Annotated in this window: 108 protein-coding genes, 1 tRNA gene and 1 other RNA gene (1 of these 110 running past the window's edge); 52 read left to right on the top strand and 58 right to left on the bottom strand. The window is 59.2% G+C overall.

Annotated features, from left to right (window positions below; all coding sequences use genetic code 11):
- From IEX40_RS14760 to IEX40_RS14750, 3 genes are all read right to left on the bottom strand, one after another.
- Positions 1-2,823: the 5' portion of an acyl-[ACP]--phospholipid O-acyltransferase gene (locus IEX40_RS14760; protein WP_188749623.1), read on the bottom strand. It extends 705 nt beyond the left edge of the window; 2,823 of the gene's 3,528 nt are visible here — the first part of the coding sequence; it begins with the start codon at positions 2,821-2,823; its stop codon lies beyond the left edge, outside the window.
- 22 nt (positions 2,824-2,845) lie between these two features.
- Positions 2,846-3,934: a tRNA (uridine(54)-C5)-methyltransferase TrmA gene (gene trmA, locus IEX40_RS14755; RefSeq protein ID WP_188749621.1), complete on the bottom strand. Its 1,089-nt coding sequence runs from the start codon at positions 3,932-3,934 to the stop codon at positions 2,846-2,848.
- Positions 3,935-4,024: 90 nt separating this feature from the next.
- On the bottom strand, positions 4,025-5,227 hold the full coding sequence (locus IEX40_RS14750) for an HDOD domain-containing protein (protein ID WP_188749619.1): 1,203 nt from the start codon (positions 5,225-5,227) through the stop codon (positions 4,025-4,027).
- Between the two features lie 144 nt (positions 5,228-5,371).
- Between IEX40_RS14750 and metG the strand changes: the two genes are divergently transcribed.
- The 7 genes from metG to IEX40_RS14715 all read left to right on the top strand — a co-directional run bounded on the left by metG (position 5,372) and on the right by IEX40_RS14715 (position 12,478).
- Positions 5,372-7,411 carry a methionine--tRNA ligase gene (metG, locus tag IEX40_RS14745; protein WP_188749617.1) on the top strand — a complete coding sequence of 680 codons (2,040 nt, stop codon included), beginning with the start codon at positions 5,372-5,374 and terminating at the stop codon, positions 7,409-7,411.
- Positions 7,412-7,523: 112 nt separating this feature from the next.
- Positions 7,524-8,504 (top strand): ketopantoate reductase family protein, encoded by a 981-nt coding sequence (locus IEX40_RS14740; RefSeq protein ID WP_188749615.1) that lies wholly within the window; start codon positions 7,524-7,526, stop codon positions 8,502-8,504.
- Positions 8,501-8,839 (top strand): HopJ type III effector protein, encoded by a 339-nt coding sequence (locus IEX40_RS14735; RefSeq protein WP_188749613.1) that lies wholly within the window; start codon positions 8,501-8,503, stop codon positions 8,837-8,839. The genes IEX40_RS14740 and IEX40_RS14735 overlap by 4 nt, the downstream gene beginning before the upstream one ends.
- 73 nt (positions 8,840-8,912) lie before the next feature.
- A complete protein-coding gene (locus IEX40_RS14730; RefSeq protein ID WP_188749610.1) occupies positions 8,913-9,089 on the top strand; it encodes a hypothetical protein in 177 nt (58 codons plus the stop codon).
- Between the two features lie 104 nt (positions 9,090-9,193).
- Entirely contained in the window at positions 9,194-10,936 is a 1,743-nt protein-coding gene (olsF, locus tag IEX40_RS14725; protein WP_188749608.1) for a bifunctional ornithine lipid synthase OlsF, read from the top strand.
- 73 nt (positions 10,937-11,009) lie between these two features.
- Positions 11,010-11,705 (top strand): vWA domain-containing protein, encoded by a 696-nt coding sequence (locus tag IEX40_RS14720; RefSeq protein ID WP_188749606.1) that lies wholly within the window; start codon positions 11,010-11,012, stop codon positions 11,703-11,705.
- 32 nt (positions 11,706-11,737) lie between these two features.
- Positions 11,738-12,478 carry a J domain-containing protein gene (locus IEX40_RS14715; protein WP_188749604.1) on the top strand — a complete coding sequence of 247 codons (741 nt, stop codon included), beginning with the start codon at positions 11,738-11,740 and terminating at the stop codon, positions 12,476-12,478.
- A 3-nt stretch (positions 12,479-12,481) separates the two neighbouring features.
- Here IEX40_RS14715 and IEX40_RS14710 read toward each other — a convergent pair whose 3' ends face one another.
- On the bottom strand, positions 12,482-13,462 hold the full coding sequence (locus IEX40_RS14710) for a hypothetical protein (protein ID WP_188749603.1): 981 nt from the start codon (positions 13,460-13,462) through the stop codon (positions 12,482-12,484).
- 162 nt (positions 13,463-13,624) lie between these two features.
- On the opposite strand from IEX40_RS14710, the gene IEX40_RS14705 reads away from it, so the two are divergent.
- Both IEX40_RS14705 and IEX40_RS14700 read left to right on the top strand, forming a co-directional pair.
- On the top strand, positions 13,625-13,831 hold the full coding sequence (locus IEX40_RS14705) for a dodecin (RefSeq protein ID WP_188749600.1): 207 nt from the start codon (positions 13,625-13,627) through the stop codon (positions 13,829-13,831).
- Positions 13,832-14,042: 211 nt separating this feature from the next.
- Positions 14,043-15,434 (top strand): sigma 54-interacting transcriptional regulator, encoded by a 1,392-nt coding sequence (locus tag IEX40_RS14700; RefSeq protein WP_188749598.1) that lies wholly within the window; start codon positions 14,043-14,045, stop codon positions 15,432-15,434.
- 91 nt (positions 15,435-15,525) lie between these two features.
- On the opposite strand, the gene ybaK is transcribed toward IEX40_RS14700, so the two are convergent.
- The 3 genes from ybaK to IEX40_RS14685 all read right to left on the bottom strand — a co-directional run bounded on the left by ybaK (position 15,526) and on the right by IEX40_RS14685 (position 16,884).
- Complete coding sequence (gene ybaK / locus IEX40_RS14695; RefSeq protein ID WP_188749596.1) at positions 15,526-16,002, bottom strand: Cys-tRNA(Pro) deacylase; 477 nt, start codon at positions 16,000-16,002, stop codon at positions 15,526-15,528.
- 15 nt (positions 16,003-16,017) lie between these two features.
- Positions 16,018-16,596: a hypothetical protein gene (locus IEX40_RS14690; RefSeq protein WP_188749594.1), complete on the bottom strand. Its 579-nt coding sequence runs from the start codon at positions 16,594-16,596 to the stop codon at positions 16,018-16,020.
- 66 nt (positions 16,597-16,662) lie between these two features.
- Positions 16,663-16,884 carry a DUF3820 family protein gene (locus IEX40_RS14685; RefSeq protein ID WP_229680775.1) on the bottom strand — a complete coding sequence of 74 codons (222 nt, stop codon included), beginning with the start codon at positions 16,882-16,884 and terminating at the stop codon, positions 16,663-16,665.
- Between the two features lie 120 nt (positions 16,885-17,004).
- On the opposite strand from IEX40_RS14685, the gene IEX40_RS14680 reads away from it, so the two are divergent.
- Both IEX40_RS14680 and IEX40_RS14675 read left to right on the top strand, forming a co-directional pair.
- Positions 17,005-18,396, top strand: coding sequence for a methyltransferase (locus IEX40_RS14680; protein ID WP_188749592.1), 1,392 nt, complete (start codon positions 17,005-17,007; stop codon positions 18,394-18,396).
- A 10-nt stretch (positions 18,397-18,406) separates the two neighbouring features.
- On the top strand, positions 18,407-19,207 hold the full coding sequence (locus IEX40_RS14675; protein WP_188749590.1) for an MOSC domain-containing protein: 801 nt from the start codon (positions 18,407-18,409) through the stop codon (positions 19,205-19,207).
- Between the two features lie 3 nt (positions 19,208-19,210).
- On the opposite strand, the gene IEX40_RS14670 is transcribed toward IEX40_RS14675, so the two are convergent.
- The 3 genes from IEX40_RS14670 to smrA form a co-directional block, all read right to left on the bottom strand.
- Entirely contained in the window at positions 19,211-21,352 is a 2,142-nt protein-coding gene (locus IEX40_RS14670; RefSeq protein ID WP_188749588.1) for a tRNA(Met) cytidine acetyltransferase TmcA, read from the bottom strand.
- Entirely contained in the window at positions 21,349-22,086 is a 738-nt protein-coding gene (locus IEX40_RS14665) for a hypothetical protein (RefSeq protein WP_188749586.1), read from the bottom strand. The genes IEX40_RS14670 and IEX40_RS14665 overlap by 4 nt, the downstream gene beginning before the upstream one ends.
- Positions 22,087-22,216: 130 nt before the next feature.
- On the bottom strand, positions 22,217-22,798 hold the full coding sequence (smrA, locus tag IEX40_RS14660; RefSeq protein WP_188749584.1) for a DNA endonuclease SmrA: 582 nt from the start codon (positions 22,796-22,798) through the stop codon (positions 22,217-22,219).
- 197 nt (positions 22,799-22,995) lie between these two features.
- On the opposite strand from smrA, the gene IEX40_RS14655 reads away from it, so the two are divergent.
- From IEX40_RS14655 to IEX40_RS14645, 3 genes are all read left to right on the top strand, one after another.
- Entirely contained in the window at positions 22,996-23,775 is a 780-nt protein-coding gene (locus tag IEX40_RS14655; protein ID WP_188749582.1) for a hypothetical protein, read from the top strand.
- 16 nt (positions 23,776-23,791) lie between these two features.
- Positions 23,792-24,406 carry a glutathione S-transferase N-terminal domain-containing protein gene (locus IEX40_RS14650; RefSeq protein ID WP_188749580.1) on the top strand — a complete coding sequence of 205 codons (615 nt, stop codon included), beginning with the start codon at positions 23,792-23,794 and terminating at the stop codon, positions 24,404-24,406.
- Between the two features lie 175 nt (positions 24,407-24,581).
- A complete protein-coding gene (locus IEX40_RS14645; protein WP_188749578.1) occupies positions 24,582-26,315 on the top strand; it encodes a DEAD/DEAH box helicase in 1,734 nt (577 codons plus the stop codon).
- 235 nt (positions 26,316-26,550) lie between these two features.
- Here IEX40_RS14645 and IEX40_RS14640 read toward each other — a convergent pair whose 3' ends face one another.
- Positions 26,551-26,832 carry a GIY-YIG nuclease family protein gene (locus tag IEX40_RS14640; protein ID WP_188749576.1) on the bottom strand — a complete coding sequence of 94 codons (282 nt, stop codon included), beginning with the start codon at positions 26,830-26,832 and terminating at the stop codon, positions 26,551-26,553.
- Positions 26,833-26,894: 62 nt separating this feature from the next.
- Between IEX40_RS14640 and IEX40_RS14635 the strand changes: the two genes are divergently transcribed.
- Both IEX40_RS14635 and nhaD read left to right on the top strand, forming a co-directional pair.
- Entirely contained in the window at positions 26,895-27,641 is a 747-nt protein-coding gene (locus IEX40_RS14635) for a tRNA1(Val) (adenine(37)-N6)-methyltransferase (protein WP_188749574.1), read from the top strand.
- Between the two features lie 319 nt (positions 27,642-27,960).
- Positions 27,961-29,202: a sodium:proton antiporter NhaD gene (gene nhaD, locus IEX40_RS14630; RefSeq protein ID WP_188749572.1), complete on the top strand. Its 1,242-nt coding sequence runs from the start codon at positions 27,961-27,963 to the stop codon at positions 29,200-29,202.
- 15 nt (positions 29,203-29,217) lie between these two features.
- Here nhaD and cysG read toward each other — a convergent pair whose 3' ends face one another.
- The 6 genes from cysG to IEX40_RS14600 form a co-directional block, all read right to left on the bottom strand.
- Complete coding sequence (gene cysG, locus IEX40_RS14625) at positions 29,218-30,624, bottom strand: siroheme synthase CysG (RefSeq protein ID WP_188749570.1); 1,407 nt, start codon at positions 30,622-30,624, stop codon at positions 29,218-29,220.
- A 76-nt stretch (positions 30,625-30,700) separates the two neighbouring features.
- Positions 30,701-32,827: a hypothetical protein gene (locus IEX40_RS14620; RefSeq protein ID WP_188749568.1), complete on the bottom strand. Its 2,127-nt coding sequence runs from the start codon at positions 32,825-32,827 to the stop codon at positions 30,701-30,703.
- A 196-nt stretch (positions 32,828-33,023) separates the two neighbouring features.
- Positions 33,024-33,647 carry a phosphoadenosine phosphosulfate reductase domain-containing protein gene (locus IEX40_RS14615; RefSeq protein WP_188749566.1) on the bottom strand — a complete coding sequence of 208 codons (624 nt, stop codon included), beginning with the start codon at positions 33,645-33,647 and terminating at the stop codon, positions 33,024-33,026.
- A gap of 18 nt (positions 33,648-33,665) precedes the next feature.
- Complete coding sequence (locus IEX40_RS14610) at positions 33,666-34,142, bottom strand: DUF934 domain-containing protein (protein ID WP_188749565.1); 477 nt, start codon at positions 34,140-34,142, stop codon at positions 33,666-33,668.
- Entirely contained in the window at positions 34,126-35,784 is a 1,659-nt protein-coding gene (locus IEX40_RS14605; RefSeq protein ID WP_188749564.1) for a nitrite/sulfite reductase, read from the bottom strand. The genes IEX40_RS14610 and IEX40_RS14605 overlap by 17 nt, the downstream gene beginning before the upstream one ends.
- Before the next feature lie 80 nt (positions 35,785-35,864).
- Positions 35,865-36,650 carry a sulfite exporter TauE/SafE family protein gene (locus IEX40_RS14600; RefSeq protein WP_188749563.1) on the bottom strand — a complete coding sequence of 262 codons (786 nt, stop codon included), beginning with the start codon at positions 36,648-36,650 and terminating at the stop codon, positions 35,865-35,867.
- 285 nt (positions 36,651-36,935) lie between these two features.
- On the opposite strand from IEX40_RS14600, the gene cysD reads away from it, so the two are divergent.
- The 11 genes from cysD to nth all read left to right on the top strand — a co-directional run bounded on the left by cysD (position 36,936) and on the right by nth (position 48,546).
- Positions 36,936-37,853 (top strand): sulfate adenylyltransferase subunit CysD, encoded by a 918-nt coding sequence (gene cysD, locus IEX40_RS14595; RefSeq protein ID WP_188749562.1) that lies wholly within the window; start codon positions 36,936-36,938, stop codon positions 37,851-37,853.
- Between the two features lie 96 nt (positions 37,854-37,949).
- On the top strand, positions 37,950-39,644 hold the full coding sequence (gene cysN, locus IEX40_RS14590; RefSeq protein WP_188749561.1) for a sulfate adenylyltransferase subunit CysN: 1,695 nt from the start codon (positions 37,950-37,952) through the stop codon (positions 39,642-39,644).
- Between the two features lie 161 nt (positions 39,645-39,805).
- Positions 39,806-40,387 carry an electron transport complex subunit RsxA gene (gene rsxA / locus IEX40_RS14585; protein WP_036182266.1) on the top strand — a complete coding sequence of 194 codons (582 nt, stop codon included), beginning with the start codon at positions 39,806-39,808 and terminating at the stop codon, positions 40,385-40,387.
- A gap of 13 nt (positions 40,388-40,400) precedes the next feature.
- Complete coding sequence (gene rsxB, locus IEX40_RS14580; RefSeq protein WP_188749560.1) at positions 40,401-40,997, top strand: electron transport complex subunit RsxB; 597 nt, start codon at positions 40,401-40,403, stop codon at positions 40,995-40,997.
- Positions 40,997-43,321 carry an electron transport complex subunit RsxC gene (gene rsxC, locus IEX40_RS14575; protein ID WP_188749559.1) on the top strand — a complete coding sequence of 775 codons (2,325 nt, stop codon included), beginning with the start codon at positions 40,997-40,999 and terminating at the stop codon, positions 43,319-43,321. Before rsxB ends, rsxC (IEX40_RS14575) begins: the two co-directional genes overlap by 1 nt.
- Positions 43,322-43,346: 25 nt before the next feature.
- Positions 43,347-44,405 carry an electron transport complex subunit RsxD gene (rsxD, locus tag IEX40_RS14570; protein WP_188749556.1) on the top strand — a complete coding sequence of 353 codons (1,059 nt, stop codon included), beginning with the start codon at positions 43,347-43,349 and terminating at the stop codon, positions 44,403-44,405.
- A complete protein-coding gene (gene rsxG, locus IEX40_RS14565; protein WP_188749554.1) occupies positions 44,405-45,043 on the top strand; it encodes an electron transport complex subunit RsxG in 639 nt (212 codons plus the stop codon). Before rsxD ends, rsxG (IEX40_RS14565) begins: the two co-directional genes overlap by 1 nt.
- A 13-nt stretch (positions 45,044-45,056) precedes the next feature.
- Complete coding sequence (locus IEX40_RS14560; protein ID WP_188749552.1) at positions 45,057-45,758, top strand: electron transport complex subunit E; 702 nt, start codon at positions 45,057-45,059, stop codon at positions 45,756-45,758.
- A gap of 149 nt (positions 45,759-45,907) precedes the next feature.
- Positions 45,908-46,903 carry a response regulator gene (locus IEX40_RS14555; protein ID WP_229680774.1) on the top strand — a complete coding sequence of 332 codons (996 nt, stop codon included), beginning with the start codon at positions 45,908-45,910 and terminating at the stop codon, positions 46,901-46,903.
- On the top strand, positions 46,900-47,871 hold the full coding sequence (locus IEX40_RS14550; RefSeq protein ID WP_188749548.1) for a sensor domain-containing diguanylate cyclase: 972 nt from the start codon (positions 46,900-46,902) through the stop codon (positions 47,869-47,871). Before IEX40_RS14555 ends, IEX40_RS14550 begins: the two co-directional genes overlap by 4 nt.
- Positions 47,872-47,904: 33 nt before the next feature.
- Positions 47,905-48,546 (top strand): endonuclease III, encoded by a 642-nt coding sequence (gene nth / locus IEX40_RS14545; RefSeq protein WP_188749546.1) that lies wholly within the window; start codon positions 47,905-47,907, stop codon positions 48,544-48,546.
- Positions 48,547-49,246: 700 nt separating this feature from the next.
- Here the strand turns inward: nth and yfaE are convergent.
- The 3 genes from yfaE to nrdA form a co-directional block, all read right to left on the bottom strand.
- Complete coding sequence (gene yfaE / locus IEX40_RS14540) at positions 49,247-49,513, bottom strand: class I ribonucleotide reductase maintenance protein YfaE (RefSeq protein WP_188749543.1); 267 nt, start codon at positions 49,511-49,513, stop codon at positions 49,247-49,249.
- A gap of 14 nt (positions 49,514-49,527) precedes the next feature.
- Positions 49,528-50,658, bottom strand: a complete 1,131-nt coding sequence (nrdB, locus tag IEX40_RS14535) for a class Ia ribonucleoside-diphosphate reductase subunit beta (RefSeq protein ID WP_188749541.1) — start codon at positions 50,656-50,658, stop codon at positions 49,528-49,530.
- Positions 50,659-50,739: 81 nt separating this feature from the next.
- Positions 50,740-53,004, bottom strand: a complete 2,265-nt coding sequence (gene nrdA / locus IEX40_RS14530) for a class 1a ribonucleoside-diphosphate reductase subunit alpha (protein ID WP_188749539.1) — start codon at positions 53,002-53,004, stop codon at positions 50,740-50,742.
- Between the two features lie 408 nt (positions 53,005-53,412).
- On the opposite strand from nrdA, the gene IEX40_RS14525 reads away from it, so the two are divergent.
- From IEX40_RS14525 to IEX40_RS14515, 3 genes are all read left to right on the top strand, one after another.
- Positions 53,413-53,496 (top strand) — tRNA-Tyr (locus IEX40_RS14525).
- Positions 53,497-53,541: 45 nt separating this feature from the next.
- A non-coding RNA gene (locus IEX40_RS14520) (RtT sRNA) lies at positions 53,542-53,670 on the top strand.
- Positions 53,671-53,791: 121 nt separating this feature from the next.
- Positions 53,792-55,984, top strand: a complete 2,193-nt coding sequence (locus IEX40_RS14515; RefSeq protein ID WP_188749537.1) for a hypothetical protein — start codon at positions 53,792-53,794, stop codon at positions 55,982-55,984.
- A 34-nt stretch (positions 55,985-56,018) separates the two neighbouring features.
- Here IEX40_RS14515 and IEX40_RS14510 read toward each other — a convergent pair whose 3' ends face one another.
- Positions 56,019-56,882, bottom strand: a complete 864-nt coding sequence (locus IEX40_RS14510; RefSeq protein WP_188749535.1) for a MurR/RpiR family transcriptional regulator — start codon at positions 56,880-56,882, stop codon at positions 56,019-56,021.
- Positions 56,883-57,281: 399 nt separating this feature from the next.
- Here IEX40_RS14510 and gap point away from each other — a divergent pair, with 399 nt between their 5' ends.
- Genes gap through mgrA form a run of 6 tightly spaced genes read left to right on the top strand, consistent with a single transcriptional unit; the run spans position 57,282 to position 62,768 of the window.
- Complete coding sequence (gene gap, locus IEX40_RS14505; protein WP_188749533.1) at positions 57,282-58,292, top strand: type I glyceraldehyde-3-phosphate dehydrogenase; 1,011 nt, start codon at positions 57,282-57,284, stop codon at positions 58,290-58,292.
- A 4-nt stretch (positions 58,293-58,296) separates the two neighbouring features.
- A complete protein-coding gene (gene pyk / locus IEX40_RS14500) occupies positions 58,297-59,745 on the top strand; it encodes a pyruvate kinase (protein WP_188749531.1) in 1,449 nt (482 codons plus the stop codon).
- Between the two features lie 20 nt (positions 59,746-59,765).
- Positions 59,766-59,936, top strand: coding sequence for a hypothetical protein (locus tag IEX40_RS14495; protein ID WP_188749530.1), 171 nt, complete (start codon positions 59,766-59,768; stop codon positions 59,934-59,936).
- Positions 59,933-61,225 carry a phosphopyruvate hydratase gene (gene eno / locus IEX40_RS14490; RefSeq protein WP_188749528.1) on the top strand — a complete coding sequence of 431 codons (1,293 nt, stop codon included), beginning with the start codon at positions 59,933-59,935 and terminating at the stop codon, positions 61,223-61,225. The genes IEX40_RS14495 and eno overlap by 4 nt, the downstream gene beginning before the upstream one ends.
- Before the next feature lie 27 nt (positions 61,226-61,252).
- The gene (locus IEX40_RS14485) at positions 61,253-61,729 is read left to right on the top strand and encodes a methylglyoxal synthase (protein ID WP_188749526.1); all 477 of its coding nucleotides are present in this window, start codon (positions 61,253-61,255) and stop codon (positions 61,727-61,729) included.
- A gap of 10 nt (positions 61,730-61,739) precedes the next feature.
- The gene (gene mgrA, locus IEX40_RS14480) at positions 61,740-62,768 is read left to right on the top strand and encodes an L-glyceraldehyde 3-phosphate reductase (protein WP_188749524.1); all 1,029 of its coding nucleotides are present in this window, start codon (positions 61,740-61,742) and stop codon (positions 62,766-62,768) included.
- An 18-nt stretch (positions 62,769-62,786) separates the two neighbouring features.
- Here mgrA and IEX40_RS14475 read toward each other — a convergent pair whose 3' ends face one another.
- The 6 genes from IEX40_RS14475 to IEX40_RS14450 all read right to left on the bottom strand — a co-directional run bounded on the left by IEX40_RS14475 (position 62,787) and on the right by IEX40_RS14450 (position 69,749).
- Positions 62,787-63,347 (bottom strand): thioredoxin family protein, encoded by a 561-nt coding sequence (locus tag IEX40_RS14475; RefSeq protein WP_188749522.1) that lies wholly within the window; start codon positions 63,345-63,347, stop codon positions 62,787-62,789.
- 169 nt (positions 63,348-63,516) lie between these two features.
- A complete protein-coding gene (locus IEX40_RS14470) occupies positions 63,517-64,443 on the bottom strand; it encodes a Dyp-type peroxidase (RefSeq protein WP_188749520.1) in 927 nt (308 codons plus the stop codon).
- 74 nt (positions 64,444-64,517) lie between these two features.
- Complete coding sequence (locus IEX40_RS14465) at positions 64,518-67,583, bottom strand: efflux RND transporter permease subunit (protein WP_188749518.1); 3,066 nt, start codon at positions 67,581-67,583, stop codon at positions 64,518-64,520.
- Positions 67,580-68,665, bottom strand: a complete 1,086-nt coding sequence (locus IEX40_RS14460) for an efflux RND transporter periplasmic adaptor subunit (RefSeq protein WP_188749516.1) — start codon at positions 68,663-68,665, stop codon at positions 67,580-67,582. The genes IEX40_RS14465 and IEX40_RS14460 overlap by 4 nt, the downstream gene beginning before the upstream one ends.
- A gap of 131 nt (positions 68,666-68,796) precedes the next feature.
- Entirely contained in the window at positions 68,797-69,363 is a 567-nt protein-coding gene (locus tag IEX40_RS14455) for a DUF4865 family protein (protein WP_188749514.1), read from the bottom strand.
- The gene (locus IEX40_RS14450) at positions 69,360-69,749 is read right to left on the bottom strand and encodes a tautomerase family protein (protein ID WP_188749512.1); all 390 of its coding nucleotides are present in this window, start codon (positions 69,747-69,749) and stop codon (positions 69,360-69,362) included. The genes IEX40_RS14455 and IEX40_RS14450 overlap by 4 nt, the downstream gene beginning before the upstream one ends.
- A 118-nt stretch (positions 69,750-69,867) precedes the next feature.
- Between IEX40_RS14450 and IEX40_RS14445 the strand changes: the two genes are divergently transcribed.
- The 4 genes from IEX40_RS14445 to IEX40_RS14430 all read left to right on the top strand — a co-directional run bounded on the left by IEX40_RS14445 (position 69,868) and on the right by IEX40_RS14430 (position 73,134).
- Positions 69,868-70,749 carry a LysR substrate-binding domain-containing protein gene (locus IEX40_RS14445; RefSeq protein ID WP_188749510.1) on the top strand — a complete coding sequence of 294 codons (882 nt, stop codon included), beginning with the start codon at positions 69,868-69,870 and terminating at the stop codon, positions 70,747-70,749.
- Positions 70,750-70,869: 120 nt separating this feature from the next.
- Positions 70,870-71,340 (top strand): carboxymuconolactone decarboxylase family protein, encoded by a 471-nt coding sequence (locus tag IEX40_RS14440; protein WP_188749508.1) that lies wholly within the window; start codon positions 70,870-70,872, stop codon positions 71,338-71,340.
- Positions 71,337-72,242 (top strand): sigma-70 family RNA polymerase sigma factor, encoded by a 906-nt coding sequence (locus IEX40_RS14435; RefSeq protein WP_188749507.1) that lies wholly within the window; start codon positions 71,337-71,339, stop codon positions 72,240-72,242. Before IEX40_RS14440 ends, IEX40_RS14435 begins: the two co-directional genes overlap by 4 nt.
- 61 nt (positions 72,243-72,303) lie before the next feature.
- Entirely contained in the window at positions 72,304-73,134 is an 831-nt protein-coding gene (locus IEX40_RS14430) for a hypothetical protein (protein WP_188749505.1), read from the top strand.
- A 34-nt stretch (positions 73,135-73,168) separates the two neighbouring features.
- Here the strand turns inward: IEX40_RS14430 and IEX40_RS14425 are convergent, their stop codons facing one another.
- The 13 genes from IEX40_RS14425 to IEX40_RS14365 all read right to left on the bottom strand — a co-directional run bounded on the left by IEX40_RS14425 (position 73,169) and on the right by IEX40_RS14365 (position 85,795).
- Positions 73,169-74,398 carry an Aq_097 family APC-type transporter gene (locus IEX40_RS14425; RefSeq protein ID WP_188749504.1) on the bottom strand — a complete coding sequence of 410 codons (1,230 nt, stop codon included), beginning with the start codon at positions 74,396-74,398 and terminating at the stop codon, positions 73,169-73,171.
- A gap of 131 nt (positions 74,399-74,529) precedes the next feature.
- Positions 74,530-75,849 carry a Xaa-Pro dipeptidase gene (gene pepQ / locus IEX40_RS14420; protein ID WP_188749501.1) on the bottom strand — a complete coding sequence of 440 codons (1,320 nt, stop codon included), beginning with the start codon at positions 75,847-75,849 and terminating at the stop codon, positions 74,530-74,532.
- A gap of 18 nt (positions 75,850-75,867) precedes the next feature.
- Entirely contained in the window at positions 75,868-76,809 is a 942-nt protein-coding gene (locus IEX40_RS14415; protein WP_188749500.1) for a LysR family transcriptional regulator, read from the bottom strand.
- 8 nt (positions 76,810-76,817) lie between these two features.
- Positions 76,818-77,963: a M14 family metallopeptidase gene (locus tag IEX40_RS14410; protein ID WP_188749498.1), complete on the bottom strand. Its 1,146-nt coding sequence runs from the start codon at positions 77,961-77,963 to the stop codon at positions 76,818-76,820.
- Between the two features lies 1 nt (position 77,964).
- Positions 77,965-79,008, bottom strand: coding sequence for an ABC transporter ATP-binding protein (locus tag IEX40_RS14405; protein WP_188749496.1), 1,044 nt, complete (start codon positions 79,006-79,008; stop codon positions 77,965-77,967).
- 1 nt (position 79,009) lies between these two features.
- Positions 79,010-80,014: an ABC transporter ATP-binding protein gene (locus IEX40_RS14400; protein ID WP_188749494.1), complete on the bottom strand. Its 1,005-nt coding sequence runs from the start codon at positions 80,012-80,014 to the stop codon at positions 79,010-79,012.
- 4 nt (positions 80,015-80,018) lie between these two features.
- The gene (locus IEX40_RS14395; RefSeq protein ID WP_188749493.1) at positions 80,019-80,969 is read right to left on the bottom strand and encodes an ABC transporter permease; all 951 of its coding nucleotides are present in this window, start codon (positions 80,967-80,969) and stop codon (positions 80,019-80,021) included.
- Positions 80,969-81,946 carry an ABC transporter permease gene (locus IEX40_RS14390; protein WP_188749491.1) on the bottom strand — a complete coding sequence of 326 codons (978 nt, stop codon included), beginning with the start codon at positions 81,944-81,946 and terminating at the stop codon, positions 80,969-80,971. Before IEX40_RS14390 ends, IEX40_RS14395 begins: the two co-directional genes overlap by 1 nt.
- Positions 81,947-82,073: 127 nt before the next feature.
- Positions 82,074-83,627, bottom strand: a complete 1,554-nt coding sequence (locus IEX40_RS14385; protein ID WP_188750107.1) for an ABC transporter substrate-binding protein — start codon at positions 83,625-83,627, stop codon at positions 82,074-82,076.
- A 283-nt stretch (positions 83,628-83,910) separates the two neighbouring features.
- Positions 83,911-84,312, bottom strand: a complete 402-nt coding sequence (locus IEX40_RS14380) for an MAPEG family protein (protein WP_188749490.1) — start codon at positions 84,310-84,312, stop codon at positions 83,911-83,913.
- Positions 84,313-84,374: 62 nt separating this feature from the next.
- Positions 84,375-84,611 carry a helix-hairpin-helix domain-containing protein gene (locus IEX40_RS14375; RefSeq protein ID WP_188749489.1) on the bottom strand — a complete coding sequence of 79 codons (237 nt, stop codon included), beginning with the start codon at positions 84,609-84,611 and terminating at the stop codon, positions 84,375-84,377.
- A 106-nt stretch (positions 84,612-84,717) separates the two neighbouring features.
- The gene (locus tag IEX40_RS14370; protein ID WP_188749488.1) at positions 84,718-85,221 is read right to left on the bottom strand and encodes a hypothetical protein; all 504 of its coding nucleotides are present in this window, start codon (positions 85,219-85,221) and stop codon (positions 84,718-84,720) included.
- A gap of 103 nt (positions 85,222-85,324) precedes the next feature.
- Positions 85,325-85,795, bottom strand: a complete 471-nt coding sequence (locus tag IEX40_RS14365; protein WP_188749487.1) for a hypothetical protein — start codon at positions 85,793-85,795, stop codon at positions 85,325-85,327.
- A 139-nt stretch (positions 85,796-85,934) separates the two neighbouring features.
- Here IEX40_RS14365 and IEX40_RS22170 point away from each other — a divergent pair, with 139 nt between their 5' ends.
- Complete coding sequence (locus IEX40_RS22170; RefSeq protein ID WP_268235793.1) at positions 85,935-86,060, top strand: hypothetical protein; 126 nt, start codon at positions 85,935-85,937, stop codon at positions 86,058-86,060.
- A 692-nt stretch (positions 86,061-86,752) separates the two neighbouring features.
- On the opposite strand, the gene IEX40_RS14360 is transcribed toward IEX40_RS22170, so the two are convergent.
- From IEX40_RS14360 to norR, 3 genes are all read right to left on the bottom strand, one after another.
- Positions 86,753-87,208, bottom strand: a complete 456-nt coding sequence (locus IEX40_RS14360; protein WP_188749486.1) for an SRPBCC domain-containing protein — start codon at positions 87,206-87,208, stop codon at positions 86,753-86,755.
- Between the two features lie 172 nt (positions 87,209-87,380).
- Positions 87,381-88,346, bottom strand: coding sequence for an HPP family protein (locus IEX40_RS14355; RefSeq protein WP_229680773.1), 966 nt, complete (start codon positions 88,344-88,346; stop codon positions 87,381-87,383).
- Positions 88,339-89,913 carry a nitric oxide reductase transcriptional regulator NorR gene (gene norR, locus IEX40_RS14350; RefSeq protein WP_188749485.1) on the bottom strand — a complete coding sequence of 525 codons (1,575 nt, stop codon included), beginning with the start codon at positions 89,911-89,913 and terminating at the stop codon, positions 88,339-88,341. Before norR ends, IEX40_RS14355 begins: the two co-directional genes overlap by 8 nt.
- Positions 89,914-90,083: 170 nt before the next feature.
- Between norR and hmpA the strand changes: the two genes are divergently transcribed.
- Positions 90,084-91,259 carry an NO-inducible flavohemoprotein gene (hmpA, locus tag IEX40_RS14345; RefSeq protein ID WP_188749484.1) on the top strand — a complete coding sequence of 392 codons (1,176 nt, stop codon included), beginning with the start codon at positions 90,084-90,086 and terminating at the stop codon, positions 91,257-91,259.
- Positions 91,260-91,393: 134 nt separating this feature from the next.
- A complete protein-coding gene (locus tag IEX40_RS14340) occupies positions 91,394-92,476 on the top strand; it encodes an SPM autocatalytic domain-containing protein (protein WP_188749482.1) in 1,083 nt (360 codons plus the stop codon).
- 33 nt (positions 92,477-92,509) lie between these two features.
- Here the strand turns inward: IEX40_RS14340 and IEX40_RS14335 are convergent, their stop codons facing one another.
- From IEX40_RS14335 to nifL, 13 genes are all read right to left on the bottom strand, one after another.
- Positions 92,510-92,836 carry a DUF3144 domain-containing protein gene (locus IEX40_RS14335; RefSeq protein ID WP_188749480.1) on the bottom strand — a complete coding sequence of 109 codons (327 nt, stop codon included), beginning with the start codon at positions 92,834-92,836 and terminating at the stop codon, positions 92,510-92,512.
- Positions 92,826-93,041, bottom strand: coding sequence for a hypothetical protein (locus tag IEX40_RS14330; protein WP_188749479.1), 216 nt, complete (start codon positions 93,039-93,041; stop codon positions 92,826-92,828). The genes IEX40_RS14335 and IEX40_RS14330 overlap by 11 nt, the downstream gene beginning before the upstream one ends.
- A gap of 29 nt (positions 93,042-93,070) precedes the next feature.
- Positions 93,071-93,337, bottom strand: a complete 267-nt coding sequence (locus IEX40_RS14325) for a BolA/IbaG family iron-sulfur metabolism protein (protein ID WP_188749477.1) — start codon at positions 93,335-93,337, stop codon at positions 93,071-93,073.
- Positions 93,337-93,654 carry a Grx4 family monothiol glutaredoxin gene (gene grxD / locus IEX40_RS14320; protein ID WP_188749475.1) on the bottom strand — a complete coding sequence of 106 codons (318 nt, stop codon included), beginning with the start codon at positions 93,652-93,654 and terminating at the stop codon, positions 93,337-93,339. Before grxD ends, IEX40_RS14325 begins: the two co-directional genes overlap by 1 nt.
- A gap of 14 nt (positions 93,655-93,668) precedes the next feature.
- A complete protein-coding gene (locus tag IEX40_RS14315) occupies positions 93,669-94,415 on the bottom strand; it encodes an ankyrin repeat domain-containing protein (protein ID WP_188749473.1) in 747 nt (248 codons plus the stop codon).
- Positions 94,384-96,015, bottom strand: a complete 1,632-nt coding sequence (locus IEX40_RS14310; RefSeq protein WP_188749471.1) for a SagB/ThcOx family dehydrogenase — start codon at positions 96,013-96,015, stop codon at positions 94,384-94,386. Before IEX40_RS14310 ends, IEX40_RS14315 begins: the two co-directional genes overlap by 32 nt.
- Positions 96,016-96,019: 4 nt before the next feature.
- On the bottom strand, positions 96,020-96,631 hold the full coding sequence (locus IEX40_RS14305; protein WP_188749469.1) for a nitrogen fixation protein NifQ: 612 nt from the start codon (positions 96,629-96,631) through the stop codon (positions 96,020-96,022).
- Positions 96,631-97,056 (bottom strand): thioredoxin domain-containing protein, encoded by a 426-nt coding sequence (locus IEX40_RS14300; protein ID WP_188749467.1) that lies wholly within the window; start codon positions 97,054-97,056, stop codon positions 96,631-96,633. The genes IEX40_RS14305 and IEX40_RS14300 overlap by 1 nt, the downstream gene beginning before the upstream one ends.
- 34 nt (positions 97,057-97,090) lie before the next feature.
- Complete coding sequence (locus IEX40_RS14295; protein ID WP_188749465.1) at positions 97,091-97,369, bottom strand: 4Fe-4S binding protein; 279 nt, start codon at positions 97,367-97,369, stop codon at positions 97,091-97,093.
- 11 nt (positions 97,370-97,380) lie between these two features.
- Positions 97,381-98,889: a nitrogenase cofactor biosynthesis protein NifB gene (gene nifB / locus IEX40_RS14290; RefSeq protein ID WP_188749464.1), complete on the bottom strand. Its 1,509-nt coding sequence runs from the start codon at positions 98,887-98,889 to the stop codon at positions 97,381-97,383.
- A gap of 226 nt (positions 98,890-99,115) precedes the next feature.
- A complete protein-coding gene (locus IEX40_RS14285) occupies positions 99,116-100,342 on the bottom strand; it encodes an EAL and HDOD domain-containing protein (RefSeq protein WP_188749462.1) in 1,227 nt (408 codons plus the stop codon).
- A 275-nt stretch (positions 100,343-100,617) separates the two neighbouring features.
- Complete coding sequence (gene nifA, locus IEX40_RS14280; protein ID WP_268235801.1) at positions 100,618-102,219, bottom strand: nif-specific transcriptional activator NifA; 1,602 nt, start codon at positions 102,217-102,219, stop codon at positions 100,618-100,620.
- A 7-nt stretch (positions 102,220-102,226) separates the two neighbouring features.
- The gene (gene nifL, locus IEX40_RS14275; protein WP_188749458.1) at positions 102,227-103,810 is read right to left on the bottom strand and encodes a nitrogen fixation negative regulator NifL; all 1,584 of its coding nucleotides are present in this window, start codon (positions 103,808-103,810) and stop codon (positions 102,227-102,229) included.
- A 289-nt stretch (positions 103,811-104,099) separates the two neighbouring features.
- On the opposite strand from nifL, the gene rsxA (IEX40_RS14270) reads away from it, so the two are divergent.
- From rsxA (IEX40_RS14270) to IEX40_RS14230, 9 genes are all read left to right on the top strand, one after another.
- The gene (gene rsxA, locus IEX40_RS14270) at positions 104,100-104,672 is read left to right on the top strand and encodes an electron transport complex subunit RsxA (RefSeq protein WP_188749456.1); all 573 of its coding nucleotides are present in this window, start codon (positions 104,100-104,102) and stop codon (positions 104,670-104,672) included.
- Positions 104,673-104,700: 28 nt separating this feature from the next.
- On the top strand, positions 104,701-105,225 hold the full coding sequence (locus IEX40_RS14265; RefSeq protein ID WP_188749454.1) for an RnfABCDGE type electron transport complex subunit B: 525 nt from the start codon (positions 104,701-104,703) through the stop codon (positions 105,223-105,225).
- 12 nt (positions 105,226-105,237) lie between these two features.
- Positions 105,238-106,800: an electron transport complex subunit RsxC gene (gene rsxC / locus IEX40_RS14260; RefSeq protein ID WP_188749452.1), complete on the top strand. Its 1,563-nt coding sequence runs from the start codon at positions 105,238-105,240 to the stop codon at positions 106,798-106,800.
- A complete protein-coding gene (locus IEX40_RS14255) occupies positions 106,797-107,858 on the top strand; it encodes an RnfABCDGE type electron transport complex subunit D (RefSeq protein WP_188749450.1) in 1,062 nt (353 codons plus the stop codon). Before rsxC (IEX40_RS14260) ends, IEX40_RS14255 begins: the two co-directional genes overlap by 4 nt.
- 4 nt (positions 107,859-107,862) lie before the next feature.
- A complete protein-coding gene (rsxG, locus tag IEX40_RS14250) occupies positions 107,863-108,555 on the top strand; it encodes an electron transport complex subunit RsxG (RefSeq protein WP_229680772.1) in 693 nt (230 codons plus the stop codon).
- On the top strand, positions 108,552-109,253 hold the full coding sequence (locus IEX40_RS14245) for an electron transport complex subunit E (protein WP_188749449.1): 702 nt from the start codon (positions 108,552-108,554) through the stop codon (positions 109,251-109,253). The genes rsxG (IEX40_RS14250) and IEX40_RS14245 overlap by 4 nt, the downstream gene beginning before the upstream one ends.
- Complete coding sequence (locus tag IEX40_RS14240) at positions 109,250-109,516, top strand: RnfH family protein (RefSeq protein WP_188749446.1); 267 nt, start codon at positions 109,250-109,252, stop codon at positions 109,514-109,516. The genes IEX40_RS14245 and IEX40_RS14240 overlap by 4 nt, the downstream gene beginning before the upstream one ends.
- A 222-nt stretch (positions 109,517-109,738) precedes the next feature.
- On the top strand, positions 109,739-111,652 hold the full coding sequence (locus IEX40_RS14235; RefSeq protein ID WP_188749444.1) for a bifunctional diguanylate cyclase/phosphodiesterase: 1,914 nt from the start codon (positions 109,739-109,741) through the stop codon (positions 111,650-111,652).
- Positions 111,649-112,329, top strand: a complete 681-nt coding sequence (locus tag IEX40_RS14230; protein WP_188749442.1) for a transglutaminase-like cysteine peptidase — start codon at positions 111,649-111,651, stop codon at positions 112,327-112,329. Before IEX40_RS14235 ends, IEX40_RS14230 begins: the two co-directional genes overlap by 4 nt.
- Positions 112,330-112,353: 24 nt before the next feature.
- On the opposite strand, the gene IEX40_RS14225 is transcribed toward IEX40_RS14230, so the two are convergent.
- Both IEX40_RS14225 and IEX40_RS14220 read right to left on the bottom strand, forming a co-directional pair.
- The gene (locus IEX40_RS14225) at positions 112,354-113,757 is read right to left on the bottom strand and encodes a retention module-containing protein (RefSeq protein ID WP_188749440.1); all 1,404 of its coding nucleotides are present in this window, start codon (positions 113,755-113,757) and stop codon (positions 112,354-112,356) included.
- Positions 113,758-114,073: 316 nt separating this feature from the next.
- On the bottom strand, positions 114,074-115,343 hold a 1,270-nt coding region (locus IEX40_RS14220; protein WP_188749438.1), incomplete at its 5' end, for an immunoglobulin-like domain-containing protein.

Below are 115,343 nucleotides of genomic sequence, written 5' to 3'. Positions count from 1 at the left end.
AAAGCGGCTCTCGAACTGCTCCCGCACCAGCGGCGACAGTTTTTCAGCACCGGCAACCACCAGCCGCAAGGAGTCGAACATCGCAGGCAGCAGCCGGCTCTGGCGAGTGTACAAGCGTAAAAACGTGCTGGTCCCGCATAACAGAGTCGCCCGCCACCGGGCTGCCGCCTTACCCACATTGACCGCATCGGTCGGGTCCGGATGACAGACCAGCGGCACCCCCTCGATCAGCGGCATCATTGTGGTCGCGGTCAAGCCGAAGGCGTGAAACAGGGGCAAGGTGCCGAGCACGCAATCGTCGTCGCGGATATTGAACACATCGGCGATCTGTTTGAGGTTGGCCATAATATTGCGATGACTGAGCATGACACCTTTCGGCGCCCCCTCACTGCCGGAGGAGAACAGTATCGCCGCCGTATCATCCAACTGGCGGCCGCCACCGAGCCAACGCTCAAGCAGAGCCACCGGCGTCAGGCGCACCTGCAGCAGGGTCAGCATACTCTCCAACTGCCCGACCCCCTGCTTTAACGACTCCAGTTCGATTACCGACAGCCCGGCAAGCAGCGGTTTCATATCGATACCCCGCTGTTCAAGACGCTCGATGAACTGCCGCGAAGTCACGATCGTCTCGACACCGGCGCGCTTACAGCAGGTCTCGAGCACCGACACCGGCGCGGTGTAGTTCAGCGGTACCAATGTGCGCCCGCTCATCATCAGCGCCAGCGTACCGATCACCCCACCCGGCGCCGACGGCAACAGCACGCCCACCCGCTCGCCCTTACAGCGTTTCAAGCGCCGGCGCAGCAGTGCGCAGGCCGTCAACACCCGCAGATGGCTGAGCGCGGGCCCCTGAAGATCGGCCAGCGCCCAGTCGGAGGGCGCTTCTCGGGCGGTACGCACGAAGGCACGAGGCAGGGTGGGCAGGGTATCGGTATAAGCCTCCCAGGCCTTGATCGACAGAATCGACACCGCCTGACGCACATCCACTGCAGTGGCGGTCATCGCCATAGGCTCACCGAAGGCGACGATCACATCGCGTTTCCAGCCCGCCCTGCGCGCTCCTTTCAAGCGCGCGTTGGAGCGGGAAAAACGGCTGCCCCACAACCCACGCAGGTAGAACGGCAGAATCTCGACGTTGTCAGCATCGACCTCCCGCGCGATGCGCTCGAAGCCCTGCTTAAAGGGCGCTAACTGACCGCTGTAGCTGATTGCCCCCTCGGGAAACAGGCATACCACCTCGCCCTGCTGTAGCAAGGCGGCAACCCTGCCCATCGCATCGCGACTGCTGGCCGGCGAGATCGGGATGACACGGTAAAGATCGAGCAACCACTTCAAATAGCGGCGCTCGTAGAGCGAACGCTCCATGACGAAATGAACATGGCGAGGACAGGCCAGTTGTACGATAGCCCAATCGAGCCAGCTGATATGGTTGCCCAGCAGCAGCACACCCTTGCCATCGGCCGGCATGTGCTCGAACCCCAGTACCTCGAGCCGATAGCGATTCCGCATCAGGATCCGCACCAGCAGCCGGAGCAGCGCCTCGGGCAGGCGCACAATCGCCAGCACCGCCCCGGCGCCGGCACTCAGCGCCAGTACAATTAGCAAAACACGCGCCGGAACCTCGGCGAACGCACTGGCCACGGTGCCCAACAGACAGCTGAACATCGCCACGTTCTGCAGAAAGTTGTTACCGGCCAGCACAGATCCACTTTCGCCCTCGGGGGCGTGAAACTGAATCAGTGCATTCAACGGCACAATGGTCATCGCCCCGCCGACACCGACGGCAAAAAACAGGATGGCCGCATGCCCCAGCGACTGACTCACCGGCAGCAACGCCAGCCCCAGGGTGACGATGAGTGCACCCGCCGGCACCAGACCGGTATTGATATGGTGACGAGAGGCCGACGCCGCGAAGATCGAGCCGCACAAAATGCCGACGCCGGCCAGTGCCATGGCGCCCTGGATCAGGAAGGTGTTCAGCTCCCCGAGATGGGTTTTTACATAGGCCGGATATACCGCCACCATCACCTGGCTGATCGACCAGAACAGTGCCAATCCCACCACCGACCAGAGGATGGGGCGGTGGCGATAGATACGCGACAGGTTGCGCTTGAGCAGGCGCCCGCTCAGGTATTCGCGTCTATCCAGCCTGAGCTCAGGCTGAGAAATGCCTGTGCCAAGCCGCAGCGCCAGCAACCACTCGATGAGTGCCAGCGCCACCAGCAACCACCCCAATGGCGCTACCTGGCGCAAAATCTGCTCGGGGGTATGCTCGATCAGCACCGTTTGCTCGAGCCGTATCTCGAACAGCAGTGAAAACAGCACGATTGCCCCCAGGATGGCGATGATCGTCGCCGCCTGAACCCAGCCGTTGGCACCGCTGAGGTTATCGCTGCCCACCAGTTCACGGATATAGCCGTATTTGGCCGGTGAGTAGAGCGCACTTTGCATCGCCAATAGGAAGGTCATGGCGAAGGCAGGCATGAACCAGCCCTGGTAGTAGCAGAGTGTAATGACGAAGGTCAGCCCCACTGCCACGGCAGCCGACACCCGCATCACCTTCGGCTTGGCAAAACGGTCGGAGAGGAACCCGGCGGGCGTGAACAGCATGATGAACGGCAGCAGGATCAGGGCGTTGACCACCGCCGTCAGCAGCACCTGTTCGGGACCGTCGTAGGACTTGAACAGGGTGTTTTGAATCAGGATCTTATGCCCAAGGTCCAGCATCGCATTGAGAAAGGCGACACCGATGAAGGGCAGAAAACCGGCGATCCGCCAGAGCGGGCGATAGTGTCTCAGGTGTTCCTCTTGCCTTGACGCCATACGCCCTCCACAGCGCTACCGATCAGACACGGGTCAAGTAGACACCGCACTCCAGATGCTCGGTATAGGGAAACTGATCGAAGATCGCAAAACGCTCGATCCTGTGGGTCTTGGTGATCTCGCGCAGGTTCTCCCGCAGCGTTTCCGGATTACATGAGATATAGAGTATGTGCTGATATTCGACCACCTGAGACACGGTTTCGTCATCGAGACCGGCACGGGGCGGGTCCACCAGCACCGTGGTGAATTCACACTCGTCCAGCGCCAGGCCGTTTACCTTGCGCGTCTCTTTCTGCCCCTTGAGCACCAGGGACAGATCCTCCGACGGCATGCGCAGCACGTCGATATTGTCGATTCCGTTCTGCTCGATATTGAATCGCGCCGAACGCACCGACTCCTTGGAGATCTCGGTGGCCACCACGCGGCGGAAATTTTGCGCCAGCGGCAGGGTAAAGTTGCCGTTGCCGCAGTAGAATTCCACCAGATCGCCGCCGGCCTCTCGGCTGGCATCGAGCGCCCAATGGATCATCTGCCGACACACTTCGGCATTGGGCTGAGTAAAGCTGTTCTCGGTCTGTTTGTAACTGTAGTTGCGACCGTCGATCTCCAGTTGCTCGATCACATAATCGCGCTCCAGTACGATTTTGTTCTTGCGCGACCGCCCCACGATATCGATGCCGAATGTCTCGCGCAGCGGCCGGACCGCCTCGATCCACTCCTCACCGATAGGCCGGTGGTAAAGCAAACTGACCAGCAGCTCACCCGACAGGGTGCTGAGAAAATCGACCTGAAACAGCCGGAAACGTAGCCGGGGGTCGGGGCGGATGGCATCGAGCAGCTCGAACATCACGCTGTGGATCCGTTCGGACACCATGGGGCAGGTATCGATGCGCAGCGGCGACCGGTTGTCCCCGGGCTCGAACATGACGTAGTAGAGATCGTCTCCGTCGTGCCAGACCCGGAACTCGGCGCGCATCCGATAGTGCGTCGACGGAGAGCGATAGAGGTCTATCGCCGGTAGATCGAACTCGGCGAAATCGCGCTCGATCCGCTCATGTTTGCGGGATAGCTGAGTCTCATACTGGGTCGGATCGACCTGGGGCAACGGCATCGACTTCCTCGGCGGGGTTGGCAAAACAGGGCGCGATTCTATCAGGCGCCCCGGCCAGGTCCAACTCCAACGCATCAGGCACTAAGATGGTTACCAGTGTGCCTGCAACTGCTTGCCATGATCATTCGCGAGGCGCTCCCAGACACTGACCCTATCCATCTCGCCAATAGCGTCAAGATAACTCAACGAAAGACGACCACCCAGAGGGCACTCCATGGCATTGAACAGTGGCGGCAGCATGGCGTCGGCGACATGTGCAGCGGTCAGAGTGGTGAATGTGTTGTCGCCGGCGGCCTTGGGCACATGATGGTAGAGCACGGCACGGACGATACGAGGCGACACGCCCCAACGGCGAAGCATAGACGCGCCGAGCTCACCATGTGTCAGTTTGTAATCGAGCTTCTCGACAGCATATACAGGCTGCTTGAGTGCTGCAGCCTTCTCCATCACCCGGAAGTATCGCTGCTGATCCAGACGAACCAACACCCTCATGCCGAAGTCATGCAGGAGCCCCGCCGCCAGGGCTGCGGACAGAGCGATACGATCGGAGCCGACACTGTGCGCTATGCGCTCGGATAGATGCGCACAAACCAGATTGCGGCTCAACAGCTGCTCGAAAGAGAAGCTGCTCCAGCCCTCAGGCTGCGGAAACGTATTGATGATATGTGCCATGATGCCCAGATCACGCAGCGTCCTGAGCCCAACCACGCGTACCGCCTCATTGATACTGAACAGGTGGCGACTGCTGCCAAACAGCGGATTGTTCAGCAACTCCATCAACTGTTTCAGATAGGGCATGCAACCACGGAAGAGAGGTGCAACAGAGGCGGTGCTTTCGTTGGCCTGTTCATCGATCATTTGATTCAGGCCGGAGAGCTGCTCCGGCAAGGGCGGCAGCTCACCCAGCTCGGCAAATAACGCTTCGAGTGCTGGGTTGCGGAGCCGGGCAATCATGGGTCGGGTCCGCTCGATAATATACTCGACCCGCGACGCATCGGCGTTATAGGGTAGCGATGCATCTGCCACGTCCCCCCCCTCTGCTTGATAACGCGCCGTCGCATCCATCGTCTGCTGTATTCTGATCACCCAGGGCCAGCGCGCAGCCAGTTGACGCAAGCAGAGATGAGCCTCGGGATCGTCCCCCCTACTCCTGACGACAACCGCCTCAATCCCACCCTGATCGAGCGCTGCAAACAGCGCCTCCTGGCCAACCCGATACTCCGGTTGCAGCTCGGCAAAATCGAGTTTGTCTCCCTGCTCGCCAGTCAGATTACATATGATCAATCCGCCCATTACACATCCCTGATTATTGATAACGAAATTATCGCCATTCTTACCAAGCACCGGCTTTGAACAAAGCCTTTCGCCTTCATAACAGCCGAATTTCGGCGTAGAATCGGCCGCCTGAATCTTTAACGAACCAGATTTGAGCTACCGATGACCGACAGCAAGCGCAAGATTCTCGTCACCAGTGCACTGCCCTACGCCAACGGCCCCATCCATCTGGGCCATCTTGTCGAATATATACAGACCGACATCTGGGTACGATTCCAGAAACAGCGCGGCCACCAGTGCACCTACGTTTGCGCCGATGACGCTCACGGTACCCCCATCATGCTCAAAGCCAATCAGCTAGGCCTTGAGCCGCAACAACTGATCGACCGGGTCAGCACTGAGCATCAGCGTGACTTCGCCGGTTTCATGGTCGGCTTCGATAACTACTACTCTACCCATTCGGAGGAAAACCGCCACTTCGCGACGCTGATCTATCAGCGCTTACGCGATGCCGGTCATATCGCACGCCGCACCATCACCCAGGCATACGATCCTGAGAAGAATATGTTCCTGCCGGACCGTTTCATCAAGGGCGAATGCCCGAAATGCGGCGCGGCAGATCAGTACGGTGACTCCTGCGAAGTCTGTGGTGCTACCTACCAGCCAACAGAGCTGAAGAACGCCTACTCGGCGATCTCCGGTGCCACCCCGGTGGAGAAGGACTCGGAGCACTTCTTCTTCAAGCTGGAGGATTTTGAGCAATTCCTGCGCGACTGGGTTGATGGCCACGTCCAGGCACAGATGAAGCACAAGCTCAATGAGTGGTTCGAATCGGGCCTACAGCAGTGGGATATCTCGCGCGATGCGCCCTACTGGGGCTTCGAAATCCCCGATGCACCGGGCAAGTATTTCTATGTCTGGTTGGATGCACCGATCGGCTATATGGCCAGCTTCAAGAACTGGTGCGACAAGAACGGCGTCAACTTCGACGAATACTTCGAACAGGGGTCCGATGCCGAGCTATACCACTTCATCGGCAAGGATATCGCCTACTTCCACACCCTGTTCTGGCCAGCGATGCTGCACGGCGCGAAGTTCCGCACTCCGACCGGGGTCTTCTGCCACGGCTTCCTCACTGTCAACGGCCAGAAGATGTCGAAGTCACGCGGCACCTTCATCATGGCAGAGACCTACCTCAACCATCTGCGCCCGGAATACCTGCGCTACTACTTCGCCGCCAAGCTCGGCTCCGGCATCGACGATATCGACCTGAGCCTGGATGACTTCCGCCTGCGTGTAAACGCCGACCTGGTCAACAAGGTGGTCAACATCGCCAGCCGTTGCGCCGGCTTCATTCAGAAAAAGTTCGACGGCATGCTCGATTCCGAGCTGACCTCCGCCGCGCTCTACCACGAGGCAGTAGCGGCAGGTCGCAGCATCGCCGAGGCCTACGAGAAGCGCGAGTACGCCCGCGCCATGCGTGAGATCATGCAGATCGCCGACAAGGCCAATCAGTATATCGATACCGCCGAGCCCTGGGTCCTGGCCAAGGACGAGAACCGCGCGACCGAGGTGCAGGCATGCTGCACACTAGGCATCAACCTGTTCCGTGTCATCGTCAGCTACCTGGCGCCGGTACTGCCCCAGGTTGCCGAAGACGCCGCCGCCTTCCTCAATATTGACGGCTTCGCCTGGAGTGAGGTTGAGAAGCCGCTGCTCAACCACAAGATCAACAAGTTCAAGCCGCTGATGCAGCGTGTCGAACCGGAGGCGATCGAAAAGGTTATCGAAGACTCCAAGCAGAATCTTCAGGCCACCGCAGCAGCTGCTCCTGCCCCGACCGATAAGGCCGCTGGCAAGATGGAGCCGATCGCCGATACCATCGAGTTCGCCGACTTTGCCAAGGTGGATCTGCGCGTGGTACGCATCGCCAAGGCGGAGCATGTCGACGGAGCCGACAAGCTGCTGCGGCTGACACTGGACCTGGGCGGCGAAACCCGCAATGTGTTTGCCGGCATCAAGTCCGCCTACAAACCCGAAGATCTGGAGGGCAAGCTGACCGTCATGGTGGCCAACCTGGCACCGCGCAAGATGAAGTTCGGCGTCTCCGAAGGCATGGTGCTGGCGGCAGGCCCCGGCGGCCAGGATCTGTGGATTCTGGAGCCGCATACAGGTGCTCAGCCTGGCATGCGCATCAAGTAGGAAAGCCCAGCCTCCATCCAATTAATGGAAACTGATAGTTCCATACTGGGGGTGGGCAGAAAGATCGGGGCACCAGACAATGGTGCCATTCGATCTGAGTAGGAATTGAGTCATGCGTTTTTTGATTCTTGGCGCCGGCGGAATCGGCTGCTTCTACGGTGCCCGACTGATCCAAGCGGGACATGATTGTGTCTTCGTTGCCAGAGGCGAACACCTGCACGCGATGCGTCAAAATGGGCTGCAGATTCGCCACCCCAATTTCAGCTTCCACGCCCCCGTTCTCGCCACTGATATTCAGAGCCTGCCCCGCGAACACTCTCCCGAGCAGTTCGATCTCATTCTATTGACGCTGAAGGCCGGCGCCACCTGCTCGGTTCTGGCTCAATTGAAGGAGTGGCTGGCCACCAGCGACACGCCGATACTGTCGCTGCAGAACGGCGTCGATAACGAGCCCAGCATCGCCAAGATGCTCGGCGATCGGCGCACTTTTGGTGGCTTGGCGGTACGTATTGGCGGGCACATCCTCGAACCGGGCATCATCGAGGCGACCGGCCCCGCGCAGGTGATCTTCGGCCCCTGGCCGAACAGCAAGCAGACAGCAACCAGCCTGCCGCTGGCACGCAGCATCGAAACCTGTTTCAACGCTGCTGCCATCCCGACCCAGCTCAGCTCGGACATCAGGCGCGAACTTTGGCGCAAACTGCTGATCAACAACGGCGTCAACCCGCTGTCCGCACTGACCGGGCTCGATACCCGCCGCCTGACCTCCGACCCGACTCTCGGCAACAGCGTGTACCGGATGATGCAGGAAACCGCCTCCGTCGCCACCGCCGATGATGTCGAGCTGAGCATTACGGATGTGCAGGAGATGTTCACGCTGATCAGCCAGTTCGATGCGATCAAGACCTCAATGCTGGTCGACCGGGAAAAGGGACGCGCACTGGAGCTGGACGGCATCAGCGGCGCGGTGCTCCGACGCGGCCAGCAACTGAACATCGACACACCGATTACAGCACTGGTACACCGACTGCTCGAACTGGGCGTCGGTACACCTGACCTCTTTACACCCGAGACTTTGGACGAGCACCGATGACCCCTGAACAGTTTGCGGCCCGTATCGGCAGCGATAACTCTCTGGATTTCGAAGACAGCATCGCCGTCATCGAAACCCACTTCGACTACACCCCTTGTGCCTTTCGCAATGGAGAGCAGGTTAACGCCGCCGGCGAAAACGGCGGCTCCTGTAAAATCCTGGCCTTTGGTCAATTAATGGGGCTCAGCGAGCAGCAGACCCTGCACTGCTTCGGCCGTTACTACCGCGACGTGCTGGCAACCCCGCAAGGGTCCGACCACGGCAATATCCGCAACTTCATGCGCACCGGCTGGAGTGGCGTGTGTTTCGAAGGAGAAGCACTTAAGCGAACATGAGCGCTGCCTGCTACATCTGCGCAACCAGCTGCGCTATCCTAGGATTAAATAAAAGCCAGACAAGGACAATGCGATGTCAGAGAATCAGGAGTGGAACGGTCGCAACCGCCGTTCGCACGAGGACCGGCGCCAGCAGCCGGACCGTCGTGAGGAGATCCGCTTCGAACCGGGCAAGAAGGACCGCAGACAGAGTCGCGGCCGCCGCGCCGAAGACAGGGATATGTGGGAAGACGCGATGAAGGACGACTGATGCAGGACGACTAAGGCGTCATCCAAGCGTCACACTAACGTCAATTCGCCGTCACCTGTTCGTCTTATCTTGGTCGCCGTCATGTAACACTGTCGGGACACAAGATGCAGATTAACGTCGAACAGGTACTCCTCAGCAAGTATCCGGGGTTTGCCGCCAAGCCCACCCCGGTTCGCCGCTCCACCCTCTTCTGTCTTCGCCGCCTGGTGCGCGAGCGCGAAATCAACCGGTTTCTGGAAGAGAACCGGGACGTGACCGGCTTCGAATTCATCGACCGGGTACTCGACTACTTCAACTTCAGTTACAGCGTCAACAGCAAGGAGCGGATCAACATCCCCTCCAGCGGCCGGGTCGTCATTGTTGCCAACCACCCGCTCGGCGCCCTGGACGGGCTGGCGCTACTGAAATTGGTCGGCGAGGTACGCCGCGATGTGCGCATCATCGCCAACGATGTGCTGATGCACTTCGATCCTCTGCAGGAGCTGTTCCTGCCGGTCGACAATCTGGGCAAGGGCACGCGCAAGCGTGACATCGCCCGCATCGTGGATTCTCTGCGCAATGACGAGGCGGTCATCGTCTTCCCCGCCGGCGAGGTCTCCCGCGCCGGATTTACCGGCATCAAGGATGGCCCCTGGAACAGCGGCTTCCTGATGTTTGCACGCAAGAGCAACGCGCCTATCCTGCCGGTTTTTGTCGGCGGCAAGAACTCGGCCCTGTTCTACGGCTTGTCGACGCTGAACAAATCGATGTCGTCACTTCTGCTGGCGCACGAGATGTTCAACAAGCGCTCGAAGAACCTGCCGATCCGTATAGGCGAGCCAATCGCCTTCAGCCAGATCGACACTTTGCCGGTTGCGGCCAAGATCAAGGCCAAACTGCTGAAGAAACACCTGTACCGTATCGCGCGCAACAAACCCCCGCTATTCAAAACCGAAAAGACGATTGCACACCCCCAAAACCGCCAGATACTTAAACAAGAGCTACGCGACGCCGAGTTGCTGGGCGAAACATCGGATGGCAAGAAGATCTACCTGTTCGATTATCGCAGTGATTCAGCGGTAATGGCCGAGATAGGCCGACTGCGTGAGATCGCCTTTCGTTGTGTTGGCGAAGGCACGGGAGGCCGACGCGACCTCGACAAGTATGACCGACACTATCGCCATCTGATTCTCTGGGATGAGGACGACCTGGAAATCGCCGGCGCGTACCGGCTGGCGGAGGTTTCGCGCCTTGACCGCTCCGCCCTGTCCGAGCAGCTTTACAGTGCCAGCCTGTTCAACTACAGCACCGAGATGACACCCTATTTTGAACAGGGCATCGAGCTCGGCCGCAGTTTCGTGCAACCACGCTACTGGGGTCGCCGCAGCCTTGACTATCTCTGGTATGGTATCGGCGCTTACCTGCGCAGCCGTCCACAGATCCGTTATCTGTTCGGCCCGGTGAGCATGAGCAACAGTTACCCGAAACGGGCTCGCGATCTGCTGGTCTGGTTCTACCGACACTATTTTCCCGATCAGGCCGAACTGGGTAGCTCCAACAATCCCTATACGCTGGACGACGACACCCGTGCCGAGATGTACAGGCTGTTCCAGGGCGATGATTACGCGGCCGACTTTGCGGTATTGAAGGAGCAGCTGGAGTTTCTCGGGGTATCGGTACCTACGCTGTACAAGCAGTACAGCGAGCTCTGCGAGCCGGGCGGTGTCCGCTTCCTCGATTTCGGTGTTGATGCCGACTTCAACTACTGTGTCGACGGACTTGTACTGGTTGATACCGAGTATGTGAAGGCGCGCAAGCGCCAGCGCTACATCGGTACAGAGACTACAGCCGAGGCGGAAATCGCCTGATAAACTGTGCCCAACAACACCCAAGGTCTACACTGAAACCTGTAAAAAGGTGACAGGATAGCGGGCGCAGAGCATGGGAAAATCACTGAAACCGGCCTCAAACTCCACGGAGATCGAGGCCTTTATCAACCAGGCAAAAGACCTGGCAGTACGCGATACCAATCGCGGTCGACTGCTGTTCGCGATGGATGCTACCGCCAGCCGCAGCCCAACCTGGGATCACGCCTGCCGACTGCAAAGCGAGATGTTTCTCGCCAGCGCGGCGAGCGGCCAGTTGCTGGTGCAGCTCTGCTACTATCGCGGCTATCGCGAGTTCCATTACACCAGCTGGTTCGACAACGCCTCCGCCCTGCTCGACCAGATGAATGCGGTCAGCTGTCTCGGCGGACACACTCAAATCGGTCGGGTGCTGGAGCACGCCCTGCGGGAGAACACCCTGCATCCGATCAATGCGATTGTGCTGGTCGGCGATTGCTGCGAAGAATCGATCGATCCGCTGTGTGAAATGGCCGGCGAACTCGGATTGCACGGTACACCGATCTTCAGTTTCCATGAGGGCAATGACCCCAATGGCCGCTTGCTGTTCGAGCAGTTGGCACGTCTCTCCGGAGGCGCCTTTGCTCGGTTCAACATCAATAGCGCCAACCGCTTACGAGAACTGCTCGGCGCGGCAGCTGTCTATGCCACTGGAGGCCTGAAGGCACTCGAGCGTTACGCTGGCAAGGGCAACCGGGAACTGCTCGCGCTGACCCAACAGCTGCGCAAGTAACACCTCATCCGACAGACCGATAAGGAGCGACCGTGAACCCAATTGGGTTAGTGCTGTTCGCATTGATCGCCGGCTGTGGCTGGCTATGGCTCAGACGTCAACCGCCGCAGGAGCGTACGCGAGCCGGTGCCAAACTCGCCTTTCTGCTGATCCTGCTGGGGTTACTGTTCCTTGCCATTACCGGCCGCCTGCACTGGCTAGGTGCGCTGATAGCCCTGCTCCTGCCGCTGGCACAGCGCATCCTGCCGCTATTTCTGCGCCTGCTGCCCTGGGTGCAGCGCGGAGCCCAGTCCTACAGAAGGCGCCAGTCCAGCAGCGGCGGCCACTCCCATGTTCGCAGCCGCATGATCGCCATGAGTCTGGCCCACGACTCTGGCAGCATGGAGGGGGAAGTGCTCGAAGGCTCGCTTCGCGGGCGTCAACTGAGCAGCCTGAGCAAAGAGGAGTTTCTACAGCTGCTGCGCGAGTGCCGGAGCAGCGACCGGGATTCCGCCCGCCTGCTCGAAACCTACCTCGACAAGCGCTTCGGCGCGGACTGGCGCGCCGACGACCCCGGCGCCTCAGATTCCAGCGATGAAAGCAACTCCGGAGATCGGCCCTCGATGACCCGGGAGGAGGCTCTGGCAATCCTCGGGCTGGAGCCCGGTGCGGACCGGGAGGCGATCATCGACGCGCACCGCCGCCTTATCCAACGCAACCATCCGGACCGAGGCGGCAGCACCTGGCTGGCGTCACGTATCAACGAAGCCAAAACCCTGCTGTTGCGGGACTAGCGCTCAAGGCAAGGGGGCGCGACCTTCTGGCCACTGCAGAATACGTCCAGTCGGCTGAAGCTCAAGCCCGCGTCCCAGGGCGGGATCATCATTGAGCAGAACCAGTGCACCATCGCCCCGCACCTGCCAGAGCTGGGTATCGAATTTGCCTGCGGCACCGGGACGCTCCAACTCCAGCAATACCCTGTCGGAGCTCAAAAATCTCCAGCGTCCGGCGCGAGGCTGCAACGGCTGGCCGTCATGGTTATCCGCAACAAGCCGCACGTCGCCATCCGCCTGCATCAGCAGATGAAGATCTCGCAGGTACGCCCCTGCCGCAGTCCGATAATGCGATGCCAGTGCCAGCCTTGGCAGATCGCCATAGCGTGCACAGCCATTAAACACGCTCCCCTCCAGGTCGAGCTGCGCACTGAGTGCATACCAGTTACCCTGGCCATCCCGACAGGGCCGTACGACAACCTCGAGCGCGATATCCAGCCCGCTCTTTCTGTCGCTTAGTCGCTGATACCAGCGCCAGATCTCGCCTTCGCGCATTCGCTCAGGTTTGTCGAACACCAGTGTGCGCAGTCGCTGAGGCTCGTTGAACACCAGACTATCCTCGCCAAGCATCACCGACCAGGGTGGCTCCAGGCCCGCTGCATACAGGCTCACACCGGCGAAACGCTCGTCACAGCTGGATAAGTCACCGCCTATGACTCGCGGCTCCAACACTCGCCAGCCGTCAGTCCCGTCAGCGCCCCAGCCCTCGATGTATACCGGCAGTCCCTCGCGCCCGGCACTGAATCGCAGATACTCCTGCCTGAGCAGGTCAGGGATCTCAGCCATCTGTTGCCATTGGGTACGCCCGCATGGCTGAAACAGGATATCCCCCCCGTCGAGGGAAATCAGTCCTCGCTGATAGATGGCATCGTCGGGCAGTTGAGGTCGCAGCTGACATCCACCGATCAGGGCGGAGAAGAAGAGAACGTGAAAGAAACGGTACATCCGGGCCATCCCTGCGAGCTTTCCGCGATCTTATTCGCGACTGTCGCCAGACTCAAGCCATACCCGATTTCGATAGCCGAGGCACAAACGGCAAATCCCCGGAGCACTGCTATCATTCAGTATCAGGTAAGCGACACATTCCGACCCGAGAAGGAGATCGACATGCCCGGACATAACTATCAGCTCATCGAAATCGCAGGCTCCTCCACCAGCAGCTACGATGATGCAATTCGCGGCGCTATCGCCGAAGCCAGTACACGCCACGAACACCTGGATTGGTGGGAGGTCAAAGAGATGCGAGGCCATATCAAAGATGGCGCAATTGCGCATTACCAGGTTGTATTGAAGATCGGTTTTCGACTCGAGTGACCAGGCAAACGGTCAACGGTCACACGGGACTCTACGCGGGTGGGCGTTTTGCACCGTCCGCTCTTCGATATCATTCAAACACCTGTTACAATTGATCAATAGTGTCGCCAAAGAGACTCTGCTTTTATATTCAGGCAGTAATGACTCAACGGAATTGAACCCGTGTTCATCGTCGCACCGCATTTGTTGAGCCGTGCCAGGAGCAAATAAGATGACCGCCAGCCCCCAAATTCTTCTAGTCGATCAGAACATTGAGCAACTCGATCTGCTCAATGAATACCTTGTCGGCGCCGGTTACCGCGTGCGCACAGCCTGTTCCGGCGACGAAGCATTGCAGATGCTCGAATCCCGCAAAATTGAGCTTGCGCTGTGCGACCTGCGTACCAGCGCACGCGACGGTTTAACGCTGAGCGAACTGATTCAACACGACTATCCGGGGATCACCCGCATACTGATCGTAAACCAGCAGGTACTGCCGGAAGCACTCGAAGCGACTGCGCAAGGCGCCTTTGGCATCCTCACGCCACCTTTCGATCGAGCCCATCTGCTCGACACCGTAAGAGCAGCCCTCGACGCCGCGAACCAACGTCGCGATCAGCGCTGGCGCTCGGAAATCGTCGCCCGCAACCCGATCATGGAGAATCTGCTTGACCAGGCGCGCCGGGTCGCAGTGTCGGACGTCAACTTGATCATCAACGGCCCCAGCGGAAGTGGCAAGGAGTTGCTGGCCAGGGCGGTCCACCTCGCCAGTCGCCGTTCGGACAAACCGTTTGAGGTCCTCAACTGCAGCGATCTGCCGGAACAGATGCTGGAATCTGAGCTGTTCGGGCATAGCCGCGGTGCATTCAGCGGTGCCAACACCGATCAGCAGGGACTGCTGTCGCGCACTCAGGGCGGTACCCTGATGCTGCGGGACATCTGTGATCTTCCACTAGCCCTGCAGTCCAAGCTGCTGGCGACCCTGAAAACAGGACGGGTCCGGGCTGTTGGCAGTGAGCATGACGAGCCGATCGATGTGCGTATCATCGCCAGCTCCCAGCGCAACCTGGAACACGCAATGCTCAATGGCGAGCTGAACGAGTCGCTCTACTACCTGCTCAACCTGGTTAACCTGGAGATCCCGTCGCTCCAGGAGCGAGCCGAGGATATCCCGCTGCTGGCCCGTCACTTCCTCGCCAAAGAAGCCAGCAAACAGAACCGTCGTGTCCGTAATTTATCACCAGGTGCGATACACCTTCTTGGCCTGTCGGCCTGGCCCGGCAACGTGGCGCAACTGAAAAAAGTCGTCTCACAGGCGGTAGCAAACAGCACCTCACCGGTGATATCGGAGTCACTGATTGCCGATGCGATGGATAATCAGCAGCGGGTGATCCCCTCCTTCAACGAAGCCAGGGCTGAGTTCGAACGCCGCTACCTGATCAAGTTGCTGCAGATTACCGAAGGCAACGTGACCCACGCGGCCAGAATTGCAGAGCGTAACCGCACCGATCTGTACAAGTTACTGGGTAAACATGACCTGGAGCCATCGAGGTTCAAGGTTCGCCGTCGTCGTGCCAAGAGTGAAACCCAAACTCCGGCGGATCGCACTGGTACTCAGGGCTAGGGAATCCAGTGTTAGTGAAAGATACGAGCGAAATGCTCGCTGATATAGGGTTAGGGAACGGGCAGCCGGAAACACTGCCCGTGATCACAACCTAACCGCGAGATACCGCAGCCTGTTGGGCGCCGGTAATTCGGCAGAGATCCGCCGGTGCCAGCTCAATATCCAGTCCGCGCCGCCCCCCACTGATCAAGATGGTCTGCTGTGTTGCCGCACTGGCATCGAGCACCATCGGCAGGCGTTTTTTCTGCCCCAGGGGACTGATGCCGCCAACGATATAGCCGGTGGCACGCTCAGCATCCGCAGGCTGAGCCATCACCACCTTTTTCACCTTCAGCGCGCTGGCCATCGCTTTCAGGTCGAGCTGACCGGCGACAGGCACTATGCCGACGGCCAGCCGCTTAGCATCGCCCTCAAGCGCCACCAACAGCGTCTTGAATACCTGCGCCACCGGCCGGCCCAGCTTTTCAGCCGCCTCCAAGCCATAGGCCGGCGCCGCAGGATCGTGTTCGTACTCATGCAGGCTGAATGCGATGCGGGCTTTTTCCAACGCTTTGATGGCCGGTGTCACCAGCGAAGCTCTCCCTTAATCAAACAGTCCCAGCGCGCGATCCGTAAGGTCGATCACATCGACAACAGTGCCTCTACCCTCCATAACGCGCACGATCCTATCGCCCACCCGCAGTAACTCGATGCCATCCTGGCGTCCAGTCAGTCGGTTGAGCAGATCGGAGGGCAGGTGTTCGGCATGGCGGTACACTTCAGGATCGATCACCTCGCCCCTCACCAGTTTATCCTGCCAGCCCGGCGGCAGCTCGCCCCCCCGCTGCAGCTTCTTGCGCAGTCCGGGCGGCAGCGACTTGTAGCGCTTGGCTTCGCTTTCGTATTCGACACCGTAGTAATCGACAAGCACACCTCTGAGCAAGCGGTCCCGATCGTCACTGGACAGCCGCTGATAGTGCTCCAGAGAACGGCCGTCATCTTTGTCGTCATGCCGCTCTTTTGACTTGCCCTTATCACGCTCGTCATGTGACGAGGCATTGTGCGTCACTACCTGCTCAGGCTTACCCTTCTTGCCCTGCTGCTTATCCTCGACCCACTCGGGTTTCGCCGCGAGAACCGGCAACGAAAACGCGATCAGCGCTCCCAGTACTATTTTTTTCATCATTGCTCCCTTTCCAACTTTGACAGTCAGCCTAATCACCACTACCTGAACACAAACCAAACCGTATTAACGCTTGTGCCTTAACGGCTCGACGATCGATTCCAGCCCGTTCAGCTTGATCTCATACAATAACGCCAGGCGCTCACCCAGTTTTCCGGCAGGGAACCCCTTACCGGAAAACCAGACCAGATAAGGCTCCGGCAGATCGAGCAGCACCCGGCCCTTATACTTGCCAAACGGCATTTTCATACGCACCAAATCGACCAGCTGTTCGCTATCCAGTTCCATATCGCCTCCATTTCAGCCCGCAGTATACACCCGACGGAGCGACTGCCGACTGGAAGCCGTACGTCCATGCGCTGTAATATCCGCACCAGCCACGTAAACAGCACAATTGTTTCAGTCACCATGTCAGAAGCCAATCCGTTACATCAGGCACTGATGCTGATGCAGCAGCAAGCCTTCACCAGCGCCCAAGCGATCTGCCAGCAACTGCTGGCGCAAAGCCCAAATGACTTTAACGCTCGGCACCTGCTCGGCGTGATCAAGCTCCATGCCGGCAAGCCCCTGCTGGCGTGCAAGGAACTCAAGATCGCTGCTGCACTGCCCGTAGCCCCGAAATACAGGGCTCAGGCACTGAGTAATCTCTCCCTGGCACTGCAGCAACGGGAGCGCATCGAAGAGGCCCTGCAGGCGATTGAACAGGCACTAGCGCTGATGCCGGACGAACAGGCGTTCCACCTCAACCGGCTTAACCTGCTGGAGAGTCTGGAGCGCTGGCAGTCGATCGAAGATGCCGTTGCCAATTTCCCTTTGTTGAACGAACTGCCGGACGCGCAGTACCCTCTGGCCCGCGCCGCGCGTAAGCGTGGCGAAATCGATACCGCCCTCAAGCGGCTCGATTCAGTATCATCCATTGCTGACATGGCACCGGAAGCCCTGAGCGAGAGGGCTTTGCTGCTGGTTCTGTGCGGACGGGAAGAGCAACTGCTGCGCGAGAGCGAAGCGCTCGACGCGAGTGAATTACAGGCTTTGGCCGACTACATGGCCGAAGAGGGCGAAGGAACCGCTGCGCAGCTGCTCTACCGCGAGCTACTCAGGCGCCATCCGGAGCATGCCGGCGCGCGCCATATGATCGATGCCGCCGAGGGCCATATCGAAGCCGGTGCGCCAGCCGCGTATGTCCGCGATCTATACGATAGCCACGCCGAGAGCTTCGAGCAGCAGCTGGTCGGCAGACTGGGCTACCGGGCGCCGGAACTCTTGGTCGAACGCCTGCTGCAACTCCTGCCACCGCGGTTAGGGCGGGTTGCCGACCTGGGTTGCGGCAGTGGCCTGTTGGGCCGAGCACTACGCCAGCGGTTCGCTATCGAGCAGCTGCACGGTTGCGACCTGTCCGCCGGCATGCTCGAGCAAGCCCGGCGCCAGGGCGGTTACGACCAGCTCAGCCATGAGGAACTGCTCTCCTGGCTTGCCCGCCAGTCCGCTCTGCAGCTTATCTGCGCCACCGATGTGCTGATCTATATTGGCGATCTCCAGCCGGTGATGCGCGCCGTCGCTTCAGCCCTGGGTGCTGAAGGCCTGTTCGCGTTCAGCGTCGAGGCCAGCCCGGGCGAACTGCGACTGTGCAGCAGCGGTCGCTACCAGCATAGCGAGGATCATGTGTACCAGCGGGCCATGGAGGCAGGGCTCAAGGTACTCAGCTGCGAGCGCTTCCCGTTGCGCCAGGAACAGGGCAAGATGGTGACAGGATTGATGGTCATCTGCCGCCTCTCGGCCAGTTCCGACAGTGAGGCGTAAGGAGCAAAAGATGAGTACCCCTCAGGTCACCGGCCTCTATATCTACCCGATCAAGTCAGGAGCCCCGATCTGCCTACCCACCGCCTGGGCCGAGAGTCGCGGCCTGGCGATGGATCGTCGTTTCATAATCTGCGATCCTGAGGGCAAATTCATCACTGCACGGGAGGAGCCCAAACTCCTGCGCCTGGTGTCGACTCTGGTGCATGACGGCTTGATCCTGAGTGCGCCGGGTAAGCTACCCATCTACCTGCACTATCATGAGATTCGCGACCAACGCCAACAGGTCGCGGTATGGAACGATATTCTGGCCGGCAAACGCTGCCCGGAATCACTCGACAGCTGGCTCAGCGACTATCTGCAGCAGCCGGTGCATCTGATCTATAACGACCCCGACAGCTACAGGGTTGCCGGCCGCGCGCCGAAACGCCCGGTACTGTTTAGCGACGGCTACCCGATCCTGCTGACCAGCGAGGCTTCGTTGCAAGCGATACGGGATGAGGGTCCAACAGATACCGAGATGCGCCGATTCCGGCCCAATCTGGTTGTAAAAGGCGCACCCGCCTGGGCCGAAGATGACTGGAAACGGATCGCCATCGGCGACGTGGAGCTGGAGCTGGTGAAACCCTGCGAGCGCTGTGTACTGATCACCCGCGATCCGCACAGTGGCGAGAAAGACCCTCGCTCGGAACCTCTGCGCACGCTTGCCCGTATCCATCGAAGCGAAGACGGCCGCGTCTGCTTTGGCCATAACCTGATGGTTACCAAACCCGGACTGCTCGAAGTCGGAGCGCGGGTCCGGATTCTGGAATAGGTTTTAGCCCTCGGTTTTCCTAACCGAATCCCAGGCGTCCAACAGGCTAGAAGTCAGCTCTCTCAGCCGCTTCAGCTGAGCATGACGCCCCGAGGGACGTTCAACCGCCACAGGGGGCTGCTGGTGCCAGACCCGCGCCACCAGCAGCGCTTGGTCATCCACGCTCAGGCCGAGTCGGTGCCAGTCCTGCACCGTAGCCAACAGCAGCAGATCCAGCTCCACCAACGTGCTTTCCAGCGAGCGCTGGTGTTCGGCAAAGCCATGCAGACGCGCGCGCTCCTCACTGGTCGGTTCGAGCCTGGGCAAAGCGGCAAAGAGTGCCGGCATCAGCTCGACTGGCAGACTCGATAAGGCGCCACTCAGACGGTAACGCAGGCGCCGGGCATAGCGCTCACGCATACCTCGAAACCACAGCTGACAGCGATCCGACAGGGGGTTCAACACCATCACCGAATGCGAACCGGACACCGGGTCGAGCTGATCACCGACACGGACCGGCCAAAAGTCACAGACGCTCCAATAGCGGAGTAACGCTGTCGTGGCCGCGAAGCTGGCACCCAGATAATCGACGCCCTCCTCCCTGGCCTGTTCGACAATCGCATTCAGTAACTGCCGCCCCATCCCCTGCTGCTGCAACTGGGGATGGATGGCGATCCGCAGTACGCGCCAGGCGCGCCAGGAGGCCACGGCGAGCTCACCTTCGTGCGCGATCAGCGCCTGTGGCAACAGGTGCCCGGTAGGACGCCGATGTCCCTCCCAGACGCCCTGCGCGAGCTCTTCCGAGAGCTCCCCCTCCCGCGCCACCAGTGCACAGCCGACCAGTCCTGCCCCCCGCCGTAACAGGTTCACCTGAAGGTTAGGGCTGTCCAGCAACACCCGCAGATCACCCGGTGTCGTGCGGTAGTGGGCCAGAATCAGCAGACCGAACAGCTGCCGCAACAACGGCTCATCAGCGGACAGCTGTTCACGCGGAATCCTGGAGATTGTTAATCGCTGATCGCCACTGAAGACGGGCTCAACCGGCTCCGCATCAAGCAGTAGCAGTCGTGACACCTGTTGTTCCAGCGGATCGTCCGCTGCCCAACGGATCGGCGCCTGCATCTGCAGCTCCTGCACTCGGGGCACCAGCCGCTTCAGCTCATCAAGAAAGCGCAGGGTAAAACCTCGACCGTTACCCTCGTAACCGTGCTGAGTCGTGGCAAAGATCAGGCGATGATAATGCGTGCTCAGCCCGCGTAATACCGGCGTCGCCACGGCCGCCGCTTCGTCGATCACCAGCAGGTCCGCAGGCGGCAATCGCTTCAGCGCCTCAGCGGGGGTCATATAGCTGAGCTCCAGCTGACCGATAACGGCATACTCGCCCTGCCAGACCAATGCGCCCAGCTCGCTCTCGATGCGTTCGAACACGGCGGACAGCGCCTGCCGTGACGGCGCACTCAGCAATACCCGCAAGCGGCGCTGTTGAGAAATGCGGGTCAGTGCCAAACCTACAGCTGCAGACTTGCCCCGTCCCCGATCGGCACAGACCACAACCGCACAACGCCCCCGCTGCACCCGCGTGACCAGCTGCTCGACAACCTGTTGCTGATCGATGCTCATATACGGCGGCTGGACTGGCGCTTCCCGCCCTGGCACTGGCGGCCAGCTCGGCAAATCCCGGCTGTCTGGCCGCAGTCTAAGCACGCCTTTATCGCTCTCCAGCAACCGAACCAGGCGGCGCAGATAACGCGGCTCGAGCATCTGAGCTGTCCAGGGTTCCACCTTCAACTTCTGGTATTCGGGATCATCGTAACGGGGCCAGTCACCAGCTTCGGGTGAGAGCAGTACCAGCCAGCCACCGGCTGCGATGGTACCGGCCAGCTGAGCGAAACTGTTGGGGTTAAAGCCGCTGAACGCGTCGTAGATCGCCCAGGGCCGAGTCTGGCCAAGCAACTGGCTGGCGCGGGCGGTTGGCATGACCGAGTTGGCGTAGCCGCACGCTCGGTTACTGAGCACAACCCCGTCGCCGAGGGTGGACGACAGTCGGGACGCGAGTTCGGCGGCGATAAGATCACACTGATCCCGCTCAGCGGCCACCCAGATCAGGGCGCGATGACGGCGGGTGCTCAGCTGCGCATTAAGCGCAGCAAGCTCAGTGGGTATCATAGGGAGTAGGCGGAGTTCAACGTTTCCACGCTGGTGGGTTCTGCGCGGTAGCTGACGCTCCCCGCAGGCTCGGCCCTAACCTCGTCCAAGCGAAGGCTCAACTGCTGCAGCACCTTATCCGGTGTCAGATCAGACTTGGGTTGCAGAGTGCAGCCCGCCAGCCGCACCTCAACCTCGTCCCCAGCCATCAGTTTGACGGCATGCTCGATACAGCGTTTAGCCAGCGCTTCCGCGTTCTCATTGGTCGCAGGAAGCAGCAGCTGCAGGTCGCCCAGCTCGCCCAGCCCGACCAGATCGCCCGGACGGGAGATCTCTGCGGTCAGCATCGACGCCAGGCGCACCCGCGACGCGGCTTTTACAGCAGGATCGCCACAGCGAATCTCCAGCTGCATCAACGTCAACGGCGTAAAGTCGCGTACCGCCCGGCGGCACTCGGTTTCCAGCACCCGGGAAAACCAGCCTGGCAGTGCGGCACCGGTCTCGGTATCGGTCACATGCTGACCGATCAACGAGTGTTCCAGCTCGCGCAGGCGTGCGTGCAGCAGCCGGCGCTGGACGTTCAGACGCATATAGCCAAGTCCCTGCAGCAACAGTGCCACCGCGCCCAGCACAGGGATCCATAGTGATGTGAGTTGGATGAAGGCATAGACGGTCAGCGCCACAATGACCACCGCAGCGGCCAACATCAACGCATCTAGACTGCGCCAACCATCCTCTTGGAAAGGGGGTTCCATCGTACTATTGCTCTCGCCGATATAGGGGTCCTGATGGCCAGCCCTACTGCTGACATACTCTTAACCGCTGACAGTAAAGCGTTTTTTTCCTTACGACGCAATCCGGTAACGCTCCAATCCAGGCCGAAACTCAGCGTCCGTGGTGCAGGTGGCGCTCCTGATTTTGTTGTCTTTGGAGTTCATTTTTGCGCAGCATCACATAGATCGCACCGGTACCGCCGTGTTGAGGCAGGGCGCAGTGAAACGCCATCACCTCCTCCATCGCCGGCAACCAGAGATTTAAGCTGCTCTTCACCAAGTTGGCATGCGACTGGGTGTGACGCGAGCGGCCGTAGTGTATCAGTACCGTACGGATACCCAGGCCCACGCACTGTTGTACAAAGTCGACCACCTCATCGACACACTCGACCAGTGGGCGGTTGATCAGGTCCAACCGCGCATCAACGGTATAGCGCCCCAAGCGCAGATTCCGGTACACCCCCTCTTGCACCCCATCACGCTTCCATTCGATCGGATCGAGCGGATCCAGCAGGTGCTCAGGGGTCAAGGCCGCCCCCTGAGGCTCACCGCCCATGGCGGCAAGGCGACGGGCCCGATGGCGGGGATCACGTCTAGGTCGAGCCGATCTCTGCACATGCACCCGACTCTCCGACTTGATCGGGCGCACGCCGTCGGCTTCCATCATCTCGAAGAACTCGTCCTCTTGGTTCATGGATATGGTCCTCCGTCTTGCAACATCGTGGTACATAAGCAAAGCATAACGCCAGCCAACCCCCGGCATCCAGACTCTGCCCGATCAACGGGCAGCTTTCCCTCAACGCAATAGTCGATTAAGGTGAAATCACAACAACAAGTTCGGTATAGGGCGGCGTAATTGCCCACCGGCCGGGGACTATCGCGGATATTATCATGCAGAAAATTGCCGCTATCTTGATCATCGGCATCCTTGCCGCCGCAGTTTACCTATTCTGGTCCTCCGACCAACCCAATCAGGAGGCGCAGCTAGAGCAGCCGATCGACTCTGCCACGATGACGGCAGCCAAGGAGCATATCGCCTCGCTGACCGACGATAGCGCCAAAGAGGCGATCGACATCGCCTCTGCGGACAATTTTGTCACCAGTGAACAGCTGATCACGCTGCCCGCTGCTGCATCCAATGCAGCCAGCATCGAAAGCGCTCCTGCCGACAGTGCCAGCACCGCGACAAGCTTCGGCGTCGATCTCGGACTGATCGGCACCACCTCGGATATATCCAAGATCGAGATGCCCGAACTGAACCGGTTACGCCTGAAGGAGCTGCTCAACGATCCCAACCGCAACCCCAGCGATGTGTTCTATATCCACGCGGTCGACCATTACGATCGCCAAGGACTCTGGGGCATCATGCAGCGAGGCTTAACCGAAACCTTCGCCAAGGGGATCAGGCTGGGCCAGCAGAGCCGCACGCTGAGTGCCACCATTCCCGAAGACGCTGACGAACGGCTCGCGGACAGCTCTAGCTCGTTCCTTGGCCATATCCTCGACCGCAAGGTGAAAGAGACCCTGGTGTATAACTACCGCCAGGGGCTACTTGGCCGGGATCCGGATATGATTCAGCCCGGCCAGCAACTGCTGATCATCCGCTTCAGCGAGCAGGAGTTGATCGGCATCTATAATCACTTCGCCACCCGTGCCGCGGTTACTGAATAGTGCAGAGGAGTCCAAAATGATCGACCTGTACACCTGGAGTACTCCCAACGGCCGCAAGATTTCGATCATGCTCGAAGCCTGCCGCCTGCATTACAACGTTCACCCGGTCGATATCAAGAACAGAGAACAGTTCGAACCGGAGTTTCTGACCATCTCGCCAAACAACAAGATACCGGCCATCATCGACGAAGAGGGCCCGGAGGGGAAACCGATCAGCCTGTTCGAGAGCGGTGCGATCCTGATCTACCTGGCCGAGAAATGCGGGCAATTCATGCCCGACGAGCCAACTGCCCGCTACGAAGTACTGCAGTGGCTGATGTGGCAGATGGGCAGCTTTGGGCCCTACCTGGGACAGGCTCATCACTTCAACCGCTTTGCACCAGAGAAGATCCCCTACGCCATCGAGCGTTATAACAAGGATGCACAGCGCCTGTGGGGAGTGCTGGATAAGCGTCTGGAAGAGCGAGACTTCGTTGTCGACGAACTCAGCATAGCGGACTTTGCGATCTACCCCTGGGCCTGCCGCCATGAGTGGCAGATGGTCGAACTCAGTGATTTTCCGGCGGCGGCGCGGTGGATGGATCGCATGGCAGGGCTTCCCTTCGTCGAGCGCGGCATGCAGGTGCCTTAAACGGGCAATTCCGTACCGGCACACACAGGATGATTGAACATTTTTTGTACAATTATCCAAACCGGCATGGACATTAACGTCCTGCATGCGTAGTATGTGCGCCTTTCCTACTGGCAACGCTGCCTGATTGTTCCTGCAGCAACGCCTCATCTTGACTCAGGTATACAATCAAAGCATGTCAAACTCCGACGCTCCCACCTCTTTTGGTGATTTGGGACTCTCCACTCCTATTCTTCAAGCTCTGACCGAAGTCGGTTACGAGACCCCCTCCCCGATCCAGGCCGGCGCTATTCCGCCCCTGCTGGAAGGCCGCGACATCCTGGGCCAGGCCCAGACCGGTACCGGTAAAACCGCTGCATTCGCACTGCCGCTGCTGCAGCGCATCGACACCAGCAAACAGTACCCGCAACTGCTGATCCTGGCGCCCACCCGTGAACTGGCGCTACAGGTCGCAGAAGCCTGCGAAAAATACGCCCGTCACCTGACCGGTCTGCGCACTCTGTCCATCTACGGCGGCCAGGGTTATGACAGCCAGCTGCGCGCGCTGCGCCGTGGCGTTCAGGTCATCATCGGAACGCCGGGCCGGATCATGGACCACGTACGCCGTGGCACCCTGGAGCTGGACAAGCTGCAGACACTGGTGCTGGACGAAGCGGACGAGATGCTGCGCATGGGCTTCATCGACGATGTCGAGTGGATCCTCCAGCACACCCCGCCGCAGCGTCAGATCGCCCTGTTTTCGGCCACCATGCCGACAGCGATCCGCCATATCGCCGACAACTATCTGCGCGAACCGGCCGTGATCAAGATTGCTGCCCAGACCGCTACCGCCAGCACCATTCGCCAGCGCGTATGGACCGTTCGCGGTATGAGCAAGATGGCCGCCCTGACCCGACTGCTGGAGCAGCAGGAGCATGATGCCAGCCTGATCTTCGTGCGTACCAAGACTGCGACAGAGGAGCTGGCCGAACAGCTGACCTCCGCTGGCTTCCCCGCTGCAGCTCTGCATGGCGATATCGCCCAGCAGCAGCGTGAGCGGATCGTGGAAAAGCTCAAGCGCGGCGAGCTGGATATTGTGATCGCCACCGATGTGGTCGCTCGCGGCCTGGACGTTGAGCGTATCAGTCACGTCATCAACTACGACATCCCCTACGATGCCGAGTCATATATCCACCGCATCGGCCGTACCGGACGTGCCGGCCGCGAAGGCGATGCGATCCTGTTCGTGGCGCCGCGCGAACAGCGCCTGCTGAGCCAGATCGAACGCACCACCCGTCAGCCGCTGGAACAGTTGGTGCTGCCGACGGCCAAACAGATCAACGCCCTGCGCATCGAGCGTCTGAAGGCGCGCGTCAAAGCCGCAGCCGAGGGCAGCAAGGTCGAGCAGTTCTCCACCCTGATCTCCTCGCTGACCGAAGGTGAGGATGCGATGGAACCGGCCGCCGTCTGCGCTGCCGCTCTGTCTCTGCTCTACGCCGATCAGCCGTTCCTGCTCAATGAAAACGAACCCGACCCCAACGCCTCCCGTCCGCGCCGTGAACCGCGCGAACCGCGTGACAATAGCCAAGGCAACGGCCGCAAGCCGGTGCGGAACGGACCGCCGGCTGAGGGTATGGAACGTTTCTGGATTGGTGTGGGCTATCAGCACGGTGTCAAGCCCGGCAACATCGTCGGCGCCATCGCCAATGAGGCGGGACTTGAAAGCAACAATATCGGCCGCATCAACATCAGCGACGAGTTCAGTACTGTCGACCTGCCACGCGGCCTGTCGTCAGATGCGCTACAGACACTGAAGCGCGCCCGTATCTGTGGACAGCGTCTCGATATCCGCCCCTGGACCGAGAACCGCAGCAGCGCACCTCGTCGCCAGGGTAACGGCGGCAAGCGTCAGTACCAGAAACGCGCGTAAGATCGACCGGCAATAAAATGGGGGTATCCCCGCCGAGGATACCCCCTTATCTGCCGGAACTATTCCGGCTAAGGACCATGCTAAGGCATGGAGGTAATGGATGCCTGCTGCTCACCACACCTGTCGTGTGTTGATACATTGCCAGTATAGACAAGCACTCCACTCCTGCCCGGAAAATACCCCGCCTTCGCCCTGAAAGATTTTCATGCCCAACAACGGCTCTGCGCTGCCCCATTCAACGCTTAATCTCGGGCATGATTTCACGTCCCGTTTCCACCAGTTTCAGCTTCTCCACGCGACGTAATCGCTTGATCTCATACTCCCGCTTTAACGCCGCCGAGCGCCCTTCCTGCACCTCTGCCCAGACCAGCTGAACCGGACGCCGAGCACGCGTATAGCGCGCACCAAGTCGGCCACAGCCGTTGTGTTCACGCTCTCGACGCTGAAGATCGGTGGTTACGCCGGTATAGAAACTCCCGTCCGCGCAACGCACAATATAGACATACCAATGCTGCATGGTCGCGAGTGTGCCAGCATCCGAGGCGATGCGCCATGTTCTATCGAGGCTCCATACCACACATGTCCAGACGTCAACGCAACTCCTATTTCCAGTGCCAGCAGTTCCGTATCGAGCAGCAGGGCGCGGCAATGAAGGTAACGACCGATGCTTGCGCTCTGGGGGCCTGGGCACCTGTCGAGCAGGCCCGACGTATATTGGATATCGGCACCGGTAGCGGCCTTCTCGCCCTGTTCGCCGCCCAGCGCGCCACACAGGCGCAGGTGGATGCGATCGAACTCGAACCCCAGGCCGCCGCGCAAGCCAAAGCCAACTTCGACGCCAGCCCCTTCAGCACACGGCTGCAACTGTTCGAGGGCGACATACTCACTTTCGAGCCCACCCAGGGCTACGACGCCATCCTATGCAACCCGCCATTCTTCAGCGACTCCACACTCAATAGCTGCGAGCGGCTGAGACAGGCTCGACACGACACCCAACTATCCTTGACCGCGCTGCTCGCTGCCGTTCGCCGGCTTCTGCTCCCGGCGGGGCGTGCCTATCTGTTACTACCCACCGATGCCGCCTTACAGCTGACACCAAGCCTTGCTCAGCACGGGCTGCAGCTGCGCAGCAGGTTACACCTGATAAGCCAGCCAGGAGATACCCCTCACCGCTGCATACTGGGCTTGTCGCCTGCGGCGGGTGAACTGCGTGAAGACAGCCTGACCCTCTACTCAGCACACCCCATACACAGCCGTGAGGCGGGTCGTTTATTTTACGACTATTACACCCGACTGCGGTGCGAAGCTGTCGAGTACACACGGTAAGCGAACGCGATCAGCAGCGTCGCACATGACCGGACCATGCGCAGCATAACGCCGATAACCGAATCATAAGTGCCGGTTACTGAAACGCATGGCTAAAAACAGTACCAATTAAGTACGGAGTTTAGACTTTCGATTAAGGGGGGCAGGGGGTAGAATTGGCGCCAATCCTACGCAGTCCAACGGACTGACCCCCTGCCTCGCTCGGGAAACGATCCTCTGGGTCTGCTCGCCAGTACCCAGCCCACGTTTTACCCCATCGCCTCGCATGGTCGCCCCGCCGTTTACATTGCCTGCGTACTCACTTACCGGAGCATCTCGAATGCATACCCTTCTAATCCTGATCGCGGGAGTGGCGTTCCTGTCGATCGTGCTTGAGGACGTCATACACGTCAACAAAGCCAAAACCACCCTATTCTTCGGCACCCTGTCCTGGCTGCTGATATTCCTCTTCCCTGAAGCGGGACAAACGCAGGAAACGATACTCGAAAAGCTCGATGAAAACCTGTTGGAGATCGCCAGTCTCTGGCTGTTCCTGATGGCGGCGATGACTTTTGTCGCCTTCCTCAACCACCAGGGCCTGATCGAAACGTTGATCTACAAGGTGCTGCCACGCAGAGTCGGCGAACGCAAGTTGATGTTCATGGTAGCCGGCTTTGCTTTTCTGTTCTCCTCCCTGTCCGACAACATCACCGCGACACTTGTGTCGATAGCCCTGGTGCTGTCGCTAAGGATGGAGGCGCGCAAGACCCTGCGTTTCGCCGTGATGGTGGTGTTTGCGGTCAACTCCGGCGGCGTGGCCCTGATCACGGGCGACGTCACCACCCTGATGATCTTCATGGCCGATAAAGTCGCTATTGAAGACCTGCTGTTCCTCTCCCTGCCCGCCCTCGTCAGCGTCATGCTGCTGGCAGCGCTGTTGGCGCGACCGCTCAAGGGCGAAGTGGAGATCATCCCCACCGAGCGGCGGGATGACCGGGTCGGCAAGGTGATTGCGGCTATCTTCCTCTCCACTATCATCGGCACCATCATCCTCAACGTCGTTGCCGGTGTACCGCCGGTACTGACCTTCCTGTTCGGGCTGTCGATCATGTTCCTGATCGGTCGCATCGGCTACAAGGATGACGAGCGTGAAAGCCTGCTCGACTACATCCGTGTCATCGAGTACGACACCCTGCTGTTCTTCCTCGGGATTCTACTGCTGGTTGGGATGCTCAAGGAGATCGGCGTGCTGCACTCGCTGGTTGGAGTCTACGACATGCTGCCCACCACCGGCGCCAACTACGTCATGGGCCTGCTCTCGTCGCTGGTCGACAACGTGCCGCTGACCGCCGCTCTGCTCAAAGCCGACATCATCATGACCCACGGCCAGTGGCTGTCACTAACCTACTCGGTGGGTGTGGGTGGTTCCCTGCTGGTTATCGGATCGGCCGCCGGCATCGTCGCGATGAGCAAGGTGGAAGCGGTAACCTTTGGCTCCTTCGCCCGATACTCCTTCTACCTGCTGATCGCCTTCACCGTCGGTTTTATCGGCAGCCTGGTGATCGGCAGCCTGCTACACTAACCGCAATCGGGGGGATCAGGCGTTCGCCTGCCCCCTCTCGCTTTCGCCAAACCACGCCAAACGCGACCGCAGTTTCACCACTTCACCTACGATCACGATCGCAGGCGCTGGCAGCTGCGCTTCACGCTGAAGCTCGACGATGCTCTCCAGGGTACCGGTCAGTACTCGCTGATGTGCCGACGTACCTTGAGAGACAATGGCTACCGGTGTAGCGACCGGCTTGCCATGCTCAATCAGACCAGCACAGAGCCGCTCCAACGTGTGCAGCCCCATGTAGAACACGATCGTCTGATTGGGATGCACCAGTTCATCGAAGTTCAGATCGGAGGTCCGGTTCTTTAGCTGTCCAGTGACGAACCTGACCGACTGGGCGTACTCCCGGTGCGTCAGGGGTATACCGGCATAGGTGGAGCAGGCGCTGGCGGCGGTAATTCCCGGCACCACCTGGAAGGGTATCCCCGCCGCCTGCAGCTCCTCTATCTCTTCACCGCCGCGACCGAAGATGAATGGATCCCCGCCTTTGAGACGCACCACACGCCGCCCCTGACGGGCATGCTGCACCAACAGTTCGTTGATCCCCTGCTGAGGCACACTATGGTTGTCACGCTCCTTGCCCACGTAGATCAGATCGGCATCGCGCCGACACAGATCCAGCACCTGCGGTGACACCAGGCGATCGTAGATCACCACATCGGCCTGCTGCATCAGGCGCAGCGCCTTGAAGGTCAGTAACTCTGGATCACCGGGACCGGCTCCGACCAGATAAACTTCACCAACGCTGGAGCCGGAGTCAGCACTCGCCAGCGCTCGCTCCAGCAGCTGCGCGGCTTCCTCGTCGCGCCCGGCAAACACTCGCTCGGCCACCTCGCCCTGCAGCACCTGCTCCCAGAACTTGCGCCGCTCATTAACGCTCGTGAAACGCGCTTTCACGCGATCGCGGAAGCCGCCGACCAGTCGGCCCAGACGGCTGTAGCCCGTCGGGATAAGCGTTTCAAGCTTGGCACGCAGTAACCGCGCCAGTACCGGCGACTGACCGCCGGAGCTGACACCGATCACGATCGGCGAGCGGTCGACGATCGCCGGAAAGACGAAGGTGCATAGCGCGGGATTATCGACCACATTCACCGGTAGCGACCGCGCCACCGCGTCATAATGCACCCGCTCGTTCAGCGCCTGGTCGTCAGTGGCCGCAACCACCAGTGCAGCCTCATCCATCAGTGCCGGATGGTATTCGCCGATGATCACTTGACCACCGTGCAATTCGACCAACTCATCGAGCTCGGCATGAACCTCGCGCGAGACGACCCTGACGTGCGCACCGGCACGCACCAGCAGGCGCGCCTTACGCAGGGCAACATCGCCGCCACCGATAAGCAATGCGGTACGCGTTTTCAGATCAAAAAACAGCGGCAGGTAATCCACCAGTTGTACTCCCGATTGTCGACTGCTGTATGCTTCGGCCTGCTCCCTGGCCTGGGTATCCCCGCCCTGCTCCCTGTCAGTTCACGCGTCGGTAGCGGTATAGCCCCTCGCCCTCATCATCAGTGTAGATGCAATCGAATCCGCCGTCGGAGGCGAGAATCTCGCACTGCGCCGCATGTGCATCCATCGCACCCCACTCCTGATTACAAGCGTCACGATATTCACCACCCTGCACATCGAATCTGAGCTGGTCACCCACCTTGGTCCAACGGTAGTTGTAACGCAGGGTCTCGCACTGGCCGGTCGCGTCGTACTCGGTGTAGAAACCGGTGCCATCGGCGTTGATCTCCTCATGCCCGATCATCGGCGGCTGACCGCAGTTCTGGTTCAGATCACGCAGTTCATAACGCCCTATCAACTCATCGGCCTCCGGTACCGCATGGTTAACCGGCAGCATCTCCAGATCGGTTTGCGCCGACAGACCGCCCGACTCCATATCCGCACGATAGCGCATCCGCATCGGCTGGCTGATCATCGCCTTGCGAACCCTCGCCTGCATCAGACAAAACTCATCGGTGGCGCCGGCAACCTGGCTCAACAGCGCGTTAGGCAAAGTCGAGAACCACTGACCGATGCGGGAATAGTCGATGCTCACGGCCATCAGACCGTTACTGTCCAGAGGTTCGCCGGCCAGCGCCTTCGCGGCCCTCGCCCCCTGCTCACCGGAATACACCACCAGGTGCTGCCCTTCCAGCCCCAGCGTTGCCTTGAGCCCGGGCGAGAGGAAGCCGAGGTCGACCTCGGTCAGGTCGCCATTGAGTGGCAGCTCCGCCACTCGACCACCGGACTGCGGCACCACCGTGGTGTTGAACAGCGACAGCAGCAGCTCCGGGTTCTCGGTTGCGAGACTGAGCAGCAGATCCACCGACTCCGGCAGGCCACTGGCTTCGGAGAAGCGAATATCGTAGAGCGACAGCGCGACACCCTTGATGCCCTGCGCCATTCCCGTTACCACCCCCAGGGGGGCTGGGCTGGTCGCCATCATCTGCCTCTGCGCCTGTTGCAACTGCGGACAGCTGAAGCTGAGCTTACCCGCCTCACGCCACAGTTTGGTCAGCGTCGGCACCAGCGTATCCATATTGGTGGCCAACGCCAGACCCAACATCTGCTCACCGTCTATCTGCCCCGGCAGATGCCCACGCAGATCCATCAACGGGCCGACCACCTCGGCAGAGCTGATCTCGAGTAGCGAACGCGCCTTTATACCGACAGTGTCACCCTCGACACCAACGCTCTGGTAGCCAAACAGCATGCGCGGCACGCCGCTGGCCAGGCCGGCAAATTCATTGCGACACACCGGCGACAGATCGCGACCGATCGGGCTGGTCTCCCCCAGAGAACTGGCCAACGCGTCGATATCGCGAGATAAGCCGTTAGCCTTGGCCCCTAACAGGCCCTCGGCCAAGCGCTGAATATGGATAAAACCGGCGAAATCATTGCTGAATCCCTGAGCCTCGATCAGCGCCGGCAGCTCACCGCTATCGGCCAAGCTGGACTCGGGCTGACGCAGTCCGATGCGCTCCAGTTGGGACAGCTCGCTATCGGTCGATGAGAACAGCGTGATCGTGGCCAGCGACTCCTGCATCGCTACAACCAGCTCTATGGAGCCCTGACCACCGATCCGGCCGAGCGGCCAGCGCTGGAGATTTACACCCTCGCGCACCTCTTCCACCGGAGACACGCCCGATTCCTCGGACAGCCCCGCCCAGAAGGCTTCGAATGCCGCCGTGTCGGCGATCGGCATACGCATGACCGGATACAGACCATGCATGTAGATCGCCTGCTCCGCATCCAGATCAAAGCCGTAATGAGCAAACAGCTCCCCGTATGTGGCGGAATGGGCACTGAAATCAAGCAGGAAGGCGCGCAGCAACTCCATTCCCGGAGCGTCATCACCCGCACGCTGCTCCATTCTGTCGAACAACTCCGCCAATTGAGCGGGATCGAGCGCACCGATCGGATAGTCCGACATTCGCTTGCTCACCTCGGGATTGGTCGTCCCACCGAAGTAGAGCACGGTATCGGCAGGCACATAGGCGGTATAGCCTTTGCTGCCCCCACCTAACCATCCAGACTGCCAGAGCCAGCCTCCCACGACTACGAGCAGCGCCAGTATCAGCGCGGGTATCGCCAGTTTCTTCATCGCTATCGCTCCCTGCTACCAAGAGTTCAGACTCTTTTTATGGATTGGTCGGATTCTACCCCAGTCGGTACGACAACGTGAGGCTCCAAACCGTTCATGCCCGCCCTTATCGTCGGACAGGATGACAAAAACACAGATGTAAAAAAGCCGGACGGCGTACCGTCCGGCTTGGTCTCAGGCTATACGCCAATACCGATCAGAGCTGCGTATGCAACCCGCACTCGCGAGTTTCCAGCGCCTTGGTCGGATCGAAGTAGTCGGTCTCGTTGGGCAGACCGTGCTGCTCGAGGTAAGCGTCCATCTGCGCTTCACTCCAATGGAACAGCGGCGCCACCTTGATCACACCATCTTTACTGGCGGTAACCACGTCCAACGACTGACGGAACTCGGTCTGATCCTTGCGGATAGCATTGAACCAGAGGTCCGGCTTCAGTTCGGCCAAGGCGCGCTGGAACGGCTCCAGCTTCACCTGGCGGGTGAACTCCTCATGCAGAGGATCGTCCACCTCCGGAATCCCCTTCATTAGCACGTTACGGCGTGCAGCGGTCATCTGCGGAATGTAAGTGACAATATTCAGGTTCAGATCCTTGATCACCTTCTCCGCAAAGCGGTAGGTAGCCGAGGTGTTGTAGCCGGAATCCACCCAGAGCACCTTAACGTCCGGTTTGACCTGCGTAACCATATGCAGGATCACCGCCTCGTAGGGGCGAAAATTGGTGGTCACCAGCGGGTTCTGCGACTGCTCCAGAGCCCACTTGATGATCTCCTGGGGTGACTTGCCTTCCAGCGCGGCGTTGGCAGCGGCCAGATCGATACTCATAACACTCTCTCCCCTGAATTAATTCTGCAGGTAGACCGGGCGCGGATCGTCCGAGCTGCCCTGGTACCGTACGCTGATCTCGCCGAAGGCGTTGAGGAACTCCTCGGAGAACGCCTCATCGGCAAACTGGAAGGCGTTGAAACCGCAGCGTTCCATGTAGCCAAGCTGATCCCGCGCCGGATTGCCCACTGCTCGCAACTCGCCCTGGTAACCGGCGCGGCGCAGCTTACGGGCCAGCGAGAACCCGCGCCCATCACGAAAGATCGGGAACTCGATGGCGATCATAGGGAAGCGATCCAAGGCGTCCAGCACCGGCGCCAGATCATCGTCGCCGTTGACCTTGACCGCCACGCGGCGCTCGCCCAGCGTAGCGCCCTGCTCCAGGTACAGCGCCAACGGCAGTAACAGATCACCACTCTGCGGTAGCGCATCCGCCTCTTCGACCAGCTGCCAGCTGTCGTCGCTTACTATCTGTCGATCAATGAGCAGCGGCATAAACTTTCTCCTTGAACGGGTCGACACCCACACGGCGCACACAATCGAGGAAGCTCTCTTCGTCGGTGCGCTGCTCGACGTAGGTCTCAAGAATCTTTTTCAGCGTATCGGCCACATTGTCGGCGGCTACCGACTTGCCGAGCACCTTGCCGAGGGACGCATCTTCACGATCGGAACCGCCGATCGTGATCTGGTACCAGTCCTCACCCTTCTTATCGACACCCAGGATACCGATATTGCCGATATGGTGATGACCGCAGGCATTGATACAGCCCGACATGTTCAGTCGGATCTCGCCCAGATCGTAGAGGTAGTCCAGATCATCAAACGTGCGGTTGATCTGTTCCGCGATATTCAGCGTCTTGGCGTTGGCCAGGGCGCAGAAATCAAAACCGGGGCAGACGATCATGTCGGTCAGCGTACCGATATTCGGCCGCGCCATGTTGTGCTCGGCCAACTGCTGCCAGACCGCGTACAGATCTGCGTTTTTCACATCGGCCAGTACCAGGTTCTGCTCGTGGGTGGAGCGCGCCTCGCCGAACGAGTACTGCTCAGCCAGATCAGCAACCACCTCCAGTTGCAGGTCGGTGATATCGCCCGCCGGCTCCAACTGCGGCTTCAGCGACACGACCACACTGCGGTAACCCACAACCTTGTGCTCATGGGTATTGCGCTCGTACCAGACGCGGAACGCCTCGTCGTTCGCCAGCTTCTGCTGCAGGCTGGTATCAGCGGCTGCGGAAGCATCGTATTCGAACGGCTGGAAGAAGCCCTTCACACGCGCGATCTCGGCGTCGGTCAGCGTCAGCTCGCTGCTGCGGATCTGCTCCCACTCCGCATCGACCTCGTCGCGGAAGGCATCGATCCCCATCGCCTCAACCAGGATCTTGATACGGGCCTTGTACTTGTTGTCGCGGCGCCCTTTCAGGTTGTACACGCGCAGGATCGCTTCCAGGTAAGAGAGCAGATCCTGCTTGGCCAGGAACGGGCGGATCTGTTTGCCGATCACCGGGGTACGGCCCAGGCCGCCGCCGACCAGCACTTCGAAGCCCACTTCGCCGGCATCGTTCTGCACCAGATGCAGACCGATATCGTGCACCTGGGAGGCGGCACGGTCACGCGGACTGCCGGTCACGGCGATCTTGAACTTACGCGGCAGATAGGCGAACTCCGGATGCAGTGTCGACCACTGACGGATGATCTCGCACCAGGGACGCGGATCTTCCAGCTCATCCGGTGTCACGCCGGCGAACGGGTCCGTGGTGGTGTTGCGGATACAGTTACCGGAGGTCTGGATCGCGTGCATCTGCACCTGCGCCAGCTCAGCCAGGATATCGGGCACCTGTTCCAACTTCGGCCAGTTGAACTGGATGTTGGTACGGGTCGTGAAGTGACCGTAGCCCTTGTCGTAGGTGCGCGCGATGTGGGCGAGCTTGCGCAGCTGAACGGAAGAGATCAGACCGTAGGGGATAGCGACGCGCAACATCGGCGCATGACGCTGGATATACAGGCCATTCATCAGACGCAGGGCCAGGAACTCGTCGTCCGACAGCTCACCGGCCAGGAAACGCCGGGTCTGGTCACGGAACTGTGCAACCCGTTCGTCGACGATCTTCTGATCGACTTCGTTATAAATGTACATTATTGGCTACCTTCAACCGGGTGTTCCCCCGGAACTCTTAAGGTTCTTTCTTTGATTAACAGGCTTATTTCAAGTCAGGCTCAGGCCGACAGCACGAAGCGAAGTCCGATCGCCATCAACAAGGAGCCCATAATTGGCTGCATTAGCCGCGGTGACAACCGCGCCCCGATATGGCTGCCGACAAACACCCCCGGCAGCGAGCCGATCAACAGGAACGCCAGTAACTGCAGATCCACCCCGCCCATCTGGTAGTGCCCGGCGCCCGCTACCGACGTAAGCACCACGGCATGCACCAGATCGGTACCTACAATCGCGGGCATGGTCATACGCGGATAGAGCACGATCAGTAACGCCGTGCCCAACGCACCGGCACCCACTGACGACAGCGTCACCATGCCACCCAAGGCAAATCCGGTCGCCACTGTAATGGCCGGACGCCACTTGCGCAAACTCGATGCCAGGCCATTATCCTGGATCGATTCAGCAAAATCACGAATACGGGAGCGCAGAAAAACAGCGATCGAGGTCAACACCAGCGAGAAACCCAGTGTCAGATTCATCAGATATTCGATCTGCTCCAGGCCATCGAGACCCTCCAGATAGCTGAGCGTCAGCAGGCTACCCGGCAGCGAGCCCATGAGCAGAAAACCCACAATGCGCCACTGCACCAACTGCTTGCGCGCATAGGACCAGATGCCACCGCACTTGGTAACCGCCGCATACAGCAGGTCAGTACTGACGGCGACAAACGGCGGAATGCCGAACACCACGATCAGAATCGGCGTCATCAGCGCGCCGCCACCGATACCGGTCAAGCCAACCACCACACCGACAACCATTCCTGCTACTATGTACGCGAACTCCATGAGCTCAACCCTGTCCTGGATAAATATAGTCAGGCGGCAATATTAACGGTCTCGCTATATAACACAAAATAATTAATAAGAATTTTGTTATACGAATTCGCACTATGCGCTCTCAGACCGCTGACGAAGCGCTTATGCAAAAATGGAATTTAAGAATTTCCATTTATTCTTTTTGATTTTAAATAAACTCAGCGATAATCTCATCGCAAAATTGGCGGCGTAACGTCTATTGCGTATCACGCACCAAGACAGTTTCACAAACCTATCAGCTTGAAGAACCGAATGATGAACCAGTTACCGGAACACCGTTTGACCCATCTGAAGCAGTTGGAAGCAGAAAGCATCCACATCATCCGCGAAGTGGCGGCGGAGTTTGATAACCCGGTAATGCTTTACTCCATCGGCAAGGACTCCTCGGTGATGTTGCACCTTGCACGCAAGGCGTTCTACCCGGGCACCCCGCCCTTCCCGCTGATGCACGTGGACACCACCTGGAAGTTCAAGGAGATGATCCAGTTCCGCGACAAGATGGCCCAGGAAGCGGGCATGGACCTGATCGTCCACATCAACCAGGAGGGTGTCGACATGGGGATCGGGCCGTTCACCCACGGTTCCTCCAAGCACACCGACGTGATGAAGACCCAGTCACTGAAGCAGGCATTGAACAAATATAAGTTCGACGCGGCCTTCGGCGGCGCCCGTCGTGATGAGGAAAAATCCCGCGCCAAGGAGCGCGTATTCTCCTTCCGCGACAAGAACCACCGCTGGGATCCCAAGAACCAGCGCCCAGAACTGTGGAACATCTTCAACACCCGCATCGACAAGGGCGAGAGCATCCGTGTCTTCCCGCTCTCCAACTGGACCGAGCTGGATATCTGGCAGTACATCTATCTGGAGAGCATCCCCATTGTGCCGCTGTACTACTCCGCAGTGCGCCCCGTGGTGGAGCGCGACGGCATGCTGATCATGGTCGATGACGAGCGCATGCCACTGAACGACGGCGAAGTTCCGATGATGAAGCCGATCCGCTTCCGCACCCTGGGTTGCTACCCGCTGACCGGTGCCGTGGAGTCGGAAGCCGACACGCTGCCGGAGATCATCCAGGAGATGCTGCTGACCACCACGTCGGAGCGTCAGGGCCGCGCCATCGACCACGACAGCGCCGGCTCCATGGAGCAGAAGAAGATCGAAGGTTACTTCTGATCCCCTCCTCGCGAGGGTTGATCGAAGCCAGCTTTCTTTCAATACAGAATTTCGCCCGGCTTTTTTGCCTGACAACGATTTCGAACGAGTATAGATATGAGCCACCAATCCGAACTGATCGCCGACGATATCGAAGCGTACCTGCACCAGCACGAGAACAAGGAGCTGCTGCGCTTTTTGACCTGCGGTAGCGTGGACGACGGCAAATCCACCCTGATCGGCCGTCTGCTGCACGATTCCAAAATGATCTACGAAGATCAGCTGGCAGCAATCCAGTCCGACAGCAAGAAAGTGGGTACCACTGGCGAGGAGCTGGACCTGGCACTGCTGGTCGACGGCCTGCAAGCTGAGCGCGAGCAGGGCATTACCATCGACGTTGCCTACCGCTACTTCTCCACTGCCAAGCGCAAGTTCATCATCGCCGACACCCCGGGACATGAGCAGTACACCCGCAACATGGCCACCGGCGCGTCCACCTGTGATCTGGCGATCATCCTGATCGACGCCCGTCACGGTGTACAGGTACAAACCCGTCGCCACAGCTTCATCGTGTCACTGCTGGGGATCAAGCACACCATCGTCGCTATCAACAAGATGGACCTGGTGGACTTCAGCGAAGAGCGCTTCGAAGAGATCAAACAGGATTACATCCAGTTCGCCGAGCAGCTCAACCTGCCGGACATCCGCTTCGTGCCGATCTCGGCACTGAAGGGCGACAACGTGGTCAACGTCTCCGAGAGCACCCCCTGGTACGCCGGCGAGCCGCTGATGGCGCTGCTCGAGAACATCGAGATCGCCAACGACATCAACATCGAAGCCCTGCGTTTCCCGGTCCAGTACGTGAACCGTCCGAACCTGAACTTCCGCGGTTACTGCGGCACCCTGACCTCGGGCATCGTGCGCCCGGGCGATGAGATCACCGTGCTGCCCTCCGGCAAATCCAGCAAGGTCAAATCGATCGTCACTTTCGACGGCGAGCTGCAGGAAGCCTTTCCGCCGATGTCAGTCACGCTGACGCTGGAGGATGAGATCGATATCTCCCGCGGCGACATCATCGTCCACAAGCACCACAAACCTGAGATCACCCGCCGCTTCGATGCCCACCTGGTATGGATGGCAGAGCAGGAGCTGGTGCCGGGCCGCACCTACGACATCAAACTGGCCGCATCTCGCAGCGCCGGCACCGTCACCGCGATCCGCCACCGTATCGACGTCAACACGCTGGAGCAGTCGCCGGCGGCCACCCTGGGGCTGAACGAGATCGCCCGCGTCGAAATCGATGTCGAGCGTGAGCTGGTCGCCGATGACTACCGTGAACACGCCGGCACCGGCTCGTTCATCATCGTCGATCGCCTCAGCAACGCCACCGTTGCCGCCGGCATGATCATCGCTGGTGATTTCGCCGGTGCCGATGACTCGATCTACGTGGCGCCGGCCATCGGCACCGAAGAGCGTGCACGCCGCTTCGGCCAGCACCCGGCTATCGTCAGCATCGAAGCCAGCGACAACAGCACCGCGCTGCTCTATACGCTGGAGAAGCGCCTGTTCGACCGCGGCCGCATGCCGCTGGTAGTCGCCGAGACCTCCCTGCCGGGCAAAGCCGAATCTGCCGCAGCGGTCAGTACGCTGCTGAAAGATCAGGGCTTTATCGTGCTGACCGACGTCAAGGCAGAGGGTGCGCTTAGCGTTGCATACTCCGCCGGCGCCGACCTGGTACTGGATGCCGATCAAAGCCTGGGCTCGCAGGTCGACAGCATCGTCAAGACGCTGGCCGCCGCCAAGCTGATCTGATCAGCGACAGCTATACGCGGGATACCCAAACCGCGCCGCGACAAGGCTAAGCCCGGATCTTTACGAGTTCCGGGCTTAGCCTGTTGCATCAAATTGGGTAAAATCGCAGGTTTCCCAATAAGCGGTCGCACTGGATGCGGCCTGAGGTTACGACAGGCGTTATGACCGATTTCCTACTCATCCTGATCAGCACGGTGCTGGTCAACAACTTTGTGCTGGTCCAGTTTCTCGGACTCTGCCCCTTTATGGGCGTGTCCAACAAACTGGAAACGGCGATGGGTATGTCGCTGGCAACCACCTTCGTGCTGACGCTGTCGTCGGTGTGCAGCTATCTGGTCTACACCTACCTGCTCAAGCCATTCGACCTGACCTACCTGCAGACCATCTCGTTCATTCTGGTGATCGCCGTGGTGGTGCAGTTCACCGAGATGGTGGTGCACAAGACCAGTCCTCTGCTGTACAAACTGCTGGGCATCTTCCTGCCGCTGATCACCACCAACTGCGCCGTATTGGGTGTCGCACTGCTCAATATCAAAAAGCAGAATGACTTCATCCAGTCGATCGGCTACGGCTTCGGCGCCGCTGTCGGCTTCTCGCTTGCACTGGTGTTGTTTTCCGCCATTCGCGAGCGTGTCGCCGTGGCCGACGTGCCGGTGCCGTTCAAGGGCGCGGCCATCGGCATGGTTACCGCCGGGCTGATGTCACTGGCGTTCATGGGTTTCACCGGCCTGGTACGGTTCTGAGACAGGAGTTGAGATGAGCACCGTACTGACAGCCGTTATCGTTCTATTCCTGCTCGCTGCCATATTTGGCATCGTGCTCGGCTACGCCTCCGTGCGCTTCAAGGTTGAAGGCAACCCGATCGTCGATCAGATCGACGCCATCCTGCCGCAAACCCAATGCGGCCAGTGCGGCTATCCGGGTTGCCGCCCCTACGCTGAGGCGATTGCCGGCGGCGATGCGATCAACAAATGTCCTCCAGGCGGCCAGACCACCATCGATGCGCTGGCCGACCTGCTCGACGTCGAAGCGGTACCGCTGGACGCCGAGCATGGCGAGGAGAAGCCGCGCTCTGTCGCCTATATCCGTGAGGATGAGTGCATCGGCTGCACCAAGTGCATCCAGGCCTGCCCGGTGGATGCGATCCTCGGCGCTGCCAAGCAGATGCACACCGTAATCATCAGTGAATGTACCGGCTGCGACCTTTGCGTCGAGCCCTGCCCGGTTGACTGTATTGACATGATCCCGATCGAAACGACACCCAATACCTGGAAATGGCCTGAGCCACCAAGCCCCATGCAGCTGATTGCCACCGACCGGGGACGCGGCGTAGCCGCTTCGGAGGCGCCCTGATGTCCAAGGTGTTCTCATTCCACGGTGGCATCCACCCGCCCGGCAACAAGAAGCGCTCGACCCGCGCCGCGATTGGCAAAGCACCACTACCCAAGACGCTGGTGGTACCGATGCAGCAGCATATAGGCGGTCCGGCCGACCCATTGGTCAAGATTGGCGACCAGGTGCTCAAGGGACAGCTGATCGCCGAACCGATCAGTCGCATCAGCGCCGCTATCCATGCACCGACCTCGGGCAAGGTGGTGGATGTGGCCGCCTACCCTATTCCGCACGCATCGGGCCTGAGCGAAGAGTGCATAGTGATCGAGTCCGACGGCGAAGATCGCTGGATCGAGCATCAGGGGCTGGACGATTACCGGCAGCTGAGACGGCAGGACCTGATCGAGCATATCCGCAACTGCGGTATTGCCGGCATGGGCGGCGCTGGCTTCCCTACCGACGTCAAGCTCCATTTGAGCGAAGACCATATCGTCAACACGCTGATCATCAACGCGGCGGAGTGTGAGCCCTACATCACTGCCGACGATATGCTGATGCGGGAACGCGCGCACGAGGTACTCGGCGGTATCGAGATCATCGCCCACCTGCTGCGCCCCAGCCACGTGCTGATCGGCATCGAGGACAACAAGCCCAATGCCATCCACGCACTGGAGGCGGTGCTCAAGGATACCGAGCTGAATATCGATATCGTGGTCGTCCCGACCAAGTACCCCTCCGGTGGCGAACGCCAGCTGATCAAGCTGCTGACCGATCTCGAGGTTCCCAGCGGCCGCATTCCGGCCGATATCGGTATCGTCTGTCAGAACGTCGGTACCACTGCCGCGGTTTACCGCGCGGTACATTATGGTGAGCCGTTGATATCCCGCATCGTCACCGTTACCGGCGATGCCGTGCTCCATCCGCGCAACCTGGAAACCCTGATCGGCACCCCGTTCAGCACCCTGCTCGAAGCTTGCGACCTGCGCCCGGAGGCGCTGTCCAAACTGGTGATGGGCGGCCCGATGATGGGCGTAACGGTCGAAAACGATCAGATTCCGGTAATCAAGACCACCAACTGCCTGATCGCGGCCACCGCTCAGGAGATGCCGCTCGCTCCGCCGGCGCAGGCCTGCATCCGCTGTGGCATGTGTGAACAGGCCTGCCCCGCGGAACTGTTGCCGCAGCAGCTGTATTGGTTTGCCAAGGGGCGAGAGTTCGACAAGGCCAAGCATCACAACCTGTTCGATTGCATCGAGTGCGGCGCCTGCGCCTATGTCTGCCCCAGCAACATCCCGCTGGTGCAGTACTACCGCTACGCCAAGTCGGAGATCCGTACCGAGCAGCGCGACCAGCAGAAAGCCGACCACGCCCGCCAGCGGTTCGAGGCGCGCCAGGCACGACTCGAACGCGAGGTGGCGGAGAAAGAGGCACGCCGCAAGGCAAGAGCCGAAGAGGCCGCCAAAGCCCAGCAGCAGAAAGCCGCGACACAGAGCGACGCCAGTCCGCAGCCAGCCGCTGCTGCCGAGCCCGATGCCAAGCAGCTTAAAACAGCTGCAGCGGTCGCACGCACCAAACTGAAAAAAGCACAGAAAGCCTACGACGAAGCCGTCGGTACCAATGCGGATAACCTGGCAGAGCTGGAAGCAGCCCTGAACGACGCCCGCAGCAAGGCGGAAGCGGCTGAAAAAGCACTGGCGGCAGGAGCTCCTGCAACCGAAGAGGGCAGCGGCGACGACCTCAAGCAGCTCAAAGTCGCCGCTGCAGTGGCGCGTACCAAGCTCAAAAAGGCCCAGGACGCATTGAAGAACGCCGAAGATAAAGGACTGGATGGCGTCGACAAGCTGCGCGCCACCCTGGTCACGCTGGAGAACAAGGCGGAAGAGGCCCAGCAGGCTTACGAACAGGCGGCAAACAAGCCCGCCAGCCCATCGCCAGCGCCCACTGAGGAGAAACCGGCCGAGGTCGACATCAAAGCCCTGAAACAGCAGGTGTCGATCATGCGCACCAAGCTGAAGAAGGCCGAATCAGCTCTGGACGGCTGCGAGGATGAAGCGGAAATAGCCCGCATGAAAACCGAGGTCAATGAGCTGAAACAGCGCTTCGAACAGGCGACAGCGGAGTTCGACAAGGCCGAGCAGGCGCTGATCGAGCGCGCTGCTAAATCCGGTATCGACCTCAAGCAGCTGCGCATCGACGCGGCAATGGCCCGGGCGGCGGTTACCAAGGGTGAGCGTTCGTTGAGCAAGGCGGACAACGATGACGAGCGCAGCCAGATCGAGCAGGAACTGACCAGCGCCCGCGCCAAAGCCGACGAACTGAACCTCACACTGAGTCAGTATGAATAACCTATTATCCAAGGATCTGTGATCGATGGCGCTTATTCGCTTAAGTTCGCCCCATGTTTCTAAGGCCAACAGCACCGCCAATGTGATGCGCCTGGTGCTGATCGCCACCCTGCCCGGCATCCTGGCGATGACCTTCTTTTTCGGCTGGGGCACGCTGATTCAGATCGCCCTGGCCTGTTCTCTGGCACTGGCGTTTGAAGCGGCCGCACTCAAACTGCGCAAACGCCCGCTGGGCTTTTTCCTCAGCGACGGCAGTGCACTGGTGACCGCAATACTGCTGGCTGTGGCCATCCCCCCCTTCTCCGCTTGGTGGGTCACCGCAACCGGCATCTTCTTCGCCATCGTGATCGCCAAGCACCTCTATGGCGGCCTCGGCAACAACCCGTTTAATCCGGCGATGGTGGCTTACGCCCTGCTGCTGGTCTCTTTTCCGGTTGAGATGACGCGCTGGACCTCGCCGATGACACAACATGGCGGCGGCTGGGAGATTGCCGGGTTCATCGACACCCTGCAGGCGATCTTCGGCAGTGTCGACGCCGTCTTTTACGACAGTTTCACCGGCGCCACCCCACTTGATGTCTTGAAGCATCGCGGCGGTCTGACCACCGAGGAGCTCTGGCGCCAGTCCGATGTTCTGTCTAGCGGCGTTGGCGCCTGGTACGCCGTCAGTGCAGCCTGGTTCATGGGTGGTATTTTCCTGCTTTCACGCAAGATATTCACCTGGCATGCCCCACTGTCGATGCTGATCGCGCTGTTCCTGACCGCCAGCGCATTTTACGGCTTTGACCCGGACAACTACGTCAACCCGGTGGTGCACCTGAGTGTCGGCGCAACCATGCTGGGCGCCTTCTTTATCGCCACCGATCCGGTCACCTCGGCGACCAGCAACAAAGGCAAGATGGTGTTCGGAGCCCTGCTCGGCGTGCTGATCTACGTGATCCGCACCTGGGGCAACTACCCGGATGCCGTCGCTTTCGCCGTGCTGTTAATGAACCTCTGCGCGCCGTTTATCGACCAGTACACCCAACCGCGCAGCTTTGGTCATACACGCGCCAACCGGGGCATGAAAGGGAAGAATCAGTAATGGCAGAGATGTTGAGCGCTGTTCGTCGCAGCACCCTCGGAATCGGCATTTTTGCGATTGTGACGGCAGGAGTTATCGCTGCCACCCAAGTTGCCACCAAGGAGAGAATCGAAGCCAACATTGCCGAGGCGGAAGCCAAAGCCCTGTACGAGATTCTACCCCGATCACTTGATGACCGACTCCATGAGCACCGATTGGATATCGAACCCACGCCGGAACTCGGACTGGAGCAGACACACCACGCCTGGCAGGCAATAGTGGATAACGAGGTGCATGGCATCATCCTACAGGTTACCGCACCGGACGGTTACAGCGGCGACATCCACCTGCTTGTCGGCATTAACCGCGACGAAAGCCTGGCCGGCATCCGCGTCACCAGCCATAAGGAAACGCCAGGACTGGGCGACAAGATAGAACCCTCCAAATCCAACTGGCTCGATGGCTTTATCGGCCAGACGATGGACGGGGCAAACGACAGTAGCTGGGCGGTGAAGAAAGACGGCGGACGCTTCGATCAGTTCACCGGCGCCACGATTACGCCAAGGGCCGTGGTTAACGCTGCTGGACGCGCAATTCACTATTTCCGTGCCCACAAGGCGCAACTGCTCACCCCCGTAGCCAAACAGGGCGACGAATAACAGGAGCAACAGCATGAGTGTCGATTATCGTAAAATCACCCTCAACGGCCTCTGGCACAACAATCCGGCCCTGGTACAGCTGCTAGGCCTATGCCCCCTGTTGGCAGTTACCAGCTCCGTGGTCAACGCACTGGGACTGGGTTTGGCGAGCACTCTGGTACTGAGCAGCTCCAACCTGACAGTATCCCTGTTCCGCCGCCTGGTACCGGAAACGGTTCGCCTGCCGATATTCGTTATGATCATCGCATCATTCGTTACGGCGATCGAACTGCTGATGCAGGCACTGACCTACGAGCTCTATCTGATCCTCGGCATCTTCATCCCGCTGATCGTGACCAATTGCGTGATCATGGGACGGGCAGATGCCTTTGCCGCCAAGAATCCCGTATCGGCATCGGTTCTCGACGGCCTGATGATGGGTGTCGGGTTCACCAGTGTTCTGGTGGTACTGGGCGCCCTTCGCGAAATACTCGGCACAGGCGCCATATTCTCCAACATGCATCTGCTGTTCGGCGAGGGCGCCCGTGACTGGATGATCGTGCTTGCGGATCACTACGAGGGGTTCCTGTTTGCCATTTTGCCACCGGGGGCGTTTGTCGGCCTCGGACTGTTGATAGCACTCAAGAACGTGATCGACGCACGTGCCGAAGCCAAACGCAGCACTGCACCCAAGCCCGAGAGTAGCGGCACTAAACGTGTAAGGGTAACTGGCTGAATCCTATCTGGTTATTACTTGACCAAAGGGGTCATTTATATTCAAATACTTGGCTTCTTCCGGCAGGCCATTGGCGGCGAGTGGCGGAAGCCGAGCATAGCGATAAAAACTACAAGTCCAATATCAGCCACACCCATCAAGGAGCTATGGTGAGTGCGCCTATTCCCGTTCTGATCTGCGACGACTCCGCGTTTGCACGCAAGCAGATGGTACGCGCGTTGTCTGAATGGAATGTCACCATCACCGAGGCGAGCCACGGCCTGGAAGCCCTGGAAGCGGTTCGTGCCGGCAAAGGCCACCTGCTGTTTCTCGACCTGAACATGCCGATCCTTGACGGCTATCAGGTACTTGAGCGCATCCGCTCCCAAGACCTGCAGACCCTGGTCGTGGTCGTTTCCGGCGATATTCAAAGCGAAGCACGCGAACGGGTAATGGCGCTTGGTGCCCTCGGCTTCATCAACAAACCCATAGACGCCAAAATCCTGCGCGACGCCCTGGGCGAATATGGCCTTGCCGACGAACTGGAGCACCGTTCGAAGCTTGCAGTCGATAACGCAAACAGACAGGCCACCCTGGAAGAGCTTTATCAGGAACTCTCCAATGTGGCGATGGGACGCGCCGGCGCCCTGCTCTCCGAACTGCTTGGTGTTTTCGTTCAGCTCCCGGTTCCCAAAGCAAGAATCAACACTGCGGACGATATAGCGGTCCTGCTTGAGCAGCTGCGTTTAGAGACCAACACCAGCGCGACGCTGTGCCAGGGCTTTATTGGCCCCGACATATCCGGCGAAGCGCTGCTCATATTCGACCAGCACAGCCTGGAAGATATGGCCCGCCTATTGGGCAGCGATGACGAGCTGACTGCAGCACGACAGCACGAGATGTTGCTGGATGTGGCCAACGTTCTGATCAGCGCCTACCTGGGGGAGCTGGGTCGACAGATCGATATCGACTTCAGCCAGGGCACCCCGGTTATTTTGGGGCAGCACTACCACCTACCTGAGCCGGAAGCGCTCCGACGCTGGAAACGCACACTGACCATCGAGGTCGGTTACAGAATCGAGGGGTTCAATATCAGCTGCAACCTGTTGCTGCTGTTTACCGAAGACTCCATCGACGCACTGAACGAGAGGGCGAGATACCTGTGACGGAGCACAACCCACACCATGAAAAGACGCTCAGCATTGATGAGTTTCACTGGCATATAGGGCTGCTACAGAACCTGGACGTGGGACTGATCGTGCTGGATGAGCGGTATCGCGTCCATCTATGGAATACCTTCATGGCCAACTATTCGGGTCTTTCCGACTCTGAGGTGCGTGAGCGTAACCTGTTCGAGCTGTTTCCAGATCTACCCTCCAGCTGGTTCAAACGTAAGCTGGACACCGTCTTCCACCTGCGAAATCGCGCGTTCATCACTTGGCAGGAGCGTCCCTGGCTGTTCAACTTCAAGCCTAACCGCCCCTTTACCGGCAAGGCGGCACAGATGTATCAGAACGTGACCCTGATACCGCTTACCTCGCCCGACGGCGAGGTACGTCAGATCGGCATTCTGATCTACGATATGACCGATGCCGCCGTGAGCCATAAGGACCTCCAAGCCGCCAATCAGGAGCTGGCACGCCTGAGTAGGACAGATCGACTCACCGGCCTGCATAACCGGGGTTACTGGGAGGAGTGCCTGCAGCATGAATATGACCGCTTCCTGCGCAGCAGTCGTTCCAGCAGCCTGATCATGCTCGATATCGATCACTTCAAGCAGATCAACGATACCTATGGCCATCAAGCTGGCGACCAGGTGATCCGTTCACTGGCACGTCTGATCAGCGAACATATACGCTCTACCGACAGCGCAGGACGCTACGGCGGCGAAGAGTTCGGCATTCTACTGCCGGACACCTCCGACTCTCATGCCGAGGTACTGGCGGAACGCCTACGCCGCGCAGCTCAGGAGAGCAAGATCTATTACGGCGACGAAACCATACGTTTCACCCTCAGCCTGGGCATCGCCGAAAGCCAGATCGACGATGCGCATTACGAAAACTGGTTAAAGCGCGCGGATGATGCGCTCTACCGCTCGAAACAGAACGGCCGTAACCAGACCACTCTCGATTAATTCACTGCCGCCATCCGACAATCGAAATACCGCATGAATGCCGACAAACGCTATCAGATCTTCTCTCGACTACGCGAACAGAACCCCCACCCCACCACCGAGCTGGCCTACGACTCCCCATTTGAGCTGCTGATTGCCGTCATACTCTCAGCCCAGGCCACCGATGTCGGGGTCAATAAGGCTACGGCCAAACTCTTCCCCATCGCCAACACGCCAGAGGCGATTCTGGCGCTGGGGGTCGACGGACTGAAGTCGTACATCAAGACGATCGGCCTGTTCAACAGCAAGGCAGAGAACGTCATCAAGACCTGCCAGATACTGATCGACCTTCATGGCGGCGAAGTACCCGAAACCCGGGAGGCGTTGGAGAAATTGCCGGGGGTCGGCCGCAAGACCGCCAACGTGGTGCTCAATACGGCGTTTGGCCATCCCACCATGGCGGTGGATACCCACATATATCGCGTCTCCAACCGCACCCGTATAGCCCCGGGCAAAACGGTACTGGAGGTGGAGAAGAAGCTGCTCCGCTTCGTACCCAAAGAGTTCCTCCAGGATGCCCACCACTGGCTGATTCTGCACGGCCGCTATGTCTGTACCGCCAGAAAGCCCCGCTGCGGCGCCTGCATCATTGAAGACCTATGCGAGTTCAAGGATAAGACAGAATACAACGATTAAGCGGTTACACAGCGCCCCGGGTTATACCCATTTTCTGTTGATAAAACTGTGAACAACGCGATGAAAACAGCCGCTAAACGGCATGATTCCTAGGCCCGACACAAAGTGTCGTCTTCCTGACCAGAGCTCTTTAACTGCTTGTTTTGTATGTGAAAGGCAAAAAAATTATTTTGAAATCAAGTATTGACGTAGATCTTTTTTTCGCTCTCGCACTCGCGGTGGATAAGCTGTCTGGCGCAGGCGCTTGAGTGCGCCAATCTTGAACACCGGCATCCCCATCGCGGAGCATCATGCCTACGACTCCGGATCCGGCCCGAACCATGCCCGTCAGCACGCCCTTTCGCGCCCAGATCACGCGCACCAATATCATCCCCGGCGTTGAAAATAATGCCCCGACGAGGAGCCGACAATACTCACAGATTCTGTTGATAAAACAGTGGGTAGTTTCTGGAACAACCGCGCCAGCGCGCGTATTTACTGGCTTTTCAGCAATTGACGCTTATTCCACCAGGCAAGATATAGAATATAAATATCAATGAGTTAGAGCGTTCTTACCGAATGCGGGCAGTACTGGAAACGATTTGTGCACAGCCCGGCCGAAGCACTGACCCCGCTGTGAAGAAGTCAATACCCCGACAGGGATTTCTTTCGTTTATTCGATACTAATCCGGCAGACAGAGCCGATATGAAAAAGCCCGACTCAAGGGTCGGGCAATTCGATTTCAATATGGCCTTTGGGTCGACAACAGCAGGTCAGTATCTCGTCATCATCCAGATCTACCAAGCTGTCCTGAACCGGCTCCACCTCTCCATCGATCAAACGCACCTTGCAACAGCCGCAATAACCGCCACGGCAGTTATAGGGCGCAGGTATCTCCTGCGCCTCAAGCGCGTCCAGCAGCGAGAACTCATACTGATAGTAGAAGGTGTGGAAATTATTAACCTTGATACGGGGAATACCGGACATCCACCACACCCTTCCTATAGGTCGAAGCCGTCGAAATCTTCCGAATCGACGTCGTTATCGATCTGGCCCACCAGATAGGAGCTGATCTCGGACTCCTGCGGCGCAACCTGAACGTTGTCGCTGACAAGCCAGGCGTTCATCCACGGCAAGGGGTTCTGACGCGACGGGAAGATATCCTCCAGCCCCAGCGCCTTCATCCGCACATTGGTGATGTACTCGACATAATCGCCCAAAATGCGCGCATTCAAACCGATCATGGAACCTTCACTGAACAGGTATTCCGCCCAGTCCTTCTCCTGCTGCGCCGCCTCTTCGAAGATCTTGTACACCTGCGGCTTGCACTCCTCGGCGATCTGCTTGAAATCGGGGTCGTCGGTACCCGACTTCATCAGGTTCAGCATATGCTGGGTACCGGTCAGGTGCAGCGCTTCGTCACGTGCGATCAGACGAATGATCTTGGCATTGCCCTCCATGATGGCACGTTCGGCAAAGGCGAAGGAGCAGGCAAAGCTGACGTAGAAGCGGATCGCCTCCAGCACATTCACCGATACCAGCGTCAGGTAGAGGGTGCGCTTGAGGTTGTACAGCGTGGCATCGAGATCCTTGCCACCGATACGATGCACACCAGGCCCATGCACCGTATACACCTGAACCAGCTCGATGAACTCGTCGTAGAGACGGGTCACCGATTCGGCACGGCGAACGATCTCCGGGTTGGTCACGATCTGGTCGAACACTGCCGACGGCTCGGTGACGATGTTACGGATAATGTGGGTGTAGGAGCGACTGTGGATCGTCTCGCTGAACGCCCAGGTCTCGAACCAGGTCTCCAGCTCCGGCAGCGAAACGATCGGCAGGAACGCTACATTGGGCGAGCGCCCCTGCACCGAGTCGAGCAACGTCTGGTACTTCAGGTTGCTCAGGAAGATGTGCTGCTCATGCTCCGGCATCTTCTGGAAGTCTTTACGATCGGTACTCAGATCGACCTCTTCCGGACGCCAGAAGAAGGAGAGCTGCTTCTCGATCAGCTTCTCGAAAATCGGGTATTTCTGCTTGTCGTAACGCGCTACGTTAACGCTACGACCAAAGAACATCGGCTCACGAGTCGCGTCATGATCGCTCGGGCTGAAGGTAGAGTAGGCCATTCAATCCTTCCTGAATGCAAAGCGGGGAGCGCCCTCCCGCTCAAGAGCGGGAGGGCCGGTTAGTTCCGTCTGACAAAACGATCAGAGCTTGCAGGCACCGCCTTCACACCCCATGTCATCGTGCGAGTCTTTCGCACCGTCGCGGGTGTTATGGTAGTAAAGCGTCTTCACGCCGTACTTGTAGGCGGTCAGCAGGTCTTTGAGCAGCTGCTTCATCGGCACCTTGTCGCCCGGGAACTTGCTCGGGTCGTAGTTGGTGTTAGCCGAGATCGACTGATCGACGAACTTCTGCATGATACCGACCAGCTGCAGGTACCCTTCGTTGTTCGGAATCGACCAGAGCAGCTCGTAGTTGTCTTTCAACTGCAGGAAGTCCGGTACCACCTGCTTCATAACGCCATCCTTGCTCGACTTGACCGAGACAAAGCCACGCGGCGGCTCGATACCGTTGGTCGAGTTGGTGATCTGGGATGAGGTTTCGCACGGCATCAGCGCGGTCAGCGTGCTGTTGCGCAGACCGAACTCGCGGATATCCTCGCGCAGAGTCTCCCAGAAGTAGTGCAGCGGCTCTTCACAGAAATCATCGACATCGCGCTTATAGGTGTCGATCGGCAGCAAGCCCTGAGCATAGGTGGTTTCGTTGAACTTCGGACAGGCACCCATCTCCTTGGCCAGCTGGTTGGACGCCTTCAGCAGATAGTACTGAATCGCCTCGAAGGTTTTGTGCACCAGGCCATTGGCGGAGCCATCGGAGTAACGCACACCGTGCTTGGCCAGGTAGTAGGCGAAGTTGGTCACGCCAACCCCCAAGGTGCGACGTCCCATGGTGGCATTGTAGGCCGCCGGTACCGGGTAGTCCTGATAATCGAGCAGACTATCAAGCGCGCGCACGATCAGGTCAGACAGGTTCTCCAGCTCGTCCAGGTTCTCCAGCGCACCGAGGTTAAACGCCGACAACGTGCACAGGGCAATCTCGCCGTCCGGATCGTTGACATCCTTCAGCGGCTTGGTCGGCAGCGCAATCTCGAGACAGAGGTTGGACTGCTTGACCGGCGCCACTTCCGGATCGAACGGGCTGTGGGTGTTGCAGTGATCCACGTTCTGCACATAGATACGGCCGGTAGAGGCACGCTCGGAGGCCAGCAGACCGAACAGCTCGACCGCCTTCATAGTCTTCTTGCGGATGCTCGGATCCTGCTCGTACTTGACGTAGAGACGCTCGAACTCATCCTGATCGGCGAAGAAGGCGTCGTACAGGCCCGGCACATCGTGCGGGCTGAACAGGGTGATGCTTTCGCCCTTGATCAGGCGCGTGTACATCAGCTTGTTGATCTGCACGCCGTAGTCGATATGGCGTACACGGTTTTCCTCGACACCGCGGTTGTTCTTCAGCACCAGCAGGGATTCCACCTCCAGATGCCAGATCGGGTAGAACAGCGTTGCCGCACCACCGCGCACCCCACCCTGGGAGCAGGACTTCACCGCGGTCTGGAAGTGCTTGTAGAACGGGATACAACCGGTGTGGAAAGCTTCACCGTTACGGATCGGGCTACCCAGGGCACGAATGCGACCGGCATTGATACCGATACCGGCACGCTGGGAAACGTACTTCACGATCGCCGCCGCGGTGGCATTGATGGAGTCCAGACTGTCATCAGTCTCGATCAGTACGCAGGAGCTGAACTGACGCGTCGGCGTGCGCACGCCGGCCATGATCGGCGTCGGCAGTGACAGTTTGAACAGCGAGGTCGCGTCGTAGAAACGCTTCACATAGTCCAGGCGCTTCTCTTTCGGGTAACCGGAGAACAGGCAGGCCGACACCAGCATGTAGAGCAGCTGCGGACTTTCATACACCTCACCGGAGACGCGGTTCTGCACCAGATACTTGCCTTCGAGCTGCTTCACTGCCGCGTAACTGAAGTTCATGTCGCGGCTGTGATCGAGGTAGGCGTTGAGCTCATCGAGCTCCTCGCGCGAGTAATCGGTCAGCAGGTGCTGATCGTAGCGCTTATCCTCGACAAGCTTGACCACGTGATCGTACAAGTGCGGCGGCTCGAAGCTGCCGAACGCACGCTTGCGCAGATGGAAGATCGCCAGACGCGCAGCCAGATATTGATAATCGGGCGCCTCTTCAGAGATAAGGTCAGCCGCTGACTTGATCAGCGTCTCGTGGATATCGGAGGTCTTGATACCATCGTAGAACTGCAGGTGGGCCTTAAGCTCAACCTGTGAAACCGAAACATTTTCCAGCCCATCTGCGGCCCAGATGATGACCCGGTGAATCTTCTCGAGATCGATCGATTCCCGCCGCCCGTCGCGTTTGGTTACCATCAGATCTTGCTGCATGCCCATCCCTCAGTCGAAAGCGTGGATAACAACCGAAGGACCAGTTTCGAGCCGGTCCTTCAGCCGATAATTATTGGTCGTTATATTCGATGCCACGCCTTTGTATACCAGTGGTCAAAAAACCACCAAAGCACAACATCTAGTACGACTTCTATTTAAGAGCACTAAATATAGTGAGCATCCGGTTTATTTCAAGAGTTGAATTTCATCGCAAGTGGAGGTAGGCGACCACTCCAAACTCAACAAAACCGCGCAATTGCAGGGCTCCAACGGCGGTGCAGGATACAGAAGATTTTTTTTCATTCCAGCACCATTTTTCACACATCCCATGCACGTCAAAAAAGCCGGTTAATATCGTCGATGGACGCTTTACAAGCACACGCCATAGCTCTAACATACGCGCCCTCTGGTGAGGTTCCCGAGTGGCCAAAGGGATCAGACTGTAAATCTGACGCGCGAGCTTCGGTGGTTCGAATCCACCCCTCACCACCATTGATAATGTAGACAGAGCCCTGCCTTGTGCAGGGCTTTGTTTTTTCCACCTGAATCTCCGGGTGGATGAGAACCGCCGAAGGTGGTTCGAGCCGAGCGCCAACAGCGCGAGACGACGTTGAGCTGCAGCGCAGCACAACGGCCCGAAGGGGTACAATCCACCCCTCACCACCATTGATTATGTAGACAGAGCCCTGCCTTATGCAGGGCTTTGTTTTTTCCGTCCGGTTGCAGCCCTCCCCTCTACTGCCAATACTGTTAGTAAACCCTGTTCCAAGCCGGGAGTTACCTGGCGATGTTTTCTCCGCTGACCGTACTACTGCTGGTGCTAATCTACATGGGCGTGCTGTTCGCACTGGCCCAGTGGGTAGAGCACCGAATCGCGACCGGCCGTTTTCGTTTTACCTCCCGCTGGCCCTATGTGCTTTCACAAGCGGTTATCTTTACCTCCTGGACCTACTACGGCAGTGTCGGGTTTGCCGCCGCATCGGGCCTGCAGTTTATGGCTATCTACCTGGGTACCATGTTGGGCTCATCGCTGGTTGGCGTGATATCGATACGGATAGTGCGCGCCAAGGAGGTGTACCGCATCACCAGCATCGCCGACTTTATCGCCACCCGCTACCGTCATTCACAGTCGATCGCAGCGCTGGTTACGCTGATTGCGCTTTTTGGCCTGCTGCCCTATATCGCACTGCAGATCAAGGCGGTGACCGATTCGCTGAGTGTCATTGCCCCCGGCCAGGGAGGAGAGGCCGAGTGGAATATGGCGGGCCTGCTGGTCACCGTTCTGATGATCCTGTTTACCATCCTGTTCGGCGTCCGCAGGCTCGACCCCACCGAAAGACACCAGGGCATGATCGCCGCCCTGGCGGTGGAGTGTGTGGTCAAGCTCGGCGCCATGCTGATCATCGGTGGCTTTATCACCTTCCACCTGTTTGATGGTCCCGGCGATATCTTTCAGCAGCTCAGACAGAGCGGTAACACCACGGTTCTCAGCCCCGGTACCGGCGAACACGCCCCGGTCGACTGGATAACGCTGATCCTGCTGGGGTTTGCCGGCTTTTTCTGCCTCCCCAGACAGTTCCATGTCGCGGTGGTCGAAAACAGCGACAGCAGCCACCTGCGGACTCTGATATGGGCCATGCCCCTCTACACCCTGCTGATCAGCCTGTTCGTTATCCCGATCACCGGCGCAGGCCTATTGCTGGGTATTCCCGCCGAACACGGCGACCGATTCATGCTGATGATTCCGCAACTGGCGGACAGCCAAACCCTGACCCTTTTGTCGTTTCTAGGGGGATACGCCGCTGCCACCGGCATGATCCTTATCACCACGATGACGCTGGCCACCATGGCTTCCAATCACCTGATACTCCCCCTCTGCGAACGCCTTCCTGTGCTCGAAGCCTTGCGTAGCTGGGGGCTGCAACTGCGCTGGGCCATGGTTGCACTGATTCTGGGCGGTGCCTACCTGACCGCCCTTGCGCTGGGCCAGTCATACATTTTGGTCGCCATGGGGGTAATCTCATTCGCCGCCGTTCTGCAGTGTGCTCCGGCCATGTTAATCGGTCTGTTCTGGAGAGGCGGTAACAGTCACGGCGCTTTCTGGGGACTGGCCTGCGGCTTCGCACTCTGGTTCTACACCCTGGTGCTGCCCGCATGGGTTGCCGAAGGCTGGCTCAGCGCTCAGATTCTGACGGATGGACCTTTCGGCATCGCCCTGCTCCGCCCCCAACACCTGTTTGGTATGGAGATATTTTCTCCGCTCAGCCACAGCGTATTCTGGTCATTAATATTCAATATCGTGGCCTATTGGCTGTTCAGCCGACTCTTCCACTCCGACAAAACCGAGCGAAGGCTAACGGATGAACTGCTCGAATGTATGCGCGGCAATCCTGTGCATACACGCGCACGTCCCACCGGCATGACTGCTTATATCGACCTGGAACCCAAAATCACCGAAGCCCAATCGGTACTGACCCGTTACCTACATCCAAACAAAGTCAGAAGCACACTCAACCTGCTGCGCGAAAACCTCCAGACGGGTAACAGAAAGCAAATTACCGTTATCGAATTGATGGAGTTCCACCGCATGCTGGAGCGCTTGCTCGCCGGCTCTATCGGCGCAGCAGCTGCACACAGTGTCGTCGCCAACGGCGTCCGCTACTCGGAGCGTGAAGAGTCCGACCTGAAGGCACTCTACAGCCATCTGTTCAGCGAGCTACACCCCACGCTTGAAAACCTCGAAGAGTCAAAACGGGACCACCAGGCGGCAGATCTTTCACAACTGATCGCATTGCAGCGCCGGATTGAACAACTGGAGCGTGAGAATGAACAGCAGCGCAAAGGTCTGGATGAACTCAACCAGCGCCTGGATCAGGAGTATAAGAAAGCATTCGAATTGCGCGTCAGCGAGCAGAAATTGAAGCAGGAAAACAGTGTTCTGAAAGAACAGCTGCTGCGTGAGGAAAAAGGCTCCGACTGAGCCCTTCCCTTACGCTGGAGATACCAGGCTACCGCTATACCCGCGGCTCAGCCGGGTAGCGAGTCTCTTTCAAGCTGTCCTTGATCGCCTTCAAGTGACGCAGAAAGTCCGGACCACGGCGCAAGGTGACCCCGGTAGCCAGGATATCGATGACGGTCAGGTGTACGATACGGGAGGTCATCGGCATGTACACATCGGTATCCTCCGGCGCCTCGACATCGAGCACGACCGTACAGTGCCTGGCCAGCGGCGAGTTCGGTGCGGTGATACCGATAACCGTGGCGCCGCTAGCGCGCGCCAGCTCGGCAATATCCACCAGTTCACGGGTACGTCCGGTGTAGGAGATGATGACGATGACATCGCCGGTACCTGAGGCTGCCGCCACCATCCGCTGCATCAGCACATCATCATAGGCCGCGACGGGAATATTGAAGCGGAAGAACTTGTGCTGCGCATCCTGGGCCACCGGCCCCGAGGCCCCGAGACCGAAGAACAGTATCTGCTTGGCCTGAATCAGCTGATCGACGGCCCGGTTTACGACCGCAGGGCTGATCTTCTCCTTCGCGTAGGCCAGGCTGGCGATGGTCGCTTCAAAGATTTTCGGCGAATAGCTGTCGGCGGTGTCGTCCGCTTCCACATTGCGATTGACATAGGGTACGCCGCTGGCAAGCGCCTGCGCCAGGTTCAGCTTGAAATCGGGAAAGCCCGCCGTATTGAAGCGCTTGCAGAAACGGTTGACGGTCGGCTCACTGACCTGTGCCGCCTTGGCCAGGGTGGCGATCGAGGAGCGGGTCGCCGCCTGAGGATCGGACAAGATCACATCGGCCACCTTGCGCTCGGAGCGATTCAAAGACTCCAGGGCTGACGTAATCTGCTGCAATATATTGAATGAATTCATCCGATCGACCACACCTCAACAAAACTGACATACCGCCCCTCTCCGCTCCGTGGTAACTGGCGACTCGCCACTACTACCTAATTACTAGTAGTTTTCACAACATCGAAGAGGCTCTTGTACCGCAGAATAACAAATATGTAAGAAACTTACCTCCTCCACTCACTTTCCATGACCGGAAGAGCGAGCGCCTCCCCCGCCCAACAGATGCCAAACTCCGTGCTCACATGGACCGGGCAACCTGTCCCCGCAATGCCTGCCATTAGTTACGCATAGCGAGAAACAATGAAAACATTACGTAATAAAACAAATATAAATTTGACTTGAGATCAAAATAAGGCGATAAAATATGTAATTTTACTACCTAAAGATCTCACACCCCAATAACAATCGAGGTATCTGATGAGCATTCGAGTCGCAATCAACGGTTATGGACGCATTGGTCGCAATGTACTGCGCGCGCTGTATGAATCCGGCAAACGTGAACAGATCCAGATCGTCGCGATCAACGACCTCGGCGATGCCGAGATCAACGCTCACCTGACCCGTTTCGACACCGTGCACGGTCGCTTCAACGGCGAAGTTTCGGTGGATGGCGACAACCTGATCGTCAACGGCGACAGTATCCGCATCATCGCCGAGCGCGACCCGGCCAAGCTGCCGTGGAAAGCGCTTGAGGTCGATGTGGTGTATGAGTGCACCGGCCTGTTCACCGCACGGGAAAAAGCCGCCGCTCACCTGGAAGCCGGCGCCCGCAAGGTGATCATCTCCGCTCCGGCCAATGGCGCAGACGCCACCATCGTTTACGGTATCAACCAGAACGTACTGACCGCCGAGCACCAGATCATCTCCAACGCCTCCTGCACCACCAACTGCCTGGCACCGATCGCCAAGCCGCTGCATGACGCCATCGGCATCAATAACGGTTTGATGACCACCATCCACTCCTACACCAACGACCAGAAGCTGTCGGATGTCTACCACTCGGACCTGTACCGTGCCCGCGCCGCCGCGCACTCGATGATCCCGACCAAGACCGGCGCCGCCGCTGCCGTGGGCCTGGTGCTGCCGGAACTGAACGGCCGCCTGGACGGCATGGCAGTGCGCGTACCGACCATCAACGTATCGCTGGTGGATCTGACCTTCGAAGCCGGACGCGACACCAGCGTCGAAGAGGTCAACGCGGTGATCGAGGAGGCGGCCAAGGGTGCGCTCAAGGGCGTACTGGAGGTCAACAAACTGCCGCTGGTATCGGTGGACTTCAACCACAACCCCCACTCCTCCATCTTCGATGCAAGCCAGACCCGCGTGAACGGCCGCCTGGTCAAGGTGATGAGCTGGTATGACAACGAGTGGGGTTTCTCCAACCGAATGCTGGACAACACGCTGGCACTGATGCAAGCAGAGGCCTGAGACGATGCAACGCAGGACCAAGATAGTCGCAACACTGGGACCCGCCACCGACACGCCTGAAGCGATAGAGGCGCTGGTCAAGGCCGGCGTCAACGTGGTGCGTCTGAACTTTTCCCACGGCAGTCCGCAGGATCACCAGCGCCGGGCTTCGCTGGTGCGCGAGTTTGGCGCCAAGCATGGTCGCTACGTCGCCGTACTGGGCGACCTGCAGGGCCCAAAGATCCGCATCGCTCGCTTCGCGGAGACCAAGGTACAGCTGACCAAGGGGCAGCGCTTCGACCTTGACGCTGCACTGGACAAGAACGCAGGCGATGCCACCTGCGTCGGTATCGACTACGAAGAGCTGGTCAGCGACAGTAATCCGGGCGACATCCTGCTGCTCGACGATGGCCGCGTCGAACTCGAAGTGGTCGCTGTCGAAGGCAGCCGTATTCAGTGCGAGGTCCTGATCGGCGGCCCGCTCTCCAACAACAAGGGGATCAACCGCAAGGGCGGCGGACTCTCGGCCGGAGCGCTGACCGAGAAGGATTTCGCCGATATCAAGACCGCGGCCGAGATCGGCGTGGACTACCTCGCCGTCTCTTTCCCCCGCAGCGCCGCCGACATGAACCAGGCGCGCGAGCTACTGCGGGCCGCGGGCGGCAAGGCGGGGCTGGTGGCCAAGATCGAGCGCGCGGAAACCGTGCAGGATCCCAAGGTGCTGGATGAGATCATCCTCGCATCGGAAGCGGTAATGGTGGCGCGCGGCGATCTCGGCGTCGAGATCGGCGATGCCGAGCTGATCGGGGTGCAGAAGCATATCATCAGCCGCGCCCGCACCCTGAACCGACTGGTGATCACCGCCACCCAGATGATGGAGTCGATGATCACCCAACCGATGCCGACCCGTGCCGAAGTATTCGACGTGGCCAACGCCGTGCTCGACGGCACCGACGCGGTGATGCTGTCGGCGGAAACCGCCGCCGGCGCCTACCCGATCGAGACCGTGGAAGCGATGGCGCGGGTGATCATCGGCGCCGAAAAACATCCGCAGGCACATAAATCGAAACACCGCCTGAGCGAGTCCTTTAGACATATCGACGAGTCGATTGCGCTGTCGGCGATGTACGCGGCCAACCATCTAGAGGGGGTCAAGGCGATCATCTGCATGACCGAGACCGGCGCCACACCGCTGCTGATGTCACGCATCCGCTCACCGCAACCGATCTTCGCCTACTCACGCCATCCGGATACCCAGTATCGCGTCGCACTCTACCGCGGCGTGAAAACGGTCCCCTTCGACACCGCCAACCTGCCTGCCGCCGAGATCAATCAACTGGCAGTGGATGAGCTGGTTCGACGCGAGGTAGTTAGCAAAGGCGATCTGGTACTGATCACCAAGGGCGATTATCTCAATGCCCAGGGCGGCACCAACACCCTGAAGATCGTCCGCGTGGGCGACCAAATACGCTAACAAGAATAACGGAGGAACCTATGCACCCCGCTTCTCACGCTTGTGCCAACGAAACGCTCTGCAGCGACTGGCCACAGGGTTTTAATATCCGTGCCGAATATGCCGAGCAGCAGGAGATGCTGCAGGACACCCCTCTCCATGCAGGAGCGGGCGAACGACAGTACAACCATGAGGAACTCGACGCGCTATGATCCGTATCGCTAATATCAAGGCCCGCGAAGTACTCGACTCCCGCGGCAATCCCACCGTCGAAGCCGACGTGATCCTGGCATCAGGCGTTGTCGGCAGCGCCTGTGCTCCCTCCGGCGCCTCCACCGGCTCGCGCGAGGCGCTGGAGCTGCGTGACGGCGACAAGTCGCGCTATCTGGGCAAGGGTGTACAGACCGCCGTTAACAATATCAACGGCGTGATCCGTGCCGCCCTGATCGGTATGGATGCATCCAATCAGCGCGAACTGGATAACCGCATGCTGGCGCTGGACGGTAGCGACAACAAGTCCAAGCTTGGCGCCAACGCCATCCTCGCGGTGTCACTGGCTGCGGCCAAGGCGGCGGCGACCGAGAAAGGCATTCCGCTCTACGCGCATATCGCCGAGCTGAACGGCACCGCCGGTCAGTACTCCATGCCGGTGCCGATGATGAACATCCTCAACGGCGGCGAGCACGCCGACAACAACGTCGACATCCAGGAGTTCATGGTGCAGCCGGTGGGCGTGGACAACTTCGCCGATGCTTTGCGCTGTGGCGCCGAGATTTTCCATGCGCTGAAGGCGGTACTCAAGGCCCGCGGCCTGAACACTGCGGTCGGCGACGAGGGCGGTTTCGCGCCGAACCTGGGCTCCAACGAGGAGGCCCTCGTGGTGATCAAGGAAGCGGTCAGTGCCGCCGGCTACGAGCTGGGCAGGGATGTGACCCTGGCGCTGGACTGCGCCGCCTCCGAGTTCTACAAGAATGGTCAGTACGACCTGTCCGGCGAAGGCAAGGTGTTCGATGCCGAGGGCTTCAGCGATTTCCTCGCCGAGCTGACCGAAAACTACCCGATCGTCTCTATCGAGGACGGCCTGGATGAGTCCGATTGGGCCGGCTGGGCCTACCTGACCAAGAAGATCGGCGACAAGGTGCAGCTGGTCGGCGACGACCTGTTCGTGACCAACACCAAGATCCTGAAGGAAGGGATCGACAAGGGGATCGCCAACTCCATCCTGATCAAGTTCAACCAGATCGGCTCCCTGTCCGAAACTCTGGATGCGATCCGCATGGCCAAGGAGGCCGGCTACACCGCGGTGATCTCGCACCGCTCCGGCGAGACCGAGGACACCACCATCGCCGACCTGGCGGTGGGCACCGCCGCCGGCCAGATCAAGACCGGCTCGTTGTGCCGTTCCGATCGTGTGGCCAAGTACAACCGCCTGCTGCGCATCGCCGAGGAGCTGGGCGACAAGGCGGTCTACAATGGTCTGAAAGAGATCAAGGGACAATAAAAGGCCCGTAACCGGAGGCTTGAGCCGATGCATACCACAGAGGTCGCGATGCCCGGCGAGAAACGGATCGCACTGGTCGCGCACGACAACCGCAAACCCGACCTGCTCGCCTGGGCCGACCGGCACAAGGCGGAGCTGGCCAAGCATCGGCTCTACGCCACCGGTACCACCGGCAACCGACTGAGCAAGCAGCTCGGACTGCCGGTTGCGTCCCTGCTCAGCGGCCCGATGGGCGGCGATCAGCAGTTGGGCGCCCGGATCGCCGAAGGCGAGATCGACCTGCTGATCTTCTTCTGGGATCCGCTTGATGCCCAGCCGCACGACCCGGACGTCAAGGCGCTTCTGCGCCTTGCCGCGGTCTGGAACATCCCGGTCGCCTGCAACGAGGCCTCGGCCGACTTCATCTTCGCCTCCCGCTACCTGACGGGGGCTTATCAGCGCCGGATACCGGACTACAACGCCTATCTGAAGGCACGCACCGGCGAGTCATCTACACAGAACTAAGAACCCGAACATGCCCTACACCCCATCGACAGCACGCTACGAGAAGATGCGCTACAACCGCTGCGGCCGTAGTGGCTTGAAACTGCCCGCTCTATCCCTCGGTCTGTGGCACAACTTCGGCGAGGACAGCCGCCCCGACACGGCGCGTGCGATCTGCCGCACCGCGTTCGACAACGGTATCACCCACTTCGATCTGGCCAACAACTACGGCCCGCCACCCGGATCGGCGGAAACGCTGTTCGGAAGGATTCTCAGAACGGATTTTGCCGGTTACCGAGACGAGTTGATCATCTCCACCAAGGCCGGTTACGACATGTGGCCTGGCCCCTACGGCGAGTGGGGCAGCCGCAAGTATCTGCTGGCCAGCCTGGACCAGAGCCTGAAACGGATGGGGCTGGAGTATGTCGATATCTTCTACTCCCACCGTTTCGATCCGGATACGCCGCTGGAGGAGACCATGGGCGCACTGGACAGCGCCGTGCGCCAGGGCAAGGCGCTCTATGTCGGCATCTCCTCCTACAATTCGCAGCGCACGCGTGAAGCGGTGGAGATACTGCGTGAGCTGGGTACCCCCTGCCTGATCCATCAGCCAAGCTACTCGATGTTGAACCGCTGGGTCGAAGAGGATGGCCTGCTCGATACGCTGGAGGACGTCGGCACCGGCAGCATCGTGTTCTCCCCGCTGGCGCAGGGTCTGCTGACGAACAAGTACCTTGACGGGATTCCGCAAGACAGCCGCGCCGCGCAGAAGAAGTCGCTGCAGAGTTCCCACCTGTCCGAGGACAACCTGAATCGTATCCGCGCGCTGAACGAGATCGCCCGTCGCCGGGGTCAGAGCCTGGCCCAGATGGCGATCGCCTGGGTGCTGCGCGACAGCCGGGTGACCTCGGCGCTGGTCGGCGTCAGCCGACCCGAGCAACTGCTCGACAGCCTGGCCGCACTGGACAACCCGCACTTCAGTGCCGAGGAGCTGGCCGAGATCGACCGCTACGCGATCGAAGGTGGAATCAACCTCTGGGCGCTATCGTCCGAACGCTGACCTGCCAACCAGGCGCAATCACTGCGCCCGGTGGTATGCCCGCCACTTGATATTGCAACCGATGCTCGGCTTCTGCTCGGTCGACGGCTTCTTACCGGCCAGCAGCGCATCCATCGCCGCGCGCAGATCCTTTCCCGTCACCGGGAGATCGTTGTTAGGCCGGGAGTCGTCGAACTGGCCGCGATAAACCAGTTCGCGTTCGCCATTAAACAGGAAGATATCCGGTGTGCAGGCGGCGTCATACGCCTTGGCCACCTGCTGGCTTTCGTCGTACAGGTAGGGGAAAGGGTAATCTTTCTCCGCCATCTTCTCCGGACCATCTTCAGGATGGGTTGCAGCGTCATTGCTGCTGATCGCAACCATGGCGATCCCCTTGCCTGCGTAGTCCCGTCCCAGCTGAATCAATCCCGGTTCGATATGCCGCACAAAGGGACAGTGGTTACAGATAAACACCACCAGCATCCCCTCTGGTCCGGGTAGATCCGCACTGGAGAGATAGCGTCCGGTTTTGGGTTCTAGCAGGTTGAACTCGGTTGCCTCATGGCCCAATGCAATCATCGTCGAAGGTGTCAGTGTCATGGTGAAACCTCCTGAGAACTAACTCCTGCAGCCTGCTGGATTTAGCCGATCGTCACGAGCGGACTACCGCAGACTGCTCACCTGTCCAAACTATAGTGAACTAGCCGGCACTCTGCCGTAGGTTACGCGGGCCTCACCGGCGAGGCCCTGTATTTCGCTGCTGGCTGGTTTAGCCCAGACGCTGTAACCAACTGTTGGCGGGAACAAAGAACGCAGCCCCTGACACTGCGCGGGTGAACTGGAGAATACGGTCGGCCCTGCCCTCTTCGTCCCCCTCCACCATGCTCTTGAGCATCAGTTCGAAATTCTCCGGCGTACGGCACAGACTGACGAACATCAGCCCCTTACGGGCCGCGTCGCCATAGGGCATGCTCTGGCGCAGGATCTCGATGGAGCTGCCGTCGGGCCTTTTCAGCGAGGTACGCTTGGTATGGGCATGGGGGGATTTCTCGGCGCTGGGATACTCGATATTGTCGGCCTTGGTGCGGCCATAGGTATCCTCCTGCTCCTTCAGCGACTGACGGTTCCAGGCCGACAGGTCATGCTCGTAGCGCTGCAGGTGCAGGTAGCTACCACCGGCAAACTGAGGGTCTTCATCACCGACCAGCGCCACGTCAAGCCGGTCATCGCCCTCGGGATTTTCCGTGCCATCGACAAAGCCGGTCAGGTCTCGTGAGTCGAGATAACGGAAGCCGTGCACCTCGTCCACCAACGTCACGGCACCCTGAAGCGCCTGTTCGATCTCGCGCGACAGTTCGAAGCACGCGTCGTATTGATCAGCCCGCACAATGAACAGCAGATCGATCGGTGTCGAGGGCGCGACACGCGCCCCCTTTTCCAGCGCGGGGAAGGGCCGCAACAGCGCTGGCCTCTCCTCTGGGCAGATACGGTCCCAATAGGCGGAGCCGATGGCGGCAGTCAGGTGAAGATCCGTTTCCGGCAGGCGTGCCCTGAGCGCCTCGACTTTTTGCGGCAACCCACCCAGAAATGCCCGCACCTGCTGTTCGCTTCCCGGTTCGTGGTTGCCGTTAAAACAGAGAAACAGCGCATCCCGGTTCTGCGGTGCGATGACGCCAGACTGATAATCCTGATCCATTTTTCTTTCCCAGCTTCATTTGTATAAGTTTCATCGAGATCGGTAGTAATTCGAGACCAGCTGCCACCCGTCTCTCATCCTGCCTTCGAATAGCGTATACCGTAGATTAACGCATAGAGCACCGGTACCACCCCCAGTGTCAGCAGGGTTGAGAACAGCAAACCAGCCATGATCGCAATCGTCATCGGCTCCCACATCTCGCCCCCACCCAAGTAGAGGGGCAACAGCCCCAGTACGGTGGTCGACGTGGTCAACAGTATGGGTCGGGCCCGCTGCATGGCCGCCGAGACGATCGCCACCTGCGGCTCTACTCCGCTATCCAGTTCGATCTTGATCCGCTCCAGCAACACGATGGCGTTATTGATCACGATACCGGCCAGCGAGATGATGCCAAGAAAGGTCATAAAGCCGAAGAATGAGTGCCCCAGCAACAGCCCCGCCACCACACCAATCAGCCCGAGCGGAACGGTAGTCAGGATAATGAACGATTTGCGAATCGAGTTGAACTGGGCCACCAGTACCAGCACGATGATCAGTGCCGCAACGGGCAGCTTGTCGATGATCGACTGGTTGGCCTTGGCCGATGACTCGCTCTCGCCGCCGAACTCGTAACGTACGCGGGTGCCCCAGCTGTCCTTCTGCTGATCGAGCCAGGGTTTAAGCTGCGCGAACTTTTCCGCAGCGGTGACGCCGGGTTGCAGTTGTGCCCCCAGAGTTACCGTACGCACCCCGTCACGGCGGAATATGCGTGCGGCTTCCCATACCACCGCCAGATTGGCCACCTGTGTCAGCGGAACGGACTGACCGGTGGATTGCACAAACACCGACAACCCCTCCACCTTGCCGATATCCTGCTGATTCGAGGCGTGAGAGCGCAGGATGACCGGTATCGAGTCCTCCCCTTCCCGATACTCGGTCATCTCCAGACCGCTCAACCCCGCCTGCAGCGAAATGGCGATATCCTGACTGGTGACCCCGGCCCGCAACGCTCGCGGCTGGTCGATACGTATCTCCAGCTTTTTGATCCGCTGGCCCCAGTCGTCGCTGATCGCATCCAGACCGCCGATCTCCGCCATACGCACCTTCAGCGCCTTTACAGCGTTGAACAGCGACGCGCTATCCTGCCCCGACAGGCGCACCTCCACCGGATTTTCTACCGAGGGACCGTTCTCAATCCTGCGCGTTTTCAGCCGCAGATCGGGAAAATGCTCGAAGGCATAGGCCCTGACGCCGTCCATCGCCGGATCGACCAGCGCCAGATCACTGACATTGACGATCATCAGCGCATAGCTCGGATTCGAGGGTTTGGGGTTGTGGGAGAGGATGAACTTGGGCCCGGCGTTACCGACATAGCTGACCCAGTTGGTTACCCCGCTGGCGCGGGAATCACTCACCACCCATTCCCGCTGCATATAGCGCTCAAGTTCGGATACCACCTGCTCCGTACGCTCGATGGCGGTTCCTTCCGGCAGCTCCAGCTCCACCTTGAAATAGAGCCGGTCCGACGGCGGGAAAAACAGGTTGGGGAGATAGCGGAACCCCAGCATCGCCACGGCAAACACCACCAGCGTCACGGCCAGGGTGATGAAGCGATGCCGCAACAGCGCCAGCAGCGCCCGTCGATAGATCCCATATAGGCCGCTATCGAAGGCTTCGCTGCGCGGCGCCACCTTCATGAAATGGACGCACAGCATCGGAATGACGGTCAATGAAATCACCCAGGAGCTCAACAGTGTAATCGTCACCACCTTGAACAGAGACGCGGTGAACTCGCCCACGTTGGACTCGGCCAGGTAGATCGGTAGAAACGCCGCCGCCGTCGTCAGCGAGGCGGTCAGCAGTGGGATCTTCAACTCGGCAGCAGAGTCCACCGCCGCCGCCAGCGCACGTTTACCCGTCTCCATCTGCACCATGATGCTCTCCGACATCACGATGCCATTATCCACCAGCATCCCCAGTGCGATGATCAGTGCTGCCAACGAGATCTGATCCAGCCCGATCCCCAGCACCGACATGACGATGATCGCCAACAGCATTGCCAGCGGGATCAGCGACGCAACAACCAGCCCGGTACGCAGCCCCAAACTGATCAGCATCACCAGCGTGACGATCGCCACCGCCTGCAGCAGGTTGACGACAAAATCCCGCACCTTCTGGTCCACCTCATCAGGAACGAAATTGACCAGGTCAAACTCGATACCGTAGGGGTAGTTCGGTTGCAGCTCATCCAGCGCCGCCCGCACCTGCTCGCCCAACAGAATATTGTTCCCCCCTTCGCGCATGGCGATACCGAGCGCCAGCGCCGGTGTTCCGCTGGAGTGCACCAGCGCCTGAGCGGGGTCCACGTAGCCGCGGGACACCTCGGCGATGTCGTCGAGGTAAAGCAGGTTCTCGCTGCCGGGAATACTCAGTATGGTTTTACGGATATCCTCCACGGTTTCGAAATTGCCGCTCGGCTCCAGCGCAATCCGTTCATTGCCCAGGGCGAAGGAGCCACCCGGTATGACAATATTGCGCGTGGCCAAGGCCTGGGACAGCTGATTGGGCGATATACCCAGTTCCGACAGACGGGCGTTGTCGAACTCAACGAAGATCCGCTCCTCCTGGTCGCCGTAGATCTCCACCTTCGCCGCATCCGGTATCCGCAGCAGGCGATCCCTGACCTGTTCCGCCACCCTCTCCACCTCGGCGTAACTGAAACCCTCGCCGGTGATCGACATCACGATACCGAACACATCGCCGAATTCGTCGTTGACGCTGGGGCCGACCACGCCATCCGGCATATCGGAGCGGATATCGTCGACCTTACGCCGCAGCTCATCCCAGATCGGCCGCATATCCTTGTAACTTTCGCTGATATTGACGGTGACGATGGACACGCCGGTACGCGATTCGCTTTTCACGAAATCCAGCTCCGGTATCTCTTTCACCACATCCTCGATGGGGGAGGTTATCAGCTGTTCGACACGTTCCGGACTGGCGCCCGGAAATTGGGTGGTGATCTGGGCAGCGCGGATGATGAAGCCGGGATCGTAAGCACGTGGCATCTTCAAAAAGGTATCGATACCCGCAAGCACGATACACAGCACAAGCACCCAGGTGAGACGGCTATTGCCGATCGCACCGGCTGTGATATTCACTGGCCCACCTCCGACATCAGCTTGACCTCAAGGCCGGCGTGCATCTTGCTCATGCCGGCCACCACCACGCGGTCACCAACGGCAAGACCGGATATCACCTCCAGCCCGAGCGAGGTCAAACTACCGACCTCCACTGCCCGGCGCTCGACGCTGCCCTGTCCCGGCTGGGTTTGATCGACCAGGTAAACGAAATGTCCGTCGTCATCCTCCAGCACCGCCTGGGCGGGCAGATAGAGGAGGTCTGCCACGGCAACGCGTGGGTCGGCCTGGCCACGTACGGTGGCCGACATGCCGGGCAGCAGGTTGTAACCCTCGGTAGCGTGCATCGCGAAGGTGACCTTGTAGGTGTTGCTACTCTTGTCGGCCTGGGTCGACACCTCCAGCAGCGACAGCGGGAATTGCTGATCCGGTATTTGATCGAAACTGGCAGTCAGCTCCGGTACAGCATCCTCACGGACCCGGATCATGATGCTTTCCGGTACATCCACGCTGATGCTGACACCGTTGGTATCCTGCAGTACCAGCACCGGCTGACCGGCGGCGAGCTCCTCGAAACTCTCCACATTGCGTTTCGCGACCCGACCGGCGAAAGGCGCCCGTAGCGAGGTGTATTCCACATTTTGCCGGGCGGACTCCAGCGCCGCCTTGGCCGACTCATACTGGGCTTTCAACTTATCGAAATCGGCTCGCGCGATCAGGTTTTTCTGGACCAGCGTTTGGCCGCGTTCAAAGTCGGCCAGCGCCTGATCGTATTCGGCCAGGCGGGCATTGAGCTGAATGTTGAAATCGGTGGCATCGAGCTGCGCCAGCAGTTGCTTCTCCTGGACCCTATCGCCCTCTTTTACCGGCAGCTGTTCGAGCTTGCCGCTGACCCTAAACGCCAGCTCCACCTCACGTGACGCCTTCACCACGCCCGGAAGTTCGCGCCAACGGCCCTGCTGTGGCGCCTGCACAACGAGCGTTTTTACCGGACGTAACGGCGGCGGTCCGCTCACTTCGCTTTTGTCACTGTCGTCACTGCATCCGGACAGTAATGGCAGTGCGAGAAAAACGGCAGAAAGCAGCAGACCCAGCGATTTCATGGTGATGAGCGTCCATATTCAGTGGAGGATAGCGCCCCAATGGTAGCCGGAATCCTGGATGAACGGCCAGCAAACCCAGCGAAAAGCTGACCATTGGGACAGCGGCTCAGAGGAGACGCTGCACCAACCGGTCAGCTCGGCCCCGCCACATAGCCGACCTGATAGAATTCGATATCGACGCCGTCAACCAACGGGTTCGATTGTGCGTAGAGCGAGAACCTCATCAGGGTCCAATTATGAGGATCAAGCGCGGATATGCACGCCAAAGCATTATTCCGTGTGATCTGCGCCTGCACATATTTCTCCTCTTCCGCTTCCAGCGTCTCCAAAGAGGCAAGCGGTTTCAGCTTCACTAGCGCCCTGCTCGCATAACGGGCCTGCCGTACGGAAGGCAGCACGGTCTGGGCCAACGGAATCCAGCTCATCAGCTGTGGACGCCCGAAGGAGCGCTGAACCCCTTCAAAGCCAGAACTGCAGAGAAAACGCTTCATACCCAACGTATTCTCCCAAAGATAGAAAGGCGCATAGAGCTTGAATGGCGCAGGCGATTCAGCGTTCAGGGTGTCAGCAAACAGGTATGCCTTGAACATCAGCCCCGGAAAGTTATCCAGCAGATGCCCCTTGTCGCTGATCCGCTGACGAATGATCTGCATGTCGTAGTCGGCGGGCAATACGAAGCGGTACTGCATCGAGATCATGCTTGCGCTCCTGCCGAGACACCGCCGCTGAACGACCACTCACCGAGCCGATTGGTGGTGATGATCACCATCACATCGGCTGCACTTATTCCAACGCTCGCCTGCAGCTCCTCCACCAGGCGAGCGAAGAACGTATTGCGTGTCTTCTCGCTGCGTTCACGCCCCGCCGTGATCTGAAAGATAATCGTGTTCGCGGTTCTACCGTCTGCCGCCATATAGTGACGGTCGCACACCAGCCGGCCTGCCGGCAGCTCCTCGATCAGTTGAAAGCGATCCGCCGGCGGCACCTCGAAGCAATCGACCAGCGCGCGATGCAGCGCATCGGATACGCCCTGAATGTAGTGATCCGGTTTTCCTTCGCGCAGCGCTATTCGGGTGAATGGCATGGTTAGTCTCTCCCTTTTCCTGTTCAAGCTGTGATTGACAGGCACAGAGTAACGACCGACCATAGTTTAAAAAATCAAAACATATTGAACATACAATCCACTATTTCAGGATTTAAACATGCGCAAGATGACACTCGATCTTGAAGCCCTGCGCAGCTTCATGACCGGCATTGAGTTGGGCAGTTTTGCCAGCGCCGCGCAGACATTGAACCGCTCCACCTCCGCAGTCAGCGCCCATCTGAAAAAGCTGGAGGAGCAGATCGGCCAACCCATACTGCGGCGTGCCGGCCGCAATCTGGAGCTGTTGCCTGCCGGCGAGCTGCTGCTCTCCTATGCACGCCAACTCCTTTCCACCAACGACGAAGCGGTGATGGCGTTGCATCAGGTGAATCTGCAGGGCCAGGTACGCCTGGGATTGCAGGAGGATTTCGGTGAGCAGCTGCTGACGCAGACACTGGGCCGATTTAAACGCGCCTACCCAGGTATCCAGATCGAGGTACAGATTGCGCGCAACGCCGAGCTGGTCAATAGCGTCCGCCAGGGGCAGCTGGATCTTGCCCTGGCCTGGGATGATGGCCACCCACTGCCCAATACCCTGCCCCTGCGCTCCTATCCAATGCAGTGGATCGGCGGGGGCGATAGCGAGGATTTCCGGCTACGCCCCCTGCCCCTGATCCTGTTCGAGGCGCCCTGTCTGGTGCGCCAGGCTGCGCTCGATGCGCTGGACAGGGCCGGTATTCCCTGGCGCATCAGCATCACCAGTCGCAGCCTGGCAGGTATCTGGGCTGCCACCCAGGCGGGTCTTGGGCTTACCGTGCGCACGGCGGTTGGGATGCCAAGCGATCTGCAAATGCTCGATAAGCGCTACGGCCTGCCGTCGCTGCCCTCTCTGAAACTGGTGCTGCACCGCCTGGATTCGGCGCCGTCTGCTGCTGTGAAAGTCCTGGAGAACTGCTTGCTGGAGAGCCTGGATCTGGCGCAGCCAGCACTAGCAGGATGAGCACTTCGCAAAAAAACTCAAAAAAGTTGTCACTGCATGTCACATCTCCCGTTGGCGGCTCGTCATACAGGCAAACCTAACAGGAGCCCCTACAGGAGCCCCAAAACGGAGAAAGCAACTATGCAACGTTTAGATCCCAACCAGGCTGCCCCTGAAGCGATAGCTGCCATGGTCAACCTGGAGACCTATGTTCGCCACAGCGGACTGGAGTACAGTCTGATCGAGCTGGTGAAAAACCGCGCCTCGCAGATCAATGGCTGCGCCTACTGTCTCCATATGCACACCCGCGATGCGCGTAAAGCCGGTGAAACCGAGGAGCGGCTCTATCTGCTCCCCGCCTGGCGCGAGTCGTCGCTCTACTCCGAGCGTGAGCGCGCCGCACTTGCCTGGACCGAGTCCCTCACCCTGCTGGCCGATAGCCAGGCACCGGACGAGGATTATCAACAGGCCAAGCAGCAGTTCAGCGATAAGGAGCTGGTCAACTTGACCCTGCTGATCGGTGCCATCAATGTATGGAACAGGCTTGCGGTGGGCTTCCGCTTTGCCCATCCCGTCACCGCACCTATCGAGAAGGAGACCGCCACTGCATGAGTGCTGAAACCCGACAGCCGGATTCAGCTGCCGAGTTCGAAAGCCACCGCCGATTTCTCGGCGGTCTGGCTTATCGCATGCTTGGCTCGGTCGCCGAAGCGGAAGATGTGGTGCAGGATGCCTATCTGCGCTGGCACTCCACTGAGCAACAGGATATCGATAATACCCGTGCCTACCTCACCACCGTGGTCAGCCGGATCTGTCTCGACCGGCTGAAGTCGGCCAGGCATCAACGGGAAACCTATATCGGTCCCTGGCTGCCGGAACCGCTGATCGAGCTGCAGGAGGATATCTCGGTGGAGGAGGAGCTGTCCCGAGACGCCTCCATTGCCCTGATGCTGGCGCTGGAGCGGCTGTCACCGCTGGAGCGTGCGGTGTTTCTGCTGCACGACGTGTTCGAGCTGGAGTTCGACGAGATCTCGACTACGTTGTCGCGCAGCAACGCCGCCTGCCGCCAGTTGGCCAAACGTGCCCGCGACAATATCCGCTTGGAGCGCTCCCGTTTTCAGGTCGAGAAGCGTGACAGTGAACGGTTGTCCGAAGCGTTCTTCCACGCCTCCCGCAGTGGCGACACCGAGGTATTGAGTCAGCTACTGGCCGACAACGCCATTCTACGTACCGATGGCGGTGGTCGCCGGATCTCGGCACGCCGTCCGATCTTCGGCCTCGACCGTATCAATCGCTTCTTTGCCGGCATCGCGCGTAAAAGCGGTGGCATCAACCAGCCGATTTGGGCCCGCCGCGTGCTGATCAACGGTGCTCCGGGCTGGCTGACACTGGAGCAGGACTGCCTGCTGCAGGCCACCGGTTTCGCGTTCAGGGATGGTCGGATCGAGGAGATCTACATCGTTCGAAATCCGAAAAAGCTGCTGCACCTCACGCACTTGATCCCCAACCGCTGAGACGGGCACGGACTGCCGCGAACTATACTTTTATGGCCAATAGAAAATGGGGGATACACCCATGGCCATTTTCCCTACCCAACTGTTACCCCCCGCCGCGGTAACAGCTCTATGCCTCGGCATCTCGACCCAAGTATCAGCCACCGCGCCCTGCGGTGACTTCGGCGAGTGCAAAACGCTGATCGAAATTAATGCCAGCGATGGCGATATCGGCTTTCACTTCCTCATCGACGGTGAGGATCTGAACTCCGTCCGCCTGGAAAACCCGGATGGTGCGAAAGTTTTTGAAGATATCGCCAAGGGTGCCCTGGCTGAGCAGAAGTTGACGGAAACCTTTGCCGAAAGTTCGGAGCCGCTGTGCTGGCCCGATCCAGAGGCTGACCCCGACGACGAGATCGTCTCACTGGAGGAGTTTCTCGAGCGCTGGCAAGCTGGAACCTATACCTTCATCGGTAAAGGCGATGAAGGCGAAAAGCTGGAAGGCGAAACCGAGCTGAGCTACGCCCTTCCCGCCGCCCCGACCAATCTCGATTACTCAGGCGGCCTGATCAGCTGGAGCAGCGGCGATGATCTGGGCAACTGCGGCTCCTTCGCGCAGTTGAGCGCACTGGTGGACGACGGTGTTCTGCCCGTGCACCCAGTAAACGTCGTCATAGCCATTTGGGAGGTTGTACTCGAAGCCGAGGATGGATCCGGTTTGAAGTTCTCGATCCGGTTGCCCGCCAGCCAGATGAGCGTGACTGTACCGACGGAATATCTGAACACGTTGGCTGATGACACCCTGGCCAAGATTGAGGTGGGCGCCATCACCGCCGATGACAACGCCACCTTTACCGAACTTGGCGATATCTGCCTGAATGAGGTCGAAGGGTGCGAAGAAGGCGAGGAGTAAAGCAACCCAGAATAGGTTCGGGAGGGCTGAGTACTCAGTCCTCCACCGGCTTTGCAAACAGCACAATGGTGATCATCAACAACGCCAACACCAGATATGACGCGATCAACCACCGCCGGCGGCGCCCAGAGGCGGTGGCCGCGGCGAGCCGCGCCGCCTGAATCGCTTGCAGGCAGTAGTAGAACGCGAACGCCCTGGACGCGAGCGCCACCACCTCGAAGATATTGGTAAACCAGATCAATGTGGCGGCCAGCAGCGTAATCACCAGATAACTGGGCTTGGCCGATACTCGCTGACGACTCTCCTGTTCGACCACACCACCGGCCCCGATGGTATCGGCAATCGCCGCACTGAACTGGCTCATGGCGGCCGCCACCACCAGCATCAACGGCAGTATCAGCGTAATATGGCGGGACAGATCAATGATGGCGGTTTCGCTGGGCGACGCCTGTGCGAAATGTGCCATCAACGGCAGCGCCAACACTACGAAGACGATATAGATTGTACCTGCCACAATCTGCGCCAGCCACATGGAGCGTGCCCGCATGACGGGGGTATACGAGCCCTCAAGATATTTGGACGTCTCGAAGCCCTGCACGATCAGCAGCATCCCGCCCAACATCCGCAATCGCTCCCAGGGATCGGTGGCTTGGGACTCCAGCCCTGCCAGACTGTAACCGCTGTCGGAGTCATGGGCGATCAGTCCCAGTATCAGCGAAGCGATAATCGCCAGCTTGATCGTAACGGAGTACTCCTCGAGTCGCTCCAGCCCGCTCAAGCCACGGCGCAAGCCGTAGATGCCAATGAACACCAGCAGCAGAGTGGCAAGTACATCGGCGTTAAAAACCGTGAACACCCCGAGACCGGTGAGTACGAAGCCACACAACAGGCGGATATAGAACGCAACAGAGACCACGTACGCCGCCGCCAGTGCCAGATCGGACAGATGCTCCATCAACCGTACCGAGCGCACCTCCGGTACAGAACGTGTCCCATCGTGCAGTATATTGAAGCGAATCGCCGATCCCAGCCACAGCGATAGCAGCACGATAATCAGGATATCCAGAGAGGCAAAGACACCGCCGATATGGGCCAGCAGCGGCGCCACCACCAGAAAGCCGCTGCCGATGATCGACGCCAACGGCGTCACCGTGGCCCGCCAGAACGGCGCATCGCGCACGCGACGACGCAGCATGACCGCCGCCACGACCAGCGAGAACAGGACAAGGAAGGCATCCAGAAAGGTGAAGTCACCCGCCACCATATCGGCACTCTTAACCCAACACCTACAAACCTAGGCAGTATGGCACCCTTTGGTATCAGGGGCAGTTGGCGACTACTGCCCCCCTAGGGTGGTTACCGAGATCGTCGACTCAGCTGTCGCCGCCTAACGCGTTACCCCGCAACGAGCGCAAACGCGTCCCGCGTCAGGTTTTCGTGGCCCTCTGCGGTAATCGCCACGTTGTCCTCGATACGGATTCCGCCATAGGGCTGCAGCTGCTCAACCCGGTTCCAATCGAATGTATTACCTGCCGCTGAAGCGCGCAGCCCGGCCAAAAGCGAGGGAATGAAGTAGAGGCCGGGCTCGATGGTCACCACGAAGCCCGGCTCCAAAGTCCGGGTCAAACGCAGGAAGGGGTGCTCGGCTGGCGGTTCGCGCAGAGTGCCAGCCGAGTCACTCTGCCAGCCACCCACGTCGTGCACCTGGATGCCGAGCAGATGACCGAGGCCATGGGGGAAGAAGGTGCGGGTAATGCCCTGCGCCAGCTGGGCCTCGACACTGGCATTGACCAGCCTGCTGTCGGTGAGCACCTGTGCCAGCCTCGCATGCATCTCCAGGTGCAGATCGACAAAGTCGACGCCCGCCTTCACCGTCGTCAGTATCCCCTTCTGCGCCTCATCCAGCGCCGCGATCAGCTGTCCGAATTCGGAGTCCGGATCGAAGGCGTGGGTGCGGGTAATATCGGCGGCATAGCCCTGGTACGAGGCACCGGCGTCGAGTAGCAGCGTACGCGGCACGCTCGGTGCCTGGCGCTGCTGGAACTGGTAGTGCAGCACCGCCGCATGTTCATTCAGGGCGACGATATTGTCATAGGGCAGGTCCCGCTCGTTATGCTCAATGGCCGCGAGATAGTCCTGGTGGATCCAGTACTCGCTAGCGCCGGCACGAAACGCCTGCTCGGCGGCGACGTGGCCACGCACCGCGATGCGGTTGGCCTCGCGCAGGCAGTGCAGCTCCCACTCGGTCTTGATCGCACGGTCGAAGTGCAGCGCGTCCAGCAGCGGCTGCGGGTTGTGTTGCCACCCTTCTGCCGCGAAGTCGGGACGCTCGGCATTCACCAGCGCCACCCGTGACAGGGAGGCGAATGCAGAACGCAGCTGCTGCGCATCGCTGAACGCCTCGATCTCAAAGGCCGTCGTCCAGTCCCCGGTCGGCAGCTCCGGTGTCTGATGCCAGAAGTCGGTGGGGCTGTACAGGTACAGCTTCGGCTTGCACCCCGGTTGCAGCAACAGCCAGGACCCCGGGTGCTGGTTCAGCTGTGGCAGCCACTGCACGAAGTCGGGCTGGGTGCGGAACGGATAGTAAGTGTCGTCGAGAAAGCGTTTTGGTGCCGCACCGGAACCCAGCAGCAACGCGTCAAACCCCAGTGTCGCCAGCGCGCTTTCGGTACGCGCCGTCAGTGTCTCGATATGCTTGAAAAACAGAGCCTGCATTGAATCATCCTGGGCAAACTAGAGGGCTGTGGTGACCCCTTCCGCGACCTGATCCGCTATCAGCGACCAGAGCGCATCGAGGCTGCTATTGTGATTGTGACGCAGCCGGTAGAGCCGTATCTGCATCGGGATATGCCAGCGCTCATCGCCGGCCAGCGCCAACTGGTTGTAGCGCAGACTGTCACCGATCAACCGCTTGGGTATCCAGCCCAGACCGAACCCCTCCTTGACCATCGCCTTGACGCTAACGGCATGGAAGTTCTCGTTCATGGTAACCAGTTGCGGCGGCTCCAGCTGCTGCTGGATAAACTGCTGAATCACTGGCCTAGCGAAGGAACCTTCATGGTAGCCGATGTAGGGCAAGGGTTTGCGCGCCCTGCCCGGCAACTGGTGCAGCGGATGCCCCTGCTCGTCGAGCGCCGTCACCGGCACCAACACCTCGTCGGCGACCGTAATCGACTCGAAGCGATCGTCATCAAGCGCACGCAAAAAGTCCACCGCCGGGTGCCAGTAACAGAGTGCCAGATCGCACTCGCCCTGCGCCAGGGCACTGACGAAATCGGGCCCCACCCAGGCAGTGGATTTCAGGTTCAATTCGATATCGATGCCTTGCTCGGAGGAGAACGGCTCAACCCAGGCGTTGTAGAAACAGAGATACAGCGTCTGCGTGGTGGCGAAGACCAGTCGGTTGAGCTGCTTCTCACGGATCTCGCCGCAGCGGGACTTGGTCTCGCGGGCGATCCGGCTCATCTGTTCGGCGCCGGCCAGAAACACCTCGCCGGCCGGCGTCAGTGACAGCGGCAGGGTATTACGGTCGATCAACGTCACACCCATCTCGTCCTCAAGCAGCTTGATACGCCGGCTCAGGGTTGGTTGGGTGCAGTTACGTTCATCCGCCGCGCGGGAAAAATGTCGCGTCCTTGCGAGCGCAATAAAGTCATCCAACCAGCGCAACTCCATGCAGCCCCCTACGACCTATCAAGCGAGCGGCCAAGCCAGGCCAGTATCGGATCGATCAGCGACGCGCCCAGACGCTGCGAACGTTCCGGCGACCAGCCCTGCAGCGGATCCGGCCGCAGGTCGAAATCGATAAACGGCATCTCCAGCGTCATCGCCGGACAGCTGAAGCGGCGCCCGACCCAAAACGCGGCAATGGTCATCGTCTCGGCGCCGAACTTGCCCGGCGGGTAGCCGCGCTCAAGCTGAAAGTCCGCGTTCACCGCCTGCAGATCGCGTCCGAACTGCACCTCCTGCTCCAGTATATTTGCCTCAACCCAGGGCGCACCGGCCTGTCCCGAGATAAAGTTGCACGGCAGCACCTCATCGCCATGCAGATCGAGATAGAGATCGACGCCGGTCTGCTCCATCCGCTGGCGCACGCAATACACCTCCGGGCTACGCTCCAGGCTCGGTGTCTCCCACTCCCGGTTCAGGTTGGCCCCGATGGCGTTGGTACGCAGATGGCCCCGCACAGAGCCGTCCGGATTCATATTCGGCACCATATAGATCACCGCTTGCTCCAGCAGCAGGCGGGCCTGGGCATCGTGGCGGTCGAGCAGCCGCGTCAACAGCCCCTCGGCACACCATTCCGCCATGGTTTCGCCCGGATGCTGACGCGCCGTAACCCAGATCACGCAGCGCCCCGGAGCCGCCTCGCCAATCCGCAGCAGCTCCATATCGCGTCCATCAAGAGTCTGGCCGAGGCGCTCGATACCCACCATGTCCGACAGCCCGGCACGGGCGATCAGATCCAGGTGCCGCTCGTGGCTGTACGGAGCGAAATAAGCATAGTAGACGCTGTCGTGTTCCGGCTGATGTTCGATCACCAGCTCGCCGTCTGCGTAGTGGGTCGACACCCGGAACCAGTGCTCACGGTCATAGGAGGCTACCGCCCGGTAGCCAGCCCAGCCGCCCGGGTAGGACGCCTCGCCGGCATTGATCAACCGCATCCGCAGCGGCTGGCCACCTGCTCCCAGTACCCGGTAGTGGAACCATTGGAAAAACGCCGAGCCGTTGTCGATGCGTATACGCAGCTGGATATCCTCCGCCCTGCTGGCATCGACGACCTCGATATTGCCGCTATCGAACGCGGCGCTGACCTGTATATGGCTCATCTCAGATCCGCCCCTCTTCAACCGCGTGGCAGGCGACCTGACCGCCCTCGTCGGTGGCGATCAGCTGCGGGATCTCCCGCTTGCAGCGCTCATCAGCGTGGGGACAGCGTCCGTGAAACACACAGCCCGAGGGCAGATTCACCGGCGTCGGCACCTCGCCCTTCAGCTTGATATGCCCGGGACGGCCGGTTTCCAGCCGCGGAATCGCCGACAGCAGCGCCTGGGTATAGGGGTGGCGCGGGCTGGGAAACAGGGTCTTGGTCGGTGCCAGCTCACACAGACTGCCGAGGTACATCACCGCCACACGGGTGCCGAAATGCTCGACCACGGCCAGATCGTGGGTGATGAACAGGTAGGTCAGATTGCGCTTCTCCTGCGCGTCCATCATCAGGTTCAGCACCTGGGCCTGGATCGACACGTCCAGCGCCGAGATCGGCTCGTCGGCAACGATAAACTCCGGATCCACCGCCAGTGCTCGGGCGATACTGATACGCTGACGCTGACCGCCGGAAAACTCGTGGGCATAGCGCTTGCCCCAGCTCGGGTCGATACCCACCGACTGCATCACCTCATACACCTTGTCGCGCACCTCGGCGGCGGACGCCTTCGGGTTGTGGAAACGCACCGGCTCCTCCAGCGTTTGGGCGATGGTCATGCGCGGGTTCAGCGACGCATAGGGGTTCTGGAAGATCATCTGCATCTTGCGTCGGTACGGGATCAGCTGACGATCGCTCAGGTTGTCGATACGTTTGCCCTGGTAGCCGATCGAACCGCCACTCGGGCTCAGCAGCCCCATCACGGTACGCGCCACGGTGGACTTGCCGCAGCCGGACTCGCCGACCACGCACAGGGCCTCGCCCTTGCGCACGTCCAGCGTCACGCCGTTGATCGCGTGCACATGCTCCTGCTCACGCACCAGCTTGCCGCCGCGCAGTTTCAACTGCTCGAGAAAATCACCGGAGATCGAGAAGCGCTTATACAGATTCTCGATCTGTACCAGGGATTCGGCCGCCGTTGTCACAGTTGTCGGTACAGTCGTTGTCATCTTAGTTCGCCTCCTCGACACGCTGTGCAGCGGCTTCCTCGAGTTTCATCTTCGCCACCAGATGGCAGGCCACGCGACAACCGCCGGAGCTGGTGAACTCCGGCAACTGGCTCCGGCATACCTCCATCACATACTCGCAACGGGGGTTGAACGCACAGCCGGCCGGGATCTTCTGCAACGGCGGCATGGAGCCGCGGATCTGGTTCAGGCGCTGGCCCGGAATCGCCATCTGCGGCAGCGCGTTCATCAGTCCCTGGGTGTAGGGGTGCTGGGCATCGTTGATGATCTCCCGCGTCGGGCCCTGCTCGATAATGCGACCGGCATACATCACCATCGCCTGCTTGGTCACCTGCGACACCACGCCTAGATCGTGGGTGATCAGAATCAGCGCCACGTTGTTGCGCTCACACAGCTCCAGCATCAGGTCCATGATCTCGGCCTGAATGGTCACGTCGAGTGCCGTGGTCGGCTCGTCGGCGATTATGATATCCGGGTCCATCAGCAGACCGATGGCGATGACGATGCGCTGACGCATACCGCCGGACAGCTCATGCGGGTACTGGTCAAAGCGCTTCTCCGGTGACGGGATGTACACCTGCTTGAGCTTCTGCAGCGCGATGCGCTTGGCATCCTGCTGGCTGATCTTACGGTGCGCGCGCAGGCACTCGACCATCTGCTGGCCGATGGTCAGCACCGGGTTCAGCGTCATCATCGGATCCTGGAAGATCATCGAGATGCGATTGCCGCGGATCGAGCGCAGTTCCCTGGCCGACATCGCCGCCAGGTTGCGCCCTTCAAACAGGATCTCACCGCCGGCGATATAACCGGGGCGCGACAACAGGTTCAGGATCGAGAACCCGAGCACCGACTTGCCGGCACCGGACTCGCCAACGATGCCCAGGCGCTCGCCGCGCTCAAGGGTGAAATTGATATCGCGCAGTGCGCTGACCTCGCCACTGCGCAGGCCAAAACGGACTTCAAGATTGTTAACTTCCAACAGTGCCATCGTCTTACCCCTTGTACAGCTTCGGGTTAAGGACATCGCGCAGCCAATCGCCGAGCAGGTTCATCACCAGCACCAGCGCGATCAGTACGCCGCCGGGAATCACCGTAATCCACCAGGCGCCCGAGAAGATGTACTCGAAACCGCTGGAGATCAGCGAGCCGAGCGAGGGCTGTGATACCGGCATACCCAGGCCGAGGAATGACAGCGACGCCTCAGAGATGATCGCGTTGGCCACCTGCACGGTGGAGATGACCAGAATCGGCGACAGCGTATTAGGCAGTATATGCCGGAACATGATCCGTGCCGGGCGCAGGCCGATAACACGGGCGGCGTCCACATACTCCTTCCTCTTTTCCGCCAGCACCGAGGCGCGGATGGTACGCGCGTACTGCGGCCACTCGGCGATGCCGATCACCAGGATCAGCATTAGCATCGCCAGGCGCTGATACAGCTCGGTACCGAAGGTGGCCTGGAACACGGCCAGCACCACGATCGCCACCATCATGGTCGAGAATGACAGCTGCACATCGGCAAAGCGCATCAGCAGGCTGTCGATACGACCGCCGAAGTAACCGGCCAGCAGACCGATCACGATACCCAGCGCTGCCTGCAGGGCCACGGCGCAAAGCCCGATGGTCAGCGAGATCCGGGTGCCGTACAGAATGGTGGACCAGAGATCACGACCCTGGGCGTCGGTACCCAGCCAGAAGGCCGGGTCGCCCCCCTCCTCCCAGCTTGGCGGCAATTCGGAGTTCAGAATGTCGATCTGAGCCGGGTCATAGGGGTTGAACGGCGCCAGCAGCGGGGCCAGCAGCGCCATCAGGGCAAAAGCCACAAATACCAGCAGGCTAAGCTGGGCGACACGGTCGGTGACGAAGCTGTGCCAGAGGTGGCTGTCACGCAGGCGCTGCCAGGCGCTGGGACGGGCCTCGAGTATATCTACTTGTTCAGTCATCACTTCTTACCTGTCAGTTTGACGGTCGGGTTCACCAGACCGTAGATCAGGTCGACAAGGGTATTGGTCACCACGAAGATGGCGCCGACCACGATCAGATAAGCCACGATCAACGGGGTATCGACACGGTTGACCGCCTCCAAGAACAGGAAGCCCATGCCGGGCCACTGGAATACGGTCTCGGTCAGGATGGTGTAGGCCACCATGGTGCCGATCTGCACGCCACCCACCGTGATCACCGGCAACATGGTGTTCTTCAGCGCATGCAGGAAATAGATACGGCGCGGCGCCAGGCCCTTGGCCCAGGCGAACTTGACATACTCGGACTGCAACACTTCCATCATCTCGGCACGGATCAGACGGATGAACAGCGGCAGCATGATCGACGCCAACGAGATGCACGGCAGTATCAGGTGCTGCAGACCATCGACGGTCAGAAATCCGGTTTCCCAGGGACCAAGCACCGGCTCGGTCTCGCCTCGGCCGAAGGATGGCATCCAGCCGAGATAGATCGAAAAGAAGTAGATCAGGCCAATGGCAGTGAGGAACACCGGCACTGAGATGCCGACAATACTGAACCCCATCACCGCCCGAGAAAACAGGCTGTTGGGCTTGATCGCCGAGTACACACCCAGGGGAACCGACAGCAACACGATAATCAGCGTCGCACCAAAAACCAGTTCGATCGTGGCCGGCAGCTTGTGCAGAATCACCTGCAGCGCCGGTTCCTTGAAGAAATAGGAGGTGCCCAGGTCGCCGTGCAGGGCTTTAACGGCGAAGCGGCCATACTGCACCAGGAAAGGATCGTTCAGGCCCATTTTCTCACGCAGCACCTGGCGCTCCTCCTCCGATACCGACTGGCCCACCAGTTCGCGTAGCGGATCGCCCAGATTATCCTGAATCGAGAAGCTGACCAGGCTGATGATGAACATCACGATAATCGCCTGAACGAGGCGTTTGATCAGAAAAGCAATCATGGTTTTTCAACCTCGAGGCATATGGCTGCCCTGCCACATACCGTCTGTTGGAAAATAGGGGCGCCGACAGGCTCCCCCTTGTACGGCGTGGAGGATGCCGACAGCTCCCCGCCGGCACCCCGGAGTATCACTCCTTGATGACCAGGTCCCCGAGGTAGGGGAAGTTCATCACGTTGAGCACGGGCGCGATATCAACCTTCTTGCTGGCCCCCCAGGCCAGATCCTGCCAGTGCAGCGGTACGAAGGCCGCGTCTTCATAAAGGCCACGTTCGATGGATTGCATGATCTCGGCACGCTTGGCGCTGTCGGTCTCGACGTTAGCAGCCTGTACCAGCTTGTCCAACTCCGGGTTGCAGTAGTTTCCGGAGTTGTACTGGCCAGCACCGGTATCCGCGTTCGGACACATGGTCAGGAACTCGTAGAAGTTGTTGGAATCCTCGGTATCCGCATGCCAGCCGATCATCATGATATCCGCTTCACGGGCATCGAACGCCGGCCAGTACTGCGCTTTCGGTACCGTCTTCAGATCCACCTTGATGTTGATGCGTGCCAGCATCGATGCCACCGCCTGTGCGATCTTGGCATCGTTCACGTAACGGTTGTTCGGTGCCATCATGGTGACGCTGAAGCCCTTCTCATAACCGGCCTCCTTCATCAGCTGCTTGGCCTTCTCCAGGTCGTAGCGCGGGGTCAGGCTTTCGTCATAACCGAGGTAACCTTTCGGACTCAGCTGACCGGCCGGAGTGGCGAACCCCTTCATGATCTTGTCGACGATCCCCTGCTGGTTGATCGCATAGACCACGGCTTGGCGCACACGCTGATCCTTGAACGCCTCGACACGGTTCTGGTTGAGCTGGAAGGTGATGATGCGGGTGCCGCTCATGGTGACCAGATCGGTACGGTCGCTGTTGCGGATCTGGTCCAGGTCGGTCGGCGGCACCGGCGCGATGAAGTCCACATCTCCGGACAGCAACGCAGCCACACGGGTCGGCGCCTCCTTGATCGGCGTCAGTACGATATCATCGACGTTGCCCGGCGAGTTGCTGTCCCAGTAGTTCGGGTTGCGCTTGAACTCGACCTTCACCCCCTGCTGGCGATAGGCCACGGTATAGGCACCGGTACCCGATTCATTCTTGGACGCGAAGGAGTTGCCGCCCTTGACGATCGCATCCTTCGGCTTGCCGCTCTCATCCTCGCCGGTGTAGAACTTGCTGTCCATCGGGAAGATGTAGGTCGCCGCGTTCAGGATCAGCGGATAGGGCGATTTCGACACCAGATCGACGGTGTGGTCATCGACAACCTTCAGCTCGGCAAACGGCTCGAAGATCGCCTTGAAGTCGGCGGAGTTTTTCAGGCGGTTGAAGGTAAAGGCCACGTCCTGCGCGGTCATCTCATTACCGCTATGGAACTTGACGCCCTGGCGCAGATGAAAACGCATGGTCAGATCGTCGACCCACTCCCAGCTTTCCGCCAGACGCGGCTCAAAATCCAGATCCTTGGTCCAGCGAATCAGTGGATCGAACACCATGTGGGAGAGCTGGAGGGTACCGCCGGACAGCTGCTCCTGCGGATCGAGTGAAACGGGATCGGCGTCGTAAGCCATCTTCAGCGTGGCAGCCTGCGCACTCATCATGCCGAGGCTGAGTACGGCACCGGCCAGTACTGAAACTGTTTTCTTCATCATTTCGGTTCTGTTCCCAAGTTTTTGTTATGAGGCTTTTAAGCGAACAGAAGGCACATTAGTCGATCGGCACAAGGGGACCAATCGAAATTACAACTAGGGCTATACGCGGGCCGTATGATGGCTATATAAAGTTTTCGAATAGCGGCCTAAATGCGGGGCGGCAGCATCAAAAGATGCTCAATGATTAGCGGCTCCCGAAGCACTTTTTACCAGTGTGTAATCGAAGTCGCAGTAGCGCCGCAGCTTGGGGTCGCTGCAGGCGCTTCCAAACACTGCCTGGCTATGACCCGTAAGCGCTGTAGGCGATCAAGAAAATATAGATACAAGCAAACCACCCGACCGCAAATACTATGCTGCGCAAAGCTGCCAGATCAGCTGCGTACATTATTGGGTGAACCACTCTCGATGCCAAAAAGAGATAGGCTGGTGCAGATAACTTATCCAAGTCCACTGGCGACGCGACCGCGATTAATGTAACTGCCGCAAAGAAAATCAAAGCCTCCCAAGCGTTTTTTTGTGCTGCGACCACCCGCGCGCCTGCACCGGTAAGCACCGCCTGCTGCTCTCTAGGGCGATGATTATCAAATTTACCAAGTTCAGAAACTCTAAAATAACCCCCTGCGACCGCAAGCAAAATTGGCAAAATTGAAACAAAAAATAATACTAAAAAGATATCTGGCATAACATTTCCTTAAAAATAACGCCTGGCTTTGGGGCGGAGCTGAAGCCGCTTGAGATCTACATCTAAAAACCTTGCCTCGCCCTTTCTATTGCAGACTTGACCGCCGACAAGGCCTGAGGACTATTCTTCCAACAAGTAGTTCTAAGCATAGACGCCACTCGTTCAGCAATTTCTTGCGGCTCATAGTTCACCAACTCAGCAAAGGAATCTATACCTATTTCCTCAAAACGCTTAACTACCGTAGGTCCAACACCCTTTACTTCGAGTAGTGCAGCTTTTTCTGATTCACTGAAGGGCATATCGGTACTCCTTAAACCACATAACGCCTGCCAATGGGGCCGAAGCGTAGCGCCCGCGAAGTGAAGGTCCCATCTGCGACAGCGGCGTACATCAGTTTTTTAGAAATCAACGTGTTTGATACCACTCTAGTACCTCACCGGCCTCAGTTTGCGAAATTTCGATAATTAACTCAGCATGCTCATACTGCCCAACGGCCACTGCGATCAAAGCAAGTGCCGCTCTAGTAAGCTCTGAGTTAGGGTGTTGAGTGGCTACCTGAAGAGCCATAGTTGCTAGTTTTGATATTGCATTGTGATACCAGGTATCTAGATCTATGGGAACAGTCATTCCCTTTTTGTGTCGCAAAAATTCAATGGATGCCGGGAGTAGGAAGAAGCTTAAAGTTGCTTTCTCAGGAGCTTTTTCTAGTGTGGCAACGATCTCAGGGATAGCTACAAGGGAAGCAGAATAGGTATCGTCCTGGTGGCATAGAGAACTCCAAAGCGAGAACCAAGGCTCTTGATCATATGACGCCTCAGCTGAAAACAACTCAAGTTGTTTAAGAAGAGCTGGAATATCTCCGGCGTCTCCGTAAGCGTGCTTTAGCTCATTCCAATTGATGTCCGGCACCTGCGTTCCTTAACTTTATTTATAACGCCGCATACAGGGGCGGCCAAAAAAGCGCAGCCTTTTGGACGCCCCTGCGACCAACGGGAGCGACTGCTGTGCCTTGTTAACTGAATAATCTGGAAAACACATTACGCCTTTTACCAATGGTTTTATAACCGAAGTAACGTATCGGAGAAAGCTTCGAACCTGATATGCCTTCACCTGCATTTAATGCTCGATTTATAGCGTCACACTCCGCGCTCCTGGTCACAATGCTGTTAAATATACCACTTAGCTCTTGCTCATGGTGATAAATAATAGACGCCAGTTCTATACCCATCGCATAAATCGGCTCTTCTTTGTAAGGATAAAGTTTATCTGACCCATTAATCATGTACGAATCAGGAAATTCCACTTGTAAATGATCTGCCAACGCGACGCGACAAAAGGCACTAGGGAAAAACGCTGAGATCCGCTCTGCTGTTTCCCTTTCAATACCTAACTCTTCTATCGCCTTGCAAATATGAGCATCTCCTGAATCTTTTAACTCGAGGAAGATGGGCAATATTTCTTTGATTTTGGCTTGATCTATCATATTCAATTAACGCCGTTATAAATTGCCGAAAGAAGCGTAGCGTATTGAGGTCAATTTGATAACTTTGTTAAGCACGTTTTCCCAACCCCATAACCAACGCCTTGTCTTTGACTGGAACAACTATATAAAGATGTTTACCATGAAACTTAGAGTTAGCGTCGAAGACTACAGCTTCACCCGTTTCCAGAGGATCAACCTCTGGGTACAGATCTCGGTAGCTCATCTGAATGTATTCGACAATATCCCATACAAACATATCGAATAAACCGTCCTCGCCGACCTTCAACTGTTCCTTCAGACATCGCTTCAATAGAACCTCGATATCAGCATACCCAATAGAACTCCTATTCGAAACAGACGTATCGGTGTTCGTACGATTGAGATGTGCAGCTAGACTACTTTCAATATTTCCTTCGATAGGAATCGTATATGACCAGAAATCGGAACAGTTACCACTCATCCGTCTAAGCGAATGAAAGTACCCGTCCAGAATTAGAGAAACTGATTCGATATCCATATATAGAGTGCTTAACAGCCTGTTAATGGGGCCTGCGGCCCCATAATAATTATTAGGGGGTATACCCCTTAATTCCACTGTGCAATCCCCCAATACCGTTAACACATTGATAAACAAACGATTCTTTAACGCCTGTCGCCAGATCGCACGAATTAAGGGGTATGTTCTCTCGACCCCGATCAGCCCAGAGGGTACAGACACGTCTGAACGAAACATCAGCACGACATTGAATCAGTCTGTTACTCTGCAAAGAATAAAATTGGAAACCATAGAATTGCGGAGCGGGGAAAAGAGAATTTTCGCGCCTCATCATCCTGATCATCCGGCTGCGTCACCTGAATGGCTCGGGTGGACTGTAAATTCGGATTACGCGGCGGGTACTCCAATTACCCGCCGAGTCTGACTATAGCCCAAGTCTCAAGATGGCGACAACGTTCTGATTAGGTTGTGCTTTCTGCCATTGCAGCCAGTTGCTCCGCTACCGCTGTCCACCCTTCGGTAAAACCCATCGACTGGTGCTTTTCCATATCTTCTCGGCACCAGTGACGCGAACTGGCAGTGTAACGTGTGCCCTCTCCTTCAGACTGGATCTCGAAACAGCCAACCATAAAGGCTTGTTGCGGGTTCCACTGGCTATCGAGGGCGTCGGTAAATACAAAGCGTTCGCCTGGGGTCACTTCAAGCAATACCCCCTTACCGGAAAATCGCTCCCCGTCCGGCCCCAGCATAGTGGTATTGAACGCTCCTCCCGGGCGCCACTCGATGGCGTCGATCTGCACCCGCCAGGGTTTCGGACACCACCACTCCTGCAGACGCTGGGTCATCACCTGCCAGACCGTCTCTGGCGAGGCCGCGATATAGCGGCTGATCGAGAGTTGGTAAGGTGCTTCGGGCATGCTGGGCTCTCCTCTTTGCCACACGCTGTTTGCGCATGTCCATGTTTCGTGGCCTACCCCATACTGGGCCGGATACTGATCACGGATTAAAAGTGGTTCAGCTTGACGCTAATGGCAAGGAGGAAACAAAGCTGACAGCAGACTCTCTGCAGCCTTGTCGGGTGCTACCTTACTAGTTCCGGACACGGACCCAGCGCTCGCCGGTGTACTCGACCGGGAATCTGGCCCAGTCTCGGAACTCGCGCAGGGTGCAGGCGCCGGTGGCGTAGCTGCCGGCACCGGCCACGGTCTTGAACACCAGCCGGTCGCGCTCCGACGTCATGCTGTCCGGTCCGTCGAGGATCTGGCGCACCGCCCACTGCGAGCCGAGCTGGCCGTTGCTGTAGTGCGCGCCGATAACCAGCTGTTGCGGGTTATGCTGCGACTGGGCGGCGTGCTCCAACGCCAGGTCGAACAGCTCCGCCAACTCTTCTGAGGTCACGTCCACATAGGAGTTGATCTGCTCCATCGCCGCCGCCAGATCTTCATGGGTCAGCATACTGCTTTGACGATGCATCGGCGCTACCGTCGGATGTGCAGGGCGACGTGCCAGTGCCGCGGGATAGCGACGCCAGTAGAACAGGCTATTAAACAGCAGGGCGACGGTCAGCAGGCCGATCAGGTTGAGCAGCACCGGGGTCAGCAGAAACGCGTAACCCAGCTCATGGATCGCATCGCCACCGATCACGGCGGCCAAGGCGGTGGCACCGGCTGGCGGGTTTATGCAGCGCAGGTAGTGCATGGTAGCCACCGACAGGCCCACCGCCAACGCCGGCGTCAGCGGGTGATCCGGTAACAGCGCCTGGCAGCTGACGCCGATAAAGGCGGATATCAGGTGCCCGCCCACCAGCGGCCAGGGCTGTGACAGGGCACCATGCGGTACGGCGAACAGCAACACCGCCGAGGCTCCCATGGACGCCAAGATCAACCGGCTTCCGTCCGGGCCCAGATACCAGCTCGATATCCAGTAGACGCCCAGCATACCCAGCAACGCTCCAAGGCCTGAGATCAGTTTTTCGCTATGGCCGGTGGTGTTGTCGCCAACGCCGAGCAGCACCAGCAGTTTGTCGTACACCCGCTTGTTGGTCTGCTCAGGCACCGCTTTTAACCTCCGCTACGTCGATCTGCAAACGCTTCAGCAGGCGATTGAAATTTCCCGGATCCAGTCCCAGCTCCCGAGCGGCAGCGGCACGATTGCAACCACACTTGGCCAGGCAGTCGATCACCAGATCGCGCTGAAAGCTGTCGGTCGCCTCGCGCAGAGTCCTAGTCTCGGTCACGAAGGTGAAGTTGTCATCCGTGTTGGAGGGGGCCGCCTCAATGGCACGCTCCTGGGGCAGGTCGAGCAGATCGGCGGTAAGGCTCAACACCCTCCCACCAGCGCCGGAATCGGCTTTCAAACGCAATACGGCGCGGCTCAACAGGTGCTCTAGCTCGCGCACGTTACCGGGCCAGTCATAGCACAGCAACGCTTCACGGGCGCTGTTATCCAGCCTCAGGGCGTGCAACCCCAGGCGGCGCCGGTTCAACTCGAGAAAGTGACCGGCCAGGCGTAGGATATCGCGGCCACGCTCACGCAGCGGCGGCACCTGGATCGGGTAGACGCTGAGACGGTGGTAGAGATCGGCGCGGAAGCGCCCCTGTGCCACCTCCTGCGCCAGATCGCGGTTGGTCGCCGCAATGATGCGCACATCCACCTGATGGAACTGGTCGCTGCCGACCCGCTGCACCTCGCCACTCTGCAGCGCGCGCAGGAGCTTGGGTTGCATCGCCAGAGGCATCTCGCCGATCTCGTCGAGAAACAGGGTCCCGCCCTGCGCCAGCTCGAACTTTCCGGTCCGGGCACCGGCCGCGCCGGAAAAGGCGCCACGGGTATGGCCGAACAGCTCGCTCTCGACCAGGTTTTCCGGCAGCGCCGCGCAGTTCACGTACACCAGCGGGGCATCGGCACGCGCCGATGCTGCATGCAGATGGCGGGCGACCAACTCCTTGCCGACACCGGTTTCGCCGGTAATCATCACCGACAGGTCAGAGGCCGCCACCACATCCAGCTCGCGTAGCATCGCCTTGATCGACGGGCTGTCGCCGATAATGTCGGTGCGCCCCAGGTCAGCAATCAGCACCTGCGCCACCTCGTGCTCACGGTTAAAGCGTTTCTGCAGGGAGTGAATCAGTTCGGAAACGCGGATGGAGGCCTCGGTCAACCGCACGAAGGCTCTCAACTCAAGCGGATCGATCCCATCGAATGCACCCGGTGCCAGCGCATCCAGTGTCAGCACGCCCCAGGGCAGCTCGTCGATATAGAGCGCCACACCCAGACAGTCGTGAATATGCAGCGGCTCCTCCACCGCATCGATCAGTCCGTCATAGGGATCGGGCAGCGCGGAGTCGGCCGGGAAACGTACCGGCTCCCGGCTCATCAGGATATGCGCGAAGCGGGGATGCTCCTCGACCACAAAAGCGCGGCCTGCGGTGTCATCGGACAGCCCACGGATGGCGAGGGGGAGCAGTACCGAATCCTTCAGCCGCAGCAGCGCCGCGGCATCGCCGGGGAAGGCTTTCAGCAGCGCCTCCAACAGACGCTCGAAGCGTGTCTCCGGTGCCATCTGGCTAGACAGATCCGCGACCACCGAGATCATCGAGTCCGCCATGGAAAAAACAGTCATTTCAACAACCTGCTTGTTATTTTAACAACACTTAACCGAGGTCAATTTAACAATGCATTTATAAAGATGCATCTATTATCAAGCTTTTTTGATGCCTGGCACGATATCCGCATATGACGACGCAAACAACAACTACCCCATATCGGGGAGGACACCCAGAGGAGCTAGTTATGCTGTCGAGCCAGAGCCGCGAAATCATCGCTGCCACCCTGCCTGCCGTTAAAGAGCACGCACGCGATATCACCGAGGTGTTTTACCCGCTGATGTTCAGTCGCTACCCGCAGGTGAAGGCGTACTTCAACCAGGCCCATCAGGAGAAGGGGACCCAGCGTCAGGCGCTGGCCAATGCGGTTGTCGCCTATGCCAGCAACCTGGATCGTCTGGAGCTGCTCGGCGATGCCGTGTCCCTGATCGTGCACAAGCACGCCTCGCTGAACATCCTGCCGGAGCACTACCCGATTGTCGGCGAGTGCCTGTTGGCCGCGATCAAGGAGGTGTTCGGCGATGTGGCCACCGATGAGGTATTGAATGCCTGGGGCGAGGCCTACCAGCAGCTGGCGGATATCCTGATCGGCGCCGAAGAGAGCGTGTACCAGGCCAACGAGCAGAAGCCGGGTGGCTGGCGTGGCGAACGCGAGTTCCGCCTGGTGCGTAAGGAGCGCGAAAGCGAGGTGATCACCTCCTTCTACTTCGAGCCCAGCGACGGCCAGCCGGTCGCCGAGTTCCTGCCGGGGCAATACACCAGCCTGGTGCTGGAGATCGACGGCGAAACCACCCGTCGCAACTACTCCCTGTCCGACAGCCCGAACACCCCCTACTACCGGATCAGCGTCAAGCGCGAGGCCGGCGGCCGGGTATCCAACTACCTGCACGACACGCTGAACCCGGGTGATCGGGTCCGGCTGACCCCGCCCTGCGGCGACTTCGTGCTCAACGACAGCGACCGTCCGCTGGTGCTGCTTTCCGGCGGCGTCGGCGTAACGCCGACCATCAGCATGCTGCGCCCGGCACTGGAAAAGGGCCGCGAGGTGCATTTCATCCACGGCGCCCTGAACAGCGCCTGCCATGCGTTCAAGGGCCTGGTCGACAAGCTGAAGGCGGAGTACGACAACCTGCATGTCAGCTACTGCTACAGTGAGCCCCTGCCCCATGACCAGGAGGTAGCCGCAGGCTTTTTCGACCAGCAGCGTCTGGCGTCGCTGTTGCCGCTGGAGAAGAGCCCGGATGTCTACTTCCTCGGACCCAAGCCGTTCATGCAGAGCTGCTACCAAAGCCTGAACGCGCTTAACGTGCCCAAGGAGCAGATCCGTTACGAATTCTTCGGCCCGCTCGAAGAACTCGCCTAAGCTTTAGCGTAATTGGGCTGGCCATCCCTCCCCTTGTGGCCAGCCCTACCGCCGATAAAAAGCCCCTCTTTCCTGCTTAATAATTAACCAGCCCTGCCGACAACTTCGACTCTGTTCTTCAACTGTCAATAACCATGATCATCAGCAGCAGCCAGATCGGCATGAGCGCCGCTCACCACCGCCAACATCAGGTACACGAGCGAGAATCCCTGCAGCGGTTTGAAACCGATGCCCAGGGTAATGTCCGTGCAGCGGGCAGCGTCACCCGTGATAACACTCAAGCGGATCTGCGGCTTGAGGCCTCGGCGCTTACCGCCCGCATCGAGCGCCCTGCGTCACAGCCGGTATCGAAGCCGAACGCGGTGGAAACGGAACAGTCCGACGAGGATATCGATACCACCGAGCCGCGTATCCGCCTGCTGGCCGCCATCGTCAGCATACTCAGCAACCGTGAGGTCGAGCTGTTCGATGCCCGACAACTGACCGCCGATACCGACGCGGTGACGGCTGAGCAGCCGAACAACTCTCCCCCGCCCTCATCCGCCCCGGGCCAGACCGGTATGCGCTATGAGTGGAGCCGGGAGGAGTCTATATCGGAATCCAGCCGTTTCTCCGCTGTCGGCAAGCTGACCACCACAGACGGGAAAAGCATCGATATCAAACTGCAGTTGCAGATGGAGTACAGCCACACTGAACGCGAGAGCCTGGTGATCAGCGCCGGTGTGCAGATGAAAGACCCGCTGGTGATCAACTTCAATGGCAGCGCCGCCGAGCTTAGCGCCGAACAGCTCAGCTTCGATATCGATGCCGACGGCGAGCTGGATCGCATCAACGCCCTCTCCTCCAACAGCGGCCTGCTGATGCTGGACAAAAACGGCGACGGCAAGGCAACCGACGGCCGCGAACTGTTCGGCGCGCTGAGCGGCAACGGCTTCGCCGACCTCGCGACTTACGACGAAGACGGCAACGGTTTTATCGACGAGGGTGACAGCGTCTACGCTCAGCTGAAGATCTGGATACAGGGTGCCGAAGGCGCGGATCAGTATGCGAGCCTGAAAGACAAGGATGTCGGTGCGATCTACCTGGGTTCGGTCAGCACACCCTTTACACTCTACACCGAAGGCAACGAGTTACGTGGCCAGATCCGCTCAAGCGGTCTGTACGTAGGCGAAAACGGGTCGGTGGGTACGCTGCAGCAGATCGACCTCGTGGTATAACCAGGCCGACACTGCTGCACGCCAGAATGCCAATCAGTGAGCCGTTCCGGCTGACGCCTCTTCGGCAGCTTCTCCCATGTACAGGTCGAAGTTGGCGATATAGTCGGCCAGGTTGCCGTCGAAAAGCTGACGGAAGCGATCGGTGAAATACTCCACCGCCTTGTCACGCTTGTCGACCAGCTCCTCGGCCTTGGTTACGCTACCTGCGGCGATGTAGGCGTTGAAGCGTGCCGCAGCGTAGATGAAAGCCACGCCCATCTTGTGATCGCCGTATTTGCCGCCCATCTCGTTGGCGATCTCGATCAGTTTGTTGGTCGCTTCCACGAACTCGTCGTCGAACATGTTTTCATCAGTACTCATGGTGACTCTCCTGATCCATCAATTTACGCTGAAAGGTGGACTGGCGCCCGATCGACAGATGGCGATGGCGGCAATAGCGCCCGGCGGCCAGCAGCATGGCGATGCGAGCCAGCCCACGGCCGAGACCGCTTTGGGACTCATGGGCCAGGTGTTCAAACTGATCCAGTGCCTGGATCGGATTTTCGTGTGCGCTAACCTGTTTCATCGCTATCACCTCGATGGTTTATATCGGTATCAGCATTCGAGCTGTACCAGATAGGTGTCTTGCAATTCGGCAAACTGCGCCGGCGTATAGGCTTTGATCGTCAGCGCATGCAGCTGACCGCTCTTGAGTTGTTGTTCGAACAGGGTGAGGATCCCCTTCTGGCGTTGCATCAGGTTCTGCCCCTCGAAGGTGTCGCTGATGATCGCCAGGGTGAAACTGCACTCTTCACCGCTGACATCGATCTGTGCATCCGGCAGCGCCGATTGCACGATCGCTTCCACGTCACTGGTCAGCATCAGGCACCTCCAACGGCGTCCAGCATCGGCTTCAGGCTGCCGTCTTCGACCATCGCCACGATGACGTCGCTGCCGCCGATCAGTTCACCGTTGATGAACAGCTGCGGGTAGGTCGGCCAGTTGGAGATACTCGGCAGCTTCTCGCGGATGAACGGCGCTTCCAGCACGTTGACGAAGGCGTAGCTGTTGCCGAGCCCCTTCAACGCCTCGACCGCATTGCGGGAGAAACCGCACTTAGGTTCATCCGGCGTGCCCTTCATGTAGAGCAGTACGGCGTTCTCAGCCAGTTGCTTGCGGATCTTCTCTTCGGTGGTCATAGCCTGTCCTCTGGTTACTGGCCAACCGCAATGCGGGTTGTGGCCATCAGCAGTTTCATGATTTGGCGGCTGCTGGCGACATCCAGTGCGGAAAAGTCGTCCAGCGTTCTCAATTCGGTGTCGGCTCCGGCGGCCAGCAGCATCTCGACCATCTCGCGCTTGCCCGCAGCACTGGACCAGATCAGCGGGGTAGCCGCGTTCAGGTTCTGGTTGTCGACGTTGACGCCCTGGCGGATCAGTTCGCGCACGGTGTCGGGGCTGTCGGCACGGCAGGCGAACCAGAGTGCGTTGTTACCGTCATCGTTGCGCCGGTTCACATCGGCACCACGGGCGATCAGTTGTGCCACCTCCAGGCTGTCGCCGCGATGGGCCGCGACCATCAACTGAGTGAGGCCGTGATCGCCGGGCTGATCGACACTGTTGTTCACGCTGCTTACACTCAAGCTACTTTCTCCTTCTCCACTCAACGCTATCCAGGCGGCGAAGCCCCCGGCCAGGCTGTAGCTCTGTTCGAAGCCGAACTCTCTGAACATTCTGGCCATCTCGATACTGCTGCTGCCCTGGTAGCAGTAGATCACCACGGTGCGCTCACGCGGCGTGCGCATCAGCAGCGACGTCATGTTGCGATCATTCAGGTGCAATGCCTGCGGCAGGTGAGCCTGGTCGTAATCCAGCTCCTGGCGCAGGTCCAGCACCAGTACCTCGCCCCGGTCCAGAAGCGATTCAACCTCAGCGATGGAGATCTGTAGAGATTCCAACATCTGCCACCTCACGAAGATGGTGATAACCGGACAGACCGGTTACCCGCGAATCCTGCTTCCCTTCACCCAGTGCGAATCCATACACCACCTGCATCGTCTCGCCCTCGATGCCGAGCAGTTCATGCACGGCATCGTCGAAGAAACAACCGATGCCGGTACCGCTCAAGCCCAGGGCAGTGGCACTCAGGTAGAGCGCCTGACCCAGCACACCGGCCTCGTGGTAGAGCTGCTGGTATCCGGCCAGTCCCTGCTGTTCCAGCGGCGTCTGATACTCCGCCAGCATCATCAACGTGCAGGCGCTCGCCGCCGCGATCATCTGGTTACAGCACAGCTGGGCCGCCGCCTTGCGGGTATTCGCGGTTTTCAGCTGCATCAGTTGCACGCCACTCACCAGCCGGACCGGCTGCCACTCGGGCCAGCGCGTGATCGCGCTGTGCATCAGGATTTCACCCTGTTCCGAACGCGGCAGCAGATAGATCCCCGGTTGCACGCCCTCTACGCCGTGTACGAACAGCAGCAGGTGCAGCTGGGCCGGGTTTAACTGCATCCGGCTCTGCCCCGCGAGCAGTGGCTGCAACAGCGCGCTGAACTCGGACTGGGACAGCACCCGCTCGTGGTTGTAGCCCTGGGCACTGCGCCGGTTCAGGATCACCTCGGCGGCCTGCCGCTCACCGAACCAGCTGGAGTCGGTCGCCTCTGCCTCAGCGCGAGTCGCGAGCTGAGCACTCGGTGTCGCGGTGAACGCTTGCGCCATGGTGCGACACTCAGGCCAGTCGTAGGGCGAGCGTGGGCCGAGCTTGCTCGGCGTACCGCTCCAGCCGGGCATCTGTTCGCACTGCTCGGCCAATTTCTGGTAGTTGGTAGTGGCCTGACCGATCCGGATCAGCAGTTCCGGGTACTCCGCCTCCACGCCGTGGTACTCGTCGCGGCGAATACCGGTCAATCGACACAGGGCCTGATGATCGATGCTCTCCAATTGCGCAGCCCAACCCAGCATCGCCGCCGAAGCCTGGCACTGGGCCAGCATATGGCCGGTATCGAGCAGGCAGTAGCGCAACCCCCGTTCGCCATACTTCCACGCCTCGCGCTGCAGCACCGAGGTCAGGATCAGACTGATGCCCGGCACCGCTTCGCTCGGCAGCGCCACACGCTGCTCCAGGCAGTGCGACAGTACATCGTAGTGGTACACCCCGGCGTCCCACGCCTCGGTCCTGGGCAGCAGCAGATAGAGTTCGGTCGGATGCAGGTTGCCGCTGGAGGGGTTGGCTCGCAGAGACCAGCGATCGGGCCCCAGCACCTTCCAGGCGGTCAATCCGCCGGCGTAGCGCAAAAAACGGGACAGTGACGCCAGATTCAGCGGCTGTGGCGCCAGTTCGACGCTGAACAGCACCTCCACCGGCACCGAATCGGCGCGGTCGTCCACCACCGGCAACGCGATACGCGGCGCGCCATCGAAGCGGCGGAATACATTGGGCTGATCGTCCCAGTCCAGAGTTTCCGGCCCCGGTGCGTAGCCATCGAGGCGGTGCTTACTCAGGCGATGGTAGGCGCCGAGCAGTTCCATCGCCTCACCGGTCACGCCAGAGTGCAGCCCAGTCATACGCTTACTCCTCGGGACCGAAGCAGTCGCTGTAGGCGCTGCACTGATCACAGCTCGGCGCACGGCAGACATAGCCGCCGCCACGCTCGCACAACTGTTTGTAGAAGAAGCGTTTCCACTTCATATCGCGGTCGTTGAGCGTTTTCAGCCCCGGATACGCGCTCTGCATCAGTTCGCTCAAGCTGGCACGGTCGGGAAAGCCCAGGTCGCGCCACAGATGATCGCCACCGAGACAGCCGGTCGCGACGATCAGCGACAGCTCGGGTGCTACTCCTGCCGCTCGATAGTCGTCCAGCAGTGCAACCAGCTCTTCACGCTCGTCATCACGCATCGAGCACAGCTCATCACGCATGGCAGAGCGGGTTTGAAGCAGGTGCGCCTCACCGGGGTTGGGCAGCAGACACTCCGCGGCGTCGCTATCGCACAGCGCGGGAAAGTGCTGCTCAACCAACGCCGCGAAACGCTCCGGTTGCAGCCCCAGGTTCAGGGGCAGACAACCCAGGCCCAGCCGGGGGCCCAGAATAAGGTGAGCGAGATGACGGTCGGTTTCTCCACCCGCCGCGACCGCCATCAATCGCTCGAACCGGCTCAATGTCTGCAGTGCCGCCAGTGCCATTAATTCACCCCCTCCGCCGCGCACGGGACTTGGGTATGGCTCTTGGGGCAGGTTTCGATATCCCCTTCGGGGAGCTGGGTCAGGCCGATCATGCGGTCAACCTGCTCAGCATCGAAACCCTGCAGACAGTGCCCGCCGAACTGCATCAGCGGACGTCGAATAAGTAGCGGATCGGCACAGAGTTGTGCCAGCACCGCATCAGGATCATCAAGATCGAGCGCCAGTTTGCCCGCCTTGAGATCAGGGTGACTCTTGTTGATCCAGCCTGCGGGCTCGGAACCGAGGAAGGGACGCAGGCTTTGCGGTGTCCACGCGCTGACGAGCAGATTACGTACATCAAGCTGATGTCCGGCCTGTTCGAGCAGCTGTTTCTGCTTACGGTTGTTGATACAACCGGGCTTTTCGTAGAACACCACCTGCGCCATGGAACCTCCTCGCCCTACACCCTTAGCTACACCCTTAGCGTGCCTGGATCTCGGCCATCGCCTTCTCCATCATCTCCGGCGGAATCCCGGTCAGAGAGCCCGGCGGGTTGATCGACTCGCCGGCTGCATCCAGGATTGCACCTTCGATCGGACAGATACTGGCGCACTGAGGGTCGGCGTAATCCCCTTCACACTCGGTGCACTTCTTGGCATCGATGAGGAAGTGAGGCGCCGCCTCGTAGATCGCCTCGCTGGGGCAGACGTCATAACAGGCCCAGCAGTTTACGCAGCTTTCAATAATGCTCAGGGACATAACGCACCTCCTCAGGCACTCATCTGACTGCTTTCACCTTTCGATTGATCCAGCCGGCCGGTGGCGATCATCTCTTCGTACACCGACATCACCGCCTCTTCGATCGGTTCCATGGCGTGCTCGCCATTGGGCTGGATACCCGCCTCCTCCAGCAGGCCCCAGGGCTCGAAGCCGATTTTGGAGCAGAGCACGACCTCGCAACCGGCCAGGGCGCGGATACTGCCGGAGAGCGCACTCTCCTTCTCGCCGCAGGTATCGTTACCGATGCAGTACTGGTCGACCTTGCGATGGCTGATGAAGCGCACGCCGTTGGAGGAAGCCTCGTAGATCAGGAACTCGGTGGCGTGACCGAAGTGCTGGTTGATCATGCCGCCACCACTGGTCGCTACCGCCATCAGAACCGGACGGAAGTGTTTGTTTTCCGCCGCCGGACCGCTGGGCACCTTGACCGCAGCCAGGGCTGCGCGCTTCTTCTCCTTCTCGGCCAGCTCTTCGGCGATGCCCTGATGGATCACCGCGCGCTTGACCATCGCCGCTTCGTAGTCGATATCCATCTGCTCGATCTTGTCCATGGTGAACTCGTCACCGCGGTCCTCGCCGAGCAGACCCACCGCATCGGCACGACACTGGCGGCAGTGGCGCATCATGTTCATGTCGCCGGAGCACTCGTCCTGCAGCTCCATCAGCTCTTCATTGCTCGGACCACGCTGCCCCATGACGCCGTAGAAGGTGCCATGCTCGGCTTCGGCGATCAGCGGCATCACGTTGTGCAGGAAGGCACCCTTCTGCTTGACGATGCGGCTCACCTCTTTCAGGTGCTGATCGTTAACGCCGGGGATCATCACCGAGTTGACCTTGACCAGGATCCCCTTGGCGACCAGCATCTCGAGCCCTTTCTGCTGCTGCTCGATCAGGATCTGGGCGCCCTTCTTACCGTGGATACGGCGGTTGTTCCAGTAGATCCAGGGATAGATCTGTGCCCCGATCTCCGGATCGACGCAGTTGATAGTGATGGTGACGTGGTCGATGTTGTGCTTGGACAGCTCCTCGACCGCCGCCGGCAGCGCCAGACCGTTGGTCGACACGCACAGTTTGATATCCGGTGCTTCCTCGCTGAGGCGACGGAAGGTCTCGAAGGTACGGTCCAGGTTGGCCAGTGGGTCGCCGGGGCCGGCGATACCGAGCACGGTCATCTGCGGGATATTGGCCGCGACCGCCTTGGTTTTCTTTACCGCCTGATCCGGGGTCAGCAGTTCGGACACCACGCCCGGACGCGACTCGTTGGCACAGTCATACTTACGGTTGCAATAGTGGCACTGGATGTTACAAGCCGGTGCGACCGCGACGTGCATACGGGCGAAGTAGTGGTGAGCCTCCTCCGAGTAGCAGGGGTGGTTGTGCACCTTTTGCTTGATCTCGTCGGGCAGATGGCTGAGTTGATCGTTGCTGCTTCCGCATGAGCTGGTTGAGCAACCGCCAGCGCTTTCGCTCGGTGTATCGTTTAGGACTGTCAACTCCATCGGTTTCACTCCTCTGCAGGCCTCGCGGCCGGTTATCAGATGCAGATCACCTGCTTGCAGAGTTAAGTGCAATCCTTAGGCCACACACTATCCATATGTTTTTAAAGGATTAATCGAAATAATTGGAGCTGATGGCTTGTATTGTGTGGGACAGATGCCGAGCAATTGTCATAACTACGACACGCGACTCGGGGTGGATTCGTGCGGATACCGGCCGGCTCCGGGGCTAGAGGAACTCGGACAGCATCTGCTGAACCTGCAACGTGACACGGCCATACTCGACGAGATCCTGAATCGGCAGCGCCTCCAGCTCCGGCTTCAGCTTCAGCGAGATTGCCTTCTCTATCGTCAGTGTTTGCGACAATAGCGCCCCGAGCGGTCCACTGTGCTCAAGCACCGCGCGTTCGATCTCGTCGTCGACATGTATCTCCTGCAGGAATAGCTCCGGGTCCACCGATAGCAGCACACCGACACCGGACAACAGGCCAACAAGGAAGGCATGCGAGGGATCCAGCATCTCATTGGTGCTGCGCATGGCAAGCGTGCGGCAGTATTCCGCCCGGATCAGCACCATGCGCGCCTTGTCCGTGGAGCTCAGCTTGATCGCCTCGATGATGATCGCCCAGCGCCGCAGATTATCCATGCCGAGCCAGATCACCACCTGCTGCAGCGAGTTGATCGGACGCGCCGCCCGGTACAATGGGCTGTTGACCACCTTGAGCAGGCTAACCGAAAGACTGGGATCCGCCGCAATGAGGTCGACGATACGCCCCGGCTCCGGCTCTTCGGCATAAAGCTCGCGGATCACCCGGGTCAGTTGCACCACATTGGCGGTCGGTTTCCTGCCATAGATATGAACGGGACGGGCCAGGAAATAGCCCTGATACAGGTCAAAACCGGCTTCGCGATAGGCGGCCAGCGTACGCTGATCCTCGACCTTTTCCGCCAACCAGCTCAGCCCCGGACGATGGAGTTGCTCCCGGTAATCGATAGCGTCCTGAAACCCGGTGTTCAACACATCGACCTTGACCACCGAGGCGTAGTCCAGCAGTGGCAACCAGGCCTCCTGAAAACCGAAGTCATCGAGCGCGAAACGAAAGCCGCGACTGTGCCAATCGGCCACCGCTTCGATCAATCGTCGATCGGGTTTGATGGTCTCGACCAACTCAATGACGACACGGGCGGGATCGATCGGGAAAAACGCCTTGGACAGCAGGAAGTCCGCCGACACGTTGATATACGCGGGCTGCTGGTAATGGTCGGTCTGCCGGGTGATGCCAGCGCAGAAGTTGAACAGGAGCTCGCTGGTGGCGCGAACCTCGCCCACCTCATCCGCTCGCTGGCCCAGGTCGTTGCGGTAGAGCAGTTCGACACCCGCAATACTGTCGCTACCGTCATATATCGGTTGCGAGGCCAGCAGAACGTTATTCTCATCAATAGGCGAGCGGGTCATCCCTGTTCTTCCTTATTCTTCTCATCTTGAGATCGTCGCCTGCCGGACAGAGGAGTACACGGCGGGACCATACAGAGCCGTATTTGCATTCTCGAAGATGCTATAACAGTCTGATTTTATGGGTATAGTTTAAGCGCGGAGTAAGCGGGAGTGTCAAGTGCAGGCAGCGGATTAGCCCTAATCTGCCGACAAAACATGAACTTGGGGTTGGCCGGATCGCATGGAGAGCCCATTGCGACCCGGCCGGAAAATGACACCGAGGGAAAGCGTGGGACTCAAATCTTCTTTACATCAATATTCATGGTCTGGATCCGATAGGCGATCTGTCGCGGCGTCATGTTGAGCAAGCGCGCCGCCTTGGCCTGCACCCAGCCGGCCTGCTCCAGTGCGGCGATCACCCGCTCGCGCTCATCCAGCTCTGGATCGTCCAGCGTGTGCCCCGGATCGGCCGGCATCGATACCGGTGCCGCCGAGAAGGAGCTGGCCGGCGCGCTCGGGCGCGGCATATCCAGACCCTGCAGGGACAGCGCCGATGGATCGATCTCGCCATCCTCGGTCATGATCGCCGCCCGCTCCAGCACGTTTTCCAGCTCGCGCACGTTGCCTGGCCAGCCATGCCCCATCAGTATGCGGATCGCCGCATCGGTGATGCTGAGTTTGCGCCCCTGGTTCTTCGACAGTTTGTCGAGCAGGAAGCCGCACAGCTCGGGGATATCCGCCTTACGCTCGCGCAGCGCCGGCAGATTGATCGGCATGATGTTGAGGCGGTAGTAAAGATCCTCGCGGAAGTTACCTTCACGCACCTCCTGTTCCAGATTTCGGTTGGTGGCAGCCACTATGCGCACATTGACCCGGATGGTCTTGTTGCCGCCGACCCGTTCGAACTCCCCCTCCTGCAGCACGCGCAGCAGTTTGGCCTGGAACAGGGGCGAGATCTCGCCGATCTCGTCAAGGAACAGGGTACCGCCATCAGCCTGTTCGAAACGCCCCTGGCGCATCTTCACGGCGCCGGTAAAAGCGCCTTTTTCGTGACCGAACAGTTCAGATTCGAGCAGATTTTCCGGCAGCGCCGCACAGTTCAGCTTTACGAAGCTGTTGTGGGCCTTGGGTGAGTTGTAGTGGATGGCAGAGGCGACCAGCTCCTTACCGGTGCCCGACTCACCGCGGATCAGCACCGTGGTGTCCCACTTGGCCACGCGCCGGATCTGATCGAACACCTGCTTCATTCCCGTGGTATGGCCGACCATCAGGTTGTCGAAGCCGAACTTGCCGCGCACGGCACGACGCAGCTCGTCGCGTTCGTCGGTGATATTGCGCTGCTGGGTCTGCACCTGAGCCAGCAGGCGCACCGCCTGCACGACCAGGTTCGCCACCATCTCCATGAAGCGCGACTCGTCGGAGAGGAACTCCTCCAGTTCCGACGCCGGTTGCGCACTCAACACACCGATCACCTCGCCGCTCTGGTCCTTCAGCGGCACGCCGATAAACGGCGACTCCCAGTCATACAGTGCCAGACGGTCGAGAAATTTCGGTTCCGATGACAGTTTTCTCAGTACCACCGGATGCCCGCTCTGCAGAATCGAGCCGATGATCCCCTCACCACGGCGATAGCGCACTGCGTTTTTGGCCTGCTGGACCATCTCGGAACTGCTGTGTACGGCACTGACGCAGAGCTCTCCCAGCTCCGGATCCATTAATGCCACCAGCCCGTGCTTCATGCCGCCCTCCATGTGCAGCACCTTGAGCAGCTCATCGAGACTGGCATTAAGATCAAGCGAACGGGTCAGCGTACGGCAGACGATACCGAGCACACTGAGCTGACGATCGAGCAGTTCGGAGCGGTTACGCGGGGTAAATATTCCCGGAGAATTCATCATCACCTCCTCAACCTCGCTCAGCATTCAGCGGCAGATGCACGCAAACACGACAACCTTCCTGGTATTGGGGGTCGATATACACGGTACCCAGATGTTCGGCGACGATCTCCTGCACGATGGTCAGCCCCATGCCATACGCCGCGCCCTGGTAGGTGTGTGGCTTGGTGCTGAAAAAGGGTTCGAAAACGCGGGTGCGATGCTCTTGCGAGATACCCGGACCGGTATCCGAGATGGTCACCACCACCTCTCCGCCTTCAATACGGGCCACGATACTGAGTTCGCGGCGAGGGCCTTTAGCGCCCGCCATCGCTTCGATTGCATTGTCGATCAGCTGCTTGAACAGGCTATGCAGGCGGCTGTCATAGCCGATCATGGCAGGCATGTGCAGCGGCGGATGCCAGTCCACCAGAACGCCATGCTTGAGCAGGTCGGCAGTGCAGAGTTCCAGCACATTGCGCAGCAGCTCGTTCATGTTGATCGCGCTCTTGACCCCCGGATGCTCCTTCGGCACCGCATTTTCGAGTGTCTCGTGCGCTTCGTTACCGGCGGCAATCGCCTCTTTCAACGCCGAGATAACCTGTTCCGTTAGCGCATGCTCGTCACCCTGGCGCTGCTCCAGCATGCGCACCGCCGCGTTCATCAGATTGAGCGGGCGCTGGAACTGGTACAGTGCGCCGTTGAGCGCCTCGCGCATACTCTGCAGCGCCTCCTCTTCGGCAATCAACAACTTCAGCGCGTTCATCCGCTCCCCATGCTGGCGACGGCGAAGCTCGGTAACATCGTTGATCACCAGCATCAGGTAGTGACGCTCAGGCTGGGCAAAGAAGGAGTCGGCGGTCTCATCGCCGATCTCGATCATGCTGCCGTCCACGGAGAACCAGCGCGGCGCGCGATTTCTACCGATGTCGAGCCGGATCTCGTAATCGGTGAATCCAAGCCCCCGCTCCTGAATGGTGTTAAAGCGCTCGCCCATCTCGTCGCGCAGGGCGCGCAGAATCACGTGGCAGGGGTCCTGCGGCGACATATCGGTGGCCAATGTCTTGTAGGCCAAGTTGTCGAGGACGATCTGCTCCTCCTCATCGAGCAGCACCATCGCCACATTGGCAGCATTGACCGCCTTTTCGATCATCGCTTTCTGGTTCTGCACCCGCTGCTCCAGCGAGTAGAGTTCGGTCACATCGCGGTGCATGCCGAGGTAGTGGATCGGCTTGTTCTCATCGTCCAGCACCGGCGCCACCATCAGCTCGGCCAGATAGCGCTTGCCATCCTTGCGCCGATTCACCAGCACACCGGACCAGGGTTTCTGTTGCTTCAGGCGTCCCCAGAGCGCGTCATAGACCAGGCGGGGCGTATTGCGATTGGACAGTACGGACTCGTTACGGCCCAAGACCTCGGACGCGGCGTAACCAGTCTCCTTGGTAAACGCACGGTTGCTGTACAGGATATTGGCGTGCAGATCGGTTATCGAGATTGCAACGGGCGAATGCTCCACTGCCTGAAAAAACACACTCGCGGACAGCCCTTCCAGCAGCTCTCCCTTATCGATGACAGGAGTTTCATCGTTAATGCCCGGCTGTATCTCTTTCGCCATGATGTCAGCTCCTCAGGTGACGGGTATGGCTTGGGGATTGCAATTACTGCGCCATCGACAGCGTCAGCCTTATATAGAGATAAATCCTCACTTTTTAAGGGGTGAATGTCGTTTTGATGACACATAAGGGTGCACGCCCGCACCGATCTGTAACAAAGCCAACAATGTCATCATTCAAACAGCCGACTGCCGAACAACAACTTTAAATATCAATAACTTACCCATGGCATGGATGGTGCAACTCCCTGCTCAGACATCCAGTTGCGGCATTTCCGGAGGTTTGCGCACCATGGAATTAATCACCCTGCTCATCGGCACCGTTCTCGTGAACAATGTGGTGCTGGTCAAATTCCTCGGGCTCTGTCCGTTGATGGGGGTCTCCAATAAGTTCAGCACCGCCACCGGCATGGGGCTGGCCACTACCTTCGTGCTGACCCTCTCCTGCGTCAGCAGTTGGTTGATGGAGTATTACCTGCTCGAGCCTTTGGGGCTTCAGTTCCTGCGCATCATCTCCTTCATCCTCGTCGTCGCGGCGGTGGTGCAGTTCACCGAGATGATGGTGAAAAAGAGCAGTCCTCTGCTGCACCAGACACTGGGCATATTCCTGCCATTGATCACCACCAACTGTGCCGTGCTGGGCGTCGCGCTGCTCAACGTGCAGGAGGGACTGAACTTTATCGAAAGCGTGGTCTACGGCTTCGGCGCGTCAATCGGCTTCTCGATGGTGCTGATCATCTTCGCCGGTCTGCGCGAGCGACTGGCACTGTCCGATGTCCCGGCCACATTCGCCGGTACGCCGGTGGGTCTGGTGACAGCGGGTCTGCTGTCGATGATTTTCATGGGGTTCGGCGGTCTCGTTTGAGGCGTCGCGGGTCAAGGAGCGTCACATCATGATTACTGCTGTTGCTGTTCTTACACTGCTCGGCCTGGCTTTGGGTCTGATGCTTGGATATGCCGACAAGGTGTTCGCCGTTGAGGAGAACCCGATCGTTAAAGAGGTGGAGGCGATGCTGCCCGGCACACACTGTGGCCAGTGCGGTTTTGCCGGTTGCGGTGGTGCTGCCGAAGCGATGGTCGGCGGTGAGGCCTCCGTCACCTGCTGTCCCCCGGGGGGGCGGGCCCTGGCACAGGCGCTGGCGGAAAAGCTCGGTGTCAGTGCGGATCTTTCCGGCATGGCCAGCGAACCGATGATCGCCGTCATCGAGGAATCGCTGTGCACCGGCTGCTGCCGCTGTTACCGGGTCTGTCCTACCGACGCCATCCTGGGCTCCACCAAACAGATCCACGCCGTGTTTGCCGATGCCTGCACCGGTTGCGAGAAGTGTGCAGACGCCTGTCCCGAAGACTGTATATCCATGCGCCCGGAACAGGAGACCCTGGATACTTGGCAGTGGCCCAAACCCGTAGCGGCATGAGTGGCAAAAACTATGTTCAATAAACTCAAAATTCGTGGCGGTGTTCATGCCGAAGAGCGCAAGGAGCAGAGCACCTGCCAGCCAGTACGAACACTGGGTATTCCGCCGCTATTGCACCTGCCCCTGCGTCAGCATGCTGGCAAACCGGCCGAGCCTGTGGTCAAGGTCGGCGACAGGGTCAAAAAGGGGCAGCTGATCGCCACCTCCACCGGTGAGGATGTGTGCGCGTCGCTGCATGCGCCGACCTCCGGCCGGGTAACCGCGATCGGAGAGGTGGTTGCGCCCCACCCCTCACTGTTGACCACCGCCGCCATCACCATCGAGAGCGACGGGCTTGATGAGTGCCTGCAGCCGGGCGAGCAGTTTGACCCGATGAGCTTGACGCCGGCTGAGATCGCCGACCGGGTCGACCAGGCCGGTATCGTCGGTTTGGGTGGTGCCACCTTCCCCGCCGCACTGAAGCTTAAGTCTGGGGCGCGGCAGAAAATCGATACGCTGATCCTCAACGGCAGCGAATGCGAGCCCTATCTAACCTGCGACGACATGCTGATGCGCGAGCGCGCCGAGGGGATCATCTCCGGTGCCCGCCTGATCCAGCGTGCCATCGGCGCGAAAAGGATCGTGGCCGGCATCGAGGACAACAAGCCGGAGGCGATCGCGGCGATGACACAGGCCGCGGCCGCCTTTGACGATGTGCTGGTACAGCCTATCCCGACCCGTTACCCCATGGGTTCGGCCAAGCAGCTGATCCAGGCGATCATGGGCCGCGAGGTGCCGGCGGGCGGGCGTAGCTCCGATGTGGGCGCGCTGGTGCATAACGTCGCCACCGCCTTTGCCGTACATCAGGCGCTGTATGAGCATCGCCCTCTGATCTCGCGCATCGTCACCGTTTCCGGCCAGTGCATCGAACAGCCGCAGAACGTTGAAGTGTTGTTGGGCACCCCGGTGAGCTGGATGCTCGAGCAGTGCGGCGGCCTCAGCCAAGCCCCGGCCCGTGTGGTCATGGGCGGACCGATGATGGGGCAGATCCTGCAAACCACCGAGGTGCCGGTGACCAAGGGTGCCAGCGGCATCCTGGCCCTGGCCAACCCGGAGATCAGCAAGACCGAACCCTCCCCCTGTATCCGCTGCGGCAGCTGCGTATCCGCCTGTCCCATGGGCCTGGTGCCGCTGGAGATGGCCCGCCATGCCAAGAGCGATGACTTCGACGGCGCCAAGGAGTTCGGTCTGCGCGACTGCATTCTGTGCGGCTCCTGTGCCTATGTCTGCCCCTCGCATATACCGCTGGTGCACTACTTCCAGTTCGCTAAGGGGGAGCTGAGCAGCCAGCGTGAGCAGAGCCGCAAGGGTGAGCTGACCAAGTCGCTGGCCGAAGCGCGCAAGGCGCGTAAAGAGCGCGAGGAAGCGGAAAAGGCTGCGGCAAAAGCGGAAAAAGCCGCCAAGGCCAAGGCCGCCAAAGAGGCGAAAGAGCGCGCTAAAGCCCTGAAAGCAGAGCAAGAGCAAGCCAAACAGGCGCTGGCTGCCCAAGCGCAGGCAGCAGCAGACGCCCCAGTCAACGAGGAAAGCGGATCATGATTCAGTTGATCTCCTCCCCCCACGCGCACAACCGCAGCTCGGTGCAACGCACCATGCTCCTGGTCTGCGTGGCCCTACTCCCGGCAACCCTCTATGGGCTCTACCTGTTCGGTTGGCCCGCGATCAACCTGTTCCTGCTCTGCCTGATAACAGCGCTGGGTAGCGAAGCGGCCTGTCTTACGCTGGCCGGGCGATCCTTGAAGCCCTGCCTGGATGGTTCGGCGCTGCTGACCGGCTGGCTGATCGCTATGACCCTGCCGCCCTGGGCGCCCTGGTGGATCGCTGTCGTCGGCACCCTGTTCGCGGTGGTGATCGGCAAGCACCTGTACGGCGGATTGGGCCAGAACCTGTTCAACCCCGCGATGCTGGCCCGTGTCGGCCTGCTGATCTCCTTCCCGGTGGAGATGACCACCTGGATCGATCCGACACCGATCACCAGCGCCGCCGCACCTGGCTTCGTCGATAGCCTGCTGATCACCGCGGGGCTCTCGCCGATCCCGGATGCGATGACCGGTGCCTCGGCTCTGGGTCATGTCAAGACGGCGCTGACCATGAACATACCGGTAACAGAATCTATACCCCTGGCATTCAACGTTGCCGATGCCTTCATCGGCACTATGCGCGGCAGCATGGGGGAAACCTCGGCCCTGCTGATCCTGCTGGGAGGACTGTTCCTGCTCTATAAGCGGGTGATCAGTTGGCATATACCGGTATCGGTGCTCGGCACACTGGCACTGCTGGCATTCATCTTCAGCCTGGTGCACCCCGATCGCTTCGAGCCGCCCAGCTTCCACCTTCTGACCGGTGCCGCGATGCTGGGTGCATTCTTTATCGCCACCGATATGGTGACCTCGCCCACGACCCATAAAGGGCAACTGGTATTTGGTGCCGGTATCGCCTGTGTCGCCTTCATCATCCGCAGCTGGGGCTCCTTCCCTGAGGCGATCGGCTTCGCAGTACTGTTCATGAACGCGCTGACGCCCATTATCGACCGCTACTTCCGCCCCCGTATCTATGGCTACAGCTATAGCGGCAAGCCGCTGAAGTCGAAGGAGTAAGTTGATGAGTAACGGTATGACGACAACGCCGCTGGTCCCCAGTTATACCCGCGGCATCGGCTATCAGGCGGGGTTGCTTGGCGGTATTGCGATGATCGTCAGCATCATTCTGATGATGGGCGAGCACGGTACCCGGGACGATATCAAGGCGCGTCTCGAAGAGGATCGCAGCGCCATGCTCAGTCAGGTGCTGCCGGCCGAGATGTACGACAACAATCCGCTGGAGGACACAACACAGCTGGAGGGTAACCCGTTCGGCGGTGACCCCACAGTTTTCCTGGCCAGCAGGGATGGCGAGCTGACCGGTGCCGCCTATGAGGTGATCACCCATAACGGCTATAGCGGCAAAATCGTGCTGATTATCGGCGTCAACGCGAACGGTGAGCTGACCGGCGTACGCACCATTACCCATGCCGAAACACCGGGGCTCGGGGACAAGATCGAAATCGCCAAGCACGACTGGGTCGAAGGTTTCAACGGCTTCTCCCTGAGCAATATCCCGGAAAAGGAGTGGGCGGTGAAAAAGGACGGCGGCCGCTTCGACCAGTTTACCGGTGCGACGATTACGCCAAGGGCCTACGTCGGCGCGGTGCATGAGGGTTTAAAGGTGTACGAGCAACAGAAGGTGAAACTGCAGACCGCCGTTGCCGATCAGGGTGTAGAGAAAAGTGCAGCCAATCAGGAGGAGCAGCCATGAGCGGTCCATCCTACAAAGAGATCTGGGGCGAGGGGCTCTGGCACAACAACGTCGTTCTGAGCCAGATGTTGGCACTCTGCCCGCTGATGGCGGTGACCACTACGGCCAGTAACGGCCTCGGTATGGGACTGGCCACGCTGGTGGTGATGGTGTTCTCTAACCTGCTGGTGTCTATGCTCAGGGGCATTATCACGCCACAGGTGCGTATCCCGGTATTTATCGTTCTGATTGCCGCGATGGTGACCATGGTCGATATGTTCCTCAATGCCTGGATGCACGAGCTGTACAAGGTGTTGGGGCTGTTCATTCCGCTGATCGTGACCAACTGCGCCATTCTCGGCCGTGTCGAAAGCTTCGCGTCGAAAAATCTGGTGCTTCCGTCGATGCTCGACGGTTTCGCCATGGGCCTGGGTTTTACCTGGGTGCTGGTACTGCTCGGCGCCATGCGCGAGTTTTTCGGCGCCGGTACCCTGTTTGCCGACGCATCCCTGCTACTGGGGCAATGGGCATCGCTGATCGAGCTGGAGGTTTTTCCCGATTACGGTGGCACCCTGCTGCTGATCCTGCCGCCCGGAGGTTTTATCTGTCTGGGCCTGATGCTGGCTGGTAAGCGGGTGGTGGACCGGATGATTGCGGCACGGGAAAACACGCGTATCGCGCAGACCGGGAGCCAGCCATCGGTGGAGGGTGCGGTATGAAGGTCGCAATCGCCTACGCCGGCAAGCAGAAACAGGAGTGGATCGATCTGAACGTCAGCGATGACTCGACGATCGAGAGCGCCATCATCGAATCCGGCATTCTGCAGCGCTTTCCCGAGATCAACCTCAAGACCCAGAAAGTAGGCGTGTTCGGCAAACTGAGCAAGCTGGACACCAAGCTTACTGACGGCGATCGGGTCGAAATATACCGCAAGATCACCCGTGTCATGGATGAAGATGACGACGAAGATGATGACGACTGACGCCAGTTCAGGAAAAACAAACAGCCGGCAAGCCTCTATGCCGGCTTTTTGTTTGCGTGCACGCTACTTTCCTTCATTGACGGTTTCCGCCTAAACTGACCGCATTATGCATGCAGCACGGGAAACACTCCGTCATCCATATGCTGTAGCGTTTCACTTGCCTGCTATACCAGAGCAGAATCGGGTCGGCTGTTGGGCCGTTTTTGAAAAGGGAGTCTTTCGATGACGCTGTCCAAGCAGCTGATGCTCTTGATCTCGGCCATGTTCCTGGCCATCTTCGCAATCAACTTTTACACCAGCCTGACCAATATCCGCGACTACCTGCAGGTGGAGTCCGAAATCCACGCGCAGGACACCGCCACCTCGCTGGGCCTGTCGCTGAGCCCCTATATTCTTGACGAGGATGACACCATCCTGGCAACCATGGTCAACACCATCTTCGACCGCGGTTACTACCTCGAGATTCTGCTCGAAAATATGGACGGCAAGGAGTTGGTACGCCGAACCAACCCGAAAACCTTTGAAGAGGTACCGGAGTGGTTTTCCGAACTGCTGCACATGGACACGGTCACAGCGGACTCGGAGATCGATGGCGGCTGGGTCGTCGGCGGCAAGGTTTTCGTCACCATCCATCCGGGGCTGGGCTATCTGAAGCTATGGCAGCAGGCCAAGGAGTCGTTGATATTCGCGGCAATCAGCTTGATTGTTTTCGTTGCGCTGCTGTTTGTTCTTATTCGCTTCGTGTTGAGTCCGCTGGGCCGCATCGAGAAACTGGCGCTGAGTATCGCTGACGGTCAATTCGCCACCATCGACAAGCTGCCCTGGACCACGGAGATCCGTAACGTGGCCCACTCAATGAACCTGATGTCAGGCAAGATCGAGAAGGTGATCACCAACCTGAACAATCGTCTGGAGGAAACCGGCAAGCGCCTGCGGATCGACGAGTTGACCGGACTGGAAACCCGCGCCACCTTCGAGACCGACATGAAAGAGCGTTTCATGTCCCGTCAGCAGGGCTACCTGTTCATCATCCGCATCGATGAGCTGGGCAAACTGGCGGCGGCGATCAGCTCCGACAAGGTCGACACCTTCATCAAGCAGTTCGTCGCGGAGACCCGTACAGCACTCAAAGAACAAGGTGTCGCCGGCGACTTCCTCTACCGTATCGTTGGCTCCGAATTTATCCTGATTGCAGACTGTCCGAACCAGAGCGTAGCCGAGCAGCTCTGTCAGGCAATTCTGAAACGCCTTGCGGTCCTCGGGGCCGCTTACGACAAGGAGAATGTGGCCCATATCGGCGGCGTCGCTTTCGACCCGCAGGGCACCACGGCCGAGCTGGTCTCGGCGGCCACCGAAGCCTATGAGAAGGCCCGTCTGATCGGCCAGAACAGTTTCGCCATCACCCAGTACAGCGCCAACACTCGCAGCATGGATGAGTGGAAGCGTCTGGTCGGCGAGATCGTCGACCACAAGCGGGTCGAGATCGACTACGGAATCAAGGCGTATAGCCTTGCCGATGGCGAACTGGACAAACTGGTGCTTGAGGAGGCGATGTCCAGGGTGCTGGATGAGAAGGGCGAGACGCTGCCGATCGGTACCTTCATCTCGGTAGCCGAGACTCTCGGTCGTATCCTCGAATTCGACCTGCACATAGTGCGACAGGTGATCGAGCGGATCCGCAACGAGCAGCTCAAGCACGATATCGCGGTCAACGTCTCCTTTACCGCCCTGTCCAGCAACGAATTCCGCTCGGAACTCTATACCCTGCTGCAGGAGAACAAGGATGCCGCCAGGCATCTGGTGTTCAGCGTCACCGCCTATGGCGCCACCCGCGATCTGAAGTCGTTCGCCAGCTTCATCGACTTCATCCACCGCAATGGCGCACGGATCATCCTCAAGCGTTTCGAGAGCCGGTTCATATCGATGGACGATGTCAAACAGTTCCGTCTCGACTATATCCGTCTGGCGCGGATCTACACCGAGAATATCGGCAGCGATGCCGAGAAACGTCGCCTGGTAGAGGCGATGAAGGAGCTGGGCGAACTGCTCAATGTCAGTATCCTCGCGGAGTCGGTGGAAAGCGAAGCCGACTACCGAGCCGTACGCGAGATTGGATTGACCGCGGCAAGCCGATGAAAAGATCAGTGTTCAGCCTTCTGAGGCAAGGCCGCAGACGCCTCTGCGGCCTTGGCCTTGGCGTCCTGCTCAGCCTTTTACCGCTGACCGCCAGCGCCAAAAGTCTGGTCGATTTCAGCCCGGCGCTGCTCAGCCGCGTCGAGGCCAAGTTCGGTACGCAAGCCGTACTTAGACTGAACGCGCTGAAGAAGCTGATCGAGACCAATCAGAACATGACCGAGATGGAGAAGGTCAAAGAGGTCAACGACTTCTTCAATCTGGTCCCCTACTACACCGACATCGTGCATTGGAAAGTAGAGGACTACTGGGCGACACCGTTCGAGAAACTGACCACCTTCGGCGGCGACTGCGAGGATTACGCCATCGCGAAATATTTCTCGCTCATCGAACTCGGCATCCCCGACGACCGCATGCGCATCATGTACGTCAAGGCGCTGAACTGGAACCAGGCCCATATGGTGCTGACTTACTTCCCGCAGCCCCGCTCCATCCCGCTGGTACTGGATAACCTGAACCCGGAGATCCTGCCCGCCAACAAGCGCAAGGATCTGGTGCCGGTATACAGCTTCAACGGTGACGGTCTGTGGTTGGCGAAGGAGCGTGGGACCGGTAAGCGGGTCGGTAGCTCAGGAAAGCTGGGGTTATGGACCGACCTGCGCAGGCGCGTCGAGCAATAACCCCGCTGATACGAATTCCTGCAATCAATCAACGTAGATGATGCCGTTATCCAGCAGTGACGACAGGATATCGGTCTGATCCATCCCCATATCCAAACCCAGATCACTCAGGGACATATTGTCGACGGCAATCACCTGATCGATACCTGCCGCGATACCCGCACCCTGATGATTAAGTGATAACAGCAGCCCGCCGTTGTCACCGTCCTCCGCCACATGGATATAGCCGGTCAGTGCCGTCAGATCATTGGAAGAGGCACCATCCAGAACATCGGACAGATCCACGCCGACACTGTCGTGCCCATTCGGATCGGTCACTGGTGCTTCGGCGCTCTGAACCATGAATACCTCGCTGCTGCCAGAATATTCGCCACTTTGCACCGCATCGAACTCCAGCGGTTTGACGCTGAACTGCGCGTCATCGCCGCCATCGAAGGCGATGTACTGGAACTGGAGCGGCTCGCCCTGAGCGTCATTGAGGTAAAAGTGCCCTACTCCGCTCTCGTCAACAAACTGCTCCAGTGCAAAAGATTTTTCGTTGTTGGCCAGCGTAATACGCTCTCCAGCCTCCGAGTAGATTGACCACTGACTGCCCCCGACATCGCCATCGAAGTGGAAATAGACCTCGGTCATCGGCGTGCTGAGTTTAAAGGCAAGCGCCTCGTTCGGATCGACATGCTCATCGGTTGCACTCTGGGGATTACCGACACGACCAACCGAGTAGTATCCGCTGCCCTCGTTGTAGATCGCCCAGGCGTTATCCGCGCCGCTGTCCTTGAGTCCATTGGCGTCGGCGTAGGTACCGCCTGTCCCATGAGGGTTGTTGTCGCTGCCCTGACCCGCCGCATACCCACGATAGTCTGCAATTAACGGACTGGGAGGCTCCGGTGGTTGAGGCGGTTCCGGTGGTTGAGACGGTTCGGGTTCTTCGCTTGGCACGGGGATTGTCCCGGCAACCAGAATCGCCTCTTCGCTCTGCGGCTGCTCGATAGAGAAGCCGATCCCGCGCGTATCATAACCCGCTTCCGGCCTTACCTCTCCAGCCACACGATCCAATACAACGAAGTCCGCACCCTCGTTGGTTGCGCCAGTCTCAGCACCCGCCGCAGGTGCTTCCGCCACAGCAGTTGGATCCTCACCGGCCAGTATTGCCGCCTGGATCGCACCGACCTCAAATGCCGCCTGGTCGCTGCGCTCCAATACCTCAACGCCCTCTTGGTCGCCACCCACCAGCCACTGGGCGTCACTATCCAGATGGACGACAGCGCCCTCCTCGAGCTGTATATCGACCTGGCTATCAGGGCCGGTGCGGATCAGTTCACTGTCCACTACTCGATCACCCAACAGCAGCACACGCTCCGAACCATCGGTAGCGGTTACCACCACCTGACCACGGATCGCGAACACTCGTCCAATTGCACCAGCCATCACGAACCTCCTCGTTCATTAGCTACTCATAATATAATTACAGCTCAAAAAAGCTGGTTGAGCAGCACGATCAGGCGCCGCTTGCACTAAAGCGCAGTTACTTTTGCGATGGATCAAGATTAGTACAAGGAAGCTGATACAGTCCCCACAGCCTGAGAGTGTCTGTTCTGGGGTATCAGCCGTTTTGCAGAGTCCTATTGGCTTACAGCGTCCCAATACGCGCACCAGATTAGCACTCGTCAGGTCGGTACCGGCCTAGCCCGGCCCATAAAAAAAGCCCAGACGTTGGTCTGGGCTTTTACTCAGGACTCTAGGATCAGCTGTTATCGAGACTGTTGGTATTGAGAACGGTGCTCAGATCGTTCTCAACCACTACCGTTGCATAGTCGGTTACACCATCACTGTAGGTGTAGGTGGTAGTTGTCCCATCCGAAGCAGTCTGTGACCAAGTACCGGCACCTGCACCGTCCTGGTCTACCAGGTTCACTACGTCACCCACGTCACCGATCAGGTTGAGGATGTTGTCACCTGCTTCACCCAGCTCCAATACATCGGTAGCGGAGAGGTAGATGACGTTATCTTCACCTGTGCCTTTACCCGAGATATCGACTGTCTCGACGCTATCCCCAAACAGGTTCTCACCACCGTTGAGCGAGAGTTCAGAGAAGTCGAGCACGAAGTCACTGGTGTTGGACTCGGTATCGAGCGACAGCACCCCGTTCAACACTTCGTAACCGATCGCCTCACTCACTGAGTAATCGGTCGGATCGCTGGCGAAGTTATCACCGATGGTCACGTTGAAGATGTAGCCGTCGAAGTTGGTGTTCGATCCAGTATCACCGGTTTCCAGCTTGGCGTTGCCGTGGAAGATCTCGAGCACGTTTCCGCTTGAATCAGTGACCGACAGGTCGGTCAGGATTACCGGATCGCCGCTGACATGCTCCATGGTCACGGTGTAGGTTTCACCGGCGACAAACTCAACTTCATCAGTGAACTCCAGCGTACTACCTTCCTGGCCCTGCACCTCTGTCGGTTCGACCACTCCGGTGCTGTTGGAGCCCGTTTCAGAGGCGATGGTGACTCGCACCTCCTGAACGTTGACGTTGGTGTTGGTGATCAGCAGAGCCGAGCTCACCGGTACCTCGGAAACTACGGTAGACGCTGTATCGCTGGTATCCAGATCTTCGTACTCACCGCCAGTCGCATTACTGATCGATGCATCGTAGCTGGTATCAGCGGTCTCAGGGGCTGCCACATCCAGTGTACCGGACGTTTCACCCGGGTTGATGGTGATGGTACCCAGCTCGACGCTGTTCTCGTCAACGATCGTCAACACCAGAGCCGTGGTCAGCGGCGCTGCGCTCACGGTTGCCGTGTAGGTGATCGTGTCACCGGTATTGACCGACGCAGTGGCGGTCAGGGTCACGGTTGAGGTGTCGATGGTGTCGGCGATCTGCGCGGTGGCACTGGCGGTGCCCACCTGCAGGTCCTCGAAGTTACCGCCGCTGGTAGCGGTGATGGTCGCGGTCAGGCTGTCGGCATCCAGGTAGACGTCGGAGTCCTGAGTATCGATCACCAGGGTACCG

This window comes from Marinobacterium zhoushanense (genome assembly GCF_014641945.1).
Classification (GTDB): Bacteria; Pseudomonadota; Gammaproteobacteria; order Pseudomonadales; family Balneatricaceae; genus Marinobacterium_D; species Marinobacterium_D zhoushanense.
The sequence above is the reverse complement of the archived record's forward strand: the minus strand, read 5'-3'. Positions and strand labels throughout refer to the sequence as shown.

Coding starts and splice junctions, on each gene's coding strand:
- trmA (WP_188749621.1), bottom strand. CDS start 3,934: ATGCCGTTGCCCCAGGTCGATCCGACCCAGTATGAGACTCAGCTATCC.
- IEX40_RS14750 (WP_188749619.1), bottom strand. CDS start 5,227: ATGGGCGGATTGATCATATGTAATCTGACTGGCGAGCAGGGAGACAAA.
- metG (WP_188749617.1), top strand. CDS start 5,372: ATGACCGACAGCAAGCGCAAGATTCTCGTCACCAGTGCACTGCCCTAC.
- IEX40_RS14740 (WP_188749615.1), top strand. CDS start 7,524: ATGCGTTTTTTGATTCTTGGCGCCGGCGGAATCGGCTGCTTCTACGGT.
- IEX40_RS14735 (WP_188749613.1), top strand. CDS start 8,501: ATGACCCCTGAACAGTTTGCGGCCCGTATCGGCAGCGATAACTCTCTG.
- IEX40_RS14730 (WP_188749610.1), top strand. CDS start 8,913: ATGTCAGAGAATCAGGAGTGGAACGGTCGCAACCGCCGTTCGCACGAG.
- olsF (WP_188749608.1), top strand. CDS start 9,194: ATGCAGATTAACGTCGAACAGGTACTCCTCAGCAAGTATCCGGGGTTT.
- IEX40_RS14720 (WP_188749606.1), top strand. CDS start 11,010: ATGGGAAAATCACTGAAACCGGCCTCAAACTCCACGGAGATCGAGGCC.
- IEX40_RS14710 (WP_188749603.1), bottom strand. CDS start 13,462: ATGTACCGTTTCTTTCACGTTCTCTTCTTCTCCGCCCTGATCGGTGGA.
- IEX40_RS14705 (WP_188749600.1), top strand. CDS start 13,625: ATGCCCGGACATAACTATCAGCTCATCGAAATCGCAGGCTCCTCCACC.
- IEX40_RS14700 (WP_188749598.1), top strand. CDS start 14,043: ATGACCGCCAGCCCCCAAATTCTTCTAGTCGATCAGAACATTGAGCAA.
- IEX40_RS14690 (WP_188749594.1), bottom strand. CDS start 16,596: ATGAAAAAAATAGTACTGGGAGCGCTGATCGCGTTTTCGTTGCCGGTT.
- IEX40_RS14685 (WP_229680775.1), bottom strand. CDS start 16,884: ATGGAACTGGATAGCGAACAGCTGGTCGATTTGGTGCGTATGAAAATG.
- IEX40_RS14680 (WP_188749592.1), top strand. CDS start 17,005: ATGTCAGAAGCCAATCCGTTACATCAGGCACTGATGCTGATGCAGCAG.
- IEX40_RS14675 (WP_188749590.1), top strand. CDS start 18,407: ATGAGTACCCCTCAGGTCACCGGCCTCTATATCTACCCGATCAAGTCA.
- IEX40_RS14670 (WP_188749588.1), bottom strand. CDS start 21,352: ATGATACCCACTGAGCTTGCTGCGCTTAATGCGCAGCTGAGCACCCGC.
- IEX40_RS14665 (WP_188749586.1), bottom strand. CDS start 22,086: ATGGAACCCCCTTTCCAAGAGGATGGTTGGCGCAGTCTAGATGCGTTG.
- smrA (WP_188749584.1), bottom strand. CDS start 22,798: ATGAACCAAGAGGACGAGTTCTTCGAGATGATGGAAGCCGACGGCGTG.
- IEX40_RS14655 (WP_188749582.1), top strand. CDS start 22,996: ATGCAGAAAATTGCCGCTATCTTGATCATCGGCATCCTTGCCGCCGCA.
- IEX40_RS14650 (WP_188749580.1), top strand. CDS start 23,792: ATGATCGACCTGTACACCTGGAGTACTCCCAACGGCCGCAAGATTTCG.
- IEX40_RS14645 (WP_188749578.1), top strand. CDS start 24,582: ATGTCAAACTCCGACGCTCCCACCTCTTTTGGTGATTTGGGACTCTCC.
- IEX40_RS14640 (WP_188749576.1), bottom strand. CDS start 26,832: ATGCAGCATTGGTATGTCTATATTGTGCGTTGCGCGGACGGGAGTTTC.
- IEX40_RS14635 (WP_188749574.1), top strand. CDS start 26,895: ATGTCCAGACGTCAACGCAACTCCTATTTCCAGTGCCAGCAGTTCCGT.
- nhaD (WP_188749572.1), top strand. CDS start 27,961: ATGCATACCCTTCTAATCCTGATCGCGGGAGTGGCGTTCCTGTCGATC.
- IEX40_RS14620 (WP_188749568.1), bottom strand. CDS start 32,827: ATGAAGAAACTGGCGATACCCGCGCTGATACTGGCGCTGCTCGTAGTC.
- IEX40_RS14615 (WP_188749566.1), bottom strand. CDS start 33,647: ATGAGTATCGATCTGGCCGCTGCCAACGCCGCGCTGGAAGGCAAGTCA.
- IEX40_RS14610 (WP_188749565.1), bottom strand. CDS start 34,142: ATGCCGCTGCTCATTGATCGACAGATAGTAAGCGACGACAGCTGGCAG.
- IEX40_RS14605 (WP_188749564.1), bottom strand. CDS start 35,784: ATGTACATTTATAACGAAGTCGATCAGAAGATCGTCGACGAACGGGTT.
- IEX40_RS14600 (WP_188749563.1), bottom strand. CDS start 36,650: ATGGAGTTCGCGTACATAGTAGCAGGAATGGTTGTCGGTGTGGTGGTT.
- cysD (WP_188749562.1), top strand. CDS start 36,936: ATGAACCAGTTACCGGAACACCGTTTGACCCATCTGAAGCAGTTGGAA.
- cysN (WP_188749561.1), top strand. CDS start 37,950: ATGAGCCACCAATCCGAACTGATCGCCGACGATATCGAAGCGTACCTG.
- rsxA (WP_036182266.1), top strand. CDS start 39,806: ATGACCGATTTCCTACTCATCCTGATCAGCACGGTGCTGGTCAACAAC.
- rsxB (WP_188749560.1), top strand. CDS start 40,401: ATGAGCACCGTACTGACAGCCGTTATCGTTCTATTCCTGCTCGCTGCC.
- rsxC (WP_188749559.1), top strand. CDS start 40,997: ATGTCCAAGGTGTTCTCATTCCACGGTGGCATCCACCCGCCCGGCAAC.
- rsxD (WP_188749556.1), top strand. CDS start 43,347: ATGGCGCTTATTCGCTTAAGTTCGCCCCATGTTTCTAAGGCCAACAGC.
- rsxG (WP_188749554.1), top strand. CDS start 44,405: ATGGCAGAGATGTTGAGCGCTGTTCGTCGCAGCACCCTCGGAATCGGC.
- IEX40_RS14560 (WP_188749552.1), top strand. CDS start 45,057: ATGAGTGTCGATTATCGTAAAATCACCCTCAACGGCCTCTGGCACAAC.
- nth (WP_188749546.1), top strand. CDS start 47,905: ATGAATGCCGACAAACGCTATCAGATCTTCTCTCGACTACGCGAACAG.
- yfaE (WP_188749543.1), bottom strand. CDS start 49,513: ATGTCCGGTATTCCCCGTATCAAGGTTAATAATTTCCACACCTTCTAC.
- nrdB (WP_188749541.1), bottom strand. CDS start 50,658: ATGGCCTACTCTACCTTCAGCCCGAGCGATCATGACGCGACTCGTGAG.
- nrdA (WP_188749539.1), bottom strand. CDS start 53,004: ATGCAGCAAGATCTGATGGTAACCAAACGCGACGGGCGGCGGGAATCG.
- IEX40_RS14515 (WP_188749537.1), top strand. CDS start 53,792: ATGTTTTCTCCGCTGACCGTACTACTGCTGGTGCTAATCTACATGGGC.
- IEX40_RS14510 (WP_188749535.1), bottom strand. CDS start 56,882: ATGAATTCATTCAATATATTGCAGCAGATTACGTCAGCCCTGGAGTCT.
- gap (WP_188749533.1), top strand. CDS start 57,282: ATGAGCATTCGAGTCGCAATCAACGGTTATGGACGCATTGGTCGCAAT.
- pyk (WP_188749531.1), top strand. CDS start 58,297: ATGCAACGCAGGACCAAGATAGTCGCAACACTGGGACCCGCCACCGAC.
- IEX40_RS14495 (WP_188749530.1), top strand. CDS start 59,766: ATGCACCCCGCTTCTCACGCTTGTGCCAACGAAACGCTCTGCAGCGAC.
- eno (WP_188749528.1), top strand. CDS start 59,933: ATGATCCGTATCGCTAATATCAAGGCCCGCGAAGTACTCGACTCCCGC.
- IEX40_RS14485 (WP_188749526.1), top strand. CDS start 61,253: ATGCATACCACAGAGGTCGCGATGCCCGGCGAGAAACGGATCGCACTG.
- mgrA (WP_188749524.1), top strand. CDS start 61,740: ATGCCCTACACCCCATCGACAGCACGCTACGAGAAGATGCGCTACAAC.
- IEX40_RS14475 (WP_188749522.1), bottom strand. CDS start 63,347: ATGACACTGACACCTTCGACGATGATTGCATTGGGCCATGAGGCAACC.
- IEX40_RS14470 (WP_188749520.1), bottom strand. CDS start 64,443: ATGGATCAGGATTATCAGTCTGGCGTCATCGCACCGCAGAACCGGGAT.
- IEX40_RS14460 (WP_188749516.1), bottom strand. CDS start 68,665: ATGAAATCGCTGGGTCTGCTGCTTTCTGCCGTTTTTCTCGCACTGCCA.
- IEX40_RS14455 (WP_188749514.1), bottom strand. CDS start 69,363: ATGATCTCGATGCAGTACCGCTTCGTATTGCCCGCCGACTACGACATG.
- IEX40_RS14450 (WP_188749512.1), bottom strand. CDS start 69,749: ATGCCATTCACCCGAATAGCGCTGCGCGAAGGAAAACCGGATCACTAC.
- IEX40_RS14445 (WP_188749510.1), top strand. CDS start 69,868: ATGCGCAAGATGACACTCGATCTTGAAGCCCTGCGCAGCTTCATGACC.
- IEX40_RS14440 (WP_188749508.1), top strand. CDS start 70,870: ATGCAACGTTTAGATCCCAACCAGGCTGCCCCTGAAGCGATAGCTGCC.
- IEX40_RS14435 (WP_188749507.1), top strand. CDS start 71,337: ATGAGTGCTGAAACCCGACAGCCGGATTCAGCTGCCGAGTTCGAAAGC.
- IEX40_RS14430 (WP_188749505.1), top strand. CDS start 72,304: ATGGCCATTTTCCCTACCCAACTGTTACCCCCCGCCGCGGTAACAGCT.
- IEX40_RS14425 (WP_188749504.1), bottom strand. CDS start 74,398: ATGGTGGCGGGTGACTTCACCTTTCTGGATGCCTTCCTTGTCCTGTTC.
- pepQ (WP_188749501.1), bottom strand. CDS start 75,849: ATGCAGGCTCTGTTTTTCAAGCATATCGAGACACTGACGGCGCGTACC.
- IEX40_RS14415 (WP_188749500.1), bottom strand. CDS start 76,809: ATGGAGTTGCGCTGGTTGGATGACTTTATTGCGCTCGCAAGGACGCGA.
- IEX40_RS14410 (WP_188749498.1), bottom strand. CDS start 77,963: ATGAGCCATATACAGGTCAGCGCCGCGTTCGATAGCGGCAATATCGAG.
- IEX40_RS14405 (WP_188749496.1), bottom strand. CDS start 79,008: ATGACAACGACTGTACCGACAACTGTGACAACGGCGGCCGAATCCCTG.
- IEX40_RS14400 (WP_188749494.1), bottom strand. CDS start 80,014: ATGGCACTGTTGGAAGTTAACAATCTTGAAGTCCGTTTTGGCCTGCGC.
- IEX40_RS14395 (WP_188749493.1), bottom strand. CDS start 80,969: ATGACTGAACAAGTAGATATACTCGAGGCCCGTCCCAGCGCCTGGCAG.
- IEX40_RS14390 (WP_188749491.1), bottom strand. CDS start 81,946: ATGATTGCTTTTCTGATCAAACGCCTCGTTCAGGCGATTATCGTGATG.
- IEX40_RS14385 (WP_188750107.1), bottom strand. CDS start 83,627: ATGAAGAAAACAGTTTCAGTACTGGCCGGTGCCGTACTCAGCCTCGGC.
- IEX40_RS14380 (WP_188749490.1), bottom strand. CDS start 84,312: ATGCCAGATATCTTTTTAGTATTATTTTTTGTTTCAATTTTGCCAATT.
- IEX40_RS14375 (WP_188749489.1), bottom strand. CDS start 84,611: ATGCCCTTCAGTGAATCAGAAAAAGCTGCACTACTCGAAGTAAAGGGT.
- IEX40_RS14365 (WP_188749487.1), bottom strand. CDS start 85,795: ATGATAGATCAAGCCAAAATCAAAGAAATATTGCCCATCTTCCTCGAG.
- IEX40_RS22170 (WP_268235793.1), top strand. CDS start 85,935: ATGAAACTTAGAGTTAGCGTCGAAGACTACAGCTTCACCCGTTTCCAG.
- IEX40_RS14360 (WP_188749486.1), bottom strand. CDS start 87,208: ATGCCCGAAGCACCTTACCAACTCTCGATCAGCCGCTATATCGCGGCC.
- norR (WP_188749485.1), bottom strand. CDS start 89,913: ATGACTGTTTTTTCCATGGCGGACTCGATGATCTCGGTGGTCGCGGAT.
- hmpA (WP_188749484.1), top strand. CDS start 90,084: ATGCTGTCGAGCCAGAGCCGCGAAATCATCGCTGCCACCCTGCCTGCC.
- IEX40_RS14340 (WP_188749482.1), top strand. CDS start 91,394: ATGATCATCAGCAGCAGCCAGATCGGCATGAGCGCCGCTCACCACCGC.
- IEX40_RS14335 (WP_188749480.1), bottom strand. CDS start 92,836: ATGAGTACTGATGAAAACATGTTCGACGACGAGTTCGTGGAAGCGACC.
- IEX40_RS14330 (WP_188749479.1), bottom strand. CDS start 93,041: ATGAAACAGGTTAGCGCACACGAAAATCCGATCCAGGCACTGGATCAG.
- IEX40_RS14325 (WP_188749477.1), bottom strand. CDS start 93,337: ATGCTGACCAGTGACGTGGAAGCGATCGTGCAATCGGCGCTGCCGGAT.
- grxD (WP_188749475.1), bottom strand. CDS start 93,654: ATGACCACCGAAGAGAAGATCCGCAAGCAACTGGCTGAGAACGCCGTA.
- IEX40_RS14315 (WP_188749473.1), bottom strand. CDS start 94,415: ATGTTGGAATCTCTACAGATCTCCATCGCTGAGGTTGAATCGCTTCTG.
- IEX40_RS14310 (WP_188749471.1), bottom strand. CDS start 96,015: ATGACTGGGCTGCACTCTGGCGTGACCGGTGAGGCGATGGAACTGCTC.
- IEX40_RS14305 (WP_188749469.1), bottom strand. CDS start 96,631: ATGGCACTGGCGGCACTGCAGACATTGAGCCGGTTCGAGCGATTGATG.
- IEX40_RS14300 (WP_188749467.1), bottom strand. CDS start 97,056: ATGGCGCAGGTGGTGTTCTACGAAAAGCCCGGTTGTATCAACAACCGT.
- IEX40_RS14295 (WP_188749465.1), bottom strand. CDS start 97,369: ATGTCCCTGAGCATTATTGAAAGCTGCGTAAACTGCTGGGCCTGTTAT.
- nifB (WP_188749464.1), bottom strand. CDS start 98,889: ATGGAGTTGACAGTCCTAAACGATACACCGAGCGAAAGCGCTGGCGGT.
- IEX40_RS14285 (WP_188749462.1), bottom strand. CDS start 100,342: ATGACCCGCTCGCCTATTGATGAGAATAACGTTCTGCTGGCCTCGCAA.
- nifA (WP_268235801.1), bottom strand. CDS start 102,219: ATGATGAATTCTCCGGGAATATTTACCCCGCGTAACCGCTCCGAACTG.
- nifL (WP_188749458.1), bottom strand. CDS start 103,810: ATGGCGAAAGAGATACAGCCGGGCATTAACGATGAAACTCCTGTCATC.
- rsxA (WP_188749456.1), top strand. CDS start 104,100: ATGGAATTAATCACCCTGCTCATCGGCACCGTTCTCGTGAACAATGTG.
- IEX40_RS14265 (WP_188749454.1), top strand. CDS start 104,701: ATGATTACTGCTGTTGCTGTTCTTACACTGCTCGGCCTGGCTTTGGGT.
- rsxC (WP_188749452.1), top strand. CDS start 105,238: ATGTTCAATAAACTCAAAATTCGTGGCGGTGTTCATGCCGAAGAGCGC.
- IEX40_RS14255 (WP_188749450.1), top strand. CDS start 106,797: ATGATTCAGTTGATCTCCTCCCCCCACGCGCACAACCGCAGCTCGGTG.
- rsxG (WP_229680772.1), top strand. CDS start 107,863: ATGAGTAACGGTATGACGACAACGCCGCTGGTCCCCAGTTATACCCGC.
- IEX40_RS14245 (WP_188749449.1), top strand. CDS start 108,552: ATGAGCGGTCCATCCTACAAAGAGATCTGGGGCGAGGGGCTCTGGCAC.
- IEX40_RS14240 (WP_188749446.1), top strand. CDS start 109,250: ATGAAGGTCGCAATCGCCTACGCCGGCAAGCAGAAACAGGAGTGGATC.
- IEX40_RS14235 (WP_188749444.1), top strand. CDS start 109,739: ATGACGCTGTCCAAGCAGCTGATGCTCTTGATCTCGGCCATGTTCCTG.
- IEX40_RS14230 (WP_188749442.1), top strand. CDS start 111,649: ATGAAAAGATCAGTGTTCAGCCTTCTGAGGCAAGGCCGCAGACGCCTC.
- IEX40_RS14225 (WP_188749440.1), bottom strand. CDS start 113,757: ATGGCTGGTGCAATTGGACGAGTGTTCGCGATCCGTGGTCAGGTGGTG.